Below are 115,343 nucleotides of genomic sequence, written 5' to 3' on the forward strand. Positions count from 1 at the left end.
ACATGATCCAAAATGGCTGGGAGAATGAATTAGCCGGTGAACCCGAAGGGTTCACCGGCTAATTCATTCTCAGATTCAGCACTACGGATTGTCGTTAGCTAACGCCTGAGGTTACGGGCTTAACGGACTGTACTGAAAATCCATTTTTAGACAGCTCGTCATTCAGCATTAACGAATTGTCAACCCGATCGACAAACATGACACCATTCAAGTGGTCGATTTCATGCTGAATAACGCGTGCCAATAGCCCGGTTGCCGTCAGCTTTTGAGGACGCCCATATTCATCTTTATAAGAAACTTCGATGACTTCGGGGCGAACGACATCGAGAAAAACACCGGGAATACTGAGGCATCCCTCCTGAATCACACAGACATCGGCGCTGTTTTTGGTGATCACAGGATTAACCAGAATGAAGGGAGGAGTCGTCGGTTTATCTAACTCGCAATCGACGACGAGCAGTTGTTTATTCACACCCACCTGAGGTGCTGCTAGCCCGATGCCATCTTCGGTGTACATGGTTTGAAGCATCTGCTTAATCAGTAGCCTGATTTCATCATCTACTTTGGCAATGCGCTTAGCAGGCTGACGCAATACGCGATCGCCCAGATAATGCAGCTCTAACGGAGCCTTTTTTAACTTCTTTTTTTCAACCAGGATTTGGGCAGTCATGGACATTTCGCTCGCTAGCGTCAGTGAATAAACACTAAATTTTACAATCTCTCTTCTATCTTAATGAATCATGTTCTCATCTGACGAATGGATAACCGCACATTTCCTGACAAAAAAGGCAAAAACTGCTATGGACGCAGGAAAAGCGCGGCTGAGCCGCGCTTTTTTCCGCGATATCTTAGGGATATATAACAACCGTCGAGACCGTTAAATCAGGAGATTGTGTGAGAACCCGCGCGGAGCGCGGGTTCTCACACAACCCTTGTCCTAATAACTGCTATAGGTTCAATATCCTGACAAAATTAAAACCCAAAACTTTTTTGGGAGAGTGCGGCTCGCCACACTCTCCCAAAAAAATTATTCAAGTTATTTTACAAGGAGTTTTAGGCGATCGCTTTATTGTTGCGACGACGCAGGCGACTGGCTCCAGCCACCAGACCCATGAAAGTCAGACCGGCCAGGGCTGAAGGCTCAGGCACATCTTTCACTTCACCATTGAGAGCAACTCCGTCATTGCCACATTCTGCAAATAGGTCTGCAATAAAATTGCCTGTGGGCAATAACGAGCGATCGACACTAAAGCCAAACGTATTGCGACCTGTGGCACCAAAATGTTGAAAGTCAAGTCCCATACCGCTCGTATCGCTCAGCAATGTGACATCACCCAACCGAACCGGCCCATTTTTGCTGGGTGATGAAATGGTCGTGTAAGCCGCCTGGTTGCGATTAAAGTAGGAAGAGTTCGCTGTCAAATCTCCATAGGAAGCAGTGCCACCCATCGATGTGACCTTGTTGTCATGGCTGAGTAAGGTCGTGTAACCGCTGTTTTTAGTCGTTAAGCTGGTTGCGCTAACGTCACCGTAAAGCCCTAAGCCAACGGTTGTATCGTTGGTTTTATCAAACCGAATAGCAAATAAGTCGCGGTTAGCATTGGCAGTATTGAAATCGAGTCCTGTGAAGTTCAGGAACAGGTCACCGTAGCTGATCTTGCCGTTTTTAGCGCTGCCATCAGCATATCCGTTCAACGATAAGTTTGAGTTGAATGCAAAGAAAACGCGATCGCTCGTTTGCTTAAACGCCATTCCATAGAATTCAAAATCGCTATTTTGTCCCACGATTAAATTCCGTCGAGATGCATCTAACCCGGTGCCATCCTTAAAAGAGTCGATGGAATAGTTCCAGCCATCATGGAAGGTTCCTGCCTGTGCCGCTTGTCCAGTAACTGCCAACAAGCAAAGGGTCGCTGCCGTACCGAGCAAATTTTTGGTGAATTTGGTGTTCATAGTGCGTGATAAGTGTCAGTGACGAGTGTTTTTCAGTAATTCTTAAAACTGCTTGGGGCAAGGTGGGGCGGGGCTGCTGAGGTGTTTATTTAGACTGGATGCAACCCATCTACAAAGAAAATACCCAGGTGCGTCAGAGAAAATTGACAGGAATACGGTGGGCTTACCAAACCCTCATAGAAACACTACTGAGCTTAAAGGCTGGGAAAACTACGGAAACTCAAACGCCGTACTGATAGGGGTAACGCGGCATGAACGATGCCGTTGACAGGATAAACTCCGTGAAAGGGCTGACTCCATGGGCAATACTTAAGAGCAGCATGAATGTGAACGTGAACCCAGGAGGTTCATGTTCACATTCATCCCCCAAATCAGTAGCGCGATTCTACGCGGATTGGTTGACCTGTGCTGATGCAGATGGGTGTTGCGAAAAATCATTATTGTTTTAGGACAACCGAAAAATCATCTGTCCATGGACAATCCACTCGGAGATTTGAAGAAGCAGTGTTACAAAGCATTTACAAAATTGGTTAGATGCCTGCAAATTCTCAGAATGTCAGTAATATGAACAACTTGTAGGATCGTGAGTTGAATCTTCTATGGATTGTGAATGAGATCTGATACTGACGGATTTTGTGTCGGAGCCATGCAACTCTGTGAGGGCGTAGCATTTGGACAAGGATTTTTGAAGTGAATCAAGGATGTTTTGCCACATGCTGCGCCCCTGCCCTGGGTCTACGCAAACTGAGGGCGATCGCAAATCACTCATACGATTAGATCACTTATCGGTACAGGCAAGAGATTCTACGAGGGCGATCGCGGGGTGATCCCGTATGAATACAGAGATCTACGACCCTCGCTCTGCGTATGACCCCGATCCATCGACAACATGACTGATAGCATTGCTGAAAATGAGGTGTGAGACGTGCTGCGACTGTTGACAAAATCAGACTATCTGATGCGAGAGACCTTGTTGGGGTTGCAACGAGGCGGCTGGATGAATTGGGCAGCGATCAGCACCGTAACGGTCTTGTTATTTCTGTTTGGCATCAGCTTGCAAGCCTCCTGGCAGTTCGAAAATTTGCTGAATCAATTTGGTAGCCAGTTAGAAGTTTCGGTGTATCTCGAAACAGGAGTGCAAGCGACTACCCTAAAACCGTTGGTCGAAGATATTCCCGAAGTCACCGCCGTCACAATGGTTTCTAAAGAGCAAGCCTGGAATGACCTGGTAAAAGATATGGGAATCTCGGATATCACGGGGGCAACGCAACAACTGAATGGCAACCCCCTGGTAGACGAAATTAAGGTGAGGGCGCGATCGTCAGATGAGGTACCGCTGCTGGCACAAAAGTTAAACCTGATTCAAGGGGTGGATGAGGTGCAATATGTCGATGAAGCCGTCAAGCGGATTGCCCAGTTAAATCAGGGGTTAAATTGGGTGAGTTTTGGCATTACTACCGTGCTGACGTTAACCGCGATCGCCGTGATTACGACCACCATCCGGTTGATCGTTTTAGCCAGACGCCGCGAGATCGAAGTCATGCAATTGGTCGGTGCAACCAATACCTGGATTTACCTGCCGTTTATCCTACAAGGTATTACCTTTGGGGTGGTGGGCGCGTTAATTGCCTGGGGGCTGATTTACGGAACGCATCAATTTATCAGTAGCCTATTGGTGCAACAGCCCGACTTCATTCAATTTTTGGCAAATGGTCTGCAACTTAGCCCGCAAAAAATGATTTTGCTGCCGTTGAGTTTGCTGAGCTTGGGGAGTTCGGTGGGCTTAATGGGCAGCTTGTTTGCAGTGCGCCGATTTGCCTTGCGTTAAGGCTAATTTAGCTTGAGTGGATGAATGTTAGCCGCGCTGCGCGCGGCTAACATTCATCCACTCAAGCTGATGGTGTTCACAAGCCCAGATCGACGGCAATACGGTGGGCACAGGCAAAGCCTGAAAAAGCAACAGCATTCAAGCCCTGTCCGGGGAACGTGCTATCGCCTACACAATATAATCCGGCGATCGCGGTTCGATTAAACGGCATCCCCAACAACCCCATCAGTTTGCGCCGAGGAATCGGTCCATAAGTGCCGTCGTCTCGTCCCAAAAATCGGCGATGGGTGCGGGGGGTACCGGCTTCTTGATAGTCCAAACCCGCAGCAAGACCCGGAAAAATTGTTTCTAGGCGATGAATCAATTGAGCGGCGATCGCTTCTTTGCGTTCAGCATACTGACTGGGCGATAGCCCCTGCCACTCTTCTACCCAACTGGGGGTGAAGGTGTGGATAATGTGGTGATTGGGGGGTGCCAGATCCGGATCTAGCAATGTGGGAATTGAGACAAAAATCGTGCCCAGAGAGTCTTCCATCCGCTGCCAATCGTCTAGCAAAATGTGATGGCATTCGGTTCCTGGTGGTAATGTATCGGCTTTGACGCCTAAATGTAAGCTAAAAAAGCTGGGAGATTTTTGGTATCGCTGTTGCCATTTGCGTTCGGCGGTCGGCATTTCCTGGGCAGGGATGAGCTTTTCAAAGGTGTCCCAACGGGTCGCATTCGAGACAATGCGCTTTGCCCGATAGATTTGACCGGAGGCAAGCTGCACCCCTACCGCTCGCCCCTGCTCTCGCACAATCTCTGTGACTCTGGCTTTGTAGAAAATCTTGCCGCCTGCTTGCTCTAAGCCCTTGACCAGCGCATGGGCAATCTGCCCGACCCCACCCTTGGGATAGTTGATGCCGCCATAGTGGCGATCGCTAAACACCATCCCGGCGTTGATCATCGGCGTCCGATCTGCCGGAACAACTGACCAGCAATAACACTCCATGTCAATAAACTTTAACAAAGCGGGGTCTTGAATATAGCGACGGGCAATATCACCCACATTTTGCGGTAAATATTTCACCAACCCCAGACAGGCAAACGGATGTTGGAAAAAGACTCGCATGAGGTAACGAGGTTCTTCCAACGACAGCAAATCCATGGCGTTGAGGCAATTAAACACCTGCCAGCATTCATCATAGAATTTGCGGATGCCTGCCTGTTCATGGGGAAAGTGAGCGATCAGTTCTTGCAAAAAATTCTCATAATGGCGATGAACTTTTAAGTCCAATCCCTCCGGTAGATGATAGTGAATTTGTACCGGATCGGGCAGCGTTTCCAGGCTGACATCGACGGCTGCCAGTGCCCGTGTTAACAAATTCGTTGTTCCCTGCTTGCCAAAGCCAAAAATCATCGATGCCCCGACATCAAAGCGATAGCCCTCTCGCTCAAAATATCCCGCACTGCCACCGGGAATTAAATAGCGTTCCAGGACTAAAACTTTTGCCCCTTTAGCGGCTAGCTGAGTCGCCGTGACCAACCCGCCAATGCCAGACCCAATCACAATCACATCGAGATCGGGCAGATCGGCAACGTCGTCGGTATGGGATTGCCCAGGTTGAGTCGTTGAACTGACACCAGACGAGGAAGCCGCACTTAAAAAGTCGGAAGCAGATGACATAGAGGCAGAAAGTATAAGAATAACAAGGGGTTTTTAAGACTTTTAAGATCATATAGCAGCCGAAGGGCTGGTTAGGACAGGGGCACGGGAGCTGTGCCTCTGGACAGGAGTTCCACCCCTGCACCCCGTCCTAATGAACTTTTCCATTGCTATAGATAAGGATCGTGGATTTAAAAAACCGAAGATTTATTTTGGGAAGCGCGGCTCCGCCGCGCTTCCCAAAACAAATCTAAACCTTTATGGCTTCACCGTCGCGCCCTCAAACAGAATGGTTTTTTCAATCTACGATCCTTAGTCACTTTACCTTAACGTGAATTCGAGCGGTGATTTTAATCCCCGATCCGATGGCTGAAATCCTGGTAAATCATCTTGTCTAAGGATGCTCCAGGTGCAAAAGACAAAAAAAGTGGGATCGATCTGCTGACCAACCCCACCTGCCGATCCTTTGAGAGGAGAACACTGAATTCAATATAAGCTTGTTGAGAATATCTGTCAATAAATTAGAGGTAAGTTATCCCATTTGAGTGCGATCGCCATGACTACACCGTTGTTGCGGATTGCGTGGGGTCGGTTTATCTGGGAAAAACCGGAACAGAGTATGATAATTCAGATCAACCCCAGTATTTTCCAGCTCTTCTAAACCATGGCTCCCCAGTTACGTATCTACGTTCCTCCCCATCCTCTGATCAAGCATTGGTTAGCGGTTGCTCGTGATGAATCAACCCCATCCGTGCTGTTTCGCAGCGCCATGACAGAGTTGGGGCGTTGGCTGACCTATGAAGCCGTTCGAGATTGGTTGCCTACAACCGAGACTCAAATTCAAACGCCTCTGGCTCCCTGCCCTGCTACCTTCATCAATCCTGAGATTCCGGTTGCCGTTGTACCGATTTTGCGAGCCGGTCTGTCGCTATTAGAAGGGGCACAAGCCTTATTGCCCCTGGCATCGATTTACCATATCGGCTTAGTCCGCAATGAAGAAACCCTGGAAGCTACGTGCTATCTCAATCGTTTGCCCGAACAGTTTATGCCCGAGACGCGGGTGTTGATTAGTGAACCGATGCTGGCAACTGGCGGTACAATCATGTCAGTAATGGGCGAACTTACTCAGCGAGGCGTTAACCCAGCTTTAGTTCGGATTATCTCAGTCGTCACTGCTCCTCCAGCGCTACAACGACTTAGTGGCGCTTTCCCTGAGTTAAATATTTATGCGGCAGCGATCGATGAAGGATTGAATGAGCGGGGTTATATTGTGCCCGGTCTGGGAGATGCAGGCGATCGCACGTATGGGACTTAGTTGTGAGCTATGAGTCAGCAAGATAATTTTATTGGCGGTTTTTTTACTGGAGCACTTCTCGGCGGGGTTGTCGGCGGAATTTTAGGAGCCGTAATTGCTTCGCGCCTGACCAATCAGGATGGGTTGCCTGCCGATGAGCCGTTTGCCAAGCTCGATAATAAACAGCGAAAAGGCAAAAAAAAGTCGCTGAAGGCACCGACCGATCAGAGCATTGAGGTTGCCCGTAGAGGCTTGGAAGATAAGATTGCCCAGTTGAATGACGCCATCGACGATGTGCGCCAGCAGCTCAGCAATGTCAATGGCAACCCCGACGAAAATGGAGAAGAGGCGATCGCCAGAGATTACTAGTAGACCCAATTAAAATCCGGATGTTTATTTTTGTCAGCGCGGCGGAGCCGCGCTGACAAAAACAAATCTTTGGTAAGCCACAGATTTTTGTGTTGTGTGCCGCGCGGAGCGCGGCACACAACACAAAATCTAACCCTATTCAAGCGCGTAGCGCTTTACTATCTTCTTAAAGCTGCACTATAAAGTTTGTCGCTGATATCAGTGGCGCATTCAGCAGTGCTGCAAACTGTGCCCCTGTGCCTAATCCGGTGGCACTGCCGTTTTGGTTATAAAACAACCCACCCGTGCTGGTGTTATAAACAATGCGGGCTGTGCTAGTTTCAACTGCCGTAGTGGTGCTGACCGTGGCAAAATCGGATGTGACATTAAACCCTGTGCCTGCGGTACTGGCAAGAGCTGTAAAGGTGGTTTTGTCTAGAATAATTTGATCGGTAGAAGTGAAGTCTAGAATTGAGTCTATTCCTATTGCTGAAGCTGTAAAGGCTGCGTTGGTGTTGTAAAGAAAAGCATCATTGCTATTGCCTCCAATCAAACGATCATTGCCACTGCCTCCCGCCAGCCGATCGCTGCCATCGCCACCTATGAGGGTGTCATTGCCCTGACCGTCGTTGAGGCTATCGTTTCCGGCAAGACCATTGAGCACATCATCGATTGACGTACCATTCAAGCTGTCGGCATTGGCAGTACCCACGCTAGCTGTATTAACAACTAAGTTTGCGATATCGCTATTGGATGCTGCATTACTGGTGTTATCTCCGACAAAGAAGAAGTTTGGAGTGGTATAGGGGTTGTAAGGCAAACCGGCGCTGGTACTGTTAAACGCTGTGTAGTTCTGTAAAGCACCCTGGAGAATAACGGTGTTATTGGCAGAGAGATAGTAATTGCTGCCCAACACGAGTAGGTCATATTTCGCCAGGGCAGTAGTCGTGAAAAACGCTCGGGCTGCGGGGCTGTGGGTAAATAATGTGCTGCCCGTACCCCCCCGCTGTGCCCAGATCTCGTTTGTCCAGAAACCAAGTTCAATGCCCTGGCGATCGCTGCTGAGGGCAATCAGAGAAAACCCGGCTCGATCAATCAAACCATCTCCATTCGTATCGCTACTGTGACTCTCACTATTGATCCGAACCTCAACGCTCAGGCTATAACCGTTCGTCCGGTTAAGTACGGGAAAGGCTGAATTAACCAGAGTCGCCTGTGTTTGACGGTAGTTGCTATACCCTCCTTTGCCTGATGTCGGTGAACTCAGTGTCGTAAAACCAGAGTTAGCCAGTTGGGTGGCGACGTCAAAGGGCGTTGTGCCATATTCTAGCCAGCCTTGGCTACCGGGAGTATTACCCAATGCGCCGTTGTAGAGAACTGTTTGTACCATGGGTTCGTTCGCCTCTGTTTTACAAAGAAGGGTATCTTTGGATACGCTGGTATCCTTGTATCTTACTCAATTCGCTTCGGTCAATCCGCTGTACCAGACTTTATGGGGACGTATCACTGGCTTCGACGCACCGATCGCTTTGTCGCGATGCTTCAATGGCTGATTGTGGCGATCGCCACTCTCCTTTGCTTGACAGGCTGTCAACCTGCCATTAACCCACCCGACGGGGTTACCCATCTGACTCTGTGGCATGGGGTCAATCCGCCACCTAATCGGGATGTCCTTCAGACCTTAGTGGATCGGTTTAATCAAACCCATCCCACCATTCAAGTGGAACCGTTGTATATCGGGCAGGGCGATCAACAACCTCCCAAAATTTTGGCATCTGTTGTCGGCAATGCGTCTCCCGATCTGCTCTGGTATGCCCCTACGTTAACCGGACAATTGGTGGAATTGGATGCGATTCGTCCGCTAGAGGATTGGTTCGATCGCAATCCAATCAAAGACCAACTTGATCCAGCGTTACTATTATCGATGACCTGGGAAGACCATCTCTGGTCAGTCCCCTTTGGCACGAATAATGTCGGGATTTTTTATCGTCCCAGTCTGTTTGCACAAGCGGGCATTCAAACGTTACCGCAAACATGGGACGAACTGCGATCGCTGGCAAACACTCTCACGATTCACAGCGACACCCAAGATCAACACGGCATTTTATTGCCCTTGGGCAAAGGTGAGTGGACAGTGTTTATGTGGCTACCATTTTTGTGGAGTGCGGGAGGTGAACTGATCAACGTGATCGGTAACGTTGATCTAACCAGTCCAGAAGTGATCGCCGCTCTCAAATTTTGGCAAGATTTAGTGGTTGACGGATCAGCTATATTATCGCAACCAGAGCGCGGCTATGAGTTGGATCAATTCCTTGCAGGTAACGTCGCCATGCAACTGACAGGCCCCTGGACACTGCGCCAACTGAATGGAACCGGGGTAGACTATGGCGTTATTCCTATTCCCAAAGATAAACAGTGGGCAACGAGTACAGGCGGTGAAAACTTATTCGTTTTTCGTTCCACATCAGAACATGAGCAAGCAGCGTTAATATTTGCAGAGTATGTCTTAAGTGAAGAGTTTCAAACGACCTGGGCGATCGGTACGGGATACTTACCCGTTAACGTGCGATCGCGCCAAAGTCAAGCCTATCAAACCTACGTTCAACAAAACCCAGTGTTGAACGTTTTTTTAGAGCAAACCCAACACGGGCGATCGCGTCCGATTGTACCGGGCTACAATCGTCTATCCGAGAGTTTAGGACGCGCGATCGAAGCGACATTGTTGGGCAAAATGACACCTGAAGCTGCCCTTAAACAAGCACAACATCGCCTCGAACTGGCACTACCCCCTATGGGGAAATAAGTCAGCTATATAGCGCTGCGCACTTGGATAGATTCCAAATGTTGAGTGAGAGCCGCGCGGAGCGCGGCTCTCACTCAACAGCTCATACTTCACGGCATTAAGAATTGCCATAAATCTTTTTTCAGAACAAAATTTCAAACATTCTGTGGTTTCGATTTAGTTTGAATGCATCAGGGCATTATTAAAGAGTAGTCACGTCATCGCAGGATTGGTCTTGCCCATGCTAAACCCTGCAATTGCCCCCACACAGACTGAGATCAAATTAGCAATTGTCCGCCATCCTCTGATCGTTTCTCCTGAAACAACGGTCATCGATGCGATCGCCCAAATGAGCATTATGCGTACCATTTGCTCGACGGCATCGGCAACCGATCATTCGATCGAGCACTTACATCTAGAAGCACGATCGAGTTGTGTACTGGTTGCTGAAGGGACGCAAATCGTCGGCATTATGACGGAGCGAGATGTTGTCCGCCTCAGTGCCCAACAACGCGAATTGGATCACTTAGCCATCCGCGAGGTGATGGTTTCTCCGGTAGTCACCTTGCAGGAAACCGATCTGACCGATCTGTTCTTTGCGGTCAACCTGCTTCAGCAACACCACATTCGCCATGTCCCAATTCTCGATCAAGCCGATCAAATTGTCGGCATCATCACCCACGAAAGCTTGATGCGACTCAGCTGCCCGACCAATTTATTGCGGTTGCGGCTCGTGTCTGAAGTGATGACAACCGATGTCGTGTGTGCGACTCCTGACACGTCCATGTTGGCGATCGCCCAGCTCATGGCAGATCGTGGGGTTAGTTCCGTCATCATGGTGGAAGCACAGGATCAGACCGCACAAGTCAGGGATCAGGAAGAATCGCAGTTGCCATCAGACACTCCTCAGAGGATACCACTGGGCATTATTACCGAACGGGATGTGGTGCAATTTCAGGCATTGGGGCTGGACTTAGAGACAGTTCAGGTGCAGTCGGTCATGAGTACGCCCATTTTTTCGGTCAGACCCGACGATTCACTGATACGGGTGCAGCAGATGATCGAGCAGCGATCGATTCATCGGGTGGTCGTGACCGATAGCCAAAATCACCTCGTTGGCATTGTTACCCAAAGCAACTTGTTGCAAGCCCTTAATCCCCTGGAACTCTATACTCTGGCAAAAATTTTAGAAGAAAGGGTGGCGCGATTAGAAGCCGAAAAAATTAGCATTCTAGAACATTACACCAGCGAATTAGAACGGCAAGTAGAGGCGCGCACAGCCGCCCTTCAGGTCAAAATAGAACGCGAAGAGTTAATTGCCACGATCGCATCTCAGATCCGTTCTTCCTTAAATTTGTCAGAAATTCTGGATACAGCCGTGCGTGAATTGCGATCGCTATTTAATTGCGATCAGGTTGTCATCTGGCAGTTTCAACCCGATTGGAATGCTGTCATTGTGGCTCAATCAGGCATGGGTGACAGTCATTTTCAAATCGGGCATCAGGTTTACGATCCGTGTTTTGTGAATTATGTAGATTTCTATCGCCAGGGCAATGTTCGTATGGTGCCCGATATTTACACCACCGAGATGAGCGCTTGTCATCGCGAATTTCTCAACCAGTTACACATCCGGTCAAAACTTTTAGTCCCCATCCTGCAAAACGAAACCCTGTGGGGCGTGATCAATGCCACGGAAAGCCAGATTCCCCGGCAGTGGCACACCGAAGAAATCATCCTGTTACAACGACTGGCAACCCAGATTGCGATCGCCATCCAACAATCGGTCGTTTATCAGCAATCTCAAGCAGAACTGGCAAAACGACAGCGAATCGAAGCAACCCTACGGGATAGCGAACAACGGTATGCCACTCTGGCAGAACTGGCTCCTGTCGGGATTTTTCAAACCGATTTGCAAGGCAATTGCATCTATGTGAACGATCGCTGGTGTCAAATTTCTGGACTGAGTGCTGCCGAAGCCGCAGGCTTTGGCTGGGTCAATGGCATTCATCCGGACGATCGCGAACTCGTTTCGACTGAATGGTATGCCTCTATTCGAGACAATCGCCCGTTTTCTTTAGAATATCGGTTTCAAAATACTGCCGGAAAAATAACGTGGGTATTAGGTCAAGCCGTTGCAGAACGAGGCATATCAGGCGACATTATGGGGTATGTCGGCACGATTACCGATATCAGCAAACAGCAAGCGGCATTGCAAGAGCGCCAACAGGCGGAGGAGGCATTGCGGGAAAGTGAAGAGCGCCTGCGTCTGGCATTAGAAGCTGCCAGCCAGGGATTGTATGACCTGAATCTGCAAACAGGAGAAGCCGTCGTTACTTCTGAATATGCCCGGATGTTGGGCTACGATCCAACCACATTCAAAGAAACGAATCTAACGTGGGTGGAACGATTACATCCCGACGATCGCCAACTGACGGCAAACACCTATCAAGACTATATTACCGGACACTTGCCCGAATATAAAGTCGAGTTTCGCCAACGCACCCAGGCAGGAGATTGGAAATGGATTCTCTCGCTCGGCAAAATCGTCAGTTGGGATGATCAGGGGCGACCCCTGCGAATGCTGGGAACCCATACCGATATTAGCGATCGCAAACAAGCTGAAGCCGAACGCTTGCAAGCCGAAAAATTGCAATTAGAACTGACGCTTCTGGAAAATATTCTCGACATTATCCTGGCAGGGTATTGGGATTGGGATCTGCAAACCAATCAGGAGTACCTCAGCCCTGGCTTCAAACGTATGTTTGGCTACACCGATGAGGAATTGCCCAACACACCCGAAAGCTGGCAAAAAATCATTTTTGCGGACGATTTACCCGGCGTGATGGAGACCTTCGAGCGCCATGTCCAAAGTCACGGAGCGATCCCCTTTAGCAACGAAGTTCGCTATCACCACAAAGACGGATCTACCGTTTGGATTATCTGTTCCGGGAAAGTGATTGACTGGGATGCGTCGGGCAAGCCGTTGAGGATGATTGGTTGCCATATTAATATTACCGATCGCAAGCAAGCTGAAGAGCAATTACAAAATCTCTCCGATCGCCTCGGTCTAGCCGTAAAATCTGCCGCGATCGCCATTTGGGATTGGGACATCGAGCAAAATATCCTCACCTGGGATGATCGCATGTATGAACTCTATGGCATCACCCCCGATGACTTTCCCAATGTCTATGATGGCTGGGCAAACAGCCTCCATCCGGATGATCGACCCGGTGCCGAAGCTGCGATTCAACAAGCCCTGCGCGGTAAAAAAGACTATGATATCGAATTTCGCGTCGTGCATCCCGATGGCACAATCCGTTTCATCAAAGCCTATGCCCTGGTGCAACGCAATGCCCAGGGTGACCCTCAGCGCATGGTCGGGATCAACTTTGATACCACCGAGCGCAAACAATCTGAACTCAAACTCCTGCAAACTACAGCCCAACTCGAAGCTTCTAACCGTGAGCTAGAAGCGTTTGCTTACTCTGTTTCCCATGATTTGCGATCGCCATTACGCACCATTGATGGCTTTAGCAAAGCTTTGATAGAAGACTACGGCGATCGATTTGACGAAGACGCAACCGATTACTTCAACTGCATTCGGGCAGGTGTCCAGCGGATGGGTATGTTAATTGATGATTTGTTACGGCTTTCACGCGTATCGCGTTCTGAAATGCATTATCGATCGGTCAATCTCAGCGAGTTGGTGCAACAGATTGGCAAAGACCTGCAAACTGCCAATCCGGAACGGCAGGTTGACCTGATCATTGCCCCCACTGCCATGATTGCAGCAGATGCTAATCTCATGCGAGTTGCGCTAGAAAACTTGCTGCAAAATGCCTGGAAATTTACCAGCCACCATCCTATCGCACGGATAGAATTTGGCATGATTCAAGCGCAAAATCAATTAACTTATTTTGTTCGGGATGACGGGGCAGGGTTTGATATGGCGTATGCCTCCATGCTATTTGGTGTGTTTCAACGATTGCATAATACGGATGAATTTCCCGGTACCGGCATCGGTTTAGCCACCGTTCAACGGGTGATTCATCGCCACGGTGGGCACATATGGGCAGAAGGAATGGTTGAGCAAGGTGCCACCTTCTATTTCACCCTCCCCGATACAGCTTGATTGAGTAAATTAATAACCTATCAACAATGAACTGTAATTCAGACGACTGAGGACTAAGCCGCAATAATTCCCCTTTTTTTAACCAACGACGAATTGAAACACACGTATCCTAATAACATAGTTTGACCCTCTGACTTGCTGACCTGGAGCATCCGTTATGACGTCCTCCCGCATTATTTTCCTGGTTGAAGATAACCCCTATGACGAAAAATTAACTATTCGGGCGTTACGGCGTGCCAACATCGCCAATGAGATTTTAGTTGCTCACAATGGAGAGGAAGCGTTAACTAAATTATTCAATCTAAATCCGTTACCGTCTGTTGTGCTTTTAGACTTAAAGTTACCTAAAATCGAGGGGTTAGAAGTATTGCGACGAATTCGAGCCAACGAGCGCACTCGACTATTGCCCGTTGTTATCTTGACATCGTCTAGTGAAGAACGCGATATGGTCGAAAGTTATAGCCTGGGTGCCAATAGCTATGTCCGCAAACCCGTTGATTTTGATCAGTTTTCCGAAGCCGTCCGCCAACTGGGGCTGTATTGGATAATAGTGAATGAGTCTCTACCAGAGATGCTATGACCTATGCGTGAACCTCTCAATATCCTACTGATTGAAGACCTGGAGGAAGATGCCAAGTTAATCTTGCGAGAACTTCGTCGCGATGGCTTTGAACTGACCTGGCAACGGGTACAAACAGCTGCAACCCTTCACGCAGCCCTGATGAACTATACCTGGGACGTGATCATTTCAGATTATCGCTTACCGGGTTTTGATGCCCCTGGGGCATTGGCGATTGTCAAACAACTTCAGCCCGACCTTCCTTTTATTGTAGTTTCAGGCACTATTGGTGAAACCTCTGCCGTTGAAATGATGAAAGCCGGTGCCCATGATTACTTGATGAAAGATAATCTGGTGCGATTGCCAGAAGCCGTACGGCGAGAGGTACGGGATGCAAAACTCCGAGCAGAGCACAAACAAGCCGCCTTAGAACTCGATCGCATCAAAGAGCGCTTACAACTAGCCATCGAAGGATCGGGCATTGGCTTATGGGACTGGTCAATTGAGTCGGGGTCGTTAACGCTGAATGAACGCTGGGCAAGTATTATTGGCTACACCCTGCTAGAGCTTGCCCCAATTACCGTCGAAACCTGGAGAAGCAATACTCATCCGCAAGATTTACAAAAAGCAACCCTGCTGTTAGAGCAACATTTTCGCCACGAAACCCAGATTTATGAATGCGAATTGCGCATGCGTCATAAGCTAGGAACCTGGATTTGGGTGTTAGCACGGGGCAAAGTTGTCGAGTGGGATGACGCAGGCAACCCTTTGAGGATGATTGGTACCCATCTGGATATTACCGATCGCAAACAATTTGAAGCCACCCTTCAACAACTCAATCATGTGCTCGAACATCGCGTGCAGCAGCGAACGGCTGCCTTGCAGCACAGCGAAGCACGTTTGCGTGAAGCGCAACAGGTGGCGCGTCTGGGGAGTTGGGAACTGGATGTTCTCACCCGAGACATCACCTGGTCTGCCGAAATCTTCAATATTTTTGGTCTAGATCCCACTAGCCCAGAACCGTCTTACGAACAACTGCTGCACTATTTTCCGCCATCTGAACAGGTGCGCTTTAAGCAGTTGATCGATCGGGCAATTCAATATGGAGAAACCTATACCACCGACCTCCAGATTATTCGAGCCGATGGGTCTTTGGGCTATATTTTTGCCAAAGCAGAAATCAGTCGCAATGAGCTTGGAGAGGTCACCCGCCTATTTGGTATTGCGATGGATATTAGCGATCGCAAAGCCATGCAAGAAGCTTTGCAACTGAGCGAAGAACGCGCCCGTGCCACTCTGTTGGCATTGCCGGATCTGGTATTTCGTGTCGATCGCAACGGTCACTATGTCGATTTTATGATTTCTCCTCAGGGTCAAAATCTCTTCGATCCACAGCTTGTGATTGGCAAAAGTATTTATGAAGCACTGCCATCGGATCTGGGGATCAGTCATGCAGAAACCAAATATGGTGCCCTACAACGTGCCCTTGCCACGCAAACGGTACAAAGTTATGAGCAGGAAGTTTGGATCGACGGTACGCTGCGTTATGAAGAAGTCCGGGTTGCCCCCTGCGGTCATGATGAAGCCGTCTTTTTTGTGCGCGATATTAGCGATCGCAAACAAGCCGAAGTGAAATTGCAACAACAAGCCGATCGCGAACATCTGGTCAGTGCCATCAGCCAACGCATTCGGGCATCGCTCAATCTAGACGATATTCTCAACACCACGGTTGAGGAAGTGCAGCAGGTGTTGCAGGTCGATCGAGTTTTAATCTATCGATTTTTTCCTGATTTGACGGGGGTGGTGACGGCTGAATCCGTTGCCGATGACTACCCTGCCATTATCAATAGCGCGTTTCCTAAAGACATCTTTCCACCTGAAGTTCATCAGCGCTATTTGCAAGGGCGGATTGTTGCCCTCAACGATCGCGAAACCGAGTCGATGGTCTTTTGCTTTGCTGACTTTCTCAAAAATATTCAGGTCAGAGCCAAGCTGGTCGCGCCGATTATCGAACAAAACAACCTTTGGGGGTTGCTGGTTGCCCATCAATGCGATGCGCCGCGCCAGTGGCAAACCTGGGAAATCGAACTGTTGCAACAACTCTCTAGCCAGTTGGCGATCGCCATTCAACAATCAGAACTGTATGCCCAATTGCAAGAAAGCCATCAGCAACTTACCTACGCCAACGCCGAACTCAGTCGTGCCACCCGCCTCAAAGATGAGTTTTTGGCAAACATGAGTCACGAACTGCGCACCCCCCTCAACGCCATCTTAGGCATGGCAGAAGGCTTACAAGACAGGGTATTTGGGGCAGTCAATGAGCGACAGATCCAAGCCATTGCGACGATCGAACGCAGCGGTCGGCACTTGCTAGAACTGATCAACGACATTTTGGAAGTCTCCAAAATAGCCGCCGGAAAACTGGAACTGTCCCTTAGTTCGGTGTCCATCTCCCACCTCTGCAATTCCAGTCTGGCAATGGTCAAACAGCAGGCGTTCCAGAAACAGATTCAACTCTATAGCAACCTGGAAGGGGATGTGGGCGAGATCTGTGTAGATGAACGCCGGATGCGGCAGGTTTTGATTAACTTGTTGAGTAATGCCGTCAAATTTACTCCCGTGGGGGGGCAGGTAACGCTGAACGTTAGTTGTCAAGTGCTGGGAAGCGAGAGCGGAACCGTGGATCGAGGGGATGAGGCAGCGGGGATCAACGACCAAGCCGCCGACTTCGGACATGCCGCGTCAGATGAGTGCCATGTTTCTGAAGAAACTTTGAACCAATCGGGATCGGCAATGGCAGCAGGTCAGCCACTAGAGCCGCATCCCGTTCATGCTTGGATTTTGTTTTCTGTGATAGACACAGGGATTGGCATTGCTGAAGCAGATCAAAGTAAACTCTTTCAACCGTTTGTTCAAATCGATAGTAGTCTCAGTCGCAAGTACGAAGGTACAGGACTGGGCTTGATGTTGGTCAGGCAAATTGTGGAGTTGCATGGTGGCTCTGTGAGTGTGATGAGCGAATTGGATAGAGGCAGTTGTTTTACGGTGCGTTTGCCTTATTCCTATGATCCATCGACCCAGTTACCTACCTCGCCGCTGATGCCAAACAGAACGACACTCTTTTCCAGGTTTGATCCCACCGTGGCGTTCCCTCAAACAGCTACGCCCCTGCCTACCGCGATCGCCCAACAACCTTTGATTTTGTTAGCCGAAGATAATGAAGCCAATATTAATACTATCTCTAGCTATCTCAGGGCCAAAGGATATCGCATCTTGATCGCCAAAGATGGACAAGAGGCAATTGAGTTGACGCAGACCCATCATCCCGATTTAATTTTGATGGATATCCAAATGCCAAAAGTAAATGGCATAGAAGCCATCGAACAAATCCGTCGCGATCGCCAATTTCTAAATACTCCTATTATTGCCGTGACAGCATTAGCGATGGCAGGTGATCACGAACAGTGTCTAAAAGCAGGGGCTAACGAATATGTCAGCAAACCTGTCAAACTTAAGCATCTGACAGAGATGATTCAGACTTTTATCAACAGTAAGGATTCGAGCGCATGAGTCAGCTTTCCACGTGGGCAATTGAGGATTCATATAATCTCGCTGAACCCGTCAATTTAACCAATTGCGATCGCGAACCCATCCACATTCCTGGTTCGATTCAGCCTCATGGGTTATTACTTGTGCTGTCGGAACCGGATTTTTGCATTACCCAGGTGAGCGAAAATGCCAGCGACATCTTGGGCATTACTCCGGAAAACTTACTCAATTATCCCTTTACAGAATTGTGCGATCGCTCGTGTTTAGACGCCATCATTGCCTGCCTCGATCGCTCTTTCGAACACGTCAATCCTTTACGCCTCTCCATCCCCACAGAAACGGGTGTTACCCAGTCGTTTAATGGCATTGTCCACCGGGCGATCAGCGGCGAAATCGTGCTGGAACTAGAACCGTTGGAACCGACTGCCGAAAGTGACTTTTTCCAGTTTTATCGCCAGATCAAAGGCACGCTGACCAAAATTCAGATGACCACAACGCTGACAGACTTGTGTAACCTGATCGTCAAAGATATCCGACGCATCACCGGATTTGATCGGGTCATGATCTACCGATTTGACGATCAGGGAAACGGTGCTGTGATCGCCGAAGATAAGCAACCCGAGCTCGAAACGTTTTTGGGAATGCACTATCCTGATTCTGATATTCCTAAACAAGCAAAGCATCTCTACAGTCTCAACTGGCTACGCCTGATTCCCGACGTCAATTACCAACCGCAGGGCTTACTGACTCGCCATCCCCTACCCACTGAATTGCCCACTGAGTTACCGACTGAATTACCTGCTGAATCCCCTATCGGATCCTCGGCTGAATCCTCTATTGAATCCCTGACTGAATCCCCTATTGAATCCTCGGCTGAATCCTCTATTGAATCCTCGGCTGAATCGCCCTTTGAGTCGGATTCTGGAGCACCGTCTGCACCCCCTGACCCAGATGTTGCCGAGTCTGAAGCAGGCAGTGTTGCCGAATCCGCACGTTGCCGCACTACTACCGGCGCATTCAATCATACTCCTCTAGATATGAGCTATTGCGGCTTACGCAGTGTGTCTCCGATTCACATCGAGTACCTGAAAAATATGGAGGTAGCTGCCTCTATGTCTGTCTCGCTGATGCAACAGCAACACCTATGGGGGTTAATTGCGTGCCATCACAACACACCCAAATTTGTGCCCTATGAAATCCGCACGATCTGCGAGTTTTTGGGGCAACTCATGTCTACCGAACTCGTCGCCAAAGAAGGTAATGAAAATCTAGATTACAAGCTGCATCTCAAATCGATTCAAGGGCACCTGATCGAGCATCTGGCAAAGACCAATCATTACTTAGACATCTTCAATGCCATGCCCGAGGTGCTAATGGAACTAACAGGTGCCACCGGGGTAGCCATCTATGAAGGTGATTCTTTAACAGAGGATAAGATCGGACGCCTGACGCTAATGGGTGAAACTCCGAGTCAAGAGGATGTTCTTAACCTGATAGGATGGTTGCCCAATCAATTTGAGCAAGATCTATTTGTCACCGATTCGCTCCCCCTGCGCTATCCACCCGCCCATGCCTACAAAGAGGTCGCCAGTGGCGTGTTGGCACTGGCAATTTCTAAAATTAACCAACGCTATATTCTCTGGTTTCGACCTGAGTTTTTGCAGACCGTGACGTGGGCAGGCAACCCGGTCAAACCAAGACGAGTAGAAGCTGACGGCAGTCTGACAATTTTTCCACGTCGGTCGTTTGAGGCTTGGCAAGAATTGGTGCGGTTTAAATCTGCTCCCTGGCTGTCCTGTGAAACGGAAGGGGCGATCGAGTTACGTCAGGCAATCATTGATATTGTGCTGCGGCAAGCCAGTGAACTCGCTACGATCAATCTGGAGCTAGAACGCAGTAATAGTGAACTCGATGCATTTGCTTATATTGCGTCCCACGATCTTAAAGAACCCCTGCGCGGCATCCACAACTACGCCACTTTCTTACTGGAAGATTATGGGGAGATTTTGCGGGAAGACGGAGCCGAAAAGTTAAATACGTTGGTGCGACTGTCGCAACGTATGGAGTCGTTGATTGAGTCGTTGCTCAAGTTTTCTCGGTTAGGTCGGCAGGAGTTGCAAATGCGCCCGATCGACCTTAATTCCCTATTACACGATGCCACGGAAGTATTTCGTATCAACCCTCAGTGGGTTGGCTGCGAGATCCGCATTCCCCAGCCGTTGCCTACAATTTTGGGCGATCGCGTTTTGGTCGAAGAAATTTTCATTAACCTGATCTCCAATGCCTTTAAGTACAATGATCACACTGAAAAGTGGGTAGAGATCGGGTGCTACAATTCCAGCGATCGCACAGATGAAAAAGTAACCATTTACATTAAAGATAATGGCATCGGCATCCGTGAAAAGCATCTAGAGTCAATTTTCCGTATTTTCAAACGGTTACATGCCGTCGGAAAGTATGGGGGTGGCAACGGAGCAGGCTTAACAATCACGAAAAAGATCATCGAGCGCCATGGCGGTACGATCAAAGTTGAGTCAGTTTACGGACAAGGATCTACATTTCTCTTGACGTTACCTGGTAGTTCATCAGAAACTGCTGTCAATCCCTCCTGATCAACAAGCCCTTAACCCCAGAATATTTTTTGCAGAGGCTTCGCCTCTGCAAAAAATATCATTCCATAGCTTTATGTCATTGAGTTAGGATCGTGGATTTAATAAAACCGAAGATTTATTTTTGGAAGCGCGGCGGAGCCGCGCTTCCAAAAATAAACGTCCGGGTTTTAATTAATTTGTGATCCTTAGGACAGGTGACTTATGAAATGCTTTGCGGAGTGTCTTCACCCATAGTCAAATGGCACTGACTTAACTATCCGAACTGCCCCCCAACCCCCAAATCTGGGGGAGCCGGATCGGAAGTCTCCCAGATTTGGGGGATTTAGGGGGCTAGTTTTGCTTATTTCAGTGACATTCACCCATAGTCCTTTTGATTGGGAGCGAGACTTTTTATCAGACTGGCGCACCAATACACCAAGCTAAAAGTTTTGAATGGGGTAGAGGAGGTAAAACCCATTCTTGGGAGCGCAGCCTCTAACCCCCACGTTACAAAATTTAGTATTTCCTCTGCTGGCACTAGGTTTTAAGGCAAGCTGAGGCACCCTCGTCCCTGTTGATCTACTGCTTAGTTTTTAGCAACCTCGTATGCATACCCTTCTGGAATCGCCCTGGGATGATTTGACCCATCCCGTTATTTTGATCGTGGAAGATAGTGATGAAGATTTTTATACCTTTTTACGTGCCTCTCGCAATCTTGAAGATCTCACACAAATTCCCTATCCCTTCTTACGCTTTCAAGATGGTGATGAAGCCCTAGATTATTTGCTGCGACAGGGGGAATATGAAGACCTGCAAGCCCCTTTACCCCGAGTTCTGTTGCTTGACCTCAATCTTCCTGGCACCGATGGGCGCGACATTATTTATCAAATAAAGCATAATCCCGGACTTGAGATTTTGCCTATTATTGTACTCACGACCTCCAATAGCCCCCGCGATATTGAAACTTGTTATCACTATGGTGCAAATAGTTATCTGCTCAAGCCTATGGGGGTTAAGGCAATGCAAGAAACGTTACAGACACTATTTCAATACTGGTTTCATGTGAACGTTTTACCCATTCATGACAAATTCAGCTTTTAGCTCTAATCTGCCTCAGCCGTTTGAATCTGCTCCCTGTGTGTTGATTGTGGATGATTCGGAGAGCGATCGCACGACCTATATTCGCTATCTGCAATCAGACGAAGACACTCCCTATCACATTCTCGAAGCAGAAACGCTGGAGCAAGGGTTAGACCTATGGCGATCGCAGCAGCCGGATATCGTGTTGATCGACTACCTGCTGCCCGATGGGGAGGGCCTGGAACTCCTGGCAGCCATGGGGCAAGATGGCACAGACGCGAAGCAACCCGCTATTGTATTAACTGGGCAGGGCGACGAACGGGTTGCTGTACAGGCGATGAAACTGGGCGCAATCGACTATCTGGTAAAGCGTGATATCACTGCCTTTTCGCTGCGGTGCTGTGTCACTGGGGCGCTCCGGTTCGTTGAATTAAATGACACGCTCCGGCGATCGCAACATGAACAAGCCGAACTTTACCAAACACTGCAATCGCTCAACGCGTCTCTGGAACGGCGGGTAGACCAACGAACCCGCGAATTAGCTACGGCTGAAGTTCTCTTTAGAACTGCCTTTGAAACCGCTGCCACTGGGATATCGATCACATCGCCCGACGGACATTTTTTAGAAGTCAACCCTGCCTTCTGTCAAATTCTGGGCTACTCTGTTCCTGAGTTGTTGTCTCTGACGTTTCACGACATTACCTATACCGACGATCTACCGGAAGATTTGGATCTCACCCAAAAACTATTACAGGGCGAGATTCACTCATTCAATATCGAAAAGCGCTATTGGCACAAAAATGGCGATCTCATCTGGGTGGATCTGACGGTTGCCCTGGTTCGAGATGATCAGCAGCAACCCCTTTATTTAATAGCGCAGTCGCAAAATATTAGCGATCGCAAGCGAGCCGAATTTGCCCTAGCCGAATTAAATCAAGCGTTAGAAGCCAAGGTCGAAGAACGTACAGCGGCTTTACAAGCCAGTGAAGCCCATAATCGCGCCATTATCGAAGCCATTCCCGACTTACTTCTGCGAGTCAAACGCGATGGCACCTGCATCGAATACATTCCACCCTCTTTGCAAACAGAACGGTTTATCCCGATCGAGCAGCATCTCTCAGAAATCCTGCCACCCGATTTATTGCACCGGCAATTAAACGTAATTGAACAAGCCCTCTCAACGGGCGAATTGCAAGTTTACGAACATCAACTGGTCAAACACAATCAGACGGTGGATGAAGAAATTCGTATCATTGCCATTAACTCCGATGAAGTATTAATGATCGTACAGGATATTAGTGAACGGGCACGGTTTGAAGCCGAACGCAAGCAAGCCGAAGCAAAGCTGCAAGCCAGTAACACCCAGCTCGCCCGGTCTAACCTGGAACTGGCGCGTGCCAATCGGCTGAAAGATGAGTTTGTTGCTACCATGAGCCACGAACTGCGCACCCCGCTCAACGCCATCTTAGGCATGACAGAAGGCTTACAGGATGAAGTGTTTGGCGCGATTAACGAGCAACAACAAGATGCATTACACATCATCCAGCAGAGAAGCACTCATCTACTCAATCTGATCAACGACATCCTTGATTTGAGTAGCATTGCTGCCGGACAGTTGACCCTCAACCGCACTCCGACGGATATCAACTCCCTGTGTCAACCTTGTGTTGCCTTATTCCAGCCGCAAGTCTTGCAAAAACAAATTCAGCTGGATAGCAAAATTTCACCCGATCTTCCCAGGGTATGGCTGGATGAACGGCGCATCCAACAGGTGTTGATCAATCTGCTCAACAATGCCATCAAATTTACGCCCAATGAGGGACAGATTACCCTCGACGTTAAACTAATTCAACCGACATCCGGCAAGTCTCAGGCGCAGCCAGAACAACTCCAGCCAGGACGTTGGGTTCGCATTTCGGTCAGCGATACGGGCATCGGCATTGCCCCAGAACATCTGACCCAGTTGTTTCAGCCATTCGTTCAAATCGATAGCGGCTTAAACCGCCAATATGAAGGCACTGGGTTGGGGCTGGCGATCGTTAAACAAATTGTCGAACTGCACGGCGGTAAGGTTGGGGTTAGCAGCATTGTCGGAGTGGGCAGTCGCTTTACGGTAGATTTACCCGTGGGCACTACCGCGCCATCTCCCGAATCAATCAGCCCAGCCCCTGCAACCGAGGCAGCCATCCGCTCCCCACTCTCCTCTCTATCCACACCCGTTTCCCGCCGCGACGCCGTATCGAACCCGCTGATTTTGTTAGTAGACGCTAATCCAGCCCATATTTTTACTCTGACCAATTACCTGAAGGCAAAGAGCTATCGCATCGTGGTAGCAGCGAATGGAGAAGAGGCGATCGCGTTCACTCGCACTCACCATCCAGACGTAATCTTGATGGCGATTCAACTCAGCGATATGGATGGACTGGAGGCAATTCGGCAAATCCGTCATCTCCCCAACCTAGATGGCGAAGGGTTTCCCACACTGCCCCCTATCCCCATCATTGCGCTCACGGAAGTGGTGATAGAAGGCGATCGCGAAAAATACTTAGCCGCAGGAGCCAGTCACTATTTCACCAAACCGTTTAAGCTCAAACACCTGGCAAACGTGATCCAACAGCTTTTAGGGCGTTGCTGAATACAGAGACGAACGGTGAGCAATGGCAACGTGAGTAGCCCCTCTAAATCTCACAATTCTGGAGGACGTTGAGCAATCCGGCTCCTCCAAAATTGGGGGTTGGGGAGGCAAATTTATACGTCTATTCAGCGACGCCGCTTTTAGCCATTTCGCCGTCAACCCGCACAGTGAATCAGGGGATGCAAAACGGCGCGACGCGCCGCTTTGCATCCCATTAGTTTAAGTTCTGCATACAGAGCGCTATCGTCGTGCGGAAAGGATAGAAATCCTGCTGAATCTGTAAATATTGTTACCTCTGAGTCTTAAACGGTTACGGAGGGAACTCTAAGTAATAGCATGATTTCCCTGATCCATTAGGAGTTCCGTATGAATATTCGTCAAGCGCTTCAGTCTGTAGTGTTAATCGCCAGTGTTGCATCTACGACCCTCATTGGAACCGCATCGATCGCCAATGCCCAAAGTCGTAACTTGTGGCTCGGCAACGGAGGTGATGAAACGGTCGAAGGTTATTTCTTTGCCGGGGAAGAGATTTATGGCTGGTGTGATGAAGATTGCTACGACCTTGACCTGATCCTCTACGATGTCAATGGTCAAGTTGTGGTACAAGACGTTGAACTCGACGCCAATCCTCACATCTATGCACCCTATGAAGGTACCTTTTATCTGCAAGTGACAATGCCCAACTGTTCTCACCCTGATGGCTGTGCCGTCTGGTTAGATTCTACCCAGGGGTTCTAAATTCAGTAGCCGCGCTTAGCGCGATCGCAATCCCACCTTCAAACCCTACGCTGCCCGGACATTGGGTGACGTAGGGTTTTTGATTGATGCCGATTGAATGTGACGCGGCGTCTGATTCAACCCCCGCCGATCGCCGTCCTCTGACCGAGGGGGACTATGGGGGATCATAGATTTGGCACGTCTTCATCAAAAATTGGTATATAGCGCTGTGCAGGTTAATTCAGTACGGTGTTGTGGGGCGCTCCGCGCCCCACAACACCGTTTCTGTACTTAACGAACTTGCACACTGCTATAGCCGTCGAGGGATTCATCAGGATGGGGTGCAGGGGTGGAACCCCTGTCCGGGGGCGCAGCCCCCGCGCCCCTGTCCTAGCCAGCCCTGTGGCTGTTATAGGTGGGGGTGAACCCCCGCGAAGTGGGCAATACCCCCTTCATCTCCTCGCTTAAACCCAAGAATCTTAGGTAGAATTCAATGGGTTCTCAGCAAAAACTCATCTGATACACGGCTAAACCCATTAACTTGAACGCATGATTCAGCCAGTCCGCAAAGCTCCCCAACCTATCCAGATTCGCTTTCCCCTTGACGCTGCATTAAGTCAATGGCAGGCGTATTTACTGCTATTACCTGCCCTGAGCGTTGTTGGAATTTTGTTTGGGGGTGGGTTGGCTCTGGCAGTGTTGCAAAGTCTAGGGGTGCTGACCTTAACAGGATCTGGAGACCTGACCTGGGTCGCGTATCAACGGGCATTGAGTGATCCAGAATTTTGGCAGTCATTGGGCTTAAGCCTCTATATTGCGATCGCTGCTACGGCTGTTTCAACTATTGCCAGCGTCGGGTTAGCGGTGCTGCTGCGATCGGTGAGCCGGTGGGCAAGTTTTGCCTGTCAGATTACCTTACCCATTCCCCACTTGGTCGGAGTTGTCGGCATTTTGGCATTGATGTCGCCCAGTGGTCTAATTTCTAGAGTGCTATTTAATTTGGGCTGGATTCAGTCCGATCAAGGGTTTCCACTATTGGTTAATGATGCTGCGAATGTGGGAGTACTGATTCATTTTTTATGGAAGGAAATTCCATTTATCACCCTGATTTTGCTGGCGGTTTTGCGGGGAATTGGACAAGACTATGAAACTCAAGCGCGGGTGCTGGGGGCAAATCCCTGGCAATGTTTTTACCATGTGACATTGCCACTGTTAAAACCCGGTATTTTATCCGCTAGCTTGATTGTTTTTGGGTTTATTTTTGGGTCATTTGAAGTACCGTTTCTCCTGGGGTCAACCTACCCCCGCACCCTGCCCGTATTGGTCTATCGTGCCTTTACTGATGTCGATTTGAATCAACGCACGGAGGCGATCGCACTGGGCTTACTTTTATCGTTGATCTCAACCCTATTAATTGCCGCCTATCTCTGGTTGGGCACGGGAACTCGTCAGCATCCTACGGCTGCGGCAAAACTGGCAGCAACAGCAGGAGACCCACCGTGATGCGTCATGCCTTGCTGATTTTGATCGGGGTGGTCTTATTTTTACCTTTTCTTCCCTTATTGATTTGGTCGGTGGCGACGGGTTGGTATTTTCCTCAGTTGCTACCGCACCAGTGGACGCTCGAAAACTGGGCGGCAGTGTTTTCGACCACGTCAAGAGTTGGGGAAGGATTTACGCAGAGTTTGGCGATCGCTCTAACGACAACCGGGTTAGCCTTGTTGGTCGGATTGCCGGCGGGACGAGCGATGGGGTTGATGGAGTTTCCTGGCAAAAGTTGTCTGAAGATGCTGATTTTAATGCCCATTATTGTCTCGCCGTTAGCAACGTTGATGGGCATCCAGTTTCTTTTGATTCGGCTGGGGTTGAATGGTACGCTGGCGGGAGTGATTTTAGTCCATCTCATGCCCACGATTCCCTACATGACCCTGGTTCTCAGTAGCGTCTTTGCGAATTTTGATGTGAACTACGAAACGCAAGCGCGATCGCTCGGGGCTTCACCGTTACAAGTTCTACACCAGGTCACGTTACCTCTCATCTTTCCAGGCGTCGTCGTCGGTGCATTGTTTGCTTTCTTAATCTCCTGGAATGAGTTTTTATTAACGTTTTTTGTCGGTTCGGGTCGCGTCTTTACCCTACCAATGGTATTGTTTACCTTACTCCAGGGCGGCAACAACGGCTTGACGGCAGCAGTGGCGATCGCCTCTGTTTTTCCAGCATTCATCTTCTTGCTGTTGGCAAGTCAAGCCTTACAACATGATGCGACATTGGGAGGGTTGGGAAAGGTGTGAAGAGGAGAGTCTAATCGGCGAATGAGTCAACTGGTATTGCAAAATTTAACAAAAACGTTTGGGAGAGTGCCAGCAGTTAACGATCTATGGCTTCAAGTTGAAGCTGGCGAAATTGTCTCGTTGTTGGGTCCATCAGGATGTGGTAAATCCACCACGCTACAGTTAATTGCTGGAGTGTTGCGCCCTGATCGAGGGAGCATTGACCTGCAAGGGCGATCGCTACATCGAGTGCCACCAGAAAAACGAGATATTGCCTTAGTCTTACAAAAAGGCTTGCTTTTTCCCCATCTAACGGTGGGCGAAAACGTTGCGTTTGGCTTAAAAATGCGTGGCGTTAATCGTGCCGTGCGAGATGAAAAAGCGATCGCCATGTTGAACCAGGTTCAGCTCCATGATTTTGCGCATCGTAAGCCGTCTGAATTGTCAGGCGGACAGGCGCAACGAGTTGCATTAGCCAGAGCGTTAGTAATTCAGCCCAAATTACTTTTATTAGACGAACCGTTATCTGCACTGGATGCCAATCTTAGAGAAGAAATGCAAGAGTTAATCTTAACCTTGCAAGCCCATACAGGTGTGACATTAATGATCGTGACCCACGACCAGGCAGAAGCCGTTGTGATGTCAAAACGTATTGCGCTAATGTTTGATGGACGATTACGCCAGGTGGATTCTCCTGAACAGCTATACCAACACCCCTGTGATGAAGCTACTGCTCGCTTTTTTGGTGGCATCAACTTCTTTGCTGCCCACGCCCATCACCAGCAACTCAAACTAGCCTCTGGCTTGAGCTTGACCAGTGAACAGTTTCATCAAGGTTCCGTGCAAGTCACCATTCGCCCCGAACACATTCAAGTCTTGACCGAATCAACCCCCTGGGTAAACGTCATTCCGGCGACCATCTGTAGCAACCGCTTTACCGGCACTCAACGCCGACTGACCTTAGCCACGGAATGCGGCTTGTCTCTGCACGCCTGGTTACCTCCCACCCAAGACTTTTCTATCGGTCAATCTGTCTGGGCATACCTGCCACCGAGTGCGCTCTGGTGTTTTCCCAACTCGACCCGGACATTAGCTATTAGCTGTTAGCTGTTAGCTGTTAGCTATTTCCCCGGTAGATGCACGATAAATTGCATCCCTATACCCCTCAAACTCAACCCGTAATCCCTAACCCTAACCTCTATCTACCATGACTCCTAATTTTTCTATCCAATTTCCTCGTCGCCGGTTCTTGATTCTGTCTGCCGGAGCCTGTCTGACCACGCTCGTCAGCAATTGTTCGCGGACGTCACCTGGCACATCTGAAACAGCGGCATTCGATCCCAAAACGGCGACCTGGGATGATGTTTTGTCAGCTAGCAAAGGCACGACGGTCAACTGGGCAATGTGGGGTGGTAGCGATAACATCAACAAGTTTGCTGATGGTTGGGTGGGCGATCGCCTCAAGCAAACCTATGACATCACCCTCAATCGCGTGCCGCTCAATGACACTGTTGAAGCAGTCAACAAGGTTTTAGGCGAAGTTCAAGCCGGACAAACCAAGGGTGGCAGCATTGATTTGATCTGGATTAATGGCGAAAACTTTCGCACCATGAAGCAAGGAAATTTACTGTTGGGTCCCTTTACCGACAAGCTACCCAGCCTGGAGTTTTATGACCTGAATAATCCAGCCGTGCTGGCTGATTTTGGGTTGCCGATTGATGGCTATGAATCGCCCTACACCGGCAGCTACTACGTCATGGCAATGGATACTGCCCGTGTCAGCCAACAACCCACCACGTATGCAGACCTATTGGCATGGGCAAAAGCTAACCCTGGACGGTTTGCCTATGTTGCACCGCCTGCGTTTGACGGCAGTCGCTTTTTGTTGACGACGCTGTATGCAACAACGGGTGGCGTGGAACAGTACATCGGCGCAGACTTCAAAGAAGACCTGTGGACGCAACATTCGCCGAAAGCCTTTGAGTACTTAAAGGAACTGGAACCCTATTTGTGGCGTCAGGGCAAGACCTATCCACCGACCCAAACCCGCTTGGCTGAACTGTTTGCCAATGGTGAAATTTGGATGATGCCTGCTTTTGTTAGCCAAATTGCCGAAGGATTAGCCACAGAGCGATTCCCAAAAACAACTCAAGCCTTCACCATTCCGGGAGCATCGTTGAATGACCCGTCTTTCACCGCTATCCCCATCAATGCCAGCAACCCCGCCGGGGCAATGGTGTTGGCAAATATTCTTTCCAGCCCTGAAGGTCAACTTGAGAAATTCAAGCCCGATGTTTGGGGCGATCCACCGCTGCTTGATGTCCAGAAACTTTCTCCAGAGCTACAACAACAGTTTTCTGAAGTAGAAACGCAGTATGGCATTCCCTTAAAAGAATTGACCCAAAACACCGTTCCGGTGGTCAACGCCCAATATACTACTCGGCTGGAGCAAGAATGGGAAAAACAAATTGCAATCTGAGGCGTGAGAATTAAATAAGGTTGATGATTTGTTGCAGGGGCGAACGGCCATTCGCCCGTACAAACGATTCAATAGTCGATCTGATTTAATCCACGATCCTAATGGATGAAGATGCAATGAATCATATTTTCACCGCTTTACTTGACTTTCCAAGTCTTTCTTTCATACCCCATCCTTTCGAGACGCGATTCATCGCGTCTCTACCCCTTATCGCTCCGCAATGGAATCGTGTTTTTATTCCCTACCCATTACCCATTACTCCTGAAATATGGTTTTTCAAGAACGTCCCTCTCGTCCCAAAGGTGTCGTCGAAACCGATCGCTTGCTGGAGCTACACCTTTACCCCGGCAATCAATGTAACCGTGACTGTTCCTTTTGCACCGTATTTGGCAGTCCCCAAGGGGCGTTTCATGACTACACAGCCGCTCATTTGGATGCCATCTTAACCACCGTGTTAATGGATGAGCGAGGAACCATCAAGTTCTATGGCGGAGAACCGACGCTGAATCATGAAAATGTCATGTGGGCGATCGCCTATTTGCGTGAGCATGACTTCCGAGGTGCGATCGTCATTTATTCCAATGGCATTCAAGCCGACCGATTGCTGCAAATAATGGCGTCCGATCCGCTACAGCAAACCACCGCATCATTAAACTATTCCATCACGACGGGCGATGGCGCACCGCAAATGCCACAAAAATCGCTGAAACTGTTGCAGCAATATGAACAAGACCATCCAAGGGCGATCGCCATCGGACATCCGGATATTGTGGATTCTGGGCGCGGCATCGATCCATTTACCGGCGAAGAAACCCGGCCCCAGGTCAATAGCCAGTGCCCCCACTGCTACCCAGTTTTAACCACCGAAGGAAAATTTCATGCCTGTCCCTTTGCCGTCGAAAACCCATCAGCACACTTTCAATTGGGAACAGTGGCAAATAACCCGGCTCAGATTGCTCAAAATTTTCAAATTTTCTTGCAGTGGCTAGACACAGTCCATGAACCCTTTGCTATCGAACACAACCTACCTGCCTGCACCGTTTGCTGGAAGCACTTGGAAGAATTAGACGTACCCAAGTTTCAAAAAAGTTGCGACCATCATTCTGATTGATAACAGCCCTAAACCCCTTCGTTGCTACTAACCAATGTGGCTCTCTTGCGAGCTTTTCTTAGGGTGGCTTGCGCCGCCTCGTTGGCTTCGGTCAGCAGGTGGTTGACTTGTCGTTCTGCCTCCAGTGCCGTTTCTACCATCCGCCGATCCAGGGCTTCACTGGCGCGCAAAAAGCGATAATCGGCGTCTCCCAGGCTTTTGCCTCTTGCCCAGGCTTTTGCCTCTTGCATGTTGCGCCTTGCAGCAAGCGTGATTCGTCGGTGTAGTTAGAGCGTTGCCATATTATCAACGGTTCGGCATAGGGGCGTAAGTCTGCCAGGGCAGCCTCCAGCCAGGTCAAACTAAACACGGCTCGATAGATCGGGTTATAGACCTGCAACTGGCTGTCTCGCTTGACTACAAGCCCGGTCAGCCTCAGTTCCATCTGTTCTGGACTGTTGTTTGCCTCGATCCCATTCTGTTGCAAAATCTGCTGATACAATCCCAGAAGTTGCCCGGTGCGGTGTTTGCTGCTGTTGAGCAGGCGATCGCGAATGGTTCGCAAATGCTCTGGGTCGTCCTGGGTTTCCCAATGGTCGATCACCTTTGCCTGCACCAATGCTGCCACCCATGCCGTTTCCTCCCCTACTGGAATCTCGCCCTCTGCTTGTTGAATCAAGCGGCACACCTTTTGGGTCAAAAAAGGTTGTCCGCCCGTCCATTCCAGCACCGCTTGTAAGACAGCTTGGGGCTGGGCAGTCTTGGGCAAGAGTCCTTGGGTGAGTGGTTCTGCCTCGGCTAATCGAAACCCACTGAGTTCGATCGCCCGACCAATATTAAACGGTGTTCGACGGGGATCTTGGATCAAGTCCGATGGGGTTGCCACCCCCAACAGCGCAAAGCTCAGGCGACGATAGTCGGGCTGGTCGGCGCGACGGTTATAGCAATCGCGGATCGCGGCAAAAAAGTCATCCTGGCTAAAGGGCAACGATGCCACACTATCGATCTCATCGACAAAGATAATCATCGGTTGGGCGATCGTTTTCAGTAAGACCTCTCCCAAAAACTTGCTAAAGCGCTGCACCGGAGACAGTAGCCCTTGCTGTTCCCACCAATCATTCAGGTCAAAGTTGCGATCATACAACCCCAACTTGTCGCAGAGGGTGTCAATCATTCCGGCATACCATTGCTCTGGGGTCGTATCCGCTGCCCCGATCGCCGTAATGTCGATATCCGCACAGGCAATCCCATCCTGCTGCAATCGCCGCATCGTCCGCACTCGCAGACTCGACTTACCCATCTGCCGCGAGTTCAGCACATAGCAAAACTCCCCTGCCGTTAGCCCTGCATACAACTCATCATCTGCTTGTCGTACCGCATACGACAGCGTCTCAATTGGTAAACTGCCCCCCACCCGATAGTCGTAGCTCATGGCTCCAATCCCCCGGAGGCAACATCACTGCGGGTGGGGGTAGTCGATGCAGATCCCCCTAAATCCCCCTTCATAAGGGGGACTTCCAAACCGCCAGTTCCCCCCTTTTTAAGGGGGGCTAGGGGGGATCGAACTTCAACTTCAGAAGCCCCACGTTTGACATCAGAAGTGCAATCTTTGACTTCAGAGGCGTAATCTTTGACTTCAGAAACCCAACGTTTGACTTCAGAAACCCAACATTTGACATCAGAGGTGCAATCTTTGACCTCAGAACAGCAATGTTTAGGTTTTGCAGGGAATCGTTCGAGCGTCAACATACAATCCTCGTCTGGGCAGGTCAATCCATTGGCTCCGATACTCAAGCACTGACTCATTCATCCAGGAGGAGCAAGGCGATCGCCAAAATAAATCTGGTAGAGGTTACACAACACCTTGACATCATTATCTTGTAGCTTTACCAACCCCATACTATAGAGCTTAAATGCCAGCGTCGAATCCAATCGCACCGCACCCTCCGCCTGGATTACCTGAAGCATGGCAGCCGTTAGCTGAGGGTCTTGTTGCAAATTTTCTAGATGTCGCCGTAGATGATCACCATACAGCCCCGCCTCGGTTGGAGCCATCTGCAAAAATCGCTCCAGCGTCAATGTCCCTCGGGCAATTTCATACAACGCTTTGCGTACCAGATAGGGATGCCCTGACACCATCTGCATCAACTGGGTAATGTCTACACCCGACCAATTCAACCCTTGATGACGATGCACCAACTCTGTCACCTGCACCAACGTCAGCTCTGGTAAATCGATCGGCAACCCCACATTAAACGGCGAATGGTTGACGTTCAGCGGAATATACACTTCTCTAGAATGGGCAATTACCAACCGTAGCTTTTGCCAAACCGCATCATTTTTACTTTTCTCATGCCAAGCCCGCAACAAGCCAAAAAAGTCCTGTGCTACATCATGGTGATGAAAAGCTTGATCCACTTCATCCAGTGCCAGCGTCAATGGTTGTTCAAGCGTTGTCAGCAAATAGCGCTGAAAATAATTGCCACACTTGTTTTTGCTGCCCAGTACTCCTTTCCAAAACTCACCCAGACGATCCTCTAGATTCAGCTCATTGGTGACACTAGCACAAAACCATTGCAAAAACCGATCGGTACTGCTCAAAAACTCGTCATCAATCGCCTGAAAGTTAAGATAAACCGTACGATGTCCTTGCTGGCTGGCATGATCTAAAATCCGCCAAATCAGCGAGGTCTTGCCCATCTGTCGGGGACCCTTGACTCGAATCAAAGCACAGGATTTGACAATTTCTTGATAGCAATTAGACTCAATCGGTGGGCGCTCGATATACAACGGTGACTCTAAACTAACCGACCCCTCCGGGTTTTCCAACGACTGAGGATCAACGGCGATGCGAGTCTCTGATAGCTCCGTTGTCTCAGGTTGTGGCAACTCGTCTGGTTCAACCGTGTTTTCAGCCGGTTGCTGTTTTTCCTGCAATTGGGCTGACATCTCCTCTGCCGCTTGCCGAATCCCCTGAGCAATGTTGAGAAATGCATCATCGCGATTTGTCCACTTGGTCACAGGCTTGGCATCCTTGGGAAACGCCTGGAGCTTACCAAACGGCGCACCACTCCAATCCACCGGCTTCAAAATAATCGGGATAACCAACGCCTCACCTGCATCATGACGGGCGATCGCCCGTTGCATCTCAATGTCGTAGCAGTAGTCGGATGCCAGAAAGTGATCGCTGATCAACAGTAAAATAATTTGGGCGGAATTGAGCCGATCGTCGATCGCCTTTGCCCATTCTGATCCAGCACTAATTTTGCGATCGTGCCAGGATTTGATGATGCCTTGCCGTTGCAACATCGACAAATGCAGCGCCAGCTTATCGCGCAATTTCTCATCCCGGTGAGAGTACGAGAAAAAAACTTCTATAACAGGTTCCATGGCGAAGGACAAAGCATTCTAGGGGGCAAAGATTCCAAGTTTGCCCTATTATCCTTCACAACCTCTAAAATCGCCTAGATAGAAATAAAATAAAATCTCTGTGATGGGCTTTGCTAGTTTTGGTAGATAAAAGCTTTGGTTCCATCTGCCAAAATAGATCGTTTTATATGAATCGCCTTTCAAGCCATATCACTCCCAAATTGGGATCGACTGGGCGAACATGGCTGTAACTTTAAGTTCACTGACTCATGGGAGCTAAGGTCAATAGTGTTGAAGATTGCTCCAGATTTTATCACTAAAAAAAATAGGCGACGTGTGAGTGCGATTGGGGCATCCTGAGAGCTGATAGGCATCCCCATTGAGTATCGGATTGCTGAAACGCCAAACTCAAGGTGTTTGCAATTTAGATCAGGACAATTATCAAACCGAATGCAATTAAGAATTGCGTATGTGATTAGCGTGAGTGTACGGGAATCATCCCCCCCCACGGAAATCAGGGGTAACTAAGCTAGAGATACCGACTGATTTCAGGTTGTGATGCTACCGCTAGAAGATCCGACATCGCCCAGCAATAGCTTGCTCTCAAAGACGAGAGAGCGGGCTATTGGGCGGGTAGTCGAGTTGGTGCGAGGCTGGCTGAGCGAGCAACCTGAGCAAGTCTTACAGGTAGTGGAACGACAAGCGCGACAACTGCTGGTGATGCAACAGGAGATCGCGCACTATCAGCAACACGTTAGTCAGTTACACCAAGAATTAGCGAGTGTTCAAGAGCAGCCCACTCACAGTGTCACTCTTCTTTGCTTAACAGGCTGTCAACCTGCCATTGCACCATCCGACGGGGTTACCCACCTGACCCTGTGGCATGGGGTCAATCCACCACCCAATCGGGATGTCCTTCAGACCTTAGTCGATCGGTTCAATCAAACTCATCCCACCATTCAAGTAGAATCGTTGTATATCGGGCAGGGCGATCAACACCCCCCAAATCTTGGCGTCTGTTGTCGGTAATGCTGCTCCCGATCTGCTCTGGTATACTCCTACTTTGACCAGACAGTTGGAGGAATGGCAATCTGGTCAAAACTTTCGGCAAAGGCAAAATAGCTAAAATGCTCTGTGTTATGTCCTGCGGCTTGCAATCGCCCTGAATCAAACCGCAAGCACTACAGTTAGCAGGGCTTGCCCCAAAAGAAGGCTGGATTTAGGAATATTGCCAACTTCACACCACGGGACAGTGAAATTGAGACTTAACTGGCGGATCTTGAGTGGTGGAATTTAAAGAAGTTTTGCAGACTGGTGTGTTGGACGTTTAAACTTCAGTCGTGAAGCTCGTTAGCGATGAATTTACTGCAATCATTACATTGGCATGGACAATCCATTTGGCTCGATGGGTATGAGCGAAGCTGGATAAGCAGCGATCAGTTGCAGCAATTCATTGAGGTGGATGGTTTAAGGGGGGTGCGATCGAATTTTCAACACCTGCAAGTTGCCATTGACGGGCAGGAGTACGATCGCGACTTCACAACACTGGCGCAGCATGGGACAAGCCGAACTGCACAATCTGATTATGACTATTTGATGGTGCGCGATCTGCAATTAGGGGCTGATTTGCTCAAGCAAGTGCATTCTCAGACTCAGGGACGCGATGGCTATGTGCAAGTTGATCTGCCGCCTGATACGTTGTTGCAGGCAGAAACTGCGATCGCCGCTGCCCACACCATCTGGCAGTCTGTTGGGTGGAGTAATTTGTTGCTGAGAATTCCAGCAACCCCCGTGTTGCTGCCGGTGATTGAACAACTCATTAGCGATCGCATTCATGTGAATGCAACATTTGTGTGTTCTGCAACGATGTACGAGCAAGTTTTTGATCGTTATCTGAGAGGACTGGAGCAACTGATTCAACGAGGAGAATCGGTCAGTGATAGTGTTTGTTTTGTGAATGTTTCTATGAGTGATTTGGATGCTGTAATTCATTCCCACATCATTAACGCCGAATCATCTTTCAGCGTCGTGCAAGCCAGACTTCTGTACCGGCACTATCAAAATTTTCATCAAAGCGATCGCTGGCGATCGCTTCCCGCAGGGGTCAAGCCATTGCGTCTGGTGTGGGATTGCAGCGAGACTCCGCCTGAATCTGCATGGCGTTGTCTTCAGCAGCTCGCGTTTCCCGAAACAGTCCGGATGCTCTCACCAGCCACACTGGAACTATATCGTGGAGTTTCTCTATTGCCCCATCATTGGACTGATAGTGAATCAGAAGAAAGACTGATCCATGAATTACACGACTTCCCTTGGGATGAACAGGTAGAGCAACGGGTGAATCAAGCCATGGTGCGATCGCTCAACAAGTTTCATCAGTTGCTAGCGACGATCGAGCGCAAGAGAATTCGCTGAATCATCCTAATGTTCAATAGCTCCCAACGTTTTCAGGGTGGCTTTTTGAGCGGCTGTCAACCCGGTTGCACCTCGAAGATTCATGCCTTCATAGAGGCGTTCGATCGTCTGCGTGCTGATGCAGTGGCCTGTCTGCACGTCCCATAATTTGATAGTGCGGTCGTAGCTGCCACTCAGCAGGATTTGACCGTCGGAGTTGAAGAGGACTGACGTGACCCAACTGGTATGTTCATCCAATGTCTGGAGGCAATGCCCCGTTTGCACATCCCACACGCGAATCGTTTGGTCATCGCTACCACTGGCTAAAATTTGACCATTCGAACTGTTGGCGGAGCCTGTGCTTGGCGCATAGGCAAGCGTCCACACTACTCCTGTATGTCCCTGCAAAACTTTCAGACAGTCTCCCGTTTGCACATCCCACACGCGAATCGTTTGATCGTGGCTACCGCTGACCAATCGTTGACTACTGCAATCAAATGCCAGCGTAAAAATCGCACCCGCATGTCCCTGCAAAACCTTCAGACAGTCTCCCGTTTGCACATCCCACACGCGAATGGTGTCATCAAAACTACCACTGGCTAACCATTGACCGCCAGGATCAAACGCGATCGCCAGAATCCCGCTCTCATGCCCGCGTAACACCTGCAAACACTGATGGGTTTCCACATCCCAGAGTCGCACCGTGCAATCATAACTACTGCTTGCCAAAACCGTTCCCCCCGGACTGAACAACACCGTCCAGATGGATGCGCTATGGGCTGACCAGCGATCGCAGTGCCCCGTTTGCAGATTCCACAAGGTAATTGAATCATCGTGTCGATTAATCGCCAGCGTTTGGCCATCCGGACTAAAGCTGACGTTGCTTAAGGATGCAATCTGACGAGTTGGGCTAGAAAAGGTTTTGTAGGGGTGAAGTTGGGGTGGATTGCTATCTAACTGCAACCGCCAGACCTGAATCGTTTCACTCTGACCACTACTTGCCAACCATTGGTCATCTAAACTGAGGCTGAGGGAGTGCAGTCCACCGATATATCCGCGTAATATTTTCAGGTTTCGCCCGCTCTGCAAATCCCACAACCGCACCGTCTGGTCTTTGCCAGCACTCACCAGCAATTGGCTGTCGGCACTGATGGCAAGTCCGTGAACATCATGCATATGGCTATCGAGCACATAGATGGGTTGCCCATCCTGGACACTCCAAAGGCGCAGCGTGCCGTCACGACTGGCACTGGCTAACCAGCGTCCATCTGGGCTAAAGGCGATGTCCCAAACCCAATCCGTATGGCCTTGCAGCACCTTGAAATTGGGCGTTGATGAGCGATCGCCAGTGAGATCACCACTCCACAACCGAATAGGGCCATCTCGACTGCCGCTCGCCAGCAGTTGTCCATCTGGGCTGTAGCACACACACTGCACTCCGCTGATATGCCCCTGCACAACATTCAGGCAGTTGCCGTTGCTGACATCCCAGATCCGAATCGTTGTATCATGACTGCTGCTGGCTAAGGTTTGTTGGTCAGGTGCAAAGTGGGCTGCATACACGCTCTGGGTATGCCCTTGCAAGACATGGAGGCACTGCCCGTGCAAATTCCACAACCGTATTGTTTTATCTGCACTACTACTCGCGAATTGCTCACCATCAGGACTAAAACTCACAGACCAGACACAGCTTGTATGCGCTGTGAGCACTTGCACGCATTGACCACTCTCAACATCCCACAGGCGCACTGCACTATCCGTACTGCCACTGGCTAACATTTTGCCATTTGGACTAAAGGCGACCGACCAAACCCAACCCGTGTGACCTGCAAAGGTGGCTAAAAGTTGAGTTGTGGTAATGTTCCAGAGATAGACGCTGCCATTAGAAGCCCCAACTGCAATGATCTGAGCGTCTGGACTCAGATCAATTGACATAGCATTACTGAGTGTTTCAGAAAAGATGGATTTGGCTAAGTTGGCATTCTGAAAATTGACTCTGGCTAACTTGATTTGTCGCAAATCGGCTTGCTGCACTACCAGATTAGAAAAGTCTGAGCCGCATAAATCAACTTGAAACTGCACCAGCAGGTTAATCAGATTGCCTGCTGTATACCCTGGCTTCTGTCCTTGTTGTCTCAATAAGTGCCTTGCTTGCGCTTCGATCGCCGCCACACTGCCAAAGTACGACAACAACCGTTCCATCACAGGTTGCATCATCAATCGCGTCTGAATCTCTCGAATGTAATCTTTGGCTTGGACGCGCAGTAAGGGATGCGTTTGCCAAACATTCAATTGCTGCGTTTCAAATTCAACACAAATTTGCTGCACAAAGCGTTCTGTGACATATTCCATCACCACAGGTTGCAAAAAGAATAACCCGTCTGCTTTTTCAATCAGCGATCGCCGCAACAGTGCGTTGATCAGACTGGGCACCCGTTGTTGATCCTGCTGCTCAACCACGTTTTCTCGAATATCTATGATTGAAATGGGTTCTCGATGAATGGCAAACCAGAACAGAATTTTCTGCTCTGATTCAGAGAGGCGATCGAACTGCCGAGTCAACACATCGCGAATATCTTCGAACACCGCCAATCCCTGGCTGAGATAAGGCATCACCTCACTAATGCTGCCATTGAACAAATCTTGAATAGCGGCGGCTACCAGTTTCAATGCCAGTGGATTGCCACCATAGTGATGAATCAACGTCTCCCATTCGGCTTCTGACCCGGTAAAGGCTCCTTTTTGGCGAAACAGGGCACGTCCATCATCCGGGGTGAGTCCGCTTAGGCTCAGCGATCGCACCAGTGCCTGTGCCCCCTCCATCAAGGCTATTTCACCTGGCTTTTCTCGACTGGTGATCAACAAACAACTTTGGTGGGATGCTTCACCCATAGCTCTGAGCAATTGCCCATATCCTTCATAGCCCGATCGCCAATGTCCCACTGGCTCCTGTTGCAAAAGGGTTTCCGCATTATCGAGGATCAATAAGCACCGACGCAATCGCAGATATTGCATCAGTTTAGACAGCTGCTGATCAAGCTTCGTGGGAATGCTCGGATCTTCCCCACAAAGCGGCATGAGAAACTTCAGCAGACTTGACAACAGTTCATCCAATGGAGGTGCATTTGCCAGCGATCGCCATACCACCATCTCAAATTCGGCTTGCATCTGAAGCGCTGCTTTGACGGCGATCGTACTTTTGCCAATACCGCCAATGCCTAACAACCCGATGATGCGGCAGCGATCAGACACCCCCCATTGCCACAGTTGCGCCAGATCTGCCTCACGCCCATAAAACACCGAAGCATCAACTGCCGTGTCCCAGTCTTGCTGGGGATTTGTCCAGTGGCTCTCGGTCTCGTCTGATGAAGCAGGGGAGGTCAAATCTGCCTGTGTTAATTCCAGCCCAAATGCTCGGAACAGGTATGCCAGTGACTGGCGATCGACTCCCAATTCACGCTTGAAAATGCGAACCAGAGTGTTGAGAGACAGCCCGGCGCGATCGCTCAGATCTTCTTGGGTAAAGTGCTTGCCCCAGGTTTCATCCGATTCCGCCTGCTGTTTTGCCGTCTGAAATCGTTGCCATCCCTGAGGTGACAGGATGACTCCGCGCACTCGCTTAGACGGGCTGGCCCCACGTCTAGATTTTGCTGGGTTGGAATCCATAGAACAGCCATTAGTAAAGGACTGAGCGAACCTTTCCTTAGACTATTGAGCGTTTCTTCAATGCAAGCCTGACGAAGATTTTCAGCAACCCAAAACGGCAGGTAAATGATTCCTTTGTTGCCGCAGTATATCAGCTGGAATTGTGCTTGGCTATTAAGTCGCATGTTAACTCCAATAACTTGAGTGGTGTGCAGGGGGCGATCGCAGAAGAATGAAGTTAATCGAGGTGGGCAGCAAGCCACCAATTCAAATCCAACACGCTAGACACGAGGACACCCAATGAAAAATCAGAGAGTATGGTTCATTACCGGAGCCTCCAGAGGCTTTGGGTTAGAAATTGCCAGAGCCGCTTTAACAGTGGGCGATCGCGTCATAGCAACCGTTCGCAGTCAGCCCACACAACTCGGTGCTACTCTGCACAACCACCCGGATCTGTATGTGGTGCAGATGGATGTCACCCAGGAAGATCAGGTACGAACGGCTGTCAAACAGAGTATTGATCGGTTTGATGGGATTGATATCTTAGTCAATAATGCTGGGTATGGCATGCTGACGGCGATCGAAGAAGCTACAGATGCTGAAGTCCGCAAACAGTTTGAGACTAACGTGTTTGGGTTACTGAACGTGACTCGTGCGGTGTTACCATACTTGCGTCAACAACGGTCTGGGCACATCATCAATCTCTCGTCGCTGTTTGGTTACGATGCAGTTCCAGGTTGGGGATTGTACGGCTCTACCAAATTTGCAGTCGAAGGACTCTCGAAAGGGTTAGCAGTCGAACTGGCACCGCTCGGCATCCACGTTACGACAGTGGCTCCCGGTCTTTTTACAACCGACTTTCTCAGCACTGACTCTTATGTTGCTGCGAAAACTATCATCGATGATTACCAGGAAACAGTAGGGCCGATGCGGAACGGAGCCGACGCGCTACACGGCAACCAGCCCGGTGATCCGAAAAAGTTGGCTCAGGTAATTCTCCAACTTGCCAATACCGATCGTCCGCCGCTGCATTTGCCCGTCGGCAAGGACGCGATCGCAATGTACCAGAACAACGCCACGAAAATGGCACAGGACATTGAAACATGGCTACCCGTCGCGACCAGCACCGACCATGACCACCGTGTTGCAGCTTCGACTATTGCCTGACCTGCACTATTCACTCAATATTTTTAAACCTGAAGATGAAAACTCAAGATTCTGTGGTCTTTATTTCTGGCGCTAGTCGCGGCTTGGGCTTGGCATTCGCTCATGAGGCACTGGAACGCGGGGCTAAAAAGGTCTACGCCGGGGTGCGTACTCCAACGGAAACCAAAGTCCCAGGTATTGTGCAAATCAAACTCGATGTAACCGATCCTGCCTCGATTGCGGCAGCCGTTACACAATGCGGCGACACCACGGTGCTGGTCAACAATGCGGGGATTGCTCAGATGAATAACAATACCCTAGATTCAACCCTGATCGACAGTTCCCGCAAAGTCTTTGAGACGAACTACTATGGCATGATTCTGGTCAGTCAGGCATTTGCTCCCATTCTTGCCAAAAATGGGGGTGGAGCCGTGATCAATGTCTTGTCAGACGCCACCTGGTACGCGCATCCGATGCTGGCAGCGTACTCCGCTTCGAAGTCAGCCGCGTGGAGCTTTACCAATGCCTTGCGCATCGATTTGCGAAACCAGAAGACATTAGTGCTCGGTCTGCATGTCGGCTTCATGGATACCGATATGACCAAAGGCTTCGAGATGAAGAAGAGCAGCCCACGGCAGGTTGCCGAAGCCGCTCTGGCTGGCATTGAGGACAACAAGGAAGAGGTACTGGCTGACGACTTCACCAGAGAACTCAAGCAAAGCCTTTGCCATGAGCAGCCGATGTATTTGAATCCGCCGGAAATCGGTTGAATACTGTTTGTTTGTAAGCGGAGGTGCGCAGTCCTTAACACACGCACAGATTATCAATGATGTTCAAACACCAGCGTTGGCGAAGCCTACTGTAGGTAATCGCAGCAACACTACTCTACAACCATGCCCACATGGATTGGCGTGATCAAATGGTTAGAATTCGCCAGCCAACGCTGATTGTTAGCGGCAGAACAAGTATTATTCCCTGGCGATCGCAAGTCTGGATTCATCAAAGTATTCCGAACTCTGAACTGGAAATCTTTGAAGCAGCAGACGGTGGTGGACATTTCATGTTCATCGAGAATCCAGAAAAGTTCAAGCAACGAGTTTTGCAGTTCTTATCGCTATCGCTTGAAGTGAACCAGGAAAACCGACAGCCGATCAAGAACAATTTACCCGTTATTCCTAAAGGAGTTTTACCATGAGCACCGAACCGAAAGTTGCTGTGATTACTGGCGCATCGCAGGGCATTGGCGCAGCCCTCGTCAAGGCATACCGCGATCGCCACTATCGAGTGATCGCCATTTCACGCTCAATTCAGCCCTCAGACGATGATGCAATCCTCACCATATCGGGCGACATCGCCGATCGCAAAACTGCTGAACGCGCCATCATCGAAGGCGTGACCCGATTTGGACGCATTGACACGCTGATCAACAACGCGGGTATCTTCATTGCCAAACCATTTACCGAGTACACGGAGGCCGACTACGCGGCGTACCTGGGTACTAATATCGCTGGATTCTTTCACATGACACAACTGGCGATCGCCGAGATGGAGAAGCAGGGCAGCGGCCATGTCGTGCAGATCTCAACGAGCCTAGTGGACAACCCGATCGCAGGAGTACCCTCTGTTCTCGCATCACTCACAAAAGGTGGACTGAATGCCGCAACCAGATCACTGGCGATCGAGTATGCCAGACGGGGAATTCGGGTGAATGCGATCGCGCTGGGTAACATCAAAACGCCAATGCATCCTATCGAGACCCATGCGCAGCTTGCTGCCATGCACCCGACTGGTCGTATGGGCGAAATCTCCGACATCATTGAGGCAATCCTCTACCTCGAATCCGCCCACTTTGTGACGGGTGAAATCCTGCATGTTGATGGTGGACAGAGTGCGGGGCATTGAAGGCATGATCTACGAACTACGCATTTATCACGCCATGCCTGGACGACTACCCAAGCTGATAGAACGATTCCAGAATCACACGTTGCAGATTTGGGAAAGATATGGCATCCACCAGGTAGGATTCTGGACAACGCTGATTGGCGAGAGTGAGAGTAATCAGCTCACCTACCTGCTTGCCTGGGAGAACATGGCTGAACGCGAGCAGCGATGGAACGCCTTCCTGGCTGACCCTGAATGGATCATGACCAAGGCTGAAACTGAGAAGGACGGTCCACTGGTGCAGAACATCCGCAACGAGTTGTTAGCACCTACTATTTTTTCCTCATTGAAGTGATGTTTAGGAGAACACACATTTAAGTTACGTGTTAACTCAACGAACTTGAGTGGTGTGAATGGGGCGATCGCTGAAGAATGAAATTAATCCCTTTGAACATAAAACTTACAACCAAGAGGAAAACAAAATGAGTAGCAATCACATAAACAGTCCAAACTTGAAACTCGAAGTCGTGGTCTTCAACGTTGCCGATGTGGAGCGCACGAAGGCATTCTATGAAAATCTTGGCTGGCGGTTCGACATTGACCTGGTGGAGGGCGAGTTTCGCGGCGTACACTTTACACCGCCCAACTCGGATGCTTCAATCCTCTTCGGCAAGGGGGTTACTCCGGCTAATTCTAACTCGGTGCAAACCCTGGTTCTCGCCGTGGACGACCTTGATATTGTCCGCAAAGACTTGAGCGATCGCGGTGTCAACGTCAGCGAGATCTTCCACTATGCGGGTGGCCCCTTTAATAACGCAGTGGAGAACCCGCGCGTCAGCGGACGTGACCCGGAAGGTCGTTCCTACTTCTCCTTTGCCTCCTTTGAAGATCCGGATGGGAACCTCTGGCTACTCCAGGAAATCATAACACGGTTTCCCGGTCGTCTATGGGAGGCTCCACAAACAGACGTGGCAACTCTGGCAGACCTGCTTCATGAAACGGCAGAGCACCACGACCCCTATGAGAAGACGCACGGTGAGCACCACTGGTGGGACTGGTATGCGCCCTATCTGAGTGCCCGTCAGCATGGCAGCAGCCCAGAAGAAGCTGCCGCCACCGCCGACCGTTACATGGAGAAGATTTTGCCTGTTCTTGCCAAATGATGGAGTCAAGATGTCTAGCCTGAGTCATGCAACGGATAATTGTCTTTCTCGGACAGGTGGTGACGCAGACATTCACCATCCCTGACTACGAGAGCGCCCACCTGCACTAAGGATCACAAATCAATTAAAACCCGGACGTTTATTTTTGGAAGCGCGGCTCCGCCGCGCTTCCAAAAATAAATCTTCGGGTTTATTAAACCTACGATCCTAACGGAACCAGAGAAAGATCAATGTTTGAAAAAATCAACCATCAACGCCGTCGCTTTTTAGGCATTACGGCTATAACCATTGCGATGACACAGCTCGATCGATTGGGTTCTGCGATCGCCCAACCAAACCAAACACAGCCAGCAACTCGATCGATGATGAAGTCTGCAACCAGCACGTCTTTTGACTAGCTGAATCGTGAAACGAACCATTTGCAGTACCGAGAAAACCCATGACCGAATTGAAAAAAGTCCGCTACAAAACTAAAGTCCGCACTGCAAGGGTCTTCGTCCTGCTTTCGCGATTTCTGGTCGCGCTCTTGGCAGCAACGGTTCTGCTGGCACTGCCCGTTCACATGCTGGCGCAGCAATCCGCCCAAATCAGAACACAAACTCAGGTTGTCTCTGAGGCGATCGCAGACAACACCATCCACCCCTTTCAAAATCGGTGCGTTCACAATCTCAATTCCCGCAGCCGTAACCATTTTTCCCGGAGAGATCTACCAACCGCCAAAGAGTTGGGTAGAGCGAGCCCACCACAACCTGATCTACTATCATCGAGTGGCTACTATCATCGAGTGGATAAAGGCGGACACTTTGCAGCATGGGAAGAACCACAGCTTTTCTCTGAAGAGGTTCGTGCTGCGTTCAGGTCATTGCGTTAGTTCAAGCTATTAACAGAGGTAACGATGGAAACAGCAGATTTAATTGTCATTGGCAGTGGTCAGGGGGGAGTTCCACTCGCAGCTGACTTTGCCAAAGCCGGGAAGAACGTCGTTCTATTTGAGCGCGATGCCTTGGGCGGCAGTTGCATCAACTATGGTTGCACGCCGTCTAAAGCTTTTTTAGCCGCTGCCCATGCCGCCGGTCGTGCCCGACAAGCTGCAAAGCTCGGTATCCACGCGCAGGTCGAGGTCGATTTTCCTAAGGTGATGGAGCGGGTGCGGGGCATCCGCAGTCAGTTTAACCAGGGCACCCAACGGCGATTGGAGAGTGCCGGAGTTAAAGTCGTTTGCGCTGAAGCCACGTTTACCGGAGAACGGACGGTCAGTGGCGGCGGGGTAACGGTACAGGCTCCGATCGTCGTCATCAATACAGGCACATCCTCCACCATTCCTGACTTTCCCGGTCTAGCAGAAACGCCGTATCTCACCAACCGCAATTTCTTTGATGTGCAGCAGCTTCCGCCCCGATTGCTCGTAGTGGGTGGAGGCTATATTGCTCTGGAGTTAGGGCAGGGAATGGCGCGGTTAGGTAGCCAAACGGAATTGATTGTGCGGGGCGATCGCCTACTCGCTCAAGAAGAAGCCGATGTCAGTGCGGTGCTGTTGGATGCATTCGAGCAAGATGGAATTGGAGTGCATCTCAACACAACCGTGAAGCAAGTTAATTACACGAACGGTATCTTTACCCTGACACTGAGTAATGGTGAAGTCCTGAACGCAGAAGCGTTGCTGATTGCAACTGGGCGCAAACCGAATACGGGGGCGTTAAATTCTGCCGTGACAGGCGTTGAATTAGATGCCCAGGGATTTATCAAAATCGATGATCAGTTTCAAACTACGTGTTCTGGAATTTATGCGATCGGGGATGTGGCAAAACAGCCTGCGTTTACCCATGTGGCGTGGGAGGATTATCGCCGCTTAAACGCGATTTTGTGTGGAGAACAGCGAACCCGGAGCGATCGCGTCTTAGGCTATGCCGTCTATACTGAGCCGCAGGTGGGTCGGGTGGGGATGACATTAGAGCAAGCGCAGAACCAGGGTATTGCAGCCCGCGAAGTCACCCTGCCGATGGCTCACATTGCCCGTAGCATTGAATGGGGGCACGATTTAGGCTTTTACCGCATGGTCATCGATACCCAAACCAATCTGATTTTAGGTGCAACGCTGGTGGGGTACGAAACGGCTGAACTCGTACATGTCTTTTTGTCGTTGATGGAAGCGAGAGCAACATGGCAGCTTCTAGAACAATCCGTTCACATTCACCCCACCTATGGTGAAGCATTGCCCAGTCTGGCGAGGTTATTTGTTGGAGATGATATGCCAACCTGTCCCAATATGTAATCGGCAAACTCAATACATGCACCTGGGTGTGAGGCGCTCCGCGCCCCACAATACTGTACTGAATCAACCCGCACAGTGCTATATCCCTGATTCATTGTGCGATCGCAGCACCAATTCCTTTGGATGCCCCGTTACAACTGCAATTTTTCCGTCTAGTTTTTTCATGATTTAATCCATAGGTTTTGAGCTTGAAAAATTCATCTATAACGGGTGGCGATTACTCAGCGAACAAACGGCTATGGAGCATGTCGTTCCAATGGGGAGAAACACATCAATAAATGCAGGAGCTGATGAATTCTGGAGTTGTTGAGGGTGAACGCGTGATCCGTGTCGGAAGTCGGAAGCTTTTACCTGGCAAATAAGTCTTTACCCGCTAAGGCGGCAGCCACTACCTGCACCCATCACCACATAGTCATAGTGTTTGTGTTGGAATGAATTTAATATATGCAACCAATGCTCACTTGTCGTCCACTCAAAGTTAACGATTTTACCCATTAAAATGATTGATAAGTTCGTCCATCGTACGGAGGATGGCTGGCTCCAACTCAAGTTGGAGTCTAGACTCAAACTAAAGTACAACCTACTTAAGATCACAAATTAATTAACCTGTAATTGCTTTTTGAAAGAGCGGCGGCTCCGCCGCCGCTCTTTCAAAAAGCAATTACACGAGCTTTAAAACACACCCTAGAATGCAACCATTACCGGAAGAGCAACAGAGCTGTGTATAAGTTTGCTGCGGCTTGTCCCACTGAATCCATTGTTTTTGGAGCCTCCAGACCAGGCTACACAGATGAGCAAATCCTGTCCTGGATCTCGTTCATGAAAAGTCAAGAGATTCAGCGTGTTTGCTGTCTGCTAGAAAAAGATCAGCTTGCTCGCTATCCAGATTTATTGGGCTGCTACAAGCAAGCCTTTGGCATTGAACAGGTCTGCTGGGCAGCGATCGCAGATTTTGAGATTTGCGATCGCATCACCCTTCAGCAGACTATTTTGCCGTTTCTCGTCACATCAGACCAATGTCAGCAAAAAACAGTCGTCCACTGTTCAGGGGGGATTGGACGAACGGGACAAATTTTGGCTGCGTGGCTGGTATTTGGACGAGGTTTATCTCAGCAGGCAGCGATTCGAGCCGTGCAACAGATGGGCAGAAATCCTTATGAAGCGGTGATTGCGGCTCCTTTGCGAGGTAAAAATCCACTTCAAGTACGGGCAGCATTGAATGCTCTTTTGGGCACTTAAAAGTTGATTGATCAGTTGCATGAAGCAGGGGTTGCGGGCGGGAGAGACATGATAAGTTTTAATCACCACAACCAAAACATGCCATGAAGACTCAATATCGCATCCGCGACTGGTCTGAGTATAACGCTGGACTCAAGCAGAGAAGAAGCCTCACCTTCTGGGTCGAGGCATCTGACCTTAAGCAATGGGTGGTCGAGGAGTTAGGCGGTAAACCAGAGAGATCGCTGGCTCAGGTCTAAAGATGCCTAAATTTTCTACACACCATCTAGCTGCATTAGGACGTGCCGTAAAGCTAGCTGAAAGGCTTGTTTTTTCGCGCGCGCGGCACACCCAAAAACAACTTTCAAACCAGATCTTGGGGTTAACGTTAGGGACGGGTATTGGACTATCAATCGTGGCGGCTCTCTTCGTTGCTCAGTGGGAAGCGTCTAGTCAGCAAACTCGCTTTCAGCGGCAAATTGAAAATTTATCGACCGCACTTCAACGCAGCCTTAATCGATATACAGATGTACTGCAATTTTTAGGCGATTACTATGCAGTGACGCAGGGGCAAATTGATCGGCAAGAGTTTACTAATTATGTAGCGCGATCGCTCAAGACCTATCCCGGTGTTCAAGCACTAGAGTGGGCACCGTTAGTGTTACGCTCAGACCGTTTAGCCTTCGAACAACGGATACAAGCAAATGGTGAGCCAGAGTTTCAAATTACTGAACTGTCTGAGACTAATCAGTTGGTCAGAGCGGGCGATCGCTCTTACTACATTCCAGTAACTTATGTTGTCCCTTTTGTGGGTAATGAAGCGGCTTTAGGGTTTGACTTAACCTCTAATCCGGCTCGCGCCATTGCCATCGAATCGGCTCGCGACAGAGGCATGATCACCGCAACAGGGCGAATTCGGTTAGTGCAAGACCAACGCGATCAGTTTGGGTTTCTAGTCTTTTTACCGCTCTATCAGACTGCTACGATTCCTGATAGGTTAGTCGCTCGGCGTGAGCAGTTTGAAGGGTTTTTATTGGGTGTTTTTCAAGTCTCTGATGTAGTCGAAGAATCACTTCAAGATTTGGGATACGACATCGATTTTGCTATTGCTGACCAGAGCGCTAAACCCAACCAACAATTTTTAGGACGATATGATGCGGTTGCTCAACGAGTGCTGACCGATGAACGCGATCGCAGTCCTCATGCCTTATGTTCAACCTCAGATCGCTGCACTCGCACACTGACTGTCGGGCAACGTCAGTGGCAGATCACCTTTTCGCCCTCAACCAACTACTTCGTCGATCCATCCTATAGTGCAACCGCAACACTATGTATAGGTCTTTTGTTAACAACAGGATTGGTCTTTTTCTTAAACAATCTGCACCGAGAATTAGAACGCACCAGAACACTCAGCGATCTAAAACTGCGTTTTTTTTCAATGGCATCACACGAATTACGAACACCATTGAGCACCATTTTGCTATCAGCAGAGTCGTTACAAATTAACTTTAATGAATGGTCTGACACCCAAAAACAAACAACCCTTCATCGCATCCATACCACCGCAAAACGTATGACCCAGCAGATCACCGACTTGCTAACCCTGACGCGAGCAGAAGTCGGAAAACTGGAGTTTAACCCAGAGCTACTTGATATCGAACCCTTCTGTCAGCAACTGATTGACGAGATGGAAGACGGGGTGCGCCAGCGGATTACATTGATGAATCACTGCCACAACACCAAAGCATTTTGGGACAAAAAGCTAATGCGATCGCTCCTGACCAACCTGCTCTTGAATGCAGCCAAATATTCACCTGACAAAGACCCTGTGCAACTGATCTTACGTTGCAATGACCAGACTGCAACCTTGACTATTTGCGATCGCGGCATTGGCATTCCCGCTACAGATCTCCAGCATATTCAAGAGGCATTCTATCGCGGCAGCAATGTTGGAGATAGTTCTGGAACTGGGCTGGGGCTGGCTGTCGTGAAGACGTGTGTAGAGCTGCATCGAGGAGAATGGGCGATCGCCAGCGAAGAAGGACAAGGAACCACTGTAACGGTGATATTACCGTTAGAGTAAACGAACGATCAATCATCTGCACCACTTGCAAAAGCACCGCAGATCATTGCGCGACCTCTCAAAAACACGATGCAATCGACTGAATTAACAATTGCAGTAGCATTGCCCACCTACTTGCCGCTCCAGTGGATGACGCGTTTTTCGATGATTAAAAACAGCACATTCAAACAATATCCCAACAGTCCGGTGACCAAAATCGAAGCATACATATCCTGCACATTGAGTACTTGTTGTGCATCGATAATCCGCTTGCCCAACCCCTGCTCAGTGCCGATAAACATCTCGGCAACAATTACAATCACAAGAGCAATGCTAATGCCGCTGCGCAAACCAATAAAGGTCTGCGGCAAACTCTCCATCAGCAACACATCTTTAAATACGCGCCAGCGATTAGCACCCATCACTTTTGCCGCCAATATGCGAGATTGTTTCGCATGAATCACGCCATAGGCACTATTAAACACAATCAGCAAAAATGCACTGAATGCCGCAATTATAATTTTGGAAAAATCACTCACCCCAAAGAATAGGATAAACATTGGAATTAATGCACTGGCGGGCGTTGAACGGAAAAAATCAATTAAAAACTCCACACTGCGATAGAGCTTCTCAGAACTACCCAGCGCAACACCGATCGGAACACCCACTAATCCAGCCAGCAGAAACGCGCTAAAGGTTCTCAGCACAGTGGCACCAAAGTCGATCGCCATATTTCCTGCAAACATAGCCTGAAACAGGGTGGCGATGGTTGTCCAGGGGGTTGGCAGCAGCACCGGATTCACCCACCCCGAAATCGAGATCAGCCACCAAGCCATAAACAGCACCAGCACCCCGACCAGGGGAAGGAGTTGATTCAGGTAGCGAACGAGTGAGAAAAACTGGCGATGCTTTGAGGGATAAGTCACAGTCATTTCCGCATCTCCTGACGAAAGAGTTCTAAACAGTGACGGCTGGTCTCAACAAACTCAGCTGATGAAAGTGTTTCAAACGTGCGAGGACGAGGCGCATTAAACGACACCATTTCGACCAGACGAGTCGGGCGCTTACTCAACAGCAAGATAGTATCTGCCAGAAATACAGCTTCTTCCAGGTTGTGAACCACCATAAACATCGGAATTTTAGTGGTCATAAAAATTTCTTGAAGCTTATCACGCACAAACAGCGTGGTTTCAAAATCGAGGGCAGAGAAGGGTTCATCCAGAAATAACACTTCTGGATCCGCAACCAGTGCCCGCATGATAGAAATAAGCTGCTGTTGCCCACCAGAAAAGCTATAGGGATATCGTTTCAGGTCAAGCTGAATATTGAATGTGCCGATTAATTGCTCAACGCGATCGCGACATTCTTTCTCTGGCACACCCTTAACTCTCAGTGGATAAGCAATATTGTCGTAAGCACTGAGCCAGGGCAGCATAGCATCACGATAGTTTTGAAAGACATAACCGATGCGTGCCCGTCGAATCGGCTTACCATGAATGCGGATTTCACCGCCATTAAAGGGAATGAGTCCGCTGATCATATTGATAAGCGTTGACTTACCACAACCATTAGGGCCAAATACAGACACCAGTTGATTGTTTGCCAGATCTAAATTGAAGTTCTCATACAGTACAAAATCACCAAAATATTTACATAACCCTTGTACTGAAATAAAGTGCTCAGGTGGGGCAATCTGCTGCTGCTGGATAGAATCTACAACCATAACCGTCTCCCAGATTCTAGTATTACAAACACTAAATTTTGCAACATGGGGTCTGGGGGCTGCGCCCCCAAGAGGGGGTTTCACCCCCTCCACCCCCTCTAAAACTTTTAAGTTGGTGTACTAGTGTTGCAAACACGAAATTTTGCAACATGGGGGTTTGGGGGCGTAGCCCCCAAGAGGGGTTTCACCCCCTCCACCCCCTCTAAAACTTTTAAGTTGGTGTACTAGTACTTTTTAGCGTTCAGTTCGGTTATGCAATCAGGCAGGTTCATACAACAATGCTGCTACATCAACTGTTTTAGAAAAGACAGCCTTTTCCGTCATAAAATCAAAGAATTTTTGGAAATAGGCTATATCTTCAGGTGTAAATTCGTCGTATAAGGTGTAGCCCACCATCGGTACTTTTTGCACCAGTTCTCCTTCGATGGCAGTGTAGCCAACCATATATTGGCGGGCTTCGTCGGGGTTATCTCGAATATCTTGAATAGCACGACGGTAGGCTTCGGCGTAGATCTTAGTCGATTCTGGAAACTGTTCGATGAACTGGGTGCTGAGAACAGCCGAACCGCCAAACCATGGAGCCATCGAATCACCCAAAATATATTTGGAGACAACACCATTTTCAAGGATGCGCGTGATGCCCTTCATCTCACCAACGGTTCCGGTTGGCTCTAAGGTGTAAGCAGCATCAATTTGCCCTGACTCGATCGCGGCAACGTGCTGGCTAATTTCAATCTGCTGCACATTCGGTTCAGCGACACCTGCGGCAGTTAAGATAGCCTCTGCGATCGCCTTATTTTGTGCTCCTGGACCCGTCGCAAATTTCTTCCCATTCAAATCAGCAATAGATTGGATCGGGCTATCCTTTGCGACAATCACCTGATCCAACACATTTTCAACATTGCTGGGATTAGCAGCCAAAATTTTGAATAGACCGGGCGACGTGATTTCTGCCAATCCTAATGCGCCGCTGGCAACCCCGTTGCCAGTTCCCTGCAATCGTCCGGCAATCAGCGCTTCAGCCACCTGATTGGGCGACGCAAATTTCACTGCTTCTACGTTGAGTCCCGCTTCCTGAAAGTAGCCTTTTTTCACCGCAACAAACAACGGCAACCCAGACGCAACAGGCCAGAAACCGATCGAGATCTTGCCGGGGTTCTCAGCTCCATCACCAGGAACGGAGGCTTGAGGCTGACTGCAACCATGAGCTGCGATCGCCAGTGCTGCACCTGCACCGAGTTGAAGGAAATGCCGTCTGCGAATATTCATACCTGCTACTCCACAAATTCTCAAATCTGAGGTAAGATTGCATCAAGTGATACAGAATTGCGAAATCCCTTATGATTTGAAGCAACGGGCTGAGGGATTAGCTGTTCTGTAACTTGAGAATTAACGGTACAGATTGCAGGTGTAAATTTAAGGGATAAATTCGTGGAGAAATCGTGGAGAATGTTGACGATCGCTCACATTCTGCTGATCAGCATTACTTAAGAATTATCCAGCGATGTCAGGCGATATCCTAACCCATGAACGGTTTCAATAAAGTCTTTAGGTGCGCCAGCCGCCTTAAGCTTTGCCCGCAGGTTCTTAATATAGGTCTTAATCGTGTCTTCCTCGGGTGAGTCTTGCCAGTTCCAGACGTGCTCAATAATGGCTGTGCGGCTCAACACCCGTCGTCCGTAGCGCAGCATCGCTTCCATCAAGGCAAACTCCTTAGGAGTCAGTTGAATGGGCGCTCGGTTGTAAGTGACCTCATAGCTACTGGGATTGAGTTTCAACGCTCCCCATATTAAAACGGGAGCAACCCCCGACTGCCCTCGCCGCAGCAATGCCCGAATTTGCGCCAGCAATTCCTGCAAATTAAACGGCTTGACCATGTAAGCATCGGCACCCGCATCCAGACCAATAACTTTGTCTAAGCTGGTATCCCGTGCGGTAAGCATCAGAATGGGAGACGAATAGCCGCGATCGCGCAACCGTTGGCACAGACAAATCCCGTCCAATTTGGGTAACGTCACGTCCAGCAACACTAGATCATAAATTAAACCAGTTGCTTGTTCCCACGCCAATTCTCCATCTTTGACTAAATCAACTGCATACCGTTGCGCTGTCAGAGCTTCAGCCAAAGTGTCTGCTAATTGGGTATCGTCTTCCACCAGCAAAATTCTCATTGCTGATCAGTTACAGTAAATCGAAAATAGTTGATCATGGACAAAGCGACCAACTGAGGGACACTATATTACTGGGAAATATACTGACGCACCTGTAGCTTTTATATTGTCGCCTTCTATACAAAATACCAAATCGCAGCATTGCACTTTACTAAGCGATCGCAAACACCATTGCAATCACAAGCCAGCATTGACTCACGTTGAGACCCAGTGCGATCGCTTCCCTGAGCCTCGTTGACGTGCTGCCGTTTTTGGTGCAGCGTTTTAACTCAGACTTGATTCAAGGGTGAATGGATGACCTTGATTCAAAGGTGAATGGATGACAATACCAAAATCGAGTACTTGAAATTGACATCAGGATCGCGGATTTAATAAAACCCAATTCTTTATGAGAGAGCGACGGCGGAGCCGTCGCTCTCTCATAAAGAATTACAGCTTATTTAATGGGTGATCCTTAGCACGATGACATGTGGCGAACTGCTTGATGTAGCGATCCTAAATCCGGTATGAAAGCGCCCGCCCTTCGGGCGGGCGCTTTCATACCGGATCATTTTCACAGACCAAATAGGATTGCTATATAACCAACCCTTTTCCTCAACTATTTTTTACTGACCATACCAGTCGCTTCGCCACTGTTGCATCTGGTCAATTTCCTGTTGCTGGCTATCAACAATGTTTTGAGCCAGTTCTTTTATTTCAGGGCGATCGCTCTTCTCTAATGCCTGCTGTGCCATATCGATCGCGCCTTGATGGTGCGGAATCATCGCATTGATAAAGCGCAAGTCAAACTGCTCGTCGGCTGCACCCAAGTCCCCACCCATCATCATGCTAGAGCGCATTTCCTCGGTCATTGGCATCGTCTTCCCAAGCTCTGCACTGTACATCATTGGCTCATCCCCTGCATTGGGATACCAGGCTGTACGCCACTCTTCCAACTCGGAAATTTCCTTCTCCTGAGCATCAATAATGGCCTGGGCTAGCTGTTGAATTTCAGGACGGCTTGACTTCTGCAATGCTTCTTGTGCCATTGCAACAGCACCTTCATGGTGCGGAATCATGCCATCAATGAATCGTAAGTCGAAGCTTTCATCAACAGGGCCCAGATCCATGCTTGTCATTGAACTATGATCCATTGGCATAGGGCTGGCGTTATCCACTGAGCCACGATCTGCCTGCGCCGTAGTGGAACTGCTGGGACTGCTCTCATCAGACTGAAAGGTTGTGCCACTACAAGCCGCAAGGCTGAATGATGCTAGAGGCAGTACTCCAGCTAATAAAAATGAAGTGAGGGTCTTTCTTGCCAACGTATTTGCCAACATATTTTTTGCCAACATAGCAGTCTATAAAGCTTCTAGGCTTTAAGCTAAGGTTCTGTTGCTTACAGACTGTCATGGTGACAGACAAAAATAAAATCAGTATGAAATTCTGGCAAACCAAAAGTACGAAATTTCTGGAGTAATTTCTGCTTCAAAAGTCAGAGGCACTGTTGGACATAGTCCGTTAGTTTAAGTCTAAAGGCAGTAGACATTCAATTGCTGCGATCGCACGACAACACCTCGGTTGAGGTTCATATCGTGCTGAATTTTGCTGTCCTATTGACGGCACTGGAGTCAGTTATTCAGGAGAAAATCATCATGCCTCACCAACAATATCAATCAATCGCAGACGCAGCCGTTTACTGTGCCTATGAGTGCGAACACTGTGAAGACGCCTGTTTGGGCAGTATGCCAGAATGCGCCCGTCTTTGCCGCGACTGTGCAGAGATGTGCTGGACTTCCGCAGCCTTTATCAGCCGTGGCTCACGGTTTATTCCCCAAATTGTACGCTCTTGCATTGAGATTTGCGACGCGTGTGCGGCTGAGTGCGAAAAACATGACAACGAACACTGCCAAAGCTGCGCTCAAGCTTGTCGGCGCGCTGCTGAAGAGTATCGCAAGGTTGTCAGGGTTGCAGGAGTTGCATAGCTAGTGTTGCAAACACGAAATTTTGCAACATGGGGGTTTGGGAACTGCGCCCCCAAGAGGGGGTTTTACCCCCTCCACCCCCTCTAAAACTTTTAAGTTGGTGTACCATAGCAATCCTATTTGATTTGTGAAAATGATCGGTTGTGAAAGCGCCCGCCCTTCGGGCGGGCGCTTTCACAACTGACTCAGGATCGCTATAGAACGAGAAGCTAACAGAACAATCAGTAGAGTTAAGAGAAATAAAAGCATGGAATACGTGATTTTGTGAGGCTAAATATGTCTTACAGCGCCGTATTTCGTGCTTTTAAGATATTGATAGCTTTACGTAATCACGTTAGGACGTTGGGGGTGGGGCGGTGCCCCACGCAGGGGTAAAACCCCTGCACCCCGTCCCAAGCTAAGTGCATAGTACTATACCAAAACTCTTGAACTTTCCCCTTGACTCTCCAGTAAGCTAGACACTCCAATATAGTGTGTTATGGGGAATTCAAAAAGTCCAATCATGACTTCTCAACTTAGGAAGGGGAATTAAATAACTTCGATGATTTGTTGTACGGGCGAACGACCGTTCGCCCCTTCAAACGATTCAATACCCGATCTTATTAAATTCATGATCCTTACAGTTTCCCCTATGACTTGCTCGACCTGCCACACTGATTGACTGACAAATCTTTGTAAGGGCAGGTTTATCAAGCCTCTGATCGCTTTGCAGTCGGCATTTCGGCGAAACCTGCCCCTACGATAGAATGCGCTTTCTGGTACTTTTGCCAGTCAGTCAGCTGTGATCTTTATTAGCTGATTTTATTTAATTAATTTGTAATGATTTATGTTTTCCACCTGTTGATATAAATTATTGAATTTCTATTTAATTGAAGAGAATGACATCTTCTAAAAACAACTTTATTGAAGATTAATAATCTGAGGTTCGAGTATGTTGCTACTCTGCCTTCTATGGCTGGCGATCGCTATAATCACCGGCTTAATCAGCGTGAGTATCTGTGATGAAATCTCTATTTTACCGGGGTTACTTGCAATCATTAGCATATTACTAAGCTTGTTTTTCATGCCCTGGCAACTTCAGCTTTTGCTTTTATTACTACTAATCAAAATACATTAGAACAGTTTGCTTTTAGGTTAGATCAATTAATAGATTTTTGGATCAGATCTATTGACTCTCCAGTTGACTAGAGAATTTAATCTGATTTTCAGTGGAAGGATTTAAAGGATAGTTGAACTCTAATCCATGCCACAGAATTTCAATGTTTAAATACTGGAGACTCCAAATGCAAATTTTACCGAGACAGCTTTCTGATCCGTTTCAAACGCATCAAGAAAAAGAATGGATTCCTGCAAGCAATTCTGATGGTTTTAGACCCCAATTTGAGGGAGTTAGCCAATGGTTAAACCAGGCAACAAGAGCGATCGCCCACGCTCTAATCAGTAATTCAGATCCCTTCATTTGGCAGAAGCGCGATCGCGACGGCAACACCTGGTGGATCATAGATGATCCACTGACAGGAACTCGCTTTCATGCCCTGTCTGAAGAAGAAGTACGAGCGTGGATTGAACAGCACTACTATGCTCAACCCAAATTGTTAAGAAGTACTCCCAGTCATATCACTCCATCTGTAGTTGAGCGGTGGTGAAGCATGAAATCAACTGAACTTTCGATGTCTTCTCAGAATGCTTCTCAACCCTTACCCAAACCAGCAGGTTGGCGATCGCCTTTCTCGTTACTCCTCATGATGCTGTTGTTGAGTGGCGGTGGGTTCGCCTGGTGGCGCGGATTAACGCCAGTAGATCAATCCAACGCAACGGCTCAACAGCCTCCGATGCCTGTTCAAACTATTGCATTACGGGCAGAAACCATTGAGGAACGAGCAGAATTTATCGCCAATTTGCAATCTCGCCGTTCTGTCACATTGCGTCCCCGCACTCAAGGTCAAATTACCCAAATTCTCGTGACTCCCGGACAGCGGGTAGCAGCTGGAACCGTGTTGATTCAGGTTGACCCCTCTGAACAACAAGCGGTGGTTAACAGTGCCCATGCAGGGGTAGCTTCAGCCCAGGCCAATGTGGATAATGCCAATGCGGTGTTGCGATCGCTGCAAGCAGAACGGTTATCCAAAGTTGCAGAGATGGAACTGAGCCAGGTAGAACGCGATCGCTATGCATCACTTGCCAGCGAAGGAGCAGTTTCTGCCCAAACGCGAGATCAGTACGCCAGTCGATTGGAGGTTGCCAGAGCCAGTTTACAAGCCATTGATCAACAGATTCAGGCGCAACGGGCATCCGTTGTGCGGGCGGAGAAAGCCGTTCAAGAAGCACAGGCCCGCATTCAAGAACAGCAGGTGCAGCTTCAGTACTTCCAGATTACGGCTCCGTTTACGGGTGTGGTAGGCGATATTCCCATTAAAGTGGGCGATTTTGTGGATACCTCGACATCGCTGCTCACCGTTGCAGAAAATGATCAGCTTGAAGTCAATTTTTCAGTTCCGGCGGAACAGGCATCGCATCTGCAAATCGGTAGTTCAGTTGATGTGACAGACGGGCAGGGAAATCGTTTAGGGACGAGTCAGATTTTCTTCATTGCCCCTAACACAGCGGGTACAACCCAGTCTGTTCTGGTGAAAGCTCTGCTCAATAATGCCAATGGACAACTGCGAACCGATCAGTTTGTCAGAACCAGTGTTGTTCAAACTCAACGCACTGGAGTGCAAGTGCCCACGACTGCGATCGCCCGTTTGGGTGGAGAAGCCTTTGTGTTTGTGGCGGAACCCTCAGAAACCGGGTTCGTAGCGCGACAACGATTAGTAGAACTGGGCCGCATCGAAGGCAACGAATACCGAGTTCTGAACGGATTGCAACCAGGAGAGAAGGTGATTGTTTCTAATCTGTTTGCATTGAGAGACGGAATGGCGATCGCACCACTGTAGGGACATGGCAATGCCATGCCCCTACGGCAATGCCAAACCCCTACATCGAATTTATTTCATTCCCTGGGTATTGGATATGTTTGTCAATTTTTTCATCAAGAAACCCGTCTTTGCGATCGTGTGTGCCCTGGTCATTCTCATTGTTGGGCTGATCAGCATTCCAGCGTTGCCGATTGAGCAGTACCCCGACATTAGCCCACCCCAAATTGTCGTGAGTGCCAACTATGTCGGTGCCAGTGCTCAAGTTGTTGAAGATACTGTGACCACTGTCTTAGAGCGACAAATTAATGGCGTGGAAGGGATGCGCTACATCAGTTCCACCAGCAGCAACGATGGCACCAGTCGCATTGTGATCACGTTTCAGCAAGGGTATGACCTGAATGTGGCGGACTCGGATGTGCAAAATCGAGTACTGCAAGCGGAACCCCAGTTACCCGACGTTGTGAGACAAACGGGAGTGACGGTTTCCAAGCAATCGAGTGCGATCGTTCTAGCAATGGCGCTTTACAGCGAGGATGACCGCTACGATGACACTTTCATCAGCAACTATGCCGATCTGTATGTCTTAGATGACCTACGGCGTATTCCTGGGGTTGGTAGTGTGGTTGCCTTTGGCGATCGCCGTTATGCCATGCGAATCTGGCTCGATCCGCAACAGCTAGCCAGCCGTAGCCTGACTGCTCAGGATGTCATTACTGCCCTGAATCAACAAAACTTGCAGCTAGGGATTGGCAGTATTGGACAACCCCCTGCCCCCAATGGGCAACTGTATCAAATCGACTTACAAACCGATGGTCGCTTGAAAGAAGCCAGTGAGTTTGAAAATCTAATCCTCAAAGCCAACCCGGATGGAACCACCGTCAAGCTGAAAGATGTCGGACGGGCTGAACTCGGAGCCGAGAACTACAGTACATTTGCCAGCTACAAAGGGCATATTGCCGTTGGCTACCAGATTCTGCAAATTCCCGGTAGTAATGCGTTGGAAATTGCGAAAGCCGTTAAAGCCGAGATGCAGGAATTGGCACAAAACTTTCCGCCAAGTTTAACCTACGAAATTCCCTACGATTCTTCACGCTTCGTTGAAGCGTCCTTTCAAGAAGTCGTGATCACGCTTTTTCAATCCGTCGGCTTGGTGATTCTAGTCATCTTCATTTTTCTGCAAGACTGGCGCACAACTATTATTCCCGCTGTCACCATTCCTGTGTCGCTGATTGGTACGTTTGCCTTTGTTAAACTGTTTGATTTCTCTCTCAATAGCCTCACCTTATTTGGTCTAACGCTGGCAACAGGAATGGTAGTAGATGATGCGATCGTTGTTGCAGAAGATGTGACTCGATTGATCCAAGAGAAGGGATTAAGCCCGATTCGAGCTACCGCAGAAGCGATGCGTGAGTTATTTAGCTCGGTCATTGCCAGCGGAATTGTACTGATGGCCGTGTTCATTCCCGTGGGCTTTTTACCCGGAACAGCAGGACAACTGTACAAGCAGTTTGCTCTAACCATTACCTTCTCGATCGCCATCTCCACCTTCAATGCCTTAACCCTCACACCCGCCCTGTCTGCGCTCCTACTCCGAGAACAGGAAAAACCTCGTGGCATTCTCGGTTGGTTAGCCAGGCGAGTCAATGGGTTTCTCAACTGGTTGCGTCGAAGGTATCAGCGATCGCTCCAACTTCTCACCCGTTTCAAACAAGTGGTGATGCTCCTGTTCATTGCCTCACTGGTGTTGACAGTTGGACTCTATCTGAAAGTCCCCAAGGCATTTTTGCCCCAGGAAGACCAGGGATACTTCATCAACCTGATTCAGGCATCCGATGGTGCATCCCTCAACTACACGCGGCAGATTGTAGAGCAAGCAGAGCAAATCTTACTCCAGGAGCCAGAGATTCAAGGCACGTTTGCCATGGGTGGGGTTGGCTTTAGCGGCAATACGCCTAATCGAGGCTTGATGTTTGCCCCGCTCAAACCCTGGGATGAACGACAAGCACCAGAACAATCTGTTTCTGCAATCCTAGGTCGAGTGCAGGGACCGTTGATGGGCATTCCTGAGGCACCAGTATTAGCCGTCAATCCTCCCACGATTCCTAGTTTAGGCAGTACGGGAGGGTTTGTGTTTCAGTTGCAAGATCGAGGTGACCGGAGCAACAGCGACATCAGCACGCTCGATCACATCAAAATGGAACTGCTGACCCGTGCCAACCAAACCCCTGGCTTGCAGGGAGTCTTTAGTACTTACACGGCTAATGCCCCACAGTTGCAAATTGAAGTCGATCGCAATAAAGCAGAAGCCCTCCAGGTGCCCGTTGAAGCCATCTACAGTACCCTGCAAGCCTACATTGGCTCTCGGTACGTCAATGACTTCAATGCCTTTGGTCGCACCTATCGGGTTTATGTGCAGGCAGACCAGCAGTTTCGCTCCAATCCAGAAGATATCGGTCAGCTGTATGTGCGATCGCATCAGGGAGACATGATTCCCCTCAGCAATTTGGTGACCATTACTCCCACTACAGGACCACAAACCATTAACCACTACAATTTGCATCGGGCCATTGAAATCAATGGGGCTGCGGCTCCCGGCTATAGCTCTGGGCAAGCGATCAAACTGATGGAGCAACTGGCAGCCGAGGTCATTCCTGCCAATATGGGATTTGAGTGGTCTGGGATTTCGCTAGAAGAATTAGAATCTGGCGGAAAAGCACCGTTAATCTTTGGCTTAGGGGTATTCTTCGTCTTCCTCGTTCTCGCGGCTCAATACAACAACTTTGTTGATCCACTGATCATTATGCTGTCCGTGCCTCTCGCTGTATTAGGCGCATTATCCGTGCAGTGGATGCGGGGATTGTATAACGACATTTATTGCCAGGTCGGTTTACTGATGCTGGTTGGACTCGCCAGCAAAAACTCGATCCTGATGGTGGAATTTGCTAACCAGTTGCGATCGCAAGGACTCCCCATCACCAAAGCCATTATTGAAGCCTCGCAAGATCGTTTACGTCCCATTCTGATGACTGCGATCGCCGCACTATTGGGCGCATATCCGATGTTATTCCCCGCCGGGGCAGGGTCTGCCAGTCGTCTGTCTTTAGGAACTGCCGTCTTTGGCGGTACATTTGTCACCACATTTCTAAGTCTATTTGTTGTCCCTGTTCTCTACATTGTGATTGGCACAATTCAAGAGCGAGTTACACGACACAAACGTATTCACTCTGTCGATGAATGGGTGTAGCAACGTAGTAAAAACTTTCAAGTAAGGGCTTGACTCTCTAGCCAACTAGACACTTTAGGATGACTACAAGAGTTAAGACGTAGGCTGCGAAGAGAGCCCACGAACTCTAAAACTTTCCAACAAACAATCATTCAAGGAGGATATGACTGTGCAAACCGAAATACAGAGAGCACTTTATTGTGAATTAGAACTGATTCCTGATACCACTTTTAGGGCTAAAAATCATTCATCTCAAGGTTGGTGGACTGGTATTTGGAACTTCTTATCCAATGCTCTAACTACCTCAAATGAACCGCAGGTTTGGTCTTCAACCGATTGGTTTGGGCATATCTGGTGGAATATTTATTTTCCTAGAACAGGTCAAACTGCCCGGTTTTCCTCGCAGGAAGAAGCCCGAATTTGGCTAGAAAACAACCTTTACTCTGCATAGTTTCTCAATAATTGTTTTCGCTGAATTTAACCATTAGAGGTCAAATATGAATCGGTTTATCACGGCGATCGCCATCGTTACCACACTATCTATTGTTCAAGGCTGCACACAGCTTGCTCAAGTAAAGGAAGAATCTACTATGCAAACGACAACGCATTCTAATGAAGCTCATGCAGAAGAAGCCACTCACCATCATCCTACAACCCATGAAACCCATCATGGTGAACAAGGAGATGATCATGCCAACCCATCTACATCCACTCAAGCAAAGCTCACAACCACGAGTGTAATTACCCTGAATACTCCGACTACGCTTCAAATTGACGTACAGGATCAGGATGGAAATGCGATCGCCCAGTTCGATCAATTCCAAGAAAAAATCATGCACCTGATTGCAGTCAGCGATGATTTACAGGTCTTTCAGCATCTCCATCCAACCTACAAAGGCAATGGACGATTTGAGATAGAAACCCAGTTTCCTCAATCTGGCAATTACACACTCTTCAGTGACTATCAACCAACAGGAGAAGCAGAACAAGTCTCTGTTTTGAAAACCCAAGTAGAAGGGAATAATCCTCCTGCCGCTCAGATAGACTGGAGCAACGTCAAAACCTTTGGTCAGACCAAGGTTAGTTTTGCTCCGACCGTAGCCACCATCAAAACAGGTGAAGAGGTCATTCTACAATTCGACTTGCAGGATGCGACGAGTAATCAACCGATCACTGATTTACAACCCTATCTGGGTGAAAAGGGGCATCTGGTGATTGTGCGACAATCCCCTTCGTTAACCAGAGACAATTACATTCATGCCCATGCGGTGCATGATACACCCGGCAATCAAGTCCACTTTGCAACCCGTTTTCCTCAACCTGGAAGATACAAACTATGGGGACAGTTCAACCGCAATGGCGAAATTATTACGGCTGATTTTTGGGTAGAAGTGGTTCCGTAGTACTATATCTCCATTTCTGGCTTAACGATGGAGACTATGGCTGATCTGACTAAAGGGTTTTACCGTCGTCCCTTACCAACCTCTTGCATTGCCTTCTCATCAACCGAGGGGAGGCAACTTTTTCGTGAAGCGTTAGAACTGGGAGGGATGGAAGGATATTTTGCCCTTGCCGAACAGTTTCATACCCAGGCTGAACCAGCGTTTTGTGGTTTGGGAACCATGGTGGTTGTGCTGAATGCCCTGGCGATCGATCCAGGGCGAATCTGGCGAGGGGTATGGCGCTGGTATGGAGAAGAAATGCTGGACTGTTGTCAGGCTCTTTCAGCCATTCAGGAAACAGGTATCACGTTAGAGGAATTCGTCTGCATTTCCCGTTGCAATGGGGCAAAGGTGACTGCCTACCGTTACATGGAGAGAAGCTTAGACGAGTTTCGACAGGATGTAAAACGCATTACTTCCACAGCGCATGGCATTCACATGGTAGCCGCCTACAGTCGCAACGTTTTGGGACAAACCGGAGACGGGCATTTCTCGCCGATTGGCGGCTATCACCCACAGCGAGATCTCGTACTTTTACTCGATGTTGCTCGATTCAAGTATCCACCTCATTGGGTGCCATTACCCCTTTTATGGCAAGCGTTTGAGCCGCCCGATCCTGCAACCAATCGGTGTCGAGGTTATATTCTCCTCCAAAAAACAGAGGAAATCTATGAAACCTTTTTTCATGTTGCACTCAATCCGCAACAGTGGTGTGCGATCGCAGCACCCTATTTCACAAAAGAATTGCCTACTTTGCTGGAGACCGCTAACTCCTCAACCGAGGTTATTACAGTTCTTTTAGAGCATCTTCCAAACGGGTTTCTGACACTTCTACAAGTCTCTGTTCATTCACCTTATATGCCTTCTGCACTGAGAGACGCCATTCAATCTCACGTATTGTTTGCCATGATTCAGCAAGCTTTATCTGACCAGAGCTGGCAGGAGATAGCGATCGCCAATCAATGGCATGCTTCAGATCCAACAAAGCATTCCTTTTTCCAAAAAGCCAGTTTTGCAGAATGGTTAACGATTCTGCTGCTCACGTGTCCTCAGGTACTTTACAAAACCGTAAACCCCGAATTACAGACCTGGTTCAATCAAATTCGCGACCCAGCTATGCTGCCTGAACCACTCAATCGAGAGGTCGCTAGATTGCAAGAGCAGATGACTGCATTGCAAGACTTCTGTTCAATCAAATAAAACCATCTTTTAATCATTCTAAAAAAAGTAATGATTTTTTGTGGCGCGGGCGTCGCCCGCGCCACAAAAAATCATTACTTGAATACCACTACCTCACTCAAAAGTTTTGTGCTGAAATTTCATCCTCATTTTATATTTCCCTGTAATACTGCTGTTTAACTTTTGTTAAATCATGGATTTGCACCCTTATCCTTGCCCCGGAACTATCGATGGCTCTTACGTTGAAATACTCTAATCGATTAACCCGCGATCGCATCGCTGGAACATGCCTTGGTCTACTATTGCTCGTGACCTCAGCCGAAGTCTTGGCTCATACAGGGCATGGTGATGAGTTTCACCAAAATCAGTCGGCTCAACCCACAGGGGCGATCGAGGTTGACACTGCAACCGCAGAAAGAATTGGATTGAAAATAGAACCTGTCACCCGTCAATCACTAGACTTTGGAGTACAGGCAACGGGAAAAATTGAGGCTTCTCCCAGTCGCCAGGTAGACGTTACGAATCCTGTGGGTGGAACGGTCGTGAAGCTACTCGTCGAGCCAGGAGATACCGTCGAGGCAGGACAACCTCTGGCAGTAATTACCAGTGGTGAACTGGCAGAATTGCGGGTGACAGCGTTAGAAAATTCCGCAGAGCGACAGGGAGATGTGCAACAGGCGCAAGCTAACTTACAGTTGGCTCAACAGACCTACGAACGACAGCAACACATTGCCCAAACTGCCATTGACCAGGCAAGAACCGAATTGAGGGTTGCCCAGGAGCAATACGATCGCGACAAAGAACTCACAGAACAGGGAGCCATTCCCAGACGAGAATTCTTAGAATCAGAAGCTCATCTCGCCTCAGCACGGCAAGCATTAACCGAAGTTGAAAGTCAGTTAGAAGTGCTGGAAGCTCGAACCGAAGTAGAGCGTGCCCAAACGGCTGTTCAAGTGGCTCAATCGCGTGCTCAACTGAGTGCAGGCACCTACAGAACTCGATTGCAACAGTTAGGTGCATCCCCTAATTCAGATGGCACGATTACCATCAAAGCGCCGATCGCAGGAACGATCGCCGATCGCGACGTGACTCTCGGACAATCATCGGAGGATGCAGGTGCGACGTTGATGACGATTGTGGACGATCGCACTGTTCTTGCGACCGCAAATATCTACGAGAAAGATCTGAATCAGGTTTTACAGGGACAACGAGTGCGGGTCACGGTATCGAGCCTTCCCGATCGAATCTTTGAAGGGCGTATCACCACCATTGGATCAGTCGTGGAGGGAGAGAGCCGAGTCATACCTGTGAAAGCAGAGTTAGACAATGCCGATGGGGCAATGAAGCCAGGGATGTTTGCTGAGTTGGAAGTGCTAACCGATCGCACCCCAGAACCCGTTGTTGTGATTCCTCAGTCAGCACTGGTTGAGGCAAATGGTCAACAGCTAGTTTTTGTCCAAAATGGCAACAGCTTCCAACCTGTCGAGGTCCTGTTGGGTCGGCAAGCGGGGAATTTAGTCGAAGTTAAAAGTGGATTGTTTGAAGGCGATCGCATTGTCACTCAACGCGCCAATCAACTTTATGCACAATCGCTGCGTGGAGGAGGCGAAACAGAAGAGGCAGCAGCAGCAACAGACGTGACGGAAGCCAGTACATCAGCTGGATCGTTGCCCTGGTGGGTCTTGATTCCGGCAGGTGGATTGCTGGCGATCGCCACCTTTGCTGCTGGAGCATTTTGGTCAAACCGTAGAAATCAAAAGCAGTTAGCGTCAACGATTCATCAATTAGAACACCTCGAAGACCAGCACAATGACTATGCGTTGAGCAATTCTAGCCATGAAGCTGCGCTCCTCTCGGCAGATCCTCATTCATCAGAGCCTAAATGAGTCTTTCAAGAGTCTGCAAGGCGACGGTAAACCTCCTCGCGTTCTTGAAGCGATGCCTCGTATGCTTCCCAAACTTCTTTACGGACTGAGGGTTGAGAATGCTGAGTTTTTCGATCGCGCACAAATTCAAGAATCTCCAGCAAGGTGGATTCAGGAACTTCATCTAATGCTTGAATGATCAGGTCTTTCGTCGTCATAACGTTATGAGGCTATCTAAAGCCATCTTACCTGCTGATGGAAATGCTTGCACTGTACTCGCAAGGTCAGCATATGAATGAGAGATGAGGCATCTGAAGCGACCCCATCTCCACTACACCAGCAGTAGTACGTCGCTTTCTAAAACTATTTCACCATCGATTATTTGAGAGGAATCAACCTGTGAAACTTAGCAAATCTCTTGCGATCGCACTTACTAGCCTGGGATTTATTTTGGGAGCTTGTGCCAGTGGTGGAGAACAAACAACCACCTCAGAAAGCCCTGCCGTTTCCACGGAAACATCACCTGCTGCTGAATCTTCCACCAGTCCTGCAACGACGGCTCAAGCGGACACTGCTCACGATACCAGTGTCTCAAAGGGGGGACAGGTCGTTGAAGCAGGGCCATATCATTTGGAACTGGTCACTCTGAAGGAATCAAGTGGTCTACATCTCGACTTCTATTTACAGAAGGGGGATACCCATGAAGCGATTTCAGACGCAACGGTGACGGGTCAAATTCAGTTACCGGACGGAACCCAGAAGACGGTTGAGTTTGAGTACGATGCGGCTGGACAACATTACGTTGCGACCTTATCGGGTACCGCAGCCGGAGAGTACAACGTTGCCATTTTGACGGATATCAAGGGTGAGAAGGTCAACGGACGTTTTAACTTCAGCCAGTAGTCAGAAGATGTCTGAAGAGTTCCCAGAGGTATCGATCCCCCCTAAATCCCCCCTTAAAAAGGGGGGGACTTCCGGATTCAAGTCCCCCTTTTTAAGGGGGATTTAGGGGGATCTAAAACCATTCCGACCCCAGCAGATACCTTTTCAATCCATACCCCTTGAACTGCTATGCTCAATGCCATTATCAAATGGGCGATCGCACGTCGCTGGCTCGTCATCTTAGGTGCAATGGTGCTAACGATTTGGATCGTTCGTACTGTGATGCAGATGCCGCTGGATGTGTTTCCCAGCTTTGCGCCGCCTCAAGTGGAAATTCAAACGGAAGCACCGGGATTAGCTCCAGAAGAAGTGGAATCTCTGGTGACGCTGCCGATCGAAAGTGCGATTAATGGCACTCCTGGAGTGACAGATGTTCGTTCTGCCTCTGCGGCCGGAATTTCGGTGGTCAAAGTGATTTTCACCTGGGATACCGACATTTACCAGGCCCGACAGCTTGTTACCGAACGATTGCAGCAGGCGCAGGACAAGATTCCTGAAAACGTGGAAACGCCTCAAATTTCTCCAATTACGTCACCGATCAGCACCGTGATGATGGTCGCTTTCAGGGTGGATGAAACGGCACCCGAAGCATCGCGCACCTCGTTGATGGAACTGCGCCGGATTGCCGATTGGCAAATTACGAACCGGCTCTTAGCGGTTCCGGGTGTATCGCAGGTCGTGGTGTATGGGGGGGACGTTCAGCAGTATCAGGTGTTGGTTGATCCGCAAAGGCTACAGGCGTTTGACGTGTCGTTGCAGGACGTGACAGAAGCCGTTGAAGCGGCAAACGTTAATGCACCGGGTGGTTTTCTGATTACCCCAGACAAAGAAACCCTGATTCGCGGCATTGGACGGTTAGAAACGATCGATGATTTGAAGCAATCCATCATTACGGCTCGTGATGGGACACCCATTCGCCTGTCGGATGTGGCATCGGTGCAGATTGGGGCAGCCCTCCAGCGAGGTGATAGCAGCCTGAATGGACAACCCGCAGTCGTGGTCATGGTGAACAAACAGCCCCTTGCCGACACGCCCACTGTTGCTAAGGGAATTGAGTCTGCCATGCAGGAGATTCAAGCGGGATTACCTGAAGATATACAAGTCGATATCACCTTTAGCCAGGACAAATACATTGATGCGTCCATTGAAAATGTTCGAGCTGCATTAATTGAAGGCAGCATTATTGTTGCCCTGATTCTGATTCCCTTCTTGATGAACTGGCGCAACTTGTTAGTGTGTCTGGTCGCACTCCCGCTGTCTTTATTGATTGGAGTTTTAGCCCTCAACGGGTTAGGACAGGGACTTAATACCATGACTCTGGGCGGACTTGCCGTCGCAATCGGGTCTGCGGTGGATGATGCGATCGTCGATGCCGAAAACGTTTACCGGGCATTGCGAGAAAACAAGCATTCTGCTCATCCCCGTCCAGTCTTAGAAGTTGTGCTGGAGGGCTGTCAAGAAGTCCGCGATTCGGTATTTGGAGCCACGATTATTACTGTTGTGGTCTTCTCGCCTGTGTTTGCCTTGGGCGGCGTAGAGGGCAGTATTTTCATCCCAATGGGCTTGGGGTATATGGTGGCAGTGTTGGCCTCTAGCGTCACGGCCCTGACGGTCACCCCTGCTCTATGCGCGATTCTACTGCCTCACGGACGCTTACCCGAAGTCGAACCCTGGGTTGCCCGTTTCTTCAAGGGTTTGTATCAACCCGTCCTGGATTTTTCACTGCGTCGCTCTCAATTGATTTTGGCGATCGCCGCTTCTACCCTCGTTGCAGCCCTGATCATCGTGCCGTCGTTGGGACGGGAGTTCCTGCCAGAATTTCAGGAAGAGAATCTGGTCAATACCTTGATGCTCTATCCTGGTTCGTCTCTAGAAGCAACCAACAGCGCGGGGTTTGCCATTCAAGATGCCCTCAAGGATGATCCTCGCTTCCGCTATGTGCAGTTGCGGTCGGGTCGTGCCCCTGGCGATAGTGATGCCGCTGCGGTGAATACGGCTCACTTAGATGTAGATCTGAGCGAAGAAGGGCTGAAAGACCGTGAAGGCAGTATTGAGAAACTGCGAGAAGAGTTTGCCAAACTGCCGGGAGTCGCTCCCAACATCGGCGGATTTATCTCGCACCGCATGGATGAGGTGCTGTCGGGCGTGCGGAGTGCGATCGCCGTCAAAATCTTTGGACCCGACCTAGAGCAACTGCACTCACTGGGGCAAGAAGTAGAAGCAATCATGCAAACGGTTGACGGCATCGTCGATCTGCAACTGGAACCCCAAATTCCCATCGAGCAAATTCAGATTCAGTTCGATCGCGCCGCTGCGGGTCGCTATGGGCTGACTGTGGGGGAACTGTCTACCACGATTGAAACGGCTCTCAACGGTCGAGTGGTTTCTCAGGTGTTGGAGCAGCAACAAACCTTTGACCTGGTGGTGTGGTTAGAACCAGACGCGAGAAACAATCTTGATACGATCGGCAATTTATTGATCGACACTCCTACAGGGCAAAAAATTCCCCTGGCACAGGTGGCGCAAATCCGCACCGGCACAGGCCCGAATACGATTAATCGGGAGAATGTCTCTCGTCTGATCGTGGTTGCCGCAAATACAGATGGGCGAGATGTGCGATCGGTCGTCAATGAAATCCGCTCGAAAGTGGCCGAGCAAGTCCAGTTTCCGGCGGGATACTTTCCTCAATACGGCGGGCAATTTGAAGCAGAAGAACGAGCGACGCAAAACATTCTGGTGTTTAGTGCGATCGCCTTCGTGGTCATCACGGTGATCATGTATCTCTCCGTTAAATCCGTCGCCTCCACGGCCATGATTATGATCAACTTGCCGTTGGCGTTAGTGGGTGGCGTCTTTTCCGTTGCGCTAACCGGGGGCGTGATTTCGGTCGCTTCACTGGTCGGATTTGTCACTCTATTTGGCGTGGCAACACGCAATGGCTTGCTGTTAGTCGATAACTACAACAATAAGTTTGCCCAGGGAATGCCGCTTCGACAAGCGCTGGTTAAAGGCTCCATGGAGCGGCTCAACGCCATTCTCATGACTGCCTTTACCTCAGCATTAGGACTCTTGCCCCTCGTCATCTCAGGTGGCCCCGGAAAAGAAATTTTACAGCCTCTTTCGATCGTGGTTCTGGGGGGATTATTCACCTCCACGGCCTTAACCCTGATGGTGCTACCCGCCCTCTATGCCCGATTCGGTAAGATGGTAATGCCCAAGTCCAATCCATCACAGTCTGTTCAACGGGCGTCTTCAGAAGAAGTAACATCCCATGCGCGTTCTATTAGTTGAAGATGAACCTGATCTGGGTGCCGCACTGGAGCGATCGCTCAAGCGCGAAAAGTATGTCGTGGATTGGGTGAAGGATGGCACCGAAGCGTGGCAATTCCTGGAAAACGACTCGAACCAGTATACCGTTGCTATCTTTGACTGGCTGCTACCGGGGTTATCTGGGATCGAACTCTGTCAACGCCTTCGAGCCAAGCAAAGTCCCCTGCCAGTCCTGATGTTAACGGCACGCGATCGCATGGAAGATCGGGTTACAGGATTGGATGCCGGAGCCGATGATTATCTGATCAAACCCTTCGGCATGACAGAGTTATTAGCACGATTGAGGGCATTGCAGCGGCGATCGCTGCAAATTCAACCGCCCCAACTCCAGGTTGGCAATCTCTTGCTGGATTACGGCACCTCAACCGTTTCCATTGCAACCTCCAACGGAGAACTGCAAAATATTTCCCTCACCACCAAAGAATTCCAACTGCTGGAATACTTCATGCAACATCCCAACCAGATTCTTTCGCGTGACCAGATTATCAGCCGCATCTGGCAAACAGAAGCAGACTTCAACAGTAATGTGGTTGCGGCTCAAATGCGCCTACTGCGGCGAAAATTAACTGAATATGGCTACGATCATCTGATTGAAACTGTTTACGGCATGGGCTATAAGCTCAACACCTACTAACCCGGTAATAGAAGGACGTGCATCAAAAAATGTTCAGATGTTCTACAGGTGAGTTGATAGCAGTAGGGGCGTGGCATTCGGTCGTCAATCTTTGGTCATTCCTCAGTTCTTCTGCCGAATGCCGCGCCCGTACAGCAGTCATGCATCCTATTCGATTGCTGGGTGAATATGAAACATAGCCGAGTCTTTCATACCACTCGACTGCGCTTGGCAGGGCTATATGCCGGAACGATGGGATTTATTCTCACCCTTTGTGCCGTAGGGTTCTACGAAGTAATGGCACATAGTCATGTCTCTGAGCTAAGCCATCGGATTGAGTCAGTCGCTGGGACGCTACATGATGGGCTAGAAGCCTCATTGCAACAACCGGGCAAACTAGAACCGATTGTGCAAAAGTTTATTCCATCGCTCTGTATTGCGGGAACAACCTGTACCTACAAATCTACAGCGGCTCACTATTTAGGAGTGTTTCAAGAACATGGGTATTACATTCGCTTTATTAGCCTGTCTGGGCAGTTATTAGCCAGCGCAGGCGAGATCCCAACGGACTTACCTGTGCGTGTCGAAACAGAACCCTGGCAAACACTAGAAGCAACTGATGGTAATCGTTATCAGCAACTCTCTTTGCTGCTGAAAACAATGAATCAGGATGCCTGGGGGTATATGCAGGTGGGGCGATCGCTCTCTGACATTGATGGACACATGGTTTGGGTCAGGTTAATTCTACTGACTGGCTTGCCCACAGCGATGCTGCTTGTGGTGATTGCCAGTTGGTGGCTGGCTGGACAAGCCATGAAACCTGTCTACAAGTCATACCGCCAGATGCAACAGTTTACCGCCGATGCGGCTCATGAACTGCGCACACCGTTAGCCGCGATCCAGGCTAACTTAGAATCGACGCTGACCCCAGAGGCAACGGATGCCGATGCCTGGGATACGCTACGCACAGTTGAACGCCAAAACAATCGCTTGTCCCGGCTGGTTCATGATTTGCTACTGCTCTCCAGAATGGATTTACAGGGATTTTCTGCGAAACAGAAGTCCTGTAACCTCAATGATTTAGTCAATGATTTAGTGGAAGAATTCGTAGCACTCGCGCTTGCGTCAAAGATTTCACTCACCGCAGACCTTCAGACCAACACTTCAATTACGGTATTCGGACGCGAGGAGCAACTCTATCGCCTCGTTGCAAATCTGATTACGAATGCCATTCAATACACCCCTCATGGCGGCAAGGTCATTGTCCATCTCAAGCGCGACGATCATCATGCGCTGATTCAAGTTCAAGATACCGGAATTGGAATTCCACCTCAAGAACAAGCGCGGATCTTCGATCGCTTCTACCGCGTCAATAGCGATCGCTCTCGCCATACGGGAGGAGCCGGATTGGGGTTAGCCATTGCCCAGGCGATCGTACAAGCGCACCAGGGAACGATCCAAGTACAGAGTGAGCCAGGGAAAGGTAGTATTTTTAGTGTGCGCTTGCCATTGAAGGGTAGCTTCAATATATCCATTGCTGAGCATTGTGCATAAGGCTTTCCTGGACGCTACATCACCCGTCAGAAAATAATTAACAAACCACCAGTATTACAAACACTAAATTTTGCAACATGGGGGTTTGGGGGCTGCGCCCCCAAGAAGGGGTTCCACCCCTTCACCCCTTACAAAACTTTCGTTTTGCTGTACTAGTATTACAAACACTAAATTTTGCAACATGGGGTTTGGGGGCTGCGCCCCAAGAGGGGGTTTCAACCCCTCCACCCCCTGTAAAACTTTTAAGTTGGTGTACTAGAAGCCTGATGCTTCAGAAAACCAGAAGTAGTCTGCAATGTGTGTGCCCGAGGTCTGAAAGTCTGATGATGGATTGAGCAACACTAATGCCTGGGTCAATGGCATTACTCCTGCTACGCGACGTGCTACTCGGCTGGGAATGCCATAGCCATAAACAATGTGTCCCTGACCTGCCAGAACGACCACTTGATGATCGGGATGTGTCTGAATGAAATGGGCAATGCCCTCTGCCATGGTTTCATCCCAGAGTACTTGCGAGAGAAAAAACCGTTCAAAATCGTTGCTCGACCCTTCTTGGTGATGAAATTCTTCGTAGAGGGGACGTAAAAATTGGCGATATGGGTGACTGTCCAGATGAATTTCGGAAAATGGTGGAATCCACTGCCGCTCTGTTTCCGTGAGCGCGACCAATCCTTTTAAGGCAACTTTGTGGGTAATTTCGCTGGGGGTATTGAGTGCCAGAACGGGTAGATGATGCTCTCTAGCAAATCGTAAAATAGGCGCATAACTCGACCAGGGGTAGCCCCACCGCCGATCGAACTGACTGCGTTGTTGTAACTCGGTTTCGTCGATTTCGCCAGCCAGGTATTGATCTAAGACGGGTTGAAACGGTCGCTGAAACATCTCCATGCCAATGGCAAGCTGGGGATTGTGCTGATAGAGCGCCTGGATAATTTGGAGTTGGGCGTCGTGGTCTGGCTGGTGGTCGTGGGTTTCGCCTAAATAAATAACAGAGGCTTGCTCTAACGCTGATAAAACCGTTTGCTGATGGGCTGTGAGAGAGGAAGGCGCAGAGGGAGATGGATTGAATGTCGGCTGGGCGATCGCACCTGGATGGCACGACAACCAGACGCCAACCGATAAAGCACACAGTTTGACCGCATGAGCCGATTTCATCAGTTGCTTACCTATTCGCCCAACGTCGGATGTACAGGATTGCGTGAGACAGCACGTTGCAGAAACGGCAGAACGAGTTCAGCAATCTCAACGGCATGATTTTGGGGCAAGGCGTGGTCGGCATTGGGAATTACTGCAAACTGTGCATTCACAATTTCGTCGGCATAGGTCTGACAGTGCCACAGGGGAATTGTGTCATCGCGATCGCCTGCAATCACTAGCGTAGGGGCGTGCAACCGATAAATATCTTTTTCTACCGTATCAATCGCATCTTCGGGGCGTAACCGATCGACCAGAAATGATCGGGCGGCGGGTTGCGATTTTAGTTCCTGGCGAAACCGATATAGGGTCTGCCAATTTTGGGTTTGACCGAACAAAGTTGCCAGCGGTTTCGCGAGAATCATTGCCCCATCTACAATCGGAGATTGCCAGAGAAGTGGTCGCAAATGATCGTAACGCCCACAAAAACTATCGTCACGAATGCCAGCCGGAGCAATCAAAATCAATGCATCGACGGCATAGTTGAGCGCATAGGCAGAAGCAACCCACCCCCCCAACGAATGCCCGACCAGCGTTACCGATTCCAATCCTAAAGTGCGGACAAAATGGTGGACAAATTCGACCAGTTTGGCAATGTCATACCGAATCATCGGCTTAGCCGATTCGCCAAACCCCAGTAAGTCTAAACTAATGCAGCGGTAATAGGGTTGCAGCTGGGTCATGAGCGATCGCCAACAGCCACTTTCGCCCAAAAACCCATGTAAAAACAACACAACATTGCCGTGTCCAGCATCCTGGTAGGCGGCCTGATAAGGTTGCGACCCCATCGATAAGGTTAAAAATTGCTTGCTAGCCAAAATCTTGTGTGGGTTAAATTTTGTAGAGAGTGCGGTTTGCGCTTCACCTATCCTATAGCAAGCCTACGCTTTGAGCATATGTCCTGAGGATTGGGGATCGAATAACCCCCAATTCTATTGACGTAGCGCTTCACGCTCAGACGGATTACGGTTGTTGAGTGAGAGCCGCGCGGAGTGCGGCTCTCACTCAACAACTTGGACTGGGTTATGAGAGGCGCACCCCGGCGGGGTGCGCCTCTCATAACGCATTGAGATTGCGATACAAATGCCATGTAAAAGAGTTTTACGACCTGAGTAAAAACTTCAAAATATAAGCGAAGATTGAAAGGAGCAAATAGATTTCTGACTCATTCTCTCTACAAACCTGTTCTCTCTGCATCTAACAGTTTCTCCGCAGTTCATTTTCTCTCTGCATCTAACAGTTTTTTTGACCATTAAGCCTATGTGTCAGGCTGATTGACTGACAAAAGTGCCAGAAAGCGCATTCCACCGTAGGGGCAGGTTTTGGCGAAACGCTGACTGCAAACCGATCAGGAATTTGCTAAACCTGTCCTGACAAAGATTTGTTAGTCAATCCGGGTCATAGGTTGATGATTGATGGCGATCGCATCCTTTGCTCTGAGTTGATGCATTCTCCAGAATTCAACAGATTCGATTGCTAAATCACCGCTTCAGTGTCTATCCCCCTTATCCTTTCATCCCCCTTATCCCCCACCCATCCTCGTAAGGTTGATTCAATCCGGGAGGACCATCATGGCGTTCAAACGAATTTTAGTTGCCTTAGATCGTGCTGCTGAGGCAGTTCAGGTTTTCGAAATTGCTGTAGAACAAGCCCGTCAGACAGGCGCAACATTGCTGTTGATGCATTGCGTTCGGCGGGAATCTGATATCCAAAGTGCCCCATTTATGGGCATTGGGACGATCGCAGATATTGATACCTACGGCACTCTCAAGCGGATTCAACAAGAACAATTGCAACAGGAGTTAAGGCTGGCGCAAACGAAATTACAAGATTGGTGCCAAAAAGCAACACTCCGAGGCGTCTCAGCCGAATTAGATTGCCCCATGGGTGAACCCAGCTTAGAAATTTGCAATGGTGCCCGTAACTGGGGAGCCGACCTGATCATCATTGGCAGACGGGGGCATCAAGGGTTATCTGAAATTGTCCTGGGAAGTGTGAGTAACTATGTCGTGCATCACGCGCCTTGTTCTGTTTTGGTTGTGCAAGGCAGTGCCGCGACCTCTATTCCAGACGCAACGGATAGCGATCGCGACAAAGTGGAAGTTTGACCGTTGAGAGCAAATCGTCAGCAGAGTAGCCTGACCGAATGACTTGGGGGAAGCCAGCTCGGTCAGGTTTTATTGTGTTGCCCTACACGGAGACGTGCTGCATCGGCAGGGTTGATACTCAAAAGCAGACCTGTTCTTGGTATGCTGAAAGGTTGCAACGCTTATTCGTTAAACCATGTCTGCCCTAGCCGAATTTCCAACAATTACTGCTTTTCCGCTGACTGCTGTCGTGGGTCAAGAAGCCATCAAAATGGCATTGCTGCTGGCAGCAATTGATCCGGGGTTGGGCGGCGTGGTCATTTCTGGTCGGCGTGGCACTGCCAAGTCGGTGATGGCACGAGCAATTCATGCGCTATTGCCCCCGATTGAGGTAATCAAAGGGTCGTGTTGCAACTGCGATCCCAATCGCTCGGATGAATGGGATGACGAGACGATCGCCAGAATTGCAGACGAAGGATCAACGCTCCAACAAGAGGCGGATCGTTCGTCCGTTAGCCCGGAGCCGCTATCGTTTGCAACCACCGTGATTCCTGCTCCCTTTATCCAAATTCCGTTAGGGGCAACCGAAGATCGACTGCTCGGTTCGGTAGATGTTGCCCAGTCGATCAAGCGGGGAGAAACAGTTTTTCAACCGGGATTGCTGGCTGAAGCCCACCGGGGCGTTTTATATATTGATGAACTCAATTTGTTAGACGACCAAATTGCCAATTTGCTGTTGGGCGTTTTGACCGAAGGACGCAACCAGATTGAGCGCGAAGGCATTAGTTTTCAGCATCCCTGTAAGCCATTATTAATTGCAACATACAACCCAGAAGAAGGGGAGTTGCGCAATCATTTACTCGACCGAATTGCGATCGCCCTTTCTGCGGATGCCGTGCTAGGGCTGGATGAGCGGGTTCAGGCAGTTGAACAGGCGATTGACTATTCTGCCTCGCCGCAAGCATTTCTCAGTCAATATAGCGAAGACCTCGACTCTCTCAAAACCCAAATCGTCCTGGCACGCGAATGGTTGAAAGATGTCCAGATCAAACCCGAACAAATAGCCTATCTGGTCAACGAAGCGATTCGGGGTGGTGTGCAGGGGCATCGGGCAGAATTATTTGCCGTGCGGGTTGCCAAAGCCCATGCCGCGCTGGATGGCAGAATAGAGGTGATCGCAGACGACCTGCGACGGGCTGTGGAACTGGTCATTGTGCCGCGTTCGACCATTGTGCAAACTCCACCCGAGGAAGCGCCCCAACCGCCCCCGCCGCCACCCCCCCAAGATCAGTCACCTCAAGAGCAAGACGATCCAGAAGACGAGGATGACGATGAGGATGATGATCAGTCGGAACCGGAGCCGCCCAGCATTCCTGAAGAGTTTGTGTTTGATCCTGAAGGGGTAATTCTTGATCCGTCTGTCTTGTACTTTGCGCAAATGGCAAATCGTCAGGGCAAGTCGGGGGCACGCAGCATCATCTTTTCAGACGATCGGGGGCGCTATATCAAACCGATGCTGCCGCGTGGGCAGGTTCGGCGGATTGCGGTCGATGCGACTCTTCGAGCAGCCGCACCCTATCAAAAGGCACGACGACAACGCTATCAACAGGGGTTAGAAAGCCGGGAGCAAGAAGCGTATCGGGATGGCTCCCAGGTGGCAGCCGTGAAGCCTCAAAAGCGTGTGTTTGTTGAGCAGGGCGATGTGCGTGCCAAGCGACTGGCTCGCAAAGCCGGGGCGTTGATTGTCTTTGTTGTGGATGCGTCGGGTTCGATGGCATTGAATCGGATGAATTCTGCCAAGGGTGCGGTCATGCGGTTGTTAACCGAGGCATACCAAAATCGGGATCAGGTGGCGTTAATTCCCTTCCGGGGCGAGCAGGCAGAAGTATTGTTACCGCCCACGCGCTCGATTACGGCAGCACGGCGGCGGCTGGAGCGTATGCCCTGTGGCGGGGGATCACCGTTGGCACATGGGCTAACCCAGGCAGTACGGGTGGGGGTGAATGCGCGGCAGTCGGGCGATATTGGGCAGGTGGTGATTGTGGCGATTACAGATGGTCGGGGCAATATTCCCCTAGCGCGATCGCTGGGTGAACCGATTCTGGATGAGCAAAAACCCGACATTAAAGCCGAGTTGCTGGATATTGCCAGTAAGATTCGGGCATTGAATATTCAACTGCTCGTGATTGATACCGAAAATAAATTCATCTCAACCGGCTTTGCCAAAGAGTTAGCCAAACATGCAGGCGGTAAATACTACCATCTACCCAAAGCGACAGAGCAGGCGATCGCGGCTATGACTAAAGGTGCATTGGCAAGTGCGACGGGGCGTTGAGACAATAGGGAAAGAGAATTAACGTTCTACCATTTCCTATCGGGAAAATGGATCGGTGCTATTGAAGTTAACCCAATAGCTCGCCGATGAGTAGATAAACAGAAATAACTGCATAGTTCACGTACTGGGAGCGGGTGCCGAAGGCGCGCACTCCGATACAGAGCCAATCTACTTTGTCTGGCTACTTAGAAACCTTTAAAATTCAGGCTGACGCAGTTTTCGGTATGTGTGATGCGTAAGACCTGCACATTTTTTAGATAAGTTCTCAATGTGTAGAAAATAGCTTGCGATCAGGGGGAAGGAGCATTGATCTTATCGGCAGCCACTAGTCTTGTAGAGTGGTTCCCTGATAGAAGTGAACAGGGTGAATGGTTTACGGTCTATCGGTCTGAACAGGCAATTGAGTTACATGCGGGTGTGGAACCGCGAGAAAACGCACGGCTGATTTGCACCCATAAGGCCTATGAGCCTGCCTATGAGTTTGCGGATCTGCTGGCAACCCAAGCCAATCTCCCGTTACGAAACTATACTTAGGATCGTGGATTAAATAAGATCAAATATTGGATCGTTTGTAGGGGCGAACGGCCGTTCGCCCCTACAACAAATCATCGGAGTTATTTAATTCCCATTCCTTAGCTAAGAGACTTGCAATAAAATCGCAGTTTTGCGGTGGCTCGGCTCCGCCGAGCCACCGCAAAACTGCGATTGACTGAAACTGGCTATACGCTCATGAATTGGCAGGAAATTTACGGGAATTGGGTCTTGGTGCCACCACGACCCACGGCAATTATTCATTTTTTGGGGGGCGCATTTGTGGCAACGGCTCCACACGTCACCTACCGAGCGCTGCTGGAGAGCCTGGCACATCGGGGATATATCGTCATGGCAACCCCATTTGTCAATACGCTGGATCATGAGGCGATCGCCCATCGCACCTTGCGCAACTTTAACCTGGCATTGGATTATGTGCTAGATGAAATTGTGCAGAAACGCTATCTGCCGATTTATGGAGTGGGGCATAGTATGGGGTGTAAACTGCATTTGCTCATCGGCAGTTTATTTAATCAAGAGCGGTCTGGTAATGTGCTGATCTCGTTTAATAATTACCCGGTGCGTCGTGCTATTCCTCTGGTCGAGCAATTCTCGCAATTGTCGTCCCAGTTTTCTAAATTAACCGAGCAGTTTCTCATACCCCGGTTTGATATGGAGTTTACGCCGTCTCCAGAAGAAACCAATCGCATTATTTCCGAGCAATATCAGGTCAAACGGAATTTGCTGGTCAAGTTTAAGAATGATGAGATTGATCAGACGCGATCGCTGACGGACGTGTTGCAACCCCGTTTCTCAAAAATGACGACGCTACAAATTTTGCCTGGAAATCACCTGACGCCATTGGGACAAGATATCCGATGGCAAGCCGGTTCAGAATTCTCGCCCATGGATGCGATCGCCCAGTTTGTGCGACAAGAAGTCTATCGAGACTTTAATCAGCTCAAACGGGTGCTGCTGATGTGGCTTGATCCATTGGCTGAATAACAACGAAGGATCAACCATTCATAAAACTAGGGAGTGTACGTTTGGCAGCGCGGCGTCGCCGCGCTGCCAAACGTACACTCCAAACTGCATTATTCGGTCAGTTGTTTTGCTTGCTGTTCCAGGATCCACTGATCGCGATGGCGTTTGAGATAGGGTAAATAATGACCATCTAGACTATGGTCATCAATACTATCGGGCTTGCACCGGAGGAAACCCTCCAGTTGTCCTTCAACTCGATCCCAAAACGTATTCCACCAATTTAGATCGGTATCAATTTTATAGGTACCACTCTTGTCAAAATAGCGCAGTTGCCCAATATGGCTATAGTCAAAAGCGCTAGGGGGAACACGGGTGACAATGTCGTTGTTGTTGACCAGCCGGAAAGACTGAGACTTAAATACTGTATTGAAGTTTGAAGCAAATTTTTCGCTCCCAACTCTGGGTTGTCCGTAGGTATACAAACCACTGACCACCAGCGGGTTTTCGTTAAACTTACTCAGAGCCGTTGCCATCGTTGCCAGCGCACCGCCCAGACTATGCCCTGTAAACCACAGCGTCGGGGGTGAATAGGCTCGACGGTCTTCTGCTTTGGCTTTGGCGATCGCCTGATCTCTAGCATCATCAATGGCATCTTCGACTTCAGCCCAGATGCGATAGAGTGCCGAATAAAAGCCACGATGGACATTGCCACCGGGCCCAGCCGTTTTTCGGATCTTAAAATCTGTGACCCAATCTTCTAAGATGGGTTCGCTGCCTCGAAATCCTACGATAATTTTTTCTTGATCGGCAATCAATAACGCTTGAGTTTCGTCGCGTTCAAAAAATCGAATATATTCAAATCCCCAATCGCGCACAATATCCACCACCGTGTGCATATCTCGCCGATACGCCAATTGGGCAATAACGCCTAAAGCATAGGCATTTTGAGGATCGTAGCCAAACGCCTTAGACTTGAAATCAAAGGTCTTTTCATAACTCTCTGTCATAAGTGTTGACGAGGGGCAAAAGTTCAGGCTGATTATAGCTTCGCCCATTGGATAAAAGAGCAACTTTGCAATCAATATCCACACAGAGAAATTGATCTATAGCAACCGTCGAGACGGTTAAATCAGGAGGTTGTGTGAGAACCCGCGCTCCGCGCGGGTTCTCACACAACCGTTGTCCTCATCGATTCCTCAACTGCTGTGATTCATCACGTTGTGGGGCGCATTAGCGCCCCACAACACTGTTTCTGTACTTAACGAATTGGTACACCGCCATAACACCACGCACTCAAACCCAGCAGGGTCATGGGTTGAACTCGATGGCATCAGGTAAGCGAAATAAAAAGGATGATGCGCAGGCATCATCCCTCTCTGTCAACAACGTTAATAATAGGGTGCTTGAATGAACCGTAAGTATTGGATTTGAGTGCCGCGCATGCGCGGCACTCAAACCCAATACGTTAGCGATTTGTTTCTAGCTATAGAGTTGCTCTTGGGCTTTGGTGTCGAGATTAAACAGCACACAGAGGGTTTCCATGGCTCGACGACGCGCTTCAATATCTTGCTGTGCCCGCAGTTGCACCATGGGGTCATGTAAAATCTTGTTGACAATGCCGCGTGTTAGCGCTTCGATGACTTCTTGATGCTTTTCAGCAAACTCCGAACCTAAGCGAGACAGGGCTTTTTCCAATTCTTGAGTACGAATGGCTTCAGCTTTATCACGCAAGCAGCTGATGGTCGATACGGTTTCGAGCGATCGCCACCACACTTCAAACGCTTCCACTTCTTCTTCTAGCAACACTTCTGCTTCCATTGCCATCTGTCGGCGGCTTTCCTGGTTTTGTGCCACCACCGCTTTCAGATCATCCACATTAAACACATGGACATTGGTCAACTCATTGACGTTGGCATCGACGTTCCGGGGCACCGAAATATCGAACAACATCAGCGATCGATGGGGTTCTAGAATGGTTTCTAATTTTGCCCGATCGATCAATGGCTCTGTGGCAGACGTACTGGTAAAGGCAATGTCAGACGTCGCCAAAATCTGAGCCATATCTGCCATCGTATGGAGTTGCAGATTGGTTTCTGGAAATTGCTTGGCTAAATCTTTCGCGCCTTCAATCGAACGATTCACAATCGTAATTCGGGTTGCCCCTTTCGACAGCAAATGCTGCACTAAGAGGCGTGCCATCTTCCCGGCACCCAAAATCGAAATATGACGGCTTGCCAGGGTTTCTACTTTAGTTTGAGCTAACTCAACTGCCGCAGAACTGATAGAGACAGCTCCAGTGCCAATGCTGGTTTCTGTGCGAACCCGTTTCCCCGCCGTAATCGCCTGGTTAAACAAGCGATTGAGAATGCGCCCGATGCCGTTGTGTTGCTGCCCCAGCTTATGGGTATGCTTCACCTGCGCTAAAATCTGCCCTTCACCCAACACCAAACTATCTAGCCCTGCGGCAACCCGCATGACATGCATAATGGCGTCTTGATGTAACAAGATAAAAAGATATTGCCGCAGCTGGTGTAAAGGTAGTTTGCTATATTCTGCTAAAAATTGAATGACTTCTCGAACGCCATTCTCGGTTTCGCTAGCCACAATGTAAATTTCTAGACGGTTGCAAGTGCTAAGGATAGTCACCTCTTCAATGTGGGGGTAGCTTCGAAGATGAGCGATCGCCGCTTCCACTTGCGGAGTTGGAATGCTTAACTTTTCCCTGACCTCCACAGGGGCTGTTTTGTGACTCAGACCAACAACGGCAATGTTCATTATTCCTCCCAAATTTTTTATCTTGGTGCCAGCAATGGACTAAGATTCAAAAGTTTTCGTAATGTTAATTAATCAAAGGACAATCGCTATTGAACGGAATGGCTTCAGGTTAAGCCAGAGAGATGCAGAGCACTTCTCTTTACCTAACTTAAAGGGACAGCCATCAAGGGTATTCAGCTCGGCAATTACAGATAAAGTCTACCAAGTTGACGTGCGCACTAGAGCCGCAAAGCTTGATCCCATGAACTTTTTAGGCATAAATTTTTGTAAACCCCTTGCCCAGACGTTCATCAGCAGGGTGGTCTGTCGCGGCATCTATCGATAGCGCTTCCCATCGTGTGAGGCAGAGGTTAACCCGGCTAGAGTGGCATCGCACCCATAGATTTGAAAGATTACAAGCCAGACCCAAACAAAAACTACCTGTCTCAAATCGGGAGCAGAGATTAAATAAAGTCCGAGTGTTCGGCAGGAAGATGGGCAAGACTGCACTTCCCTAAAACGTATGACTGCGTCTGGGTATGAATTGGCACAGGAAACCGGCGGTTTCCTGTGCCAATTCATACCCCAAACCAGCAACGTTGCTCGAAAACAAATGGTTGGGCTTTATGTAAGTCTGATGCCTAAGACAGGTAGTCAGGCAGATGCCCCACCGGGAGGCATACTTGCCGACAATCAATCGTGAGTTGCAACTGAGGTTCTATCGCAGTTGAATGTAGCTGGGTTTTTCAGCCATGTGGATGGTATCGACAAACCGAGCCGTCTTCGATTGGCTGGAGATAACCAGGCTTTGAGTCCGTGCGCCACCGTGGAAGAAACGAACGCCTTCCATCAACGTGCCGGAGGTGATGCCGCAAGCTGCAAACAACACAGTTTGACCACACGCTAACTCTTCTGCGTCATAGACCTTATCGGGGTCAGTGATATTCATAGAAGTCAAGCGGGCAATGTTGGCTTCTTTGCTTTCGCCGATCAAGCCTGTTTTCACGATCGCTGGATCATAAACCAGTTGACCCTGGAAATGTCCGCCCAAACAGCGCATGGCAGCCGCAGAGATGACGCCTTCAGGAGCCGCACCGATACCCATGAGGGCGTGGGTGTTGGTTCCCGCAAACGCGCAGGAGATCGCCGCAGAAACGTCACCATCAGAGATCAATTTGACTCTGGCTCCAGCATCGCGGATTTCTTTGATCAAGTCATTGTGGCGATCGCGTTTCATTACCACAACCACCAACTCATCAATACCCCGATCCAAACACTCTGCCAAAATCTTTAAATTTTCCGTAGCAGATTTGCGAATATCAACTTTCCCTTTAGCAGCGGGAGGTGCTGCCAATTTATTCATATAAAAGTCAGGTGCAGCAAACAACCCGCCTTTTTCAGAGATTGCCAATACTGCCATAGAACCGGGCTGACCATAGGCACACAGGTTGGTGCCTTCGCACGGGTCAACGGCGATGTCGATTTCGACTAACTCATCGGGGTTACAAAAGTCTTTAGCGTCAGGCTGGGTGCAGATCCCAACTTCTTCGCCGATATACAGCATGGGTGCATCGTCCCGCTCGCCTTCACCAATGACGATGCGACCGCGCATGTAGATTTTGTTCATCCGCTCCCGCATTGCTTCTACAGCTACGAGGTCAGCGGTGTTTTTATCGCCTTTTCCCATCCAACGAGCCGAGGCGATCGCCGCCTGTTCTACAACCTCAATAATTTCTAACCCAAGTGTGCTTTCCACCGCGCATACCCTCCAAACTGCTGATTTTGCGTCATTTTGCGGACTAAGTCTCAATCTCAAAGTCTACCAGAATCGGGGATCTTTTCAGAGAAACGGGATCAAGGGAGAAAAACGGCAATGGCTGATGAGAGAAATTAGCTCAGAGGGAGAGACTATAAAAATCCCAGTTTTTTCAATGTCTGGGCGATCGCCTCGGTGCTGCTTGTGATTTTCGGATTGTGCGATTTAGAGAGCGTTGGCGAAGCCTTTCGGCAAGAAAATTAGCACTTACTGTTTGATTCGCAAAAGCATCAATTTTGTCCGAGGACGGCTGGACCACCGTTGTCCACTCGAAGCCTCACAATCGTTAGCATAAGAGCCTTTCAGAGATCCAGTGTGTTGTACTGACGCATTCGTTGATTCAGCTCGTCTAACTTTGCCCGGAGACCAGCATAGTATTGTTCAATGTGGATTTCCCCACCCTGCCTTAAACTCTCTCGCAACTGTCTAATTAAGGTTTCAATGTCTTGACGAAGATCCTGAGCAAATTGCATGCCAAAATCCAGAGCTGTCTGCTTAAGTTGCTGCTCCCCCTGTACTATCAAGGCTTCCGCACGATCACGTTGCTCCATAGGTTCCTGAGGCATAATGCTACTCCAAAGCTTTGAAGTGTTATGAGATTCTATATCTCCCCTGTGATATGAGGTCATTGCCGTGGGACTGGGCTAACTTTGGCGCGATACAGCAGCTTATCGCCCTGCTTATAGCCCGTGTATCTGACTTTAACCCGATCGCCAGGATTGGCAAACCCTTCCATCAGTTGGTGTTGTTGCGGGTCGTAGGGCAATTCTAGACCGACCGGAGCGATCGCTTCTATATGCCAATCTTTAAGCAATTGTTCGACCGGACGCATCAGGGGTAAGAGGCGACTGGCAGGAATTTGCGGATTATTTTGAGCCGCATGAGCCGCTGTGGGAAACTGAATCAACCAGGATTCTAAAACTTGCAAACTCGTGTGCTGAAATTCTTGCCAAAGCGTTTCTCGATGTTGAGCCAGTTGATGTTGAAGCCGTTGATATTCTTCTTTCAGCAGATTGAGGGGGACAGGGGCGATCGCCTGACTATGACTGGATGGATCTAAAGCATCTGGATCAGGAGGATCAGCAGATGGATCGGGACGTGATGGCATTGGCAGATGAGAAAAGCGGTTGAATAACTCTGTCATCGAGATGTGTAGCGTTTGACTGAGTTGGTAGAGAGCCTCTGCCCGCATTTTTTCGGCGTGCCCCTGACGCAGCAAGTTGACTTGCCATTGCGATACTCCTGCCTGACGGCTCAATGCCTTGAAACTCGAAATTTCCGCAGACTGCATCAGCGATCGCAAGCGATGGAGATATTCGGTGGGGGAAATCTGAGTCATGGAGGATTGCCAGTCGGTTCAACTGCGACCATTGTCACCCATATCGTCAGGGTTCTCATCAAACTAACGTGAGTAACTTTTTGGGAGAGTGTGGCGGAGCCGTACTCTTCCCAAAAGTTATGGGTTTTAATTTGGCAAGGATTTTAAGGGAATTGGGGTTGATTTTCCGGTGCCTATGCCAGGTGCATATTTAAAACCGATCGGGGCGCACGCCGAACCCGGCACAAAATGGTTTCATGCCCTAAGCGAGAACAGGCTTCGTAGCGATGGCAACCCGAAAATCCATAATAATGTCCATCGACTTCTAAAACGTCAATCGGCTCTTGCAGCCCTATTTGACGAATCGATGCCATCAAAGCCGTTACTTTTTCTGGATCGGTTTGGCGCACAAGTGGACGACGAATTGCCGTCATTGGGATGGCTTGAATTCTTGCCATGATGGATCAACGGGGAGAGGCTTGGGGATAGCAGGTTTAGGATCGTGGATTGAACAAAACCCAGTTCTGTTTGAGCGGTGGCAGAGCCACCGCTCAAACAGAAAGACAGGGCAATTGATTCTGGGATCCTGATTCATCGCGGTGTGCAAGGTCGTTCAGTCCAGAAACGGTGTTGTGGGGCGCTCTGCGCCCCACAACACCGTGCTGAATCAACCCGCACAGTGCTATATAAATCATAGTCATTACGAGTTTGATCTGCAAGTCCTGATACAGGATTGCCGATTCTGCTCAATTGGTCGCAAGCGGCTGTGTTGGCAAACTTTCAACACGTTTGGGCTATAAACCACTGCCCTTAAATCAATTCGGTTTAGACTGGGAGGAAAGGAAAGGATATGGCTGGCACAGGTTTAGATCTACGCCAAGAGGGATCGTTGAACCATACGTGTACTCAAATCTGCGCAGCCCTCTTTATTTCCCTATCCGCTTCAACTCATTACCCTTCGCCATTGCCGTTTTAAGCCATGCAGGTTGTCTTCAATATTATTCGTCAAACGACTGATACTGCCCCCCGCATCCAACAGTACCAACTGGATGTAGAACCGGGTAACACTATTCTGGATTGTCTCAATCGCATCAAGTGGGAGCAGGATGGGACGTTAGCCTTTCGCAAAAATTGTCGTAATACGATTTGTGGCAGTTGCACAATGCGGATTAATGGGCGATCGGCACTGGCTTGCAAAGAAAATGTGGGAAGTGAGCTACACCGACTTCAGCAGGTTGCCGAGTCTATCCAACCGGCTCAGCCCACGACGCCAAGCGCTGCCGATAAACTGCCAGAAATTACGATCGCACCTATGGGCAATATGCCGGTGGTGAAAGATTTGGTCGTGGATATGAAAAGTTTTTGGGATAACCTCAAGGCGGTGGATCCCTATGTCAGCACCAAGTCGCGTCAGATTCCGGAACGGGAGTTTTTGCAAACCCCGGAAGAACGCGATCGCCTGAATCAAACGGGCAATTGTATTTTGTGTGGTGCCTGTTATTCAGAATGCAATGCTCGCACGGTCAACTCGGACTTTGTTGGACCTCATGCCCTGGCGAAAGCCTATCGCATGGTGGCAGATTCTAGAGATGACCAAACTGAAGCCCGCATCGAAACCTATGGTCGAGGTACTGCTGGGGTGTGGGGTTGTACTCGTTGCTATTACTGCAATGAGGTCTGCCCGATGGAGGTTGCGCCGATGGATCAGATTGGCAACATTAAGCATGAAATTTTAGATCGCCAGGATGATCAGGCAAATCGCTCCGTGCGTCACCGCAAGGTGTTGATCGATCTGGTCAAACGGGGCGGCTGGATCGATGAACGGCAATTTGGTCTTAAGGTAGTGGGCAACTCTTTCCGCGATTGGCAGGGTTTAAGTACTCTGGCACCGTTGGGTTTGCGCATGCTGGCAAAAGGGAAATTTCCTCTCCGCTTTGAACCCTCTGAAGGTGCCGCAGATGTGCGATCGCTAATTGAAAGCGTCCAGTCTTTTGAGGCAGAATCTAAGTAGCGAATAGCTGTTATGCCCATAAAAACTATGACTTCTACCCCAGATACAACCAATCTGCCCTCAGTTGAACCTGAGACACCGCCCCAAGCTGAACCTGCGTTTGGTTGGACGGCGTACGCTGAGCAGATCAATGGTCGCTTTGCCATGATCGGTTTTGTTTCGCTGCTAATTTTGGAATTGTTTACCCGTCAAGATTTCTTTACCTGGCTGGGTCTGCGTTGACCAGAGAAGCGATCAATAGAATCCTGGTGTTGCAAACACGAAATTTTGCAACATGGGGGTTTGGGGGCTGCGCCCCCAAGAGGGGTTTTAACCCCTCCACCCCCTCCAAAACGTTTAAGTTGGTGTACTAGTTTTTGAGTGGCAATGCGAAGCATTGCCACTCAAATAGGATTCTATTAAACAGCACAGTCGTTAGCCTTCGGATTCTGGCTCTAACGAGTGTTCATTCGAGTGTTCATCTAACCGATTTTCCAGGGCAAAAATTGCAGCGGGAAGTGCCTTTCCTTTCAAGTTGACTTCACCCAGGGATTTGCATTCAAAATGATGGGCGATCGCCCAATAAGCTTCTTCGGTCACCACAATCTGGTTATCTGCGGCATGACTGACCAGGCGTGCTGCCGTATTGACGGGATCACCCAAAATATTAAATTCTCGTCTGCCTCTCGGCTCACCAATCTCAGCGGCAAACACCGCTCCACGGGTCAAGCCAATGCGGCAACTGACTTCTACAGGTTGCCCCCCAACCAGCGGTGCCGGTAAGCATTTGACAATTTCGCGGATGGCGATCGCCGTATCGGCTGCTCGTACAGCATCATCGGTACGAGAATTAAGCACACTGAAATAGATCAAAATATCGGAGCCCACCAGTTGGTAAGTAACCTTCTGCAAAATGCCGCCCCGCGAACTGGCTGCCGCATTAATCGCCGAAAACGCCCGCGAAAAACTGATGACAATTTCGCGAACCTCGTCTTCGGTCGCGTCATCCACCGACTCGGGCAACCCAGACAAGTTGGCAAACAAAATAATCGGTTCGGGAAAGTTGGGTGGAATTCGGCGTTGTGCTGCACTTTCGACCAGCAATTCCAAAATCGGAGTGGGCATATAGTTGGCTAACCGTTCTACCCGCCCGACCGCCTCTTTGATTTCGGTCAGCAGCCCATTTACACTGCGATCGAATAACATCAGACTGGGAGGACGCCGCCGACTCAGCCTGATGTCATATTCACCCAACTGCTCGGCTGTAAAATCATCCTTGACCAGCACATAGCCATCATCGATCGCTTCAAACCGAAACTCATTTTTCAAACTTGCCGCGTCTGCCGCCGTCAGGCACACTCTGCCAACCTGACTGGCACCTTCGGCTTGCTTTGCCCGTTGCACTGTCTTCCCCAGCAATACCCGCGCCATGCGCATCGGCGTCCCGATATCGGCGGTCAAAAACCGTCCACTTTTAACGCCAACCCGCATTCCCAACGTAAACTGCTTTTTTCCAACCTCTACATTTGCCAGCGAAGACATCATGGCACGTTGCATCCGCAACCCTGCTCGCACTGCCTGAGCCACATCATTGCGCTGAGCATCGGCTAAAAACTGCACCAACATGGCATCGCCGGTAAATTCCAGCAAATCTCCTCCCGATTTGCTGATGATCTCAATCATTTCCGAAAAATAACGATTGAGCACCTCTAACAACAGCGTTGCCCCATGTTTGCCATGGGCGGTGTTTGCTTCTAACAGCGGCGTAAATCCGGCAAGATCGGTAAACAACAAGGTTCCTTCTTGCCAGGTCTGCTGAATTTCTCCGGGTATTGCAGGGGCTTCTGAGACTTGTCGAGGCGTGTAATCAATCAAAATATGTTGCAACGTCCGCAGATGCTCGAAAACATGCATCAAATTTGCGGGCGTTGGATCGATCCAAACCGCTGCATAGAGATCGGCAGGCAGCAATAGGCGCAGTTGGAATTCTATTTCAGCTATGGAAGGAGCCAAATTAGATAACATTAAGGCTGATTAGACAAGAATCAGGGCGGCAAAATTTTAGACTTACCAGAAATAATATGCGAACCGCGAGCCAGAATCAGGAAGGTTTAATAACCTTTTCCTCCAACAACCAATCCAAACCATACCCTGCGGATTCAAATATAACAGCCTCTTGCAAAAATCGGGGTATTCTCAGAGTCCATCCAGAAAGTTGATGGTTCATGCCCTTTGAGCACGAAAGCCTGACAATCTCTAGGCGGATTGAGGATTAAATTAGATCGACGATTGCATTGTTTGCAGGGGTGAACCTAATGGACTGACAAAAGTGCCAGAAGGCGCATTCCACCGTAGGGGCAGGTTTTGCCGAAACGTTGACTGCAAACCGATCAGGAATTTGCTAAACCTGCCCTTACAAAGATTTGTGAGTCAAGCAGGGGGTGAACAGTCGTTCGTCCACACAACCAATCATCGACGTGATTTAATTCCGGTTCTCCCCATATTCAGCACTGCTGGAATTGATAGGACAGCGGATTATTCTTCAGCTACCTGTATTATAAATTCGCCCGGTCGTGCTGCTTATAGTGGTGTGCAAGTTCGTTAAGTACGGAAACGGTGTTGTGGGGCGCGGAGCGCCCCACAACACCATCCTGAATCAACCTGCACAGCGCTATAAATATCTGGATAGGTTAGGGAACTCGCTATCAAATAAAAACTCTGCGCCGACCCATTTGTCTTGAGAAATCTTTGCCAGGATGCGAAGTTATGGTTTATGCTTAAAGACTGGGGAATGTAAAACCCTCATTCCTGATTGATTACCTTGCGGATGTGGCGGAATTGGTATACGCGCACGTTTGAGGGGCGTGTGGCTTTGCCTTGCGAGTTCGAGTCTCGCCATCCGCATTAAAAAAATTGCTTTGCCGTCAGGTCAAAGCGTTATTGCAACCCTAAATTATCCAACTGGATAGCTTAGGGTTTCATTTTTGGGATGACAGATTTTGTGTCGGAGTCATCCAATTCTGTTTAAATAAAACCCAAACTCTGTTTGAGGGAGCGACGGCTTTGCCGTCGCTCCCTCAAACAGACTCCATAGCTATCGCACTTGCGCGATCGCCGTTCGATGGCGGGGGCTGTTGCTGGTTACGGTGGGGCGGGTAAACCCAGCATCATAAATAGCCTGTTCTAAATCGAGGGCAAAGTATTCGTCTAGATAGGGTTCGGTACTTTTAAGCAAGGTCAAAATGTACGGTGGCATTTTGGCAAAAATTTCAGACTTGGGGTTCATGTCCATAATTGCCAGATGCCCACCCGGACGCAGTAATCGTCGAGCCTCCCGGATAATGGCGATCGCCGCTTCAGAGGGCAGTTCGTGAAACAGTAAATGGGCAGACACCAGATCAAACGAGGCATCCGGTAAGCCTGTGGTTTCGGCAGCCGCATGGAGCCAGGTAATCGGGGTCGGTTCACGCAATGCCTGATCCGCTGATCCCTGCTCTTTAGACCGATACTGGGCGATCGCTAGAAAGTAAGGAGACAAATCAAGCCCGGTCAATTTTGCGGTGGGATAAAGGGCTTGCAGGGCAAACGTACTCATGCCCACACTACAGCCAATATCTAAAATATCGTGAGGCACTTGGCTAATCTGAGCCTTTAGCACATCATGATAGCTCTGACGTAACCAGGCATCGCCTTCTGCACCTGCTTCTTTCCAGATGCGAGCATGCACCGCTTGCGCTGCCACTTCTACTTCCATCGCCGGTTCCCAGCCCAGATTGCCTTCTTCGTAAGCATGGAAAGAACAGACGTAATAGGGCGGATAGGTCAGATCAGGATTTTGGATGTGCTGGAGGTCTTCTTCCCATTCGGGGGCAAAGGATGCGGCACGATTGCGCGATCGCAGTTTTTGGACGTCCTGTCGCCAGTAAACCCCGATCGATTCTGCCCGCCGAATCATCATATTGCGGGCACGGTTTTTTGCCAGATTTGCCAGGGGCTTAATTGCCAATACCCCATTGATGAGTCGCGAAGCGAGTCTAGGAGCGTTATTTACCGTCGCAGTCATAAAAATTAGGATGATGTAAAGGTTGGATGATGATGGAGTTCGTTAAGAGCCTAGCCGGAGATATTGTGGTTCGGATGCTTTCGGCACGATAGTTGTCGTAGGGGCGAACGGCGTTCGCCCTTACAAACGATGCAATAGTCATCGTATTTATACCAATCTTTTATGAAATTGCGCCAAACTAGAACCCCCTGTAGTCCCCCTTGCCAAGGGGGACGGCGACAGCCGGGGGTTGAACAAGGCGCAGCTTCACATTAAATCGGTATTAATCCACGATCCTGAGTATGGCGATCGCACGTTTAAAGATCCTACAGTGATTTTCATCCTCGTAAAACCGGATAGCATCGCTCAGGTCATAGTATTGCGATCAGAAGACTGGGCAACCCACTGCAAAATTTCTTGATTCACCCGATCGGCACATTCGTCATAAAGACAATGTCCGGCATTGGGAATTTCGACCAGTTTTAGAAGAGGATTTAGAGTAGGCAACTCTTTGCCTTGAGACAGGGGCACAACTCGATCTTGCTGCCCCCACAGAACTAACATCGGCTTTTGCAATTGCGGAACCAGCACGTTGATTTCAGGACTGTAATCAGTGTCGGTGCGTGCCCTTGCCAGCCGAACAAACACCTCATCTGCTCCTCGATCTAAAGCTGGGGTGACAAAACTGGACACCAATTCTTCCGTCACATACTCCGGGTTAGCATAGGCAGCCCGGAGCACCGTTCGCAATACCGCAGGTTGCCGAAACAGGTTAAAGATAGGTTTGATCAACAGAGGATGTGTAAACAGGCGCTCGACTGCCAGGGCAACCGTCTGGATGCCTCCGGGCAAGAGTTCCTGACGGGCAGGGGGCAACGTTAGCATGACCAGGCTTTTAACCATCTCTGGATGGGCGATCGCTGCGGTTAGCGCCACGACTGCGCCCAGAGAATGACCAATTAACACCATCGGCTGTTTAATAAACGTCCGCCAAAAGTCATACATCTGCTCTGCCCACATCGAAATGTTGTAGAGAGTAGACGCTTTCTCAGACGCACCAAATCCCAGTAAATCCAACGCATAGACGGTATGAAACTGGCTCAGCGGCAGCAAATTAGTTTGCCACTGCGCCAACGATAAGCCAAAGCCATGCAGCAAACAGATCGGCAGGCTTGTCTGGGGATCCGCCTCGATCCCGGCTCGCACATAGGCATAGCGAATTTGCCAACCCCGCCATACCCAATCCCGCTGGCAACCCAACGGTTTATGCATCAACGATAAGTGGGGCATATCACCTCCGGTGCTATAGGTGGTCTGGATGTTCCATCACGTTGGCGATCGCGATGTTCAAGCGAGTGGCATCCAGATTATTTTCTAAAAGCTACGCTCCGCATGGCTTTTGGAAAATAATTGGGTTCTAGTCGAGCGCAAAGCACTATAAGTTTTGCGCTGTGGGGTCTGAGATCTATTACGTCAAAGCCCCTACAGATTTATCCTAGATGCAGATGGGGTAGTCTAACGGTACATCTACCAAGCGTCAGCTATGAGCCTCTGCATTAACCCACGTTGTCCCGAACCCGATCATCCGGGTAACGATACCAGCACTTTTTGTCAAAGTTGTGGGTCAGATTTGGTATTGCAGAGCCACTATCGAGTGCTGCGTCTGCTCAGTGATAAGAGTGGGTTTGGTAAAGTTTACGAAGCCTATGAGCGTAGCACCCCCAAGATTTTAAAAGTACTGAAAGAAGTTCATAGCCACAACGACAAAGCGGTAGAACTGTTTCAACAAGAGGCGGAGGTGTTAAGCCAACTCCACCATCCCGGCATTCCGTTGATTGAACCTCACGGGTATTTCCAGTTCCTGCCCAGAGATGGGTTGGGGGTAATCCATTGCATCATTATGGAGAAGATCGATGGACCGAACCTGCGAGAGTGGATGAAGCAACAAGGCAACCATCCGATTGGGCAACAGCAGGCATTAAACTGGCTGCAACAGATCTCAGACGTGTTGCATCTGGTACATCAAAAAAATTATTTTCATCGCGATATCAAACCCGAAAATCTGATGTTGCGATCGAGCGGTCAGGTCGTATTGGTCGATTTTGGGGCTGCCCGAGAAATGACCTATACCTATTTGGCGCAGTTGAGTGGGGGGTCGAGCGGCGTCACCAAGATTAGTTCGGCAGGCTACACCCCGCCAGAGCAAGAGCATGGTCAAGCCGTGCCCCAGTCTGACTTTTATGCATTGGGGCGTACGTTTATCTATCTGATGACGGGCAGATTACCGACGGATAACAGCATCTATGACCCTGTGCATAACGAATTTCATTGGCGTGCCTATGCCCCTCATATTGCACCCCCGTTAGCCAATTTTATTGACACGTTAATTGCCCCGCGAGCCTCCGATCGCCCCCGAAGTACGCAAGATATTTTAGAGCAGCTGAGATATTTAACGGATGAGTTGGCGCACTATCCCGCTCCACCCGATGGGTTGCCCTTGACGACGAACAGTACTGCTCACCGGACGACCGTCAATCCTGAAACGGTACACCAGGGCGAACCCAAATCCCAGCGAGGTTGGCAAAAGCCAGTTGTCATCGGTCTGGCAGCCTTAGTGCTGGCGGCTGGTGGTTGGGGAATTTGGCAAACGTATCGGTTGCAACACCCGTTCTCTGCGATCGCCGATGCCAAGGTAACGTTACTGACAGTTCTGTCAGGTCATGATGGCAACGTTAATACTATTGCCCTCAGCCCCGGTGGGCAAACCCTGGTAAGCGGCAGTTCTGATAACAGTATCAAAGTGTGGGATTGGGTCACGGGCACCGTATTGCGCACCCTGACGGGACATGCCAGTTTCGTCAACATTGTCACCGTCAGCCCCGATGGTCAAACGATTATCAGTGGCAGTGCCGATCGCACGATTAAAGTCTGGGATCTGAGAACCGGCGCGTTATTGCGCACCCTGACGGGTCATACCAGCTTTATCAATGCCATCATCGTCAGCTATAACGGACAGTTGATTATCAGTGGGGGTGCCGATGGCAGCATTAAAATTTGGGACTTTCAAACAGGTGAGGCATTAAAAACCCTGGTGGGTCACGTCAGTGGCATCAACACCCTGGTGATGAGCCGAGATGAAAAACAGTTGATCAGTGGCAGTTCAGATGGCGAGATTAAAATCTGGGATATGGCAACTGGGAAAGTAGAACGGGCGATCGCCAATCACGATAGCCCCGTCAATGCCTTGGTGGTCAGCCTGGATGGCAAAACTCTGATTAGTGGCAGTGCCGACGGCATTATTCAAACCTGGGATTTGAACACAGGCACGCCAGAGTTAACCCTGACAGGGCATGCAGGTGCCGTCAACGTCTTGCAACTCAGCGACGATGGTCACACGCTCTACAGCGGCAGCGCCGACCGAACAGTGCGCATCTGGGATTTGAAAGCAGGTAAAGCGGTGTACGAGTTAGACGGCTTTAGCACCTATGTCAACGAACTGGTCGTCACCCCAGATCCCCATATTTTGATCACCAACAGTGCCAGCGGCAATATTCGAGTTTGGCAAGTCCCCGAAACCGTCCCTTAAGCTCACAGATTGGTCAACCCTTTTGGAGAGAGCGACGGCAAAGCCGTCGCTCTCTCTAAAAGAATAGGGATTTATAGAGCGCTGTGCGGGTTGATCCAGTCCGGTGTTGTGGAGTGCGCCCCAATACCTCTCGGTTAAGCTTCTGCCCCCAAGGGAATTAATTCCCTCGCTCATAGCTAAAGTCCGTTGAAACGGACTACAACCCAGAACTAGCGAGTCTTTCAGTCCCTTTATGGGACTTGAGCTATTAGCCCGGAATTTCAATTCAGGGCGGGTGATGCGACTAGCCGAAAAGTATTGGAGTACGCCCCACAACACCGCTTCTGGATTTAGTGAACTTGCACACCACTATAAAATCTACGATCCTCAAGAAATCAACACGGTGCATTCTGTCAGCCACTTTCAGCTGTAAGGTGCCAGGTGAAAATTCACGATTTAAAACAGATTATGTCAGTTTCGTAAAAATCCTTAAGCCGTTTAGGAGAAGATTACGTTAAGATCGTTACGGCTTCTTTACACGGAATTGATCCGAACCAAGCGGAAGATTTAATTAAGAAGTCCTTAAGACCAAATTTTTCATCGCCATATCTGGGAATTTCCTATGACTCTCCCCATTCGCAATGTCGCTATCATTGCCCACGTCGATCATGGTAAGACAACGCTTGTCGATGGCTTACTGAAGCAATCCGGTACATTCCGAGAGGGAGAAGAGATCCCAGATTGCGTCATGGACTCTAACACTCTAGAACGCGAGCGCGGCATCACCATCCTTTCCAAGAACACTGCCGTTCGCTATCAAGGCATGTTGATCAATATTGTTGACACCCCTGGACACGCCGATTTCGGTGGTGAAGTAGAACGGGTGTTGGGCATGGTTGACGGCTGTTTGCTGATCGTCGATGCCAACGAAGGACCGATGCCACAAACCCGCTTTGTGCTGAAAAAAGCGCTGGAAAAGGGCTTGCGTCCCATCGTTGTGGTTAACAAGATTGACCGTCCTCAGGCAGATCCCTACGGTGCCATTGATAAGGTGCTGGATCTGTTTTTGGAACTGGGGGCAGACGACGACCAGTGTGAGTTTCCTTACCTCTTTGCCTCTGGCTTAGCAGGCTATGCCAAAAATACCCTGGAAGAAGAAAATAACGATATGAAGCCTCTGTTTGAGGCGATCTTGCAACATGTGCCACCCCCGGTTGGCGACCCGACCAAGCCGCTCCAACTGCAAGTGACAACGCTGGACTATTCAGATTATCTCGGTCGTATTGTCATCGGCAGAATTCACAACGGCACCATCAACATGGGGCAGCAAGCGGCGCTGGTCAAAGAAGATGGCAGCATTGTTAAAGCCAAAATTACCAAGCTACTTGGCTTTGAAGGGCTGAGACGGGTAGAAATGGCGTCTGCCTCGGCAGGCTATATCGTGGCGGTTTCCGGCTTTGCGGATGCCAACATCGGCGAGACGATTACCTGCCCTAACGAACCTCAGGCGTTGCCTCTGATTAAGGTAGATGAACCCACCCTGCAAATGACCTTCTCGGTGAATGACTCTCCGTTTGCCGGACAGGAAGGCTCGTTTGTGACCTCACGGCAACTGCGCGATCGCCTGACACGAGAGCTAGAAACGAACGTAGCCCTGCGGGTGGAAGATACCGATTCCCCCGATAAGTTTTCGGTTTCCGGTCGGGGTGAACTGCACCTGGGCATTTTGATTGAAACCATGCGCCGGGAAGGGTATGAGTTTCAAGTCTCGCAGCCACAGGTAATTTACCGGGAAGTCAGCGGTCAGCCCTGTGAACCTTACGAATTGCTGGTTTTGGATGTACCTGAAGTGGCTGTAGGCAGCTGCATCGAGCGCCTCGGTCAGCGTCGTGGTGAAATGCAAGATATGCGAGTGGGCAACAACGGTCGCACCCAGTTGGAATTCGTGATTCCGGCACGTGGCTTGATCGGCTTTCGGGGCGACTTTATGCGCCTGACTCGAGGTGAAGGCATTATGAACCATAGCTTCCTGGACTATCGTCCGCTCTCCGGTGATCTGGAAGCACGGCGCAACGGGGTAATGATTTCCTTTGAAGAAGGAACCTCTACCTTCTATGCCATGAAAAATGCAGAAGATCGGGGGGTGTTCTTTATCGAACCGGGAACGAGAGTCTACAGAGGCATGATTGTCGGCGAACATAACCGACCTCAAGATCTGGAGTTGAATGTCTGTAAAACCAAGCAGCTGACCAACCACCGTGCATCGGGTGGAGAAGAATTGGTGCAACTCCAAACCCCTGTGGATATGAGCCTGGAGCGAGCCCTGGAATATATCGGACCCGACGAACTTCTGGAAGTAACACCCGAATCCATTCGCTTACGCAAAATGTCTAAGAAATTGGCAAAACGCTAGTTTCAAGCGGCATGAGTTGAAAACGACTTCAATTTAATAGCATAGACATCGGGCGATCGCCTTTAACCACAGTTAAGGGCGATCGCCCTTGTTTTGAAACAGATGCCCATTTCCGCTAATTTTGCTTCGACTTCTGTCTCTGAGCTCAAGCGATATTGGGCTTGATAGAGATAATTGGCGGTTCGTTTGCCATCGAAGTCTACCGATGGGGCAGGTTCCCAGACTTTTAAGATCCAGGGTTTTGCTCGGTTGATCTGAGGTGCGTAGCGAATCGAATATTGCATGGAAAGACTCCCGATGACAAAGGTATCGTGGCTCGGTAAATACCCCCTGAATCATCGTTGAGCCGAGGTCTATCCAACCTTTCACTGCTCATGCTGCTGCGTAAATGCTATATCTAGCTTGACTCAACGTAAAAAAAGTCACCTCTGACGTTCTGTAGAACTACGTCTATATCTCTAGGTAGAGATGCCAGGTATGGTGTGATCCAGCTACAAAAAACGGTGTGGGTGACGCGCGACGCGCGTCACCCACACCGTTTTTTGTAGCCTAAACCTGTACTCTGTTCGAGCAAAAATTGCTATAACTTGTAGCCGATTTGCCGTAAAAAGTTCTTGCGGGTCACAATATCGGCTTCCGTTTCTACACCCTTGGGTGAGAAGCCATCCACCACCCCCAAAATGCCTCGTCCCTGTTGCGTTTCTGCCACAATCACCTCAACTGGATTGGCAGTCGCACAGTAGATGTGGCACACCTCAGAGCATTGCTTAATGGCATTGAGAAAATTGATGGGATAGGCTTCTTTCATCACCACAATGAAACTATGCCCGGCGGCGATCGCCTGAGCATTGGCGATCGCGTTTTCTTGTAAAGTGGCATCATTTCCAGCAATGCGGATTAAGCAGGGTCCAGACGCTTCACAAAAGGCAATACCAAATTTCACCTGAGGGGATGTCCCCACCATGATTTCATACAAATCTTCAATGGTTTTGATGAAATGGGTTTGACCCAGAATGATATTGGCACCGTCCGGAATCGTCAGAGGAACAGAGTGCAGTTCCATAGTCAGTTGATTGGCTAACGTTGATAGGGAAAGGTCTCCGATCGCCGACCCCGCGTTGAACCAGGAATTTCGTTAATCTGCTGAGTCGTCGGTAGCATCAGCACCCCGTCGTCAGAAATGACTCCTGCGGGTTCGCCAGACGGCAAGATAATGGTACCGTCTTCCGTTACCATGGCACCCGTCGAACCGCTGGTGGGTGAGATGATTAGACCTTCATCCGTAATCATACCCGTGATATTCCCCGCAGAATCCAAAATCATCCCATCATCTTGAATGATGCCGGTGCGCTCTCCATCGGGTGAAACGATCACACGTCCTCTCAGGGCAGTGCTGCCTGCGGTGGGTTCGGCAGTGCTGCCAACCGTGCCACTGCCAGGGGTTTGCGCGGGGGTAGTCGGGGTAGCTCCGCCTCCATACGTGGTAGTGCTAACCCCAGAGGGCGTAGTCGTCGTCGTGGTAGTAGTGACCGTGGGACTATTGGTGGTAGTTGCTGTCGGTGTATTGGGTGTTCCTGTGGGAGTGCCAGTCTGGGTCGGTGCTACTTCACCGACAGAAACCGGATTAACAGGGGTGACAGATGTGGGAGTAGCATCTGCTGGAGTTCCAGGTTTAACGTCTGTCGGAGCGGATTCCAAAGGTGTAGCGGCAGCGGGGGCAACGGGCACTACAGGTGCAGGAGGGCTGACCAGGCGATCGAGACATTCTTCTCGCCCCGTATCGGGATTGACCCAGAAGTTGCTACAGGAAGTCTGGGCGATCGCGGCGGCGGGTAATAATCCAACGGTCAGCCCCAAAAATATTACGGTGGATGTTCGTTTATCAAGCATCAGTCAGTCCTCGCCATCTTACGGTAATCATATAGCAGCCTTATGGGATTGGTCAGATTTTGTAGATTGGAGGCGATCGCTCTTCACAAAACTGATCACAAAGCTGAATAGACTGCTGTGCCTTAATGCTAAGACAGGGGATTAGGGGTTGCGCCCCCTAGCAGGCGTAGACTTTCTACCGTCCATCCTGATCTTTAGGTCGATGTCCCCGATGAATCATCGGCAATCCGGAGGCTCACCCGATGCTTTATTAAGCGAGCGACGGCGGAGCCGTCGCACACTTAAAAAGAATGACAAAGTTTTCATGATCTTTAGTCAATTCTCAGGATTGTCTCATCTTCACAAGAGAGAATAGGAGGACGAACTGGCACAAAACCCAAAATGCTGAAGATCTGTACAGAATCGCTCAAAAAAGCTGATTTTTAACAGTTCCCTTTCATACAACTCTTACTACTCACGCATGACTGTTGGCTACTTTGAATTAGATCGCATTCTGGTTCTGATTCCAGTTCGTAATGAAGCTATCACGATTGGTAAAGTGATTGAGTCCCTGCAAGCGTGGGGACTTCTTCATATCCGTGTGGTTGATAATGGCAGCCATGATGACAGTGCGGCGATCGCCCGTGCTGCTGGAGCAGAGGTGATTGACGCCCCCCATCCCGGCTATGGTCAGGCGTGTTGGCAGGGGTTGCAAAATCTTCCGGCTGAGATTGAATGGATTCTATTTTGCGATGGCGACGGCAGCGACGACTTAAGTCAGCTGGCTGATTTTTTAGCCGCCCGCTCCCAGTTTGATTTGATACTGGGCGATCGCCGAGCTATCCCCAGCGCCCGCGCCGCCCTCACCCCCATTCAAAATTTTGGGAATGGCTTAGCCACAGGTTTAATTGGTCTGGGGTGGGGCTACTGGTATCGAGATTTAGGACCCTTGCGTCTGATCCGACGCTCTGCGTTAGAGCACATGCAGATGCGCGATCGCGGCTTTGGTTGGACGGTTGAAATGCAAGTCCGTGCCGTTGAGTTAGACTTGCGGATTAAAGAACTGCCTGTCGATTATCATCCGCGTCAAGGAGGGCGATCGAAAATCTCCGGAACGCTGTGGGGCAGTATCCAGGCAGGCATCATTATTCTCACGACCCTTGCCCGTCTCTATGGGAATCAGATCTGGACGCGGGGTACCCGTGGTCAGGTGGATAGCAGGGATAGGGATGAAGCTCTGTTGCCGATGGCTCCCAATACACCTGCCTGGGCAATTTGGCTCAGCACCTTTTGTTTGATCAGCGGCTGCATTCTTCTGGCACCGCAAGGCGATTTTCGCCAGGGAGTTACCCCTCAATTTTGGGCAGGTGTCGGCAGCATGGGGCTGGGTTTTCTGCTCTCCTGGCATATCCGCTCGATTACCCCCCTGTGGTTTTGGGTAGTGACGCTACTGACGCGATCGCTGTTGATCCCCATGTATCCCGGTGACGACATCTGGCGCTATCTCTGGGAAGGGGTGATCCAACTCCACGGATTCAGTCCGTACGACGTTGCCCCCAATGCCCCAGAATTAATCCCCCTGCGTCCAGATTGGTGGTCACAAATTAACCATCCTGATGTCACTGCCATCTATCCCCCTGCCACCCAGTTAGGATTCCGGCTGCTAGCCAGCATTTCTGCTTCTGTGCTGGTGTTCAAACTAGCATTTATCGCCGCCGATGGCTTAACCTGCTGGTTGCTCAGCCGTCGCTTTGGTTACACAGCAACCCTGCTTTATGCCTGGAATCCGTTGATTCTCTATACCTTTGCGGGTGGGGCACATTACGATAGCTGGTTTATCTTGCCGCTGGTTGCCGCATGGCTTGTGTTTGAACCCACCCAGCAGCGGCGATATCTGCTGAGTGCAGGGTTTCTGGGCATCAGTATTGCCATTAAGTGGATGACCTTACCGATGTTGGGTGTCTTAGGTTGGCACGCTCTGCGGCGGCATGGCTGGACATGGGCAGGTTGGGTGATGGTCTGCGGGTGTCTGCCATTTCTGCTCAGTGCCCTGCCGTTTTGCCAGGTAACATCCTGTCCCCTGATTCCAACAGACTCAGTATTTGTCTCTCGTGGTCGCAGTGCTGAACTGATTCCCTATCTCATCGGCTTGCTCTGGCAATCATCCAAAGCATTTAATCACTACTACTTGCTGCCCCTGGTAGGGGTGCTGTTTGGCTTACTATGGCGCAGTCGTAGCGTTTTGCAATTTGTCGAAGGCTATTTCATCGCAGTGTTGATGCTATCGCCAATTGTCCATGCCTGGTATTTCACCTGGTTGGTGCCATTTGCGATCGCCAGTCGCAATTTAGGCACGCGATGGGTGAGCCTATCGGCATTTGTTTACTTTGTTTTGCCTCACCGTCAGGCAATGGGCAATCCTGATTGGCTATTGCAGCCTGTTGAACGAACCCTATTATGGGCACCGTTGGTGATCGGTTGTTTGGGAACACTATGGTATTCTCAGCGATCGCCCAGACTCACCTCAGGAAAGATTCAGGCGATTGAGCCTAAATAAATATGAATCATTATCATCAATCAAAATTAGCGATGAAAACCTTGCCTGCCATTAGCCTTTGTCTTTCGACGATCCTTGCCTTGAGTGGATGTTCGAGCCTGCAAACCAGTGCAGGTTCAATTGTATCCTCTTCCCCAACCTCCAATCAGCCTGTGGTAGCAGCCCCCTTTAGTGATGCTGCCTATGCTCGCATCTTAGACCGCTATGTCAATCCAAACGGTTTGGTTGACTATCAAGGATTGCAAGCCGATGCCGAATCACTCAAAGCCTTTAATGTGAGTTTAGGAACTGTCGCCCCAGAAACCTATGCAAGTTGGAGTGATGCAGAAAAAATCGCCTTTTTGATTAACGCCTATAACGCCTTCACGTTGGAATCGATCATTGACCAAAATCCGCTCAAAAACAGTATTCGAGATATTCCCGGAGTCTGGAAAATTCGGCGTTTTAACATCGCTGGTCAATCAAAAACTTTAGATGACATTGAACACCAAATATTACGACCACAGTTTAGCGAACCTCGTATTCATGCGGCGTTAAATTGCACGGCAATTAGTTGTCCGCCCTTACGCACTGAACCGTACACGGCTGAGCAATTGGATCAGCAATTAGAGGATCAGGTCAAACGGTGGTTATCCACACCGCAGGGATTGCAAATTGATCGATCGCAAAACCGGGTAGCCATCTCCGCTATCTTCGATTGGTTTGGCGACGATTGGATTCCGCAATATGGTGTCGAGACTGAATTTACAGGTAACGAAAAGCAACGAGCCACGCTTAATTTTATTAGTCAATACGTCAGTCCAAGCGATCGCGAATACTTGCGTCAGGGCAACTATCAACTGAGTTATCTGGAGTATGATTGGACGCTGAATCGACAGTAATCATTAGACGTTAGCAAAATGAAGCTGATGAGTTGCAGATGAGACAATTCTCCAGAAGAAAGGCTACACCAACGCGCGAAAACATCGAACAGTTAACCATCGGTTACAGAGGGTCAAGATGCTTGCTGTTGTAACCACTGTTGTTGCAAATCTGCCATCCACCGTTTGCTGCCAAAAACGCCTGCTAACAAACCCGCCACGCTGAAATCGGCATCCAGCTTTTGCCAATGCAACCCATCACCCATGGGAGTCACTTCGACCTGGGCTAAGGCGTCTGGCTCTGCCCCAGCCAGTCCTTGGGCGATCGCAGGTGGAAAACTAAAAATCGCTCCACTTTGCAATCGAACGATCACCAGCCCCAAGGCTGCATCATAAGTCGCAGAAATGGCTCTGGGTTCGGTGGGATTGGCTTGGTTGGCTGCTAATTGTGCACGCTCAAACTGCTGTTGGAAAGCTAAATTGTCTAAGCCAGATTCAACCATAAAATTCTTCCCATTTTGCTAAGAGTTCTGCTTGGTGCTCCGTTACAGGCAACTGTTTAATTGGCTTGAAGAATAATGGTGGCTGCAAAGATTTCCGGCATCTTCAAGATGCCGGAAATCTGATTTATTTTACTCGAATCATCTCATATAGTTCCACATAGTCTTCACCGGGATGATTCCAGGAATTATCGTAATTCATCCCTTGAATCACCAACCGTTCAAACTCTTCCGGATAGTATTTCCATAATCCGATCGCCCGATCCATGGCCGATTCTAAAGCCGGTTGATCGGTTTGATAAAACACATAGCCATTGCGTTCTTCCGGCTCATGGTCAGTATCATAATCTCGATCAAACACTGTATTGACCAAGCCACCAACGCCGCGAACAATGGGAACTGTGCCATACTTCAACCCAATCATTTGCGTCAAACCGCAAGGTTCATAGTTGCTGGGCACCACAATCATGTCTGCGCCAGCATAAATCAGGTGCGATAACTCTTCATTAAAGCCCAGTTCTAAATGGATATCAGGGTTATCGTTCAAGAAATTCTTTTCATGCCAGAACCAGGAATTGATGCTGCTTTCCGTTGCCGAACCCAACAAGACAAATTGAGCGCCCCGATCGAGAGCATAGTACATGGCATGGTGAACTAGATGAACGCCTTTTTGATCATCCAGACGACCGATATAACAAATTAATGGTTTTTCTGGGTCATCTTTGAGTAACAGGCGATCGCGCAATGCCCGTTTATTTTTTGCTTTATCTTGCAGTGTTTCTGGCGTGTATTTGAAAGGAATATAGCGATCGATGGCTGGATTCCATATGTCGTAATCAATGCCATTCAGAATGCCTTTGAATTTATTCTGATGCAAATGCAACGTATGCCCCAAACCATAGCCAAACGTACCATGGTGGGCTTCCCAGGCATGGTGGGGAGAAACGGTCGTCACATAGTTTGAGAAGACAATTCCACCCTTCATCATGTTAAGGGCAAAGGGATTGAAGTTGTCGCGCATCCGAGCGTAATCAAAATAATATGCTTCTTGATTCAGACCCGTTGCCCACAGGACTTCAGCCCCTGCAAAGCCCTGATGCTTAAAGTTATGAATCGTATAAAGTACCCGCTGATTGCTCATGCCATGATATTTATAAATCTCAAATAGCATGACTGGAATTAAGCCCGTTTGCCAATCGTGACAGTGGATGATGTCAGGACGTTTGTTGCTGATGTGCAAAAATTCCAGGGCAGCTTTGCTAAAGAAAGCAAATCGCATCTGGTCATCTGAGGCACCGTAATAGCAACCCCGATTAAAAAAGTTGTCGCTTGAATGGGGTTGAATAAAGAAGCACAGACGACCATGAACCCAACCACAATAAACAGAACAGTGAATCGCACCGCCATACCAGGGCACCCAGAGGTCTTTGTAAGCGTCATGCAAGCCCCAAATGTGGTCGTACCGCATACAGTCGTACATCGGCAGAATAATTTCGACGCAATGTCCCCGAATCTCTAACTCTCTGCTGAGTCCGTAGACGACATCACCTAATCCACCAGCTTTGATGACCGGGGCACATTCGGAAGCGATCTGAACAATGTACATGTTGACTTCTTCAAACAAAAATAGTTTTTACAAGTTTCAGATGAACAAAGAGCTGAGTAAACATCCGGATTTTATTGAATTTGTGATCCGAAGGGAGGTGTGGGGCGTAGCCCCCGTGACTCTTTTATTCGGCTCAACGTTCAACAGCATGGGTGTTATGACTAAGTTAAATTACTTATCTAGGGGAATTATCACGCTTGAGATACAGTTTGTAAAGAGATGTAATTCTTTGTTGAAAAAAAGCAAATGTGTTACTCAATGCGCAATCTGGTGTCCTGTTAGCGGATACGACGGTCAACCGTTTCATCCTGGTAGACTCAATCAAAAATTTTGCCCTGGAGTGTAGGGATAAAACCCCTGAGTGGAGAGCGGTGTCCCACACCCATATTGCAAAATTTAATATCTGCAACATCGTAGACAGTAGACTCTCTTGGGATTGTGGATTTAATAAAACCCAATTTTTTTTGAGAGAGCGACGGCGGAGCCGTCGCTCTCTCAAAAAGAATGACAGGTTATTTAATTTGTGATCCTTAAAAAGTTTGTGCGGTAGAAAAGGCAACACGTGCAGTGTTACTGAGTGTTGATTCAGTGCGGTGTTGTGGGGCGCTCCGCGCCCTACAACACCGTTTTTGCCCTTAACGAACTTGCACACGGCTATATATAAGCAATGCCAATCTTTCTTACTGAGCAGGCTGGTATTAGAGGTGCCTTCTTTACCATGCCTTTATCGATCATGTCGGCTGAGGAACACTCTCATTTCCCTGGCGTCTTGACTCTCGCTTAGATCGTCAAGGATTGGAAAATTTGTGAGGTACTCTGCACTGCATAAATGCCCCAACCACATTGGTTTGGCACACTTTGTGTGTAATTCCTAAGAAAATCAAAGTTTTGTAAGTGATACCCATATTGGATGAAGCAGGGCGATCGCTCCTGTTGATCCAAACGACTATTAATCACGGTGCAAGTAAACCATTTTCCCAGGGGAGATAAAGCCCCTCTATCATTTCCGCTGATGCGATGCAGGGATACTTATCTCAGCTATAGTGCTCGGCGCTCAGAACCAGGACGGTGATGTATTGAAAACGGGTATTGCTGACTATTGGGATGAATTTGAACGTGAAACCAGAGGGTTCCCATTCAAATTTATCCCCCAATCAGTAACGTCCTAAAACGATGTGCTGTATCGTTTCAACCTATCACCTGTCTTAACGGGATGGCGATCAAGCCAGGGTTGCTAAAACCTGCTAGATCTGCCTTTCGCCTGGTTTCAAATAGTCTGGGTTCAAATAACCTGGGTGTAAGTAATCTGGGTTCAATCGGTATCACTACAAACATCAAAAATTTTAAAGAATTCACGATGCCTCAGCCGACGTCGTCCCGAATAGGGATTGGAATGGGGGTGCAGAGGGCACGGCTCTCATATCCCCTCACGTCTACAACCTAATTGGGACAAGCAGTCCTAACGCTCGTGAATTTAATAAAACCTAACTCGGTTTGAGAGAGGGGCGGCGCTGCCGCGCTCTCAAAAAGAATTACAGGTTAATCAATCTGTGATCCTAAGTATTCACCACCTGACCTGATAGGAGAAACATGAATAGAACACTGATGATGACTGGCAAGATGGGTTTGGCGATCGCCGGACTGGTTGCATTAACGACCCTTCCTACCCCAGCTCATGCCCTCGATTTTTCATCTCAAGCTGGAGAAACAGCCAGTGATTCGAGTGGACAGCCCCGCTATCAAGTTGAAATTACAGCCAATGATATCGGCAAACGCTTTCCCGTAAGCTGGCAGTTACCCGCCAGCGGAGAGATGACGAATCTGGCGGCGACTGCCGAGTTTAAGGTGGTTTCTTTATCCAGCGATCGCCTCGTTCTGGATATTACGCTGACCAACGACACAACCGCTGCGGCTCGGGCAGCGATCACAAGTTTTGGCTTTGGGATCACACCAAACGTGTCAGATACGAACTTAGCGGCGATCGAAAACAATACGGCGACCTTTGGTGCGATCGCCATTAACGATCGCCAACAACGTTTCTCAGGTCGCTTTGACGATGTCGATGTTTGTATCTTTGCCGCGACGACCTGCGATGGGGGTTCCGCACAAGAAGGGCTGCAACCCGGAGGGAACCTGGATGCCGTTCGAGTTGAGCTGGCTGGTGATTTTGGTAGTACACCACGCGTCACCCTGACCTCCTTCCCCGTCAAGTTTCAAACCACTGCGGGAAGTGTTGAACTGGCAGGAACCTTTGCCAACGTCGATGTGGCGCAGATGTCTGAGGATGAAACCGATGACGAGACGGCAGCAGAACTGCCCGATAGCGTTGCGACAGAAGTTCGTCGCCAGGTTGCCAGAGAGGCAAATGTCGAGGTATCGGATGTGCGAATTGTAGAAACACGGCGAGAAACCTGGACCGATGGGTGTCTGGGGTTAGGCACTCTGGAGATGTCTTGTAGTGCGGCAATGGTGCCGGGTTGGCTAGTGGTCGCGGCTAGCGACGAACAGGAATGGGTCTACCGTACTGATGAGACGGGTTCTGTGGTGGTCTTGGACACCACTGCAACATCAACCCGCACGGCGCAAATTCGGACTGAAACCCGTACAGAACAGCGTGTCAGCCGCACAACCACGACCCAACAGGGAAGCGTGAGCGTGGTTCAGGGGTCTGGAGAAAGCGAGCAACAATCCACCACAGGTAGCTCGGTTGAGGTGCAACAGCGGACGCAGCAAGCACAGGTGAATGTCCAGCAAACCAGCTTTTCTCAGACGGTTCAGACGGCAGTATTTCAGGCGATCGCCCAACGGACTCAAGTTAGTGTTTCCAGCCTGCGAGTCGTCGAAGCCCGCCGCCAAATCTGGTCAGATGGCTGTCTGGGCTTGAATAGTGGTAGAAGCTGCACCCAGGCGCAGGTTCCCGGATGGTTGACGGTGGTCTCCAATGGGCAACAGTATTGGGTATACCGCACGAATGAATCAGGCTCAGTCGTCGAATTTGACGAAGTCGCCACCACACTTCGTATGGCACAGGTGCGGGCTCACAGTAGTGGCACCCGCGTTACCTTCGTCGATGTTGCTTCTAACTACTGGGCGCGAGATTACATTGCCGAGCTGGCTGCTCTGGATATCATCGCAGGGTATCCCGATGGGAGATACCGTCCCGAACAACCCGTGACCCGAGCCGAATTTGCTGCCATCATTCGACGAGCGTTCGAGGTGACAGAAGTCCGCAATGCCGTTAGCTTCTCTGATGTAGAGCAACGCTACTGGGCGTACACTGCCATCCAGGAAAGCTACAAGATGGGCTTCTTGAATGTCGTTAGCGGCAATCAATTCAATCCTCTGGCACGCCTGTCTCGTCGAGATACATTGCTGGCATTAGCACGAGGGCTACGGTTTACCACCACCAGTTCGGTGGCATCGGTTCTCTCGGTTTACCAAGATGCCCGTCTCAGTTCTACAGAAGAACAAATGCTGCTAGCGGCATTGACCGAACAGGGGATTATTGTTAACTATCCGGATGTCCGTTTGCTGAATCTCGACAGAGTTTCGACCCGAGCTGAAGTCGCGGTTTTGGTCTATCAAACATTAGCCAGTTTGGGCAGAGTGCAAACCATTACCTCGTCGTATGTCGTTCCCGGCAATACGGTGGTGATTGGCGAACCCAATCCTAATAACTCAGACGATGATGATCGACGCAACTGCAATCAGGGCATTGGCAACGGTGCTGAAGGCTGTGATCCGGGCAACTCCAGCCCTCGCGGTGGCAGCAACGATGAAGGTGGACGCACACCCGGCGGCAATAATCGCTAATACGATGCGGGTCTAACCGATCCAGAATCTTGGGTTTGCGCCCTGTGGGCACCCAGAACCTTCTGAGAGCGCGACGGCTATGCCGTCGCGCTCAAAACCAGTAGACTCCATTAAAAGTTTTACACCAGGGTGCGGGGGTAAAACCTCATCCGAGGACACAGTCCCCCTGCCTCTATCCCAACCAACCCTGCGGTTGCTACACAGCGCTGTGCAGGTTGATTCATACCGATTTAATGTGAAGCTGTTTAATTGGTTGAGTCAGTTAATTCGTGAGCGATCAATATCTTTCTTGGGTGGCGCACCAAACATGCGGGAATATTCACGATTGAACTGAGAAGGACTTACATAACCAACCTGATAGGCTGCATAGGTTGCATCCACATTCTCAGCCAGCATCAAGCGACGGGCTTCCAATAACCTTAATTGCTTTTGATATTGCAACGGACTCATTGAGGTCACTGCCTTAAAGTGCCGGTGAAATGATGCAGAAGACATACTCGCTTGCTTTGCCAAATGATCAATGCGCAATGACGTTGTAAACTCAGCTTTAATTTGTTTAATCACCTCTGCAATGCGTTGCATATAACTGCCAGAGGTCGCAATCTGCCGGACTGCTTCATTCTGGTCACCCATCAAAAGACGGTAATAGATTTCGCGAATGATCATGGGTGCCAGAAATGGAATATCTTCAGGTGTGTCGAGCAGCCGTGTGAGGCGGGTGGCACAATCAATCAATGGGGCATTTGCATCGCTCACAAATAAGCCTCTCACTGAACTTTCTTTTTGATCTGGCTTGCGTTGAATTTGATCGATAATATGCCAGAGCTGAGCCGCATCTAGACTGAGCTTAAAGCATAGATATGGCTTGTCTGGCGTTGCTTCTACAATCAATCCGCTGAGCGGCAAATCTACCGTGACCACAATATATTGAGCAGCACCATAGTGGTAGGTTTCCTGACCCAACAAGGTTTCTTTTTTACCCTGAAGAATAATACAAAGCGTTGGTTCATACACAGCACAGAGTGCTGTAGGAGCCACAGATTCCCGCATCAATTCCAATTGAGCGATCGCCGTTGAATGAATCCCGTTTCCTCTGCTATTTGTGTAACGGGCTACTAGTGTTGCCAGGTCTTGACACGCATGAATGGTGGTTTCGCGCTTTAGAGATTCATCTGCCATATCGGGTTCTCGTCAACGCTTAGCGGTAGATTGTGGGACAGCCCTCCCATCGTTTTGCTGCGCTCATTATAGGGGATTCTCTTAAAGAGCATCCTCCTGATTGAGAAAATTAGGCAATAATCTGTGAGGTTTATGTACTTAGGATCGTGGATCTAATAAACCCGGACGTTTATGTTTGGAAGCGCGGCGGAGCCGCGCTTCCAAACATAAACGTCCGGGTTTTAATTACAGCCATTTTCAATTGATTAAGCCACAGATTTTTTGTTGTGTGCCGCGCGGAGCGCGGCACACAACAAAAAAATCTAAACATATTCAAGCGCGAAGCGCTGTAATTTGTGATCCTTAGACCCTTTTTTCTAGCACCTATACTGAACTAATGCCACAAGGACAATGCAAGGCTGAGGCGATAAAGAAGGGCGATTGATGTTGCTCACCCTGTAATGCTGAGGATAGTGACATGAGTCGATGGTGTCGAAAAATATGGTTTGTAACGGTCAGTCTCACGAATGTGTTGCTTTGGACTCAATCGATCGCCGCTCAAGTTATACCGGATGCGACCTTACCGACAGGAGAGCGATCGCAAGTCACAGGCGATCGCAATGTTCAAATTGACGGTGGAGCCAGGCGGGGTAGCAATCTCTTCCATAGCTTCAGTCAATTTTCTGTGCCAACGGGTGGATCTGCCTTCTTTAACAATGCTGCTGGTGTCCGAAATATTTTCAGTCGCGTGACGAGCGGGTCAGTCTCCCACATTAATGGGGTCATTCGGGCAAACGGCAGAGCCAATTTGTTTTTGCTGAATCCTAATGGCATTTTGTTTGGTGCCAATGCCCGACTCAATATTGGGGGTTCCTTTATTGCCAGTACTGCTGACAGCATCAACTTTGCCGATCAATTTCAATACAGTGCCACAAATCCGCCATCATCACCGCTGTTGACGGTAAGTGTTCCGGTTGGCTTACAGATGGGACTCAATTCCAGACGGATTGCAGTGCAAGGAAATGGCTACGATTTATCGGTTGCAGTGCCTATTTTTTCCCCAATTGTCAGAGGTAGTGGTACGGCAGGCTTACAGGTACCCGTAGGTCAAACCCTTGCCTTAATTGGAGGGAATATAGCCATCGATGGTGGCACGCTGACAGCAGAGCAAGGGCGAATTGAATTAGGTAGCGTTCGCAGTGGGCAAGTGAGCCTTGGCGATAACTTTGCCCTGAGCTATCCAGGAGTACAAACCTTTGGCAATATCCGTTTGTCACAGCAAGCATTAGCCGATGCAAGCGGGGGCGGTTCAATTCAAATGCAGGGAAATCAAGTCTTGCTGGCAGATGGCTCAATTGTGTTAATTCAAAACCAGGGAACTCGCGCAGGGGGGAGCATTCGAGTAACTGCGGTCCAACAGCTGGATCTAAACGGGAGTAGCCCAGATGGTGGAATTTATGGCGGCTTAATCGGTCAAACTGCGGGAGTTGGACGTGGAGCAGATATTGTAGTTTCAACTCAGCAGTTAGCTATACAAGGTGGGGCAGGAATTGTGACTCGCTCCTATAGCTCTGGTGATGCTGGCAACATCACTGTAAATGCTTCTACCTTTATCCAAATAATTGGGGTTTCGTCTATAAATCCTAGTCTTGCCAGTGTTATCGGGAGTGGTTTGTTTAACACTGGAACTGGAGGAGCGATTACAGTATCAACAGGGCGGTTAAGTGTGTTAGAGGGAGGAACTTTAGCAACTGTCGCTTTTGGGACAGGTAAGGGTGGCGAATTAATAGTGAATGCAACTGAAGCAGTAGAAATAATAGGTGTGTCCCCTATTTTCTCCCGGAGTACTGTCGCCTCAAACGCTCTCAATGCTGGAGATGCTGGAGCAGTCACCATCAACACGGCGAGACTGACTATTCAGGACGGAGCCTCCGTCAATTCTTCCACTTTAGCAACAGGTAATGCTGGCAGTGTCACCATCAATGCCAGTAATTTTGTCGAGATTAGTGGTGTAGTGCTTGGCAATGCTCTTGCCAGTCGTGTGGGTTCGTCTGCGGCTATTGCGGTTGAATCCTTACGACAAGTTTTTAGACTACCTGACAGACCCAGTGGAAATGCTGGTAGCGTAACCATTAACACCCCTCATTTGAACATCAGCAATGGTGCAAACATTGGTGTCAACAATGATGGAACTGGAAATGCTGGTACATTGCAGATAAATGCTAACTCGATTGTGGTCGAGCGTAGCGGTTCAATTACTGCGGCTACTGAATCTGGGGAAGGGGGCAATCTTGACCTGAATGTGCGCGACGTTCTGCTGCTGCGAAACAATAGTCAAATCACGACTTCAGCAGGTGGTACAGGCAATGGTGGGAACATTCGGATTCATGCTGGGGCGATCGCTGCCGTTCCTACTGAAAATAATGACATCCGCGCCAACTCTGCCAACGCTCGTGGCGGCAACATCTCGATTAACGCCACCAATATCTTTGGCATTCAGCCTCGCTCTCAAAACACGCCTTTGAGCGACATCACCGCCACAGGTGCAACGTCTGCCTTGAGTGGGGCGATCGATGTCACGACAGCGGCGGCTGATCCAACATTAGGGTTACTGGCATTGCCGACAGACATAGGGGATGCATCCCAGCTAATCGCTCAAGGATGTTCTGCCAACCAGGGCAACTTATTTGTTGTTACAGGTCGAGGGGGGTTGCCTCCCACACCAGAGCAGCAACTCGATGATGATGCAAGGTGGAACGATCGACGCCGCTTAACTGTACCTCAAGAAACAAGAACTAGACGAGATGAAAACAATCAGCAATTAGAGAGTCGGGCATCAGAGAGTCGGGCACCAGAGAGTCGAGTATCAGAGCACAGAACACCTATCCCCGTCATTGAAGCCAGCCAATGGCATACCACTCCTACTGGAGAAATCCTCTTGGTTGCCAATATCCCTAACCCCATATCACCAATGCCACCACATCAGGCGATCGCTTGCAATGATATAGCAATTGAGTAGAGGGTTAAGACAGTGGGTGTGGAGCCAGGGGTTCCACCTCTGCACCCTGTTCAACCAGCCTCTCGGCTGCTATGTCAGCATAACCACTTCAGGATGAATCACAGTCAGGATAAATCAGAGATGGTTCACAGGTTGAACCTAAGTTCACGATGAAGTAGTACTTCAGGTTAACTAGCGTATTGATCAATATGCTGCTTAAATAATAGACCTTAAATGGACTACAAACTTGATTTAATTCCCTAAATTAAGGTCATGCAAAGAGGTTGCAGCACTGAAGTGTAAATTGTAACCAGAATAGGCAGCAAGCTCACCAGCCTGGCAGACCTTTCATCTATACTCCACTCAATTAAAAACCGCTATAAAACAATGAGTACTCAATTCAGTCAACGTAAAGCTGCAATTGTCGGACAAAGCGAGAACCTCGATTGGTTCGAAACCATGCTCGGCGAGCAGATGGCTATCCGTGTACACAGCAAAGATGTCAACGGGGCTTTCACAATTATCGAAGCACGCGTTCCACCATTCATCGGACCACCACTTCACTATCACACAGATCGGGAAGAGATTTTTGAAGTCCTTGAAGGTCGCTTTCGGTTTCACTGCGCGGGCGAAGAGTTTGAGGTTGCACCCGGAACATCCGTGGTTGTGCCTCGCAACAGCGTGCATGGATGGGTAAATCTTGGTCCCGGAACCGCTCGGTTGCTCTTCACCTTCATACCGGGTGGAATCGATGAATTCTTTCCCCAAATCGGTCAAACACCACCCGAAGGTTGGACAGATCTGGGGCAGCAGTACGACACGTCAATTGTTGGAGCGCCCCTCTCCATCAAGTAAAGGGGCGTAGACGACGGATTGAGGCTCACTTAGCTGCGCTGTGTCCCCTGATTCTGGGGCGTTGCATAATAGAGGATGATATAGCATCCAGGAAAGCCTCATGAACTGTCCTCATTGTGCCGGCGACAAAATTGTCAAGAATGGGCATCGCAACGGCAAGCAGAGCTACCTCTGCCGAGACTGCCATCGCCAGTTCCGAGACAGTCCTCAACAAGGCTACAGTCAAGAGGTTAAAGCCCTGTGCGTTACCATGTCCCTCAACGGCATGGGCTTTCGAGCGATCGAACGAGTGACGGGCATCAACCACAACAGTGTAATCAATTGGGTGCGCCAAGCGGCAGCTGCTATCCCTGACGAAAATTACGAAATTCCTGAAACAGCTCAACTAGATGAGTTGGAAACCTTTGTCGGTCAAAAAAAACAAAATTTGGCTGTGGACAGCGGTGAATACGAAACATCCAGGCATTCTCCGGTTCGTGGTGGGAGATCACTCTCTGGAGACCTTTAAGCCGTTATGGCAAATCGTCATGGGTTGGGCTTGTTTTCTGTACATCACGGACGGCTATAAGGTCTATCCTTGCGTGATTGAGGATGGAGACCATTTAGTGAGTAAAACAGCGATGAATAAGCGGTTTGCGGTTCAGTCGAGTATCTGTGAAATACCCCCTGATTTTCTTTGCCCGAACGACGGAGTATGATGGAGACATCATCACTTTTCTTGGATGAATACTTTTCTTTGGTCGTATTTCAAATACGTTGGCAGTTTTTGAAACCCTGACTACGTGAGGATTTCAAAAAAACAACAGATCTAGAACCTCATCCCTTCTTACTCCTGCGATCGCCCATAGCGCACCAGATGCGATCGCTCCTAGACATAGCCTGAAGCCATGCAAGTTTTATTAATTCACGGTCTGGCTCGTACGTCTCTCTCTCTGCTCACATTGGAGTGGCGATTGCAAGCCGCAGGACATAACACAGAGCATTTTGGCTATTTTGCCTTTGCCGAAAGTTTTGACCAGATTGCCGATCGCCTCTGGCAACGGTTAGATCAACTGGCACAGCAGGGAGACTATGC

General features: G+C 49.4%; 87 protein-coding genes, 1 tRNA gene and 4 pseudogenes (1 of these 92 running past the window's edge). 61 read left to right on the top strand and 31 right to left on the bottom strand.

Features of this window, described 5'->3' with window-relative positions; all coding sequences use genetic code 11:
* Positions 1 to 94 precede the first annotated feature (94 nt).
* Both def and ACR6Z4_RS01535 read right to left on the bottom strand, forming a co-directional pair.
* Positions 95 to 670 (bottom strand): peptide deformylase, encoded by a 576-nt coding sequence (def, locus tag ACR6Z4_RS01530; protein ID WP_479715449.1) that lies wholly within the window; start codon positions 668 to 670, stop codon positions 95 to 97.
* A 383-nt stretch (positions 671 to 1,053) separates the two neighbouring features.
* Positions 1,054 to 1,953 (bottom strand): XDD3 family exosortase-dependent surface protein, encoded by a 900-nt coding sequence (locus tag ACR6Z4_RS01535; protein ID WP_479715450.1) that lies wholly within the window; start codon positions 1,951 to 1,953, stop codon positions 1,054 to 1,056.
* A 925-nt stretch (positions 1,954 to 2,878) separates the two neighbouring features.
* On the opposite strand from ACR6Z4_RS01535, the gene ACR6Z4_RS01540 reads away from it, so the two are divergent.
* On the top strand, positions 2,879 to 3,781 hold the full coding sequence (locus ACR6Z4_RS01540; protein WP_479715451.1) for a cell division protein FtsX: 903 nt from the start codon (positions 2,879 to 2,881) through the stop codon (positions 3,779 to 3,781).
* 76 nt (positions 3,782 to 3,857) lie between these two features.
* Here ACR6Z4_RS01540 and crtH read toward each other — a convergent pair whose 3' ends face one another.
* Positions 3,858 to 5,447, bottom strand: a complete 1,590-nt coding sequence (crtH, locus tag ACR6Z4_RS01545; protein ID WP_479715452.1) for a carotenoid isomerase — start codon at positions 5,445 to 5,447, stop codon at positions 3,858 to 3,860.
* 643 nt (positions 5,448 to 6,090) lie between these two features.
* On the opposite strand from crtH, the gene upp reads away from it, so the two are divergent.
* Both upp and ACR6Z4_RS01555 read left to right on the top strand, forming a co-directional pair.
* Complete coding sequence (gene upp / locus ACR6Z4_RS01550) at positions 6,091 to 6,741, top strand: uracil phosphoribosyltransferase (protein ID WP_479715453.1); 651 nt, start codon at positions 6,091 to 6,093, stop codon at positions 6,739 to 6,741.
* A gap of 9 nt (positions 6,742 to 6,750) precedes the next feature.
* A complete protein-coding gene (locus tag ACR6Z4_RS01555; RefSeq protein ID WP_479715454.1) occupies positions 6,751 to 7,089 on the top strand; it encodes a ssl2009 family thylakoid membrane protein in 339 nt (112 codons plus the stop codon).
* A 166-nt stretch (positions 7,090 to 7,255) separates the two neighbouring features.
* On the opposite strand, the gene ACR6Z4_RS01560 is transcribed toward ACR6Z4_RS01555, so the two are convergent.
* Entirely contained in the window at positions 7,256 to 8,458 is a 1,203-nt protein-coding gene (locus ACR6Z4_RS01560; protein WP_479715455.1) for a calcium-binding protein, read from the bottom strand.
* A 102-nt stretch (positions 8,459 to 8,560) separates the two neighbouring features.
* Between ACR6Z4_RS01560 and ACR6Z4_RS01565 the strand changes: the two genes are divergently transcribed.
* The 13 genes from ACR6Z4_RS01565 to ACR6Z4_RS01625 all read left to right on the top strand — a co-directional run bounded on the left by ACR6Z4_RS01565 (position 8,561) and on the right by ACR6Z4_RS01625 (position 30,973).
* Positions 8,561 to 9,871, top strand: a complete 1,311-nt coding sequence (locus ACR6Z4_RS01565; RefSeq protein ID WP_479715456.1) for an ABC transporter substrate-binding protein — start codon at positions 8,561 to 8,563, stop codon at positions 9,869 to 9,871.
* Between the two features lie 220 nt (positions 9,872 to 10,091).
* Positions 10,092 to 13,982, top strand: coding sequence for a PAS domain-containing protein (locus ACR6Z4_RS01570; RefSeq protein WP_479715457.1), 3,891 nt, complete (start codon positions 10,092 to 10,094; stop codon positions 13,980 to 13,982).
* A gap of 157 nt (positions 13,983 to 14,139) precedes the next feature.
* Positions 14,140 to 14,562 carry a response regulator gene (locus tag ACR6Z4_RS01575; protein ID WP_479715458.1) on the top strand — a complete coding sequence of 141 codons (423 nt, stop codon included), beginning with the start codon at positions 14,140 to 14,142 and terminating at the stop codon, positions 14,560 to 14,562.
* A 3-nt stretch (positions 14,563 to 14,565) separates the two neighbouring features.
* Positions 14,566 to 18,111, top strand: a complete 3,546-nt coding sequence (locus ACR6Z4_RS01580) for a response regulator (RefSeq protein WP_479715459.1) — start codon at positions 14,566 to 14,568, stop codon at positions 18,109 to 18,111.
* Complete coding sequence (locus ACR6Z4_RS01585) at positions 18,108 to 20,702, top strand: ATP-binding protein (protein WP_479715460.1); 2,595 nt, start codon at positions 18,108 to 18,110, stop codon at positions 20,700 to 20,702. The genes ACR6Z4_RS01580 and ACR6Z4_RS01585 overlap by 4 nt, the downstream gene beginning before the upstream one ends.
* A gap of 585 nt (positions 20,703 to 21,287) precedes the next feature.
* Positions 21,288 to 21,782: a response regulator gene (locus ACR6Z4_RS01590; protein WP_479715461.1), complete on the top strand. Its 495-nt coding sequence runs from the start codon at positions 21,288 to 21,290 to the stop codon at positions 21,780 to 21,782.
* Positions 21,763 to 24,396, top strand: a complete 2,634-nt coding sequence (locus tag ACR6Z4_RS01595; RefSeq protein ID WP_479715462.1) for a response regulator — start codon at positions 21,763 to 21,765, stop codon at positions 24,394 to 24,396. Before ACR6Z4_RS01590 ends, ACR6Z4_RS01595 begins: the two co-directional genes overlap by 20 nt.
* A 366-nt stretch (positions 24,397 to 24,762) precedes the next feature.
* Positions 24,763 to 25,134, top strand: a complete 372-nt coding sequence (locus ACR6Z4_RS01600; RefSeq protein ID WP_479715463.1) for a hypothetical protein — start codon at positions 24,763 to 24,765, stop codon at positions 25,132 to 25,134.
* A gap of 528 nt (positions 25,135 to 25,662) precedes the next feature.
* A complete protein-coding gene (locus ACR6Z4_RS01605; RefSeq protein WP_479715464.1) occupies positions 25,663 to 26,616 on the top strand; it encodes an ABC transporter permease in 954 nt (317 codons plus the stop codon).
* Entirely contained in the window at positions 26,616 to 27,404 is a 789-nt protein-coding gene (locus tag ACR6Z4_RS01610; RefSeq protein WP_479715718.1) for an ABC transporter permease, read from the top strand. Before ACR6Z4_RS01605 ends, ACR6Z4_RS01610 begins: the two co-directional genes overlap by 1 nt.
* A 21-nt stretch (positions 27,405 to 27,425) precedes the next feature.
* A complete protein-coding gene (locus tag ACR6Z4_RS01615; protein ID WP_479715465.1) occupies positions 27,426 to 28,490 on the top strand; it encodes an ABC transporter ATP-binding protein in 1,065 nt (354 codons plus the stop codon).
* Positions 28,491 to 28,590: 100 nt separating this feature from the next.
* On the top strand, positions 28,591 to 29,862 hold the full coding sequence (locus tag ACR6Z4_RS01620) for an ABC transporter substrate-binding protein (protein WP_479715466.1): 1,272 nt from the start codon (positions 28,591 to 28,593) through the stop codon (positions 29,860 to 29,862).
* 268 nt (positions 29,863 to 30,130) lie between these two features.
* Complete coding sequence (locus ACR6Z4_RS01625) at positions 30,131 to 30,973, top strand: radical SAM protein (RefSeq protein ID WP_479715467.1); 843 nt, start codon at positions 30,131 to 30,133, stop codon at positions 30,971 to 30,973.
* A gap of 8 nt (positions 30,974 to 30,981) precedes the next feature.
* Here the strand turns inward: ACR6Z4_RS01625 and ACR6Z4_RS01630 are convergent, their stop codons facing one another.
* The 3 genes from ACR6Z4_RS01630 to ACR6Z4_RS01640 all read right to left on the bottom strand — a co-directional run bounded on the left by ACR6Z4_RS01630 (position 30,982) and on the right by ACR6Z4_RS01640 (position 34,342).
* A complete protein-coding gene (locus ACR6Z4_RS01630; protein WP_479715468.1) occupies positions 30,982 to 31,113 on the bottom strand; it encodes a hypothetical protein in 132 nt (43 codons plus the stop codon).
* The gene (locus ACR6Z4_RS01635) at positions 31,107 to 32,384 is read right to left on the bottom strand and encodes an AAA-like domain-containing protein (RefSeq protein WP_479715469.1); all 1,278 of its coding nucleotides are present in this window, start codon (positions 32,382 to 32,384) and stop codon (positions 31,107 to 31,109) included. Before ACR6Z4_RS01635 ends, ACR6Z4_RS01630 begins: the two co-directional genes overlap by 7 nt.
* Positions 32,385 to 32,758: 374 nt before the next feature.
* Positions 32,759 to 34,342: an AAA-like domain-containing protein gene (locus tag ACR6Z4_RS01640; RefSeq protein WP_479715470.1), complete on the bottom strand. Its 1,584-nt coding sequence runs from the start codon at positions 34,340 to 34,342 to the stop codon at positions 32,759 to 32,761.
* Between the two features lie 822 nt (positions 34,343 to 35,164).
* On the opposite strand from ACR6Z4_RS01640, the pseudogene ACR6Z4_RS01645 reads away from it, so the two are divergent.
* Together ACR6Z4_RS01645 and ACR6Z4_RS01650 are read left to right on the top strand one after the other, a co-directional pair.
* Positions 35,165 to 35,405: pseudogene (locus tag ACR6Z4_RS01645) on the top strand (ABC transporter substrate-binding protein); the annotation flags it as partial.
* A 272-nt stretch (positions 35,406 to 35,677) separates the two neighbouring features.
* Positions 35,678 to 36,733 (top strand): transaldolase family protein, encoded by a 1,056-nt coding sequence (locus ACR6Z4_RS01650; protein ID WP_479715471.1) that lies wholly within the window; start codon positions 35,678 to 35,680, stop codon positions 36,731 to 36,733.
* A 6-nt stretch (positions 36,734 to 36,739) separates the two neighbouring features.
* Here the strand turns inward: ACR6Z4_RS01650 and ACR6Z4_RS01655 are convergent, their stop codons facing one another.
* Entirely contained in the window at positions 36,740 to 40,378 is a 3,639-nt protein-coding gene (locus ACR6Z4_RS01655) for a WD40 domain-containing protein (RefSeq protein ID WP_479715472.1), read from the bottom strand.
* A 279-nt stretch (positions 40,379 to 40,657) separates the two neighbouring features.
* Here ACR6Z4_RS01655 and ACR6Z4_RS01660 point away from each other — a divergent pair, with 279 nt between their 5' ends.
* The 12 genes and pseudogenes from ACR6Z4_RS01660 to ACR6Z4_RS01715 all read left to right on the top strand — a co-directional run bounded on the left by ACR6Z4_RS01660 (position 40,658) and on the right by ACR6Z4_RS01715 (position 50,120).
* The gene (locus tag ACR6Z4_RS01660; protein ID WP_479715473.1) at positions 40,658 to 41,524 is read left to right on the top strand and encodes an oxidoreductase; all 867 of its coding nucleotides are present in this window, start codon (positions 40,658 to 40,660) and stop codon (positions 41,522 to 41,524) included.
* Between the two features lie 35 nt (positions 41,525 to 41,559).
* A complete protein-coding gene (locus tag ACR6Z4_RS01665) occupies positions 41,560 to 42,273 on the top strand; it encodes an SDR family oxidoreductase (protein ID WP_479715474.1) in 714 nt (237 codons plus the stop codon).
* Positions 42,274 to 42,422: 149 nt separating this feature from the next.
* Positions 42,423 to 42,698 (top strand): alpha/beta fold hydrolase, encoded by a 276-nt coding sequence (locus ACR6Z4_RS01670; protein WP_479715475.1) that lies wholly within the window; start codon positions 42,423 to 42,425, stop codon positions 42,696 to 42,698.
* Positions 42,695 to 43,405 carry an SDR family NAD(P)-dependent oxidoreductase gene (locus ACR6Z4_RS01675; RefSeq protein WP_479715476.1) on the top strand — a complete coding sequence of 237 codons (711 nt, stop codon included), beginning with the start codon at positions 42,695 to 42,697 and terminating at the stop codon, positions 43,403 to 43,405. The genes ACR6Z4_RS01670 and ACR6Z4_RS01675 overlap by 4 nt, the downstream gene beginning before the upstream one ends.
* Before the next feature lie 4 nt (positions 43,406 to 43,409).
* Positions 43,410 to 43,739 carry an NIPSNAP family protein gene (locus ACR6Z4_RS01680; RefSeq protein WP_479715719.1) on the top strand — a complete coding sequence of 110 codons (330 nt, stop codon included), beginning with the start codon at positions 43,410 to 43,412 and terminating at the stop codon, positions 43,737 to 43,739.
* A 58-nt stretch (positions 43,740 to 43,797) separates the two neighbouring features.
* On the top strand, positions 43,798 to 44,547 hold the full coding sequence (locus tag ACR6Z4_RS01685) for a VOC family protein (RefSeq protein WP_479715477.1): 750 nt from the start codon (positions 43,798 to 43,800) through the stop codon (positions 44,545 to 44,547).
* Between the two features lie 230 nt (positions 44,548 to 44,777).
* Complete coding sequence (locus tag ACR6Z4_RS01690; RefSeq protein ID WP_479715478.1) at positions 44,778 to 44,945, top strand: hypothetical protein; 168 nt, start codon at positions 44,778 to 44,780, stop codon at positions 44,943 to 44,945.
* Positions 44,946 to 45,212: 267 nt separating this feature from the next.
* Positions 45,213 to 45,418: pseudogene (locus tag ACR6Z4_RS01695) on the top strand (epoxide hydrolase); the annotation flags it as partial.
* A 24-nt stretch (positions 45,419 to 45,442) separates the two neighbouring features.
* Positions 45,443 to 46,819, top strand: a complete 1,377-nt coding sequence (locus tag ACR6Z4_RS01700; RefSeq protein WP_479715479.1) for a dihydrolipoyl dehydrogenase family protein — start codon at positions 45,443 to 45,445, stop codon at positions 46,817 to 46,819.
* 819 nt (positions 46,820 to 47,638) lie between these two features.
* On the top strand, positions 47,639 to 48,058 hold the full coding sequence (locus ACR6Z4_RS01705) for a protein-tyrosine phosphatase family protein (protein WP_479715480.1): 420 nt from the start codon (positions 47,639 to 47,641) through the stop codon (positions 48,056 to 48,058).
* A gap of 83 nt (positions 48,059 to 48,141) precedes the next feature.
* A pseudogene (locus ACR6Z4_RS01710) lies at positions 48,142 to 48,249 on the top strand (IS5/IS1182 family transposase); the annotation flags it as partial.
* 203 nt (positions 48,250 to 48,452) lie between these two features.
* Positions 48,453 to 50,120 carry a CHASE domain-containing sensor histidine kinase gene (locus tag ACR6Z4_RS01715; protein WP_479715481.1) on the top strand — a complete coding sequence of 556 codons (1,668 nt, stop codon included), beginning with the start codon at positions 48,453 to 48,455 and terminating at the stop codon, positions 50,118 to 50,120.
* A gap of 110 nt (positions 50,121 to 50,230) precedes the next feature.
* Here ACR6Z4_RS01715 and ACR6Z4_RS01720 read toward each other — a convergent pair whose 3' ends face one another.
* The 5 genes from ACR6Z4_RS01720 to ACR6Z4_RS01740 all read right to left on the bottom strand — a co-directional run bounded on the left by ACR6Z4_RS01720 (position 50,231) and on the right by ACR6Z4_RS01740 (position 55,327).
* Positions 50,231 to 51,031: an ABC transporter permease gene (locus ACR6Z4_RS01720; protein WP_479715482.1), complete on the bottom strand. Its 801-nt coding sequence runs from the start codon at positions 51,029 to 51,031 to the stop codon at positions 50,231 to 50,233.
* Positions 51,028 to 51,822: an ABC transporter ATP-binding protein gene (locus ACR6Z4_RS01725; protein ID WP_479715483.1), complete on the bottom strand. Its 795-nt coding sequence runs from the start codon at positions 51,820 to 51,822 to the stop codon at positions 51,028 to 51,030. The genes ACR6Z4_RS01720 and ACR6Z4_RS01725 overlap by 4 nt, the downstream gene beginning before the upstream one ends.
* A gap of 258 nt (positions 51,823 to 52,080) precedes the next feature.
* A complete protein-coding gene (locus ACR6Z4_RS01730; protein ID WP_479715484.1) occupies positions 52,081 to 53,091 on the bottom strand; it encodes an ABC transporter substrate-binding protein in 1,011 nt (336 codons plus the stop codon).
* 218 nt (positions 53,092 to 53,309) lie between these two features.
* Complete coding sequence (locus ACR6Z4_RS01735) at positions 53,310 to 53,993, bottom strand: response regulator transcription factor (protein ID WP_479715485.1); 684 nt, start codon at positions 53,991 to 53,993, stop codon at positions 53,310 to 53,312.
* Positions 53,994 to 54,598: 605 nt separating this feature from the next.
* A complete protein-coding gene (locus tag ACR6Z4_RS01740) occupies positions 54,599 to 55,327 on the bottom strand; it encodes a DUF305 domain-containing protein (protein WP_479715486.1) in 729 nt (242 codons plus the stop codon).
* 300 nt (positions 55,328 to 55,627) lie between these two features.
* Here ACR6Z4_RS01740 and ACR6Z4_RS01745 point away from each other — a divergent pair, with 300 nt between their 5' ends.
* The 8 genes from ACR6Z4_RS01745 to ACR6Z4_RS01780 all read left to right on the top strand — a co-directional run bounded on the left by ACR6Z4_RS01745 (position 55,628) and on the right by ACR6Z4_RS01780 (position 66,605).
* A complete protein-coding gene (locus ACR6Z4_RS01745) occupies positions 55,628 to 55,957 on the top strand; it encodes a four-helix bundle copper-binding protein (RefSeq protein ID WP_479715487.1) in 330 nt (109 codons plus the stop codon).
* Between the two features lie 1,283 nt (positions 55,958 to 57,240).
* Positions 57,241 to 57,603, top strand: coding sequence for a hypothetical protein (locus ACR6Z4_RS01750; RefSeq protein WP_479715488.1), 363 nt, complete (start codon positions 57,241 to 57,243; stop codon positions 57,601 to 57,603).
* A 24-nt stretch (positions 57,604 to 57,627) separates the two neighbouring features.
* A complete protein-coding gene (locus tag ACR6Z4_RS01755; RefSeq protein ID WP_479715489.1) occupies positions 57,628 to 58,893 on the top strand; it encodes an efflux RND transporter periplasmic adaptor subunit in 1,266 nt (421 codons plus the stop codon).
* Positions 58,894 to 58,969: 76 nt separating this feature from the next.
* On the top strand, positions 58,970 to 62,119 hold the full coding sequence (locus ACR6Z4_RS01760; RefSeq protein WP_479715720.1) for an efflux RND transporter permease subunit: 3,150 nt from the start codon (positions 58,970 to 58,972) through the stop codon (positions 62,117 to 62,119).
* A gap of 148 nt (positions 62,120 to 62,267) precedes the next feature.
* Positions 62,268 to 62,549, top strand: coding sequence for a hypothetical protein (locus ACR6Z4_RS01765; RefSeq protein WP_479715490.1), 282 nt, complete (start codon positions 62,268 to 62,270; stop codon positions 62,547 to 62,549).
* A 46-nt stretch (positions 62,550 to 62,595) separates the two neighbouring features.
* A complete protein-coding gene (locus tag ACR6Z4_RS01770; protein ID WP_479715491.1) occupies positions 62,596 to 63,501 on the top strand; it encodes a hypothetical protein in 906 nt (301 codons plus the stop codon).
* Positions 63,502 to 63,537: 36 nt separating this feature from the next.
* A complete protein-coding gene (locus ACR6Z4_RS01775) occupies positions 63,538 to 64,740 on the top strand; it encodes a phytochelatin synthase family protein (RefSeq protein WP_479715492.1) in 1,203 nt (400 codons plus the stop codon).
* 209 nt (positions 64,741 to 64,949) lie between these two features.
* The gene (locus tag ACR6Z4_RS01780) at positions 64,950 to 66,605 is read left to right on the top strand and encodes an efflux RND transporter periplasmic adaptor subunit (RefSeq protein ID WP_479715493.1); all 1,656 of its coding nucleotides are present in this window, start codon (positions 64,950 to 64,952) and stop codon (positions 66,603 to 66,605) included.
* A gap of 5 nt (positions 66,606 to 66,610) precedes the next feature.
* On the opposite strand, the gene ACR6Z4_RS01785 is transcribed toward ACR6Z4_RS01780, so the two are convergent.
* Positions 66,611 to 66,802 (bottom strand): DUF2281 domain-containing protein, encoded by a 192-nt coding sequence (locus ACR6Z4_RS01785; RefSeq protein WP_479715494.1) that lies wholly within the window; start codon positions 66,800 to 66,802, stop codon positions 66,611 to 66,613.
* A gap of 181 nt (positions 66,803 to 66,983) precedes the next feature.
* Here ACR6Z4_RS01785 and ACR6Z4_RS01790 point away from each other — a divergent pair, with 181 nt between their 5' ends.
* The 5 genes from ACR6Z4_RS01790 to rppB all read left to right on the top strand — a co-directional run bounded on the left by ACR6Z4_RS01790 (position 66,984) and on the right by rppB (position 73,023).
* Complete coding sequence (locus tag ACR6Z4_RS01790) at positions 66,984 to 67,487, top strand: hypothetical protein (RefSeq protein WP_479715495.1); 504 nt, start codon at positions 66,984 to 66,986, stop codon at positions 67,485 to 67,487.
* A gap of 168 nt (positions 67,488 to 67,655) precedes the next feature.
* Entirely contained in the window at positions 67,656 to 70,817 is a 3,162-nt protein-coding gene (locus ACR6Z4_RS01795) for an efflux RND transporter permease subunit (protein WP_479715496.1), read from the top strand.
* The gene (gene rppA / locus ACR6Z4_RS01800; RefSeq protein ID WP_479715497.1) at positions 70,798 to 71,490 is read left to right on the top strand and encodes a two-component system response regulator RppA; all 693 of its coding nucleotides are present in this window, start codon (positions 70,798 to 70,800) and stop codon (positions 71,488 to 71,490) included. The genes ACR6Z4_RS01795 and rppA overlap by 20 nt, the downstream gene beginning before the upstream one ends.
* Positions 71,491 to 71,519: 29 nt before the next feature.
* Positions 71,520 to 71,669 (top strand): hypothetical protein, encoded by a 150-nt coding sequence (locus tag ACR6Z4_RS01805; protein ID WP_479715498.1) that lies wholly within the window; start codon positions 71,520 to 71,522, stop codon positions 71,667 to 71,669.
* Complete coding sequence (gene rppB, locus ACR6Z4_RS01810) at positions 71,659 to 73,023, top strand: two-component system sensor histidine kinase RppB (RefSeq protein ID WP_479715499.1); 1,365 nt, start codon at positions 71,659 to 71,661, stop codon at positions 73,021 to 73,023. Before ACR6Z4_RS01805 ends, rppB begins: the two co-directional genes overlap by 11 nt.
* Positions 73,024 to 73,278: 255 nt before the next feature.
* Here rppB and ACR6Z4_RS01815 read toward each other — a convergent pair whose 3' ends face one another.
* Both ACR6Z4_RS01815 and ACR6Z4_RS01820 read right to left on the bottom strand, forming a co-directional pair.
* Positions 73,279 to 74,178: a ChaN family lipoprotein gene (locus ACR6Z4_RS01815; RefSeq protein WP_479715500.1), complete on the bottom strand. Its 900-nt coding sequence runs from the start codon at positions 74,176 to 74,178 to the stop codon at positions 73,279 to 73,281.
* 11 nt (positions 74,179 to 74,189) lie between these two features.
* The gene (locus tag ACR6Z4_RS01820) at positions 74,190 to 75,005 is read right to left on the bottom strand and encodes an alpha/beta fold hydrolase (RefSeq protein WP_479715501.1); all 816 of its coding nucleotides are present in this window, start codon (positions 75,003 to 75,005) and stop codon (positions 74,190 to 74,192) included.
* A 783-nt stretch (positions 75,006 to 75,788) separates the two neighbouring features.
* On the opposite strand from ACR6Z4_RS01820, the gene ACR6Z4_RS01825 reads away from it, so the two are divergent.
* The 4 genes from ACR6Z4_RS01825 to ACR6Z4_RS01840 all read left to right on the top strand — a co-directional run bounded on the left by ACR6Z4_RS01825 (position 75,789) and on the right by ACR6Z4_RS01840 (position 80,175).
* Positions 75,789 to 76,325, top strand: coding sequence for a universal stress protein (locus tag ACR6Z4_RS01825; protein WP_479715502.1), 537 nt, complete (start codon positions 75,789 to 75,791; stop codon positions 76,323 to 76,325).
* Positions 76,326 to 76,500: 175 nt separating this feature from the next.
* Positions 76,501 to 78,639: a magnesium chelatase ATPase subunit D gene (gene bchD / locus ACR6Z4_RS01830; protein WP_479715503.1), complete on the top strand. Its 2,139-nt coding sequence runs from the start codon at positions 76,501 to 76,503 to the stop codon at positions 78,637 to 78,639.
* Positions 78,640 to 78,945: 306 nt separating this feature from the next.
* The gene (locus tag ACR6Z4_RS01835) at positions 78,946 to 79,173 is read left to right on the top strand and encodes a hypothetical protein (RefSeq protein WP_479715504.1); all 228 of its coding nucleotides are present in this window, start codon (positions 78,946 to 78,948) and stop codon (positions 79,171 to 79,173) included.
* 195 nt (positions 79,174 to 79,368) lie between these two features.
* Entirely contained in the window at positions 79,369 to 80,175 is an 807-nt protein-coding gene (locus ACR6Z4_RS01840; RefSeq protein ID WP_479715721.1) for a DUF1350 family protein, read from the top strand.
* Between the two features lie 89 nt (positions 80,176 to 80,264).
* Here the strand turns inward: ACR6Z4_RS01840 and ACR6Z4_RS01845 are convergent, their stop codons facing one another.
* Both ACR6Z4_RS01845 and ACR6Z4_RS01850 read right to left on the bottom strand, forming a co-directional pair.
* Complete coding sequence (locus ACR6Z4_RS01845) at positions 80,265 to 81,161, bottom strand: lipase family protein (RefSeq protein WP_479715505.1); 897 nt, start codon at positions 81,159 to 81,161, stop codon at positions 80,265 to 80,267.
* A 472-nt stretch (positions 81,162 to 81,633) separates the two neighbouring features.
* On the bottom strand, positions 81,634 to 82,929 hold the full coding sequence (locus ACR6Z4_RS01850; RefSeq protein ID WP_479715506.1) for a glutamyl-tRNA reductase: 1,296 nt from the start codon (positions 82,927 to 82,929) through the stop codon (positions 81,634 to 81,636).
* Positions 82,930 to 83,431: 502 nt separating this feature from the next.
* Here ACR6Z4_RS01850 and ACR6Z4_RS01855 point away from each other — a divergent pair.
* Positions 83,432 to 83,611, top strand: a complete 180-nt coding sequence (locus ACR6Z4_RS01855) for a hypothetical protein (RefSeq protein ID WP_479715507.1) — start codon at positions 83,432 to 83,434, stop codon at positions 83,609 to 83,611.
* A gap of 15 nt (positions 83,612 to 83,626) precedes the next feature.
* Here ACR6Z4_RS01855 and glpX read toward each other — a convergent pair whose 3' ends face one another.
* The 4 genes from glpX to ACR6Z4_RS01875 all read right to left on the bottom strand — a co-directional run bounded on the left by glpX (position 83,627) and on the right by ACR6Z4_RS01875 (position 86,500).
* Positions 83,627 to 84,664 (bottom strand): class II fructose-bisphosphatase, encoded by a 1,038-nt coding sequence (gene glpX, locus ACR6Z4_RS01860; RefSeq protein ID WP_479715508.1) that lies wholly within the window; start codon positions 84,662 to 84,664, stop codon positions 83,627 to 83,629.
* A gap of 362 nt (positions 84,665 to 85,026) precedes the next feature.
* On the bottom strand, positions 85,027 to 85,290 hold the full coding sequence (locus tag ACR6Z4_RS01865; RefSeq protein WP_479715509.1) for a hypothetical protein: 264 nt from the start codon (positions 85,288 to 85,290) through the stop codon (positions 85,027 to 85,029).
* 59 nt (positions 85,291 to 85,349) lie between these two features.
* Positions 85,350 to 86,063, bottom strand: coding sequence for a helix-turn-helix domain-containing protein (locus ACR6Z4_RS01870; protein ID WP_479715510.1), 714 nt, complete (start codon positions 86,061 to 86,063; stop codon positions 85,350 to 85,352).
* A 173-nt stretch (positions 86,064 to 86,236) separates the two neighbouring features.
* Complete coding sequence (locus tag ACR6Z4_RS01875) at positions 86,237 to 86,500, bottom strand: ParB N-terminal domain-containing protein (RefSeq protein WP_479715511.1); 264 nt, start codon at positions 86,498 to 86,500, stop codon at positions 86,237 to 86,239.
* Between the two features lie 521 nt (positions 86,501 to 87,021).
* On the opposite strand from ACR6Z4_RS01875, the gene ACR6Z4_RS01880 reads away from it, so the two are divergent.
* Together ACR6Z4_RS01880 and ACR6Z4_RS01885 are read left to right on the top strand one after the other, a co-directional pair.
* Positions 87,022 to 88,053 carry a succinate dehydrogenase/fumarate reductase iron-sulfur subunit gene (locus ACR6Z4_RS01880; RefSeq protein WP_479715512.1) on the top strand — a complete coding sequence of 344 codons (1,032 nt, stop codon included), beginning with the start codon at positions 87,022 to 87,024 and terminating at the stop codon, positions 88,051 to 88,053.
* Between the two features lie 27 nt (positions 88,054 to 88,080).
* Positions 88,081 to 88,275 (top strand): chlorophyll a/b-binding protein, encoded by a 195-nt coding sequence (locus ACR6Z4_RS01885; protein WP_479715513.1) that lies wholly within the window; start codon positions 88,081 to 88,083, stop codon positions 88,273 to 88,275.
* A gap of 192 nt (positions 88,276 to 88,467) precedes the next feature.
* Here the strand turns inward: ACR6Z4_RS01885 and ACR6Z4_RS01890 are convergent, their stop codons facing one another.
* Positions 88,468 to 90,045, bottom strand: a complete 1,578-nt coding sequence (locus tag ACR6Z4_RS01890) for an adenylate/guanylate cyclase domain-containing protein (RefSeq protein ID WP_479715514.1) — start codon at positions 90,043 to 90,045, stop codon at positions 88,468 to 88,470.
* An 810-nt stretch (positions 90,046 to 90,855) separates the two neighbouring features.
* Here ACR6Z4_RS01890 and ACR6Z4_RS01895 point away from each other — a divergent pair.
* Positions 90,856 to 90,936: transfer RNA gene (locus ACR6Z4_RS01895), tRNA-Leu, on the top strand.
* A gap of 190 nt (positions 90,937 to 91,126) precedes the next feature.
* Here ACR6Z4_RS01895 and ACR6Z4_RS01900 read toward each other — a convergent pair.
* Together ACR6Z4_RS01900 and ACR6Z4_RS01905 are read right to left on the bottom strand one after the other, a co-directional pair.
* A complete protein-coding gene (locus ACR6Z4_RS01900; RefSeq protein ID WP_479715515.1) occupies positions 91,127 to 92,095 on the bottom strand; it encodes a class I SAM-dependent methyltransferase in 969 nt (322 codons plus the stop codon).
* 345 nt (positions 92,096 to 92,440) lie between these two features.
* Complete coding sequence (locus ACR6Z4_RS01905) at positions 92,441 to 93,364, bottom strand: alpha/beta fold hydrolase (protein ID WP_479715516.1); 924 nt, start codon at positions 93,362 to 93,364, stop codon at positions 92,441 to 92,443.
* A gap of 253 nt (positions 93,365 to 93,617) precedes the next feature.
* Here ACR6Z4_RS01905 and ACR6Z4_RS01910 point away from each other — a divergent pair, with 253 nt between their 5' ends.
* The 3 genes from ACR6Z4_RS01910 (at position 93,618) to typA (ending at position 98,052) form a co-directional block, all read left to right on the top strand.
* On the top strand, positions 93,618 to 95,660 hold the full coding sequence (locus tag ACR6Z4_RS01910) for a protein kinase domain-containing protein (protein WP_479715517.1): 2,043 nt from the start codon (positions 93,618 to 93,620) through the stop codon (positions 95,658 to 95,660).
* A gap of 232 nt (positions 95,661 to 95,892) precedes the next feature.
* The gene (locus tag ACR6Z4_RS01915; RefSeq protein WP_479715518.1) at positions 95,893 to 96,072 is read left to right on the top strand and encodes a hypothetical protein; all 180 of its coding nucleotides are present in this window, start codon (positions 95,893 to 95,895) and stop codon (positions 96,070 to 96,072) included.
* 189 nt (positions 96,073 to 96,261) lie between these two features.
* Positions 96,262 to 98,052, top strand: a complete 1,791-nt coding sequence (typA, locus tag ACR6Z4_RS01920; protein ID WP_479715519.1) for a translational GTPase TypA — start codon at positions 96,262 to 96,264, stop codon at positions 98,050 to 98,052.
* Positions 98,053 to 98,114: 62 nt separating this feature from the next.
* On the opposite strand, the gene ACR6Z4_RS01925 is transcribed toward typA, so the two are convergent.
* From ACR6Z4_RS01925 to ACR6Z4_RS01935, 3 genes are all read right to left on the bottom strand, one after another.
* Positions 98,115 to 98,336: a hypothetical protein gene (locus tag ACR6Z4_RS01925; protein WP_479715520.1), complete on the bottom strand. Its 222-nt coding sequence runs from the start codon at positions 98,334 to 98,336 to the stop codon at positions 98,115 to 98,117.
* A gap of 296 nt (positions 98,337 to 98,632) precedes the next feature.
* Positions 98,633 to 99,115 carry an adenosine-specific kinase gene (locus tag ACR6Z4_RS01930; protein WP_479715521.1) on the bottom strand — a complete coding sequence of 161 codons (483 nt, stop codon included), beginning with the start codon at positions 99,113 to 99,115 and terminating at the stop codon, positions 98,633 to 98,635.
* Positions 99,116 to 99,129: 14 nt separating this feature from the next.
* On the bottom strand, positions 99,130 to 99,942 hold the full coding sequence (locus ACR6Z4_RS01935) for a PRC-barrel domain-containing protein (protein WP_479715522.1): 813 nt from the start codon (positions 99,940 to 99,942) through the stop codon (positions 99,130 to 99,132).
* Between the two features lie 460 nt (positions 99,943 to 100,402).
* Between ACR6Z4_RS01935 and ACR6Z4_RS01940 the strand changes: the two genes are divergently transcribed.
* A complete protein-coding gene (locus ACR6Z4_RS01940) occupies positions 100,403 to 102,478 on the top strand; it encodes a glycosyltransferase (RefSeq protein WP_479715523.1) in 2,076 nt (691 codons plus the stop codon).
* A 32-nt stretch (positions 102,479 to 102,510) separates the two neighbouring features.
* Complete coding sequence (locus ACR6Z4_RS01945) at positions 102,511 to 103,359, top strand: DUF547 domain-containing protein (RefSeq protein ID WP_479715524.1); 849 nt, start codon at positions 102,511 to 102,513, stop codon at positions 103,357 to 103,359.
* Between the two features lie 113 nt (positions 103,360 to 103,472).
* Here ACR6Z4_RS01945 and ACR6Z4_RS01950 read toward each other — a convergent pair whose 3' ends face one another.
* Together ACR6Z4_RS01950 and glgA are read right to left on the bottom strand one after the other, a co-directional pair.
* Positions 103,473 to 103,841 (bottom strand): DUF2442 domain-containing protein, encoded by a 369-nt coding sequence (locus ACR6Z4_RS01950; RefSeq protein WP_479715525.1) that lies wholly within the window; start codon positions 103,839 to 103,841, stop codon positions 103,473 to 103,475.
* 124 nt (positions 103,842 to 103,965) lie between these two features.
* Positions 103,966 to 105,444, bottom strand: coding sequence for a glycogen synthase GlgA (glgA, locus tag ACR6Z4_RS01955; RefSeq protein ID WP_479715526.1), 1,479 nt, complete (start codon positions 105,442 to 105,444; stop codon positions 103,966 to 103,968).
* 1,590 nt (positions 105,445 to 107,034) lie between these two features.
* On the opposite strand from glgA, the gene ACR6Z4_RS01960 reads away from it, so the two are divergent.
* Positions 107,035 to 109,257, top strand: a complete 2,223-nt coding sequence (locus tag ACR6Z4_RS01960) for a cistern family PEP-CTERM protein (RefSeq protein ID WP_479715527.1) — start codon at positions 107,035 to 107,037, stop codon at positions 109,255 to 109,257.
* 258 nt (positions 109,258 to 109,515) lie between these two features.
* Here the strand turns inward: ACR6Z4_RS01960 and ACR6Z4_RS01965 are convergent, their stop codons facing one another.
* Positions 109,516 to 110,436, bottom strand: a complete 921-nt coding sequence (locus ACR6Z4_RS01965) for an AraC family transcriptional regulator (protein WP_479715528.1) — start codon at positions 110,434 to 110,436, stop codon at positions 109,516 to 109,518.
* A 457-nt stretch (positions 110,437 to 110,893) separates the two neighbouring features.
* Between ACR6Z4_RS01965 and ACR6Z4_RS01970 the strand changes: the two genes are divergently transcribed.
* The 4 genes and pseudogenes from ACR6Z4_RS01970 to ACR6Z4_RS01985 all read left to right on the top strand — a co-directional run.
* Positions 110,894 to 113,434, top strand: a complete 2,541-nt coding sequence (locus tag ACR6Z4_RS01970) for a two-partner secretion domain-containing protein (RefSeq protein WP_479715529.1) — start codon at positions 110,894 to 110,896, stop codon at positions 113,432 to 113,434.
* A gap of 366 nt (positions 113,435 to 113,800) precedes the next feature.
* The gene (locus ACR6Z4_RS01975; RefSeq protein ID WP_479715530.1) at positions 113,801 to 114,268 is read left to right on the top strand and encodes a cupin domain-containing protein; all 468 of its coding nucleotides are present in this window, start codon (positions 113,801 to 113,803) and stop codon (positions 114,266 to 114,268) included.
* 100 nt (positions 114,269 to 114,368) lie between these two features.
* Positions 114,369 to 114,897: pseudogene (locus ACR6Z4_RS01980) on the top strand (IS1 family transposase); the annotation flags it as partial.
* 258 nt (positions 114,898 to 115,155) lie between these two features.
* Positions 115,156 to 115,343, top strand: the 5' portion of a protein-coding gene (locus ACR6Z4_RS01985) for an alpha/beta hydrolase (RefSeq protein WP_479715531.1). Its footprint extends 424 nt past the window's final position; the window shows 188 of its 612 coding nt (coding positions 1-188); its start codon is at positions 115,156 to 115,158; its stop codon lies beyond the right edge, outside the window.

It is taken from the genome of Calyptranema fuscum S582 (assembly GCF_055793305.1).

Bases quoted from the DNA above. Each gene is read 5' to 3' on its own strand.
- ACR6Z4_RS01780 (WP_479715493.1), top strand. From the start codon at position 64,950: ATGGCTCTTACGTTGAAATACTCTAATCGATTAACCCGCGATCGCATC.
- ACR6Z4_RS01940 (WP_479715523.1), top strand. From the start codon at position 100,403: ATGACTGTTGGCTACTTTGAATTAGATCGCATTCTGGTTCTGATTCCA.
- ACR6Z4_RS01595 (WP_479715462.1), top strand. From the start codon at position 21,763: ATGACAAATTCAGCTTTTAGCTCTAATCTGCCTCAGCCGTTTGAATCT.
- typA (WP_479715519.1), top strand. From the start codon at position 96,262: ATGACTCTCCCCATTCGCAATGTCGCTATCATTGCCCACGTCGATCAT.
- rppA (WP_479715497.1), top strand. From the start codon at position 70,798: ATGCGCGTTCTATTAGTTGAAGATGAACCTGATCTGGGTGCCGCACTG.
- ACR6Z4_RS01805 (WP_479715498.1), top strand. From the start codon at position 71,520: ATGTTCAGATGTTCTACAGGTGAGTTGATAGCAGTAGGGGCGTGGCAT.
- ACR6Z4_RS01555 (WP_479715454.1), top strand. From the start codon at position 6,751: ATGAGTCAGCAAGATAATTTTATTGGCGGTTTTTTTACTGGAGCACTT.
- ACR6Z4_RS01680 (WP_479715719.1), top strand. From the start codon at position 43,410: ATGATCTACGAACTACGCATTTATCACGCCATGCCTGGACGACTACCC.
- ACR6Z4_RS01720 (WP_479715482.1), bottom strand. From the start codon at position 51,031: ATGACTGTGACTTATCCCTCAAAGCATCGCCAGTTTTTCTCACTCGTT.
- ACR6Z4_RS01620 (WP_479715466.1), top strand. From the start codon at position 28,591: ATGACTCCTAATTTTTCTATCCAATTTCCTCGTCGCCGGTTCTTGATT.
- ACR6Z4_RS01705 (WP_479715480.1), top strand. From the start codon at position 47,639: ATGAAAAGTCAAGAGATTCAGCGTGTTTGCTGTCTGCTAGAAAAAGAT.
- ACR6Z4_RS01535 (WP_479715450.1), bottom strand. From the start codon at position 1,953: ATGAACACCAAATTCACCAAAAATTTGCTCGGTACGGCAGCGACCCTT.
- ACR6Z4_RS01580 (WP_479715459.1), top strand. From the start codon at position 14,566: ATGCGTGAACCTCTCAATATCCTACTGATTGAAGACCTGGAGGAAGAT.
- ACR6Z4_RS01870 (WP_479715510.1), bottom strand. From the start codon at position 86,063: ATGACTCAGATTTCCCCCACCGAATATCTCCATCGCTTGCGATCGCTG.
- ACR6Z4_RS01630 (WP_479715468.1), bottom strand. From the start codon at position 31,113: ATGGTAGAAACGGCACTGGAGGCAGAACGACAAGTCAACCACCTGCTG.
- ACR6Z4_RS01815 (WP_479715500.1), bottom strand. From the start codon at position 74,178: ATGAAATCGGCTCATGCGGTCAAACTGTGTGCTTTATCGGTTGGCGTC.
- ACR6Z4_RS01850 (WP_479715506.1), bottom strand. From the start codon at position 82,929: ATGAACATTGCCGTTGTTGGTCTGAGTCACAAAACAGCCCCTGTGGAG.
- ACR6Z4_RS01865 (WP_479715509.1), bottom strand. From the start codon at position 85,290: ATGCCTCAGGAACCTATGGAGCAACGTGATCGTGCGGAAGCCTTGATA.
- ACR6Z4_RS01725 (WP_479715483.1), bottom strand. From the start codon at position 51,822: ATGGTTGTAGATTCTATCCAGCAGCAGCAGATTGCCCCACCTGAGCAC.
- bchD (WP_479715503.1), top strand. From the start codon at position 76,501: ATGTCTGCCCTAGCCGAATTTCCAACAATTACTGCTTTTCCGCTGACT.
- ACR6Z4_RS01745 (WP_479715487.1), top strand. From the start codon at position 55,628: ATGCCTCACCAACAATATCAATCAATCGCAGACGCAGCCGTTTACTGT.
- ACR6Z4_RS01640 (WP_479715470.1), bottom strand. From the start codon at position 34,342: ATGGAACCTGTTATAGAAGTTTTTTTCTCGTACTCTCACCGGGATGAG.
- ACR6Z4_RS01700 (WP_479715479.1), top strand. From the start codon at position 45,443: ATGGAAACAGCAGATTTAATTGTCATTGGCAGTGGTCAGGGGGGAGTT.
- ACR6Z4_RS01840 (WP_479715721.1), top strand. From the start codon at position 79,369: ATGAATTGGCAGGAAATTTACGGGAATTGGGTCTTGGTGCCACCACGA.
- ACR6Z4_RS01820 (WP_479715501.1), bottom strand. From the start codon at position 75,005: ATGGGGTCGCAACCTTATCAGGCCGCCTACCAGGATGCTGGACACGGC.
- ACR6Z4_RS01670 (WP_479715475.1), top strand. From the start codon at position 42,423: ATGGTTAGAATTCGCCAGCCAACGCTGATTGTTAGCGGCAGAACAAGT.
- ACR6Z4_RS01730 (WP_479715484.1), bottom strand. From the start codon at position 53,091: ATGAATATTCGCAGACGGCATTTCCTTCAACTCGGTGCAGGTGCAGCA.
- ACR6Z4_RS01615 (WP_479715465.1), top strand. From the start codon at position 27,426: ATGAGTCAACTGGTATTGCAAAATTTAACAAAAACGTTTGGGAGAGTG.
- ACR6Z4_RS01905 (WP_479715516.1), bottom strand. From the start codon at position 93,364: ATGCCCCACTTATCGTTGATGCATAAACCGTTGGGTTGCCAGCGGGAT.
- ACR6Z4_RS01735 (WP_479715485.1), bottom strand. From the start codon at position 53,993: ATGAGAATTTTGCTGGTGGAAGACGATACCCAATTAGCAGACACTTTG.
- ACR6Z4_RS01900 (WP_479715515.1), bottom strand. From the start codon at position 92,095: ATGACTGCGACGGTAAATAACGCTCCTAGACTCGCTTCGCGACTCATC.
- crtH (WP_479715452.1), bottom strand. From the start codon at position 5,447: ATGTCATCTGCTTCCGACTTTTTAAGTGCGGCTTCCTCGTCTGGTGTC.
- ACR6Z4_RS01775 (WP_479715492.1), top strand. From the start codon at position 63,538: ATGGCTGATCTGACTAAAGGGTTTTACCGTCGTCCCTTACCAACCTCT.
- ACR6Z4_RS01605 (WP_479715464.1), top strand. From the start codon at position 25,663: ATGATTCAGCCAGTCCGCAAAGCTCCCCAACCTATCCAGATTCGCTTT.
- ACR6Z4_RS01975 (WP_479715530.1), top strand. From the start codon at position 113,801: ATGAGTACTCAATTCAGTCAACGTAAAGCTGCAATTGTCGGACAAAGC.
- ACR6Z4_RS01565 (WP_479715456.1), top strand. From the start codon at position 8,561: ATGGGGACGTATCACTGGCTTCGACGCACCGATCGCTTTGTCGCGATG.
- ACR6Z4_RS01590 (WP_479715461.1), top strand. From the start codon at position 21,288: ATGCATACCCTTCTGGAATCGCCCTGGGATGATTTGACCCATCCCGTT.
- ACR6Z4_RS01655 (WP_479715472.1), bottom strand. From the start codon at position 40,378: ATGGATTCCAACCCAGCAAAATCTAGACGTGGGGCCAGCCCGTCTAAG.
- upp (WP_479715453.1), top strand. From the start codon at position 6,091: ATGGCTCCCCAGTTACGTATCTACGTTCCTCCCCATCCTCTGATCAAG.
- ACR6Z4_RS01855 (WP_479715507.1), top strand. From the start codon at position 83,432: ATGACTGCGTCTGGGTATGAATTGGCACAGGAAACCGGCGGTTTCCTG.
- ACR6Z4_RS01965 (WP_479715528.1), bottom strand. From the start codon at position 110,436: ATGGCAGATGAATCTCTAAAGCGCGAAACCACCATTCATGCGTGTCAA.
- ACR6Z4_RS01585 (WP_479715460.1), top strand. From the start codon at position 18,108: ATGAGTCAGCTTTCCACGTGGGCAATTGAGGATTCATATAATCTCGCT.
- ACR6Z4_RS01760 (WP_479715720.1), top strand. From the start codon at position 58,970: ATGTTTGTCAATTTTTTCATCAAGAAACCCGTCTTTGCGATCGTGTGT.
- ACR6Z4_RS01785 (WP_479715494.1), bottom strand. From the start codon at position 66,802: ATGACGACGAAAGACCTGATCATTCAAGCATTAGATGAAGTTCCTGAA.
- ACR6Z4_RS01945 (WP_479715524.1), top strand. From the start codon at position 102,511: ATGAAAACCTTGCCTGCCATTAGCCTTTGTCTTTCGACGATCCTTGCC.
- ACR6Z4_RS01750 (WP_479715488.1), top strand. From the start codon at position 57,241: ATGCAAATTTTACCGAGACAGCTTTCTGATCCGTTTCAAACGCATCAA.
- ACR6Z4_RS01625 (WP_479715467.1), top strand. From the start codon at position 30,131: ATGGTTTTTCAAGAACGTCCCTCTCGTCCCAAAGGTGTCGTCGAAACC.
- ACR6Z4_RS01690 (WP_479715478.1), top strand. From the start codon at position 44,778: ATGTTTGAAAAAATCAACCATCAACGCCGTCGCTTTTTAGGCATTACG.
- ACR6Z4_RS01575 (WP_479715458.1), top strand. From the start codon at position 14,140: ATGACGTCCTCCCGCATTATTTTCCTGGTTGAAGATAACCCCTATGAC.
- ACR6Z4_RS01910 (WP_479715517.1), top strand. From the start codon at position 93,618: ATGAGCCTCTGCATTAACCCACGTTGTCCCGAACCCGATCATCCGGGT.
- ACR6Z4_RS01970 (WP_479715529.1), top strand. From the start codon at position 110,894: ATGAGTCGATGGTGTCGAAAAATATGGTTTGTAACGGTCAGTCTCACG.
- ACR6Z4_RS01880 (WP_479715512.1), top strand. From the start codon at position 87,022: ATGCAGGTTGTCTTCAATATTATTCGTCAAACGACTGATACTGCCCCC.
- ACR6Z4_RS01600 (WP_479715463.1), top strand. From the start codon at position 24,763: ATGAATATTCGTCAAGCGCTTCAGTCTGTAGTGTTAATCGCCAGTGTT.
- ACR6Z4_RS01685 (WP_479715477.1), top strand. From the start codon at position 43,798: ATGGGGCGATCGCTGAAGAATGAAATTAATCCCTTTGAACATAAAACT.
- ACR6Z4_RS01915 (WP_479715518.1), top strand. From the start codon at position 95,893: ATGGGACTTGAGCTATTAGCCCGGAATTTCAATTCAGGGCGGGTGATG.
- ACR6Z4_RS01845 (WP_479715505.1), bottom strand. From the start codon at position 81,161: ATGACAGAGAGTTATGAAAAGACCTTTGATTTCAAGTCTAAGGCGTTT.
- ACR6Z4_RS01925 (WP_479715520.1), bottom strand. From the start codon at position 98,336: ATGCAATATTCGATTCGCTACGCACCTCAGATCAACCGAGCAAAACCC.
- ACR6Z4_RS01795 (WP_479715496.1), top strand. From the start codon at position 67,656: ATGCTCAATGCCATTATCAAATGGGCGATCGCACGTCGCTGGCTCGTC.
- glgA (WP_479715526.1), bottom strand. From the start codon at position 105,444: ATGTACATTGTTCAGATCGCTTCCGAATGTGCCCCGGTCATCAAAGCT.
- ACR6Z4_RS01885 (WP_479715513.1), top strand. From the start codon at position 88,081: ATGACTTCTACCCCAGATACAACCAATCTGCCCTCAGTTGAACCTGAG.
- ACR6Z4_RS01660 (WP_479715473.1), top strand. From the start codon at position 40,658: ATGAAAAATCAGAGAGTATGGTTCATTACCGGAGCCTCCAGAGGCTTT.
- ACR6Z4_RS01560 (WP_479715455.1), bottom strand. From the start codon at position 8,458: ATGGTACAAACAGTTCTCTACAACGGCGCATTGGGTAATACTCCCGGT.
- ACR6Z4_RS01665 (WP_479715474.1), top strand. From the start codon at position 41,560: ATGAAAACTCAAGATTCTGTGGTCTTTATTTCTGGCGCTAGTCGCGGC.
- ACR6Z4_RS01950 (WP_479715525.1), bottom strand. From the start codon at position 103,841: ATGGTTGAATCTGGCTTAGACAATTTAGCTTTCCAACAGCAGTTTGAG.
- ACR6Z4_RS01740 (WP_479715486.1), bottom strand. From the start codon at position 55,327: ATGTTGGCAAAAAATATGTTGGCAAATACGTTGGCAAGAAAGACCCTC.
- ACR6Z4_RS01570 (WP_479715457.1), top strand. From the start codon at position 10,092: ATGCTAAACCCTGCAATTGCCCCCACACAGACTGAGATCAAATTAGCA.
- ACR6Z4_RS01935 (WP_479715522.1), bottom strand. From the start codon at position 99,942: ATGCTTGATAAACGAACATCCACCGTAATATTTTTGGGGCTGACCGTT.
- ACR6Z4_RS01755 (WP_479715489.1), top strand. From the start codon at position 57,628: ATGTCTTCTCAGAATGCTTCTCAACCCTTACCCAAACCAGCAGGTTGG.
- def (WP_479715449.1), bottom strand. From the start codon at position 670: ATGACTGCCCAAATCCTGGTTGAAAAAAAGAAGTTAAAAAAGGCTCCG.
- ACR6Z4_RS01610 (WP_479715718.1), top strand. From the start codon at position 26,616: ATGCGTCATGCCTTGCTGATTTTGATCGGGGTGGTCTTATTTTTACCT.
- rppB (WP_479715499.1), top strand. From the start codon at position 71,659: ATGAAACATAGCCGAGTCTTTCATACCACTCGACTGCGCTTGGCAGGG.
- ACR6Z4_RS01635 (WP_479715469.1), bottom strand. From the start codon at position 32,384: ATGAGCTACGACTATCGGGTGGGGGGCAGTTTACCAATTGAGACGCTG.
- ACR6Z4_RS01675 (WP_479715476.1), top strand. From the start codon at position 42,695: ATGAGCACCGAACCGAAAGTTGCTGTGATTACTGGCGCATCGCAGGGC.
- ACR6Z4_RS01650 (WP_479715471.1), top strand. From the start codon at position 35,678: ATGAATTTACTGCAATCATTACATTGGCATGGACAATCCATTTGGCTC.
- ACR6Z4_RS01960 (WP_479715527.1), top strand. From the start codon at position 107,035: ATGAATAGAACACTGATGATGACTGGCAAGATGGGTTTGGCGATCGCC.
- ACR6Z4_RS01825 (WP_479715502.1), top strand. From the start codon at position 75,789: ATGGCGTTCAAACGAATTTTAGTTGCCTTAGATCGTGCTGCTGAGGCA.
- ACR6Z4_RS01930 (WP_479715521.1), bottom strand. From the start codon at position 99,115: ATGGAACTGCACTCTGTTCCTCTGACGATTCCGGACGGTGCCAATATC.
- ACR6Z4_RS01875 (WP_479715511.1), bottom strand. From the start codon at position 86,500: ATGGCAAGAATTCAAGCCATCCCAATGACGGCAATTCGTCGTCCACTT.
- ACR6Z4_RS01770 (WP_479715491.1), top strand. From the start codon at position 62,596: ATGAATCGGTTTATCACGGCGATCGCCATCGTTACCACACTATCTATT.